This window comes from Vibrio sp. Vb0937 (assembly GCF_033338855.1).
Genome location: NZ_JAWOTK010000005.1, coordinates 115,343 through 230,685, shown reverse-complemented (window position 1 = coordinate 230,685; position 115,343 = coordinate 115,343). Strand labels below are relative to the sequence as shown.

At 43.0% G+C, this 115,343-nt stretch carries 99 protein-coding genes and 2 pseudogenes (2 of these 101 running past the window's edge); 50 read left to right on the top strand and 51 right to left on the bottom strand.

The window, feature by feature from the left end:
- A protein-coding gene (locus R7P67_RS10740; RefSeq protein ID WP_005377396.1) for a TusE/DsrC/DsvC family sulfur relay protein crosses the window boundary here: on the bottom strand, positions 1-4 show its 5' end (the start). Its footprint begins 326 nt before the window's first position; the window shows 4 of its 330 coding nt (coding positions 1-4); its start codon is at positions 2-4; the stop codon falls past the left edge of the window.
- A 408-nt stretch (positions 5-412) separates the two neighbouring features.
- Between R7P67_RS10740 and R7P67_RS10735 the strand changes: the two genes are divergently transcribed.
- The gene (locus tag R7P67_RS10735; protein WP_005377398.1) at positions 413-787 is read left to right on the top strand and encodes a chromosome partitioning protein ParB; all 375 of its coding nucleotides are present in this window, start codon (positions 413-415) and stop codon (positions 785-787) included.
- A gap of 76 nt (positions 788-863) precedes the next feature.
- On the opposite strand, the gene R7P67_RS10730 is transcribed toward R7P67_RS10735, so the two are convergent.
- The 5 genes from R7P67_RS10730 to R7P67_RS10710 all read right to left on the bottom strand — a co-directional run bounded on the left by R7P67_RS10730 (position 864) and on the right by R7P67_RS10710 (position 6,099).
- Positions 864-1,526, bottom strand: coding sequence for a Bax inhibitor-1/YccA family protein (locus R7P67_RS10730; protein WP_025766607.1), 663 nt, complete (start codon positions 1,524-1,526; stop codon positions 864-866).
- A gap of 248 nt (positions 1,527-1,774) precedes the next feature.
- Positions 1,775-2,524 (bottom strand): amino acid ABC transporter ATP-binding protein, encoded by a 750-nt coding sequence (locus R7P67_RS10725; protein WP_005377400.1) that lies wholly within the window; start codon positions 2,522-2,524, stop codon positions 1,775-1,777.
- Between the two features lie 23 nt (positions 2,525-2,547).
- The gene (locus R7P67_RS10720; RefSeq protein ID WP_005389988.1) at positions 2,548-3,645 is read right to left on the bottom strand and encodes an amino acid ABC transporter permease; all 1,098 of its coding nucleotides are present in this window, start codon (positions 3,643-3,645) and stop codon (positions 2,548-2,550) included.
- 1 nt (position 3,646) lies between these two features.
- Positions 3,647-4,852 (bottom strand): amino acid ABC transporter permease, encoded by a 1,206-nt coding sequence (locus R7P67_RS10715; RefSeq protein ID WP_005377402.1) that lies wholly within the window; start codon positions 4,850-4,852, stop codon positions 3,647-3,649.
- A gap of 218 nt (positions 4,853-5,070) precedes the next feature.
- Entirely contained in the window at positions 5,071-6,099 is a 1,029-nt protein-coding gene (locus R7P67_RS10710; protein ID WP_005377403.1) for an amino acid ABC transporter substrate-binding protein, read from the bottom strand.
- Positions 6,100-6,559: 460 nt separating this feature from the next.
- Between R7P67_RS10710 and R7P67_RS10705 the strand changes: the two genes are divergently transcribed.
- Positions 6,560-7,480, top strand: a complete 921-nt coding sequence (locus tag R7P67_RS10705) for a bifunctional precorrin-2 dehydrogenase/sirohydrochlorin ferrochelatase (RefSeq protein WP_005390199.1) — start codon at positions 6,560-6,562, stop codon at positions 7,478-7,480.
- 101 nt (positions 7,481-7,581) lie between these two features.
- Here the strand turns inward: R7P67_RS10705 and R7P67_RS10700 are convergent, their stop codons facing one another.
- Positions 7,582-8,064 carry a YajQ family cyclic di-GMP-binding protein gene (locus tag R7P67_RS10700; RefSeq protein WP_053307109.1) on the bottom strand — a complete coding sequence of 161 codons (483 nt, stop codon included), beginning with the start codon at positions 8,062-8,064 and terminating at the stop codon, positions 7,582-7,584.
- Between the two features lie 21 nt (positions 8,065-8,085).
- Positions 8,086-9,144 (bottom strand): 3-deoxy-7-phosphoheptulonate synthase, encoded by a 1,059-nt coding sequence (locus R7P67_RS10695; RefSeq protein WP_005390197.1) that lies wholly within the window; start codon positions 9,142-9,144, stop codon positions 8,086-8,088.
- A 372-nt stretch (positions 9,145-9,516) separates the two neighbouring features.
- On the opposite strand from R7P67_RS10695, the gene R7P67_RS10690 reads away from it, so the two are divergent.
- Positions 9,517-10,014: a DUF4442 domain-containing protein gene (locus R7P67_RS10690; RefSeq protein ID WP_005377418.1), complete on the top strand. Its 498-nt coding sequence runs from the start codon at positions 9,517-9,519 to the stop codon at positions 10,012-10,014.
- Positions 10,015-10,047: 33 nt separating this feature from the next.
- On the opposite strand, the gene R7P67_RS10685 is transcribed toward R7P67_RS10690, so the two are convergent.
- A complete protein-coding gene (locus tag R7P67_RS10685) occupies positions 10,048-11,400 on the bottom strand; it encodes a hypothetical protein (RefSeq protein WP_005377421.1) in 1,353 nt (450 codons plus the stop codon).
- A 192-nt stretch (positions 11,401-11,592) separates the two neighbouring features.
- On the opposite strand from R7P67_RS10685, the gene R7P67_RS10680 reads away from it, so the two are divergent.
- The gene (locus tag R7P67_RS10680; protein WP_017633794.1) at positions 11,593-12,426 is read left to right on the top strand and encodes a S1 RNA-binding domain-containing protein; all 834 of its coding nucleotides are present in this window, start codon (positions 11,593-11,595) and stop codon (positions 12,424-12,426) included.
- Positions 12,427-12,709: 283 nt separating this feature from the next.
- On the opposite strand, the gene rsmF is transcribed toward R7P67_RS10680, so the two are convergent.
- The 4 genes from rsmF to R7P67_RS10660 form a co-directional block, all read right to left on the bottom strand.
- Positions 12,710-14,146, bottom strand: coding sequence for a 16S rRNA (cytosine(1407)-C(5))-methyltransferase RsmF (gene rsmF / locus R7P67_RS10675; protein ID WP_149192330.1), 1,437 nt, complete (start codon positions 14,144-14,146; stop codon positions 12,710-12,712).
- 150 nt (positions 14,147-14,296) lie between these two features.
- The gene (locus tag R7P67_RS10670) at positions 14,297-16,945 is read right to left on the bottom strand and encodes an MlaD family protein (RefSeq protein ID WP_130544963.1); all 2,649 of its coding nucleotides are present in this window, start codon (positions 16,943-16,945) and stop codon (positions 14,297-14,299) included.
- Positions 16,938-18,188 (bottom strand): paraquat-inducible protein A, encoded by a 1,251-nt coding sequence (locus R7P67_RS10665; RefSeq protein WP_005377429.1) that lies wholly within the window; start codon positions 18,186-18,188, stop codon positions 16,938-16,940. The genes R7P67_RS10670 and R7P67_RS10665 overlap by 8 nt, the downstream gene beginning before the upstream one ends.
- A 24-nt stretch (positions 18,189-18,212) precedes the next feature.
- Positions 18,213-20,009: an ABC transporter ATP-binding protein gene (locus R7P67_RS10660; protein ID WP_005377431.1), complete on the bottom strand. Its 1,797-nt coding sequence runs from the start codon at positions 20,007-20,009 to the stop codon at positions 18,213-18,215.
- Positions 20,010-20,101: 92 nt separating this feature from the next.
- On the opposite strand from R7P67_RS10660, the gene R7P67_RS10655 reads away from it, so the two are divergent.
- From R7P67_RS10655 to rmf, 14 genes are all read left to right on the top strand, one after another.
- Entirely contained in the window at positions 20,102-20,575 is a 474-nt protein-coding gene (locus R7P67_RS10655) for a GAF domain-containing protein (RefSeq protein WP_005377433.1), read from the top strand.
- A gap of 97 nt (positions 20,576-20,672) precedes the next feature.
- Positions 20,673-21,299 (top strand): RNA chaperone ProQ, encoded by a 627-nt coding sequence (gene proQ / locus R7P67_RS10650; RefSeq protein WP_005377435.1) that lies wholly within the window; start codon positions 20,673-20,675, stop codon positions 21,297-21,299.
- Between the two features lie 17 nt (positions 21,300-21,316).
- On the top strand, positions 21,317-23,323 hold the full coding sequence (gene prc / locus R7P67_RS10645) for a carboxy terminal-processing peptidase (protein WP_017634279.1): 2,007 nt from the start codon (positions 21,317-21,319) through the stop codon (positions 23,321-23,323).
- 194 nt (positions 23,324-23,517) lie between these two features.
- The gene (locus tag R7P67_RS10640) at positions 23,518-24,183 is read left to right on the top strand and encodes a hypothetical protein (RefSeq protein WP_005377438.1); all 666 of its coding nucleotides are present in this window, start codon (positions 23,518-23,520) and stop codon (positions 24,181-24,183) included.
- A gap of 226 nt (positions 24,184-24,409) precedes the next feature.
- Positions 24,410-27,016, top strand: a complete 2,607-nt coding sequence (pepN, locus tag R7P67_RS10635) for an aminopeptidase N (protein WP_262656363.1) — start codon at positions 24,410-24,412, stop codon at positions 27,014-27,016.
- Positions 27,017-27,081: 65 nt separating this feature from the next.
- The gene (locus tag R7P67_RS10630) at positions 27,082-27,300 is read left to right on the top strand and encodes a DUF2835 domain-containing protein (RefSeq protein WP_005377440.1); all 219 of its coding nucleotides are present in this window, start codon (positions 27,082-27,084) and stop codon (positions 27,298-27,300) included.
- Between the two features lie 201 nt (positions 27,301-27,501).
- Positions 27,502-32,343 carry an NAD-glutamate dehydrogenase gene (locus R7P67_RS10625; protein ID WP_005377441.1) on the top strand — a complete coding sequence of 1,614 codons (4,842 nt, stop codon included), beginning with the start codon at positions 27,502-27,504 and terminating at the stop codon, positions 32,341-32,343.
- Positions 32,344-32,654: 311 nt separating this feature from the next.
- Positions 32,655-33,665, top strand: a complete 1,011-nt coding sequence (gene pyrD / locus R7P67_RS10620; RefSeq protein ID WP_017634281.1) for a quinone-dependent dihydroorotate dehydrogenase — start codon at positions 32,655-32,657, stop codon at positions 33,663-33,665.
- Positions 33,666-33,833: 168 nt separating this feature from the next.
- Positions 33,834-34,376: a cell division protein ZapC gene (locus R7P67_RS10615; protein ID WP_005377444.1), complete on the top strand. Its 543-nt coding sequence runs from the start codon at positions 33,834-33,836 to the stop codon at positions 34,374-34,376.
- Positions 34,377-34,862: 486 nt separating this feature from the next.
- Positions 34,863-36,983 carry a bifunctional 23S rRNA (guanine(2069)-N(7))-methyltransferase RlmK/23S rRNA (guanine(2445)-N(2))-methyltransferase RlmL gene (rlmKL, locus tag R7P67_RS10610; RefSeq protein WP_053350765.1) on the top strand — a complete coding sequence of 707 codons (2,121 nt, stop codon included), beginning with the start codon at positions 34,863-34,865 and terminating at the stop codon, positions 36,981-36,983.
- Positions 36,984-37,004: 21 nt separating this feature from the next.
- Positions 37,005-37,247: a glutaredoxin family protein gene (locus R7P67_RS10605; RefSeq protein WP_213961979.1), complete on the top strand. Its 243-nt coding sequence runs from the start codon at positions 37,005-37,007 to the stop codon at positions 37,245-37,247.
- Positions 37,225-39,144, top strand: a complete 1,920-nt coding sequence (locus R7P67_RS10600; RefSeq protein ID WP_213893859.1) for an ABC transporter ATP-binding protein — start codon at positions 37,225-37,227, stop codon at positions 39,142-39,144. Before R7P67_RS10605 ends, R7P67_RS10600 begins: the two co-directional genes overlap by 23 nt.
- A 7-nt stretch (positions 39,145-39,151) precedes the next feature.
- Positions 39,152-40,885 carry a DUF3466 family protein gene (locus R7P67_RS10595; protein WP_005390080.1) on the top strand — a complete coding sequence of 578 codons (1,734 nt, stop codon included), beginning with the start codon at positions 39,152-39,154 and terminating at the stop codon, positions 40,883-40,885.
- 181 nt (positions 40,886-41,066) lie between these two features.
- On the top strand, positions 41,067-41,240 hold the full coding sequence (gene rmf / locus R7P67_RS10590) for a ribosome modulation factor (protein ID WP_005377453.1): 174 nt from the start codon (positions 41,067-41,069) through the stop codon (positions 41,238-41,240).
- A 140-nt stretch (positions 41,241-41,380) separates the two neighbouring features.
- Here the strand turns inward: rmf and fabA are convergent, their stop codons facing one another.
- Positions 41,381-41,899 (bottom strand): bifunctional 3-hydroxydecanoyl-ACP dehydratase/trans-2-decenoyl-ACP isomerase, encoded by a 519-nt coding sequence (gene fabA / locus R7P67_RS10585; RefSeq protein ID WP_005390081.1) that lies wholly within the window; start codon positions 41,897-41,899, stop codon positions 41,381-41,383.
- A gap of 70 nt (positions 41,900-41,969) precedes the next feature.
- Positions 41,970-43,610 carry a Lon protease family protein gene (locus R7P67_RS10580; protein ID WP_170890639.1) on the bottom strand — a complete coding sequence of 547 codons (1,641 nt, stop codon included), beginning with the start codon at positions 43,608-43,610 and terminating at the stop codon, positions 41,970-41,972.
- 210 nt (positions 43,611-43,820) lie between these two features.
- On the opposite strand from R7P67_RS10580, the gene matP reads away from it, so the two are divergent.
- The 6 genes from matP to R7P67_RS10550 all read left to right on the top strand — a co-directional run bounded on the left by matP (position 43,821) and on the right by R7P67_RS10550 (position 48,712).
- Positions 43,821-44,270: a macrodomain Ter protein MatP gene (gene matP, locus R7P67_RS10575; RefSeq protein ID WP_005396497.1), complete on the top strand. Its 450-nt coding sequence runs from the start codon at positions 43,821-43,823 to the stop codon at positions 44,268-44,270.
- A gap of 15 nt (positions 44,271-44,285) precedes the next feature.
- Positions 44,286-44,597, top strand: coding sequence for a DUF3634 family protein (locus tag R7P67_RS10570; protein WP_005377468.1), 312 nt, complete (start codon positions 44,286-44,288; stop codon positions 44,595-44,597).
- A gap of 113 nt (positions 44,598-44,710) precedes the next feature.
- Entirely contained in the window at positions 44,711-45,034 is a 324-nt protein-coding gene (locus tag R7P67_RS10565) for a hypothetical protein (protein ID WP_213907961.1), read from the top strand.
- Between the two features lie 502 nt (positions 45,035-45,536).
- A complete protein-coding gene (locus R7P67_RS10560) occupies positions 45,537-45,902 on the top strand; it encodes a regulator (protein ID WP_243327281.1) in 366 nt (121 codons plus the stop codon).
- 467 nt (positions 45,903-46,369) lie between these two features.
- Entirely contained in the window at positions 46,370-46,996 is a 627-nt protein-coding gene (locus R7P67_RS10555; RefSeq protein ID WP_411912808.1) for a DUF2726 domain-containing protein, read from the top strand.
- Positions 46,997-47,362: 366 nt separating this feature from the next.
- On the top strand, positions 47,363-48,712 hold the full coding sequence (locus R7P67_RS10550; RefSeq protein WP_318085956.1) for a hypothetical protein: 1,350 nt from the start codon (positions 47,363-47,365) through the stop codon (positions 48,710-48,712).
- A 97-nt stretch (positions 48,713-48,809) separates the two neighbouring features.
- Here the strand turns inward: R7P67_RS10550 and R7P67_RS10545 are convergent, their stop codons facing one another.
- The 8 genes from R7P67_RS10545 to R7P67_RS10510 all read right to left on the bottom strand — a co-directional run bounded on the left by R7P67_RS10545 (position 48,810) and on the right by R7P67_RS10510 (position 56,570).
- Positions 48,810-50,162, bottom strand: a complete 1,353-nt coding sequence (locus R7P67_RS10545) for a secretin N-terminal domain-containing protein (protein ID WP_318085955.1) — start codon at positions 50,160-50,162, stop codon at positions 48,810-48,812.
- 17 nt (positions 50,163-50,179) lie between these two features.
- Positions 50,180-51,253, bottom strand: a complete 1,074-nt coding sequence (locus tag R7P67_RS10540; protein ID WP_318085959.1) for a zonular occludens toxin domain-containing protein — start codon at positions 51,251-51,253, stop codon at positions 50,180-50,182.
- Complete coding sequence (locus R7P67_RS10535; protein ID WP_024701224.1) at positions 51,253-51,612, bottom strand: DUF5455 family protein; 360 nt, start codon at positions 51,610-51,612, stop codon at positions 51,253-51,255. The genes R7P67_RS10540 and R7P67_RS10535 overlap by 1 nt, the downstream gene beginning before the upstream one ends.
- Positions 51,612-53,237: a methyl-accepting chemotaxis protein gene (locus R7P67_RS10530; RefSeq protein ID WP_318085954.1), complete on the bottom strand. Its 1,626-nt coding sequence runs from the start codon at positions 53,235-53,237 to the stop codon at positions 51,612-51,614. The genes R7P67_RS10535 and R7P67_RS10530 overlap by 1 nt, the downstream gene beginning before the upstream one ends.
- 77 nt (positions 53,238-53,314) lie before the next feature.
- On the bottom strand, positions 53,315-53,578 hold the full coding sequence (locus tag R7P67_RS10525) for a major coat protein (RefSeq protein ID WP_021448020.1): 264 nt from the start codon (positions 53,576-53,578) through the stop codon (positions 53,315-53,317).
- 270 nt (positions 53,579-53,848) lie between these two features.
- Positions 53,849-54,154, bottom strand: a complete 306-nt coding sequence (locus R7P67_RS10520; protein WP_005389159.1) for a hypothetical protein — start codon at positions 54,152-54,154, stop codon at positions 53,849-53,851.
- Between the two features lie 83 nt (positions 54,155-54,237).
- Positions 54,238-56,268, bottom strand: a complete 2,031-nt coding sequence (locus tag R7P67_RS10515) for a replication endonuclease (RefSeq protein WP_043856486.1) — start codon at positions 56,266-56,268, stop codon at positions 54,238-54,240.
- Positions 56,268-56,570 (bottom strand): hypothetical protein, encoded by a 303-nt coding sequence (locus R7P67_RS10510; RefSeq protein WP_025518896.1) that lies wholly within the window; start codon positions 56,568-56,570, stop codon positions 56,268-56,270. The genes R7P67_RS10515 and R7P67_RS10510 overlap by 1 nt, the downstream gene beginning before the upstream one ends.
- Positions 56,571-56,755: 185 nt before the next feature.
- Between R7P67_RS10510 and R7P67_RS10505 the strand changes: the two genes are divergently transcribed.
- A complete protein-coding gene (locus R7P67_RS10505; RefSeq protein ID WP_005389163.1) occupies positions 56,756-57,124 on the top strand; it encodes a DUF3693 domain-containing protein in 369 nt (122 codons plus the stop codon).
- Positions 57,125-57,297: 173 nt separating this feature from the next.
- Here R7P67_RS10505 and R7P67_RS10500 read toward each other — a convergent pair whose 3' ends face one another.
- From R7P67_RS10500 to R7P67_RS10490, 3 genes are all read right to left on the bottom strand, one after another.
- Positions 57,298-59,019 (bottom strand): ATP-binding protein, encoded by a 1,722-nt coding sequence (locus R7P67_RS10500; RefSeq protein WP_213971245.1) that lies wholly within the window; start codon positions 59,017-59,019, stop codon positions 57,298-57,300.
- Positions 59,009-60,190, bottom strand: a complete 1,182-nt coding sequence (locus tag R7P67_RS10495; protein ID WP_017634895.1) for an FIST signal transduction protein — start codon at positions 60,188-60,190, stop codon at positions 59,009-59,011. The genes R7P67_RS10500 and R7P67_RS10495 overlap by 11 nt, the downstream gene beginning before the upstream one ends.
- 113 nt (positions 60,191-60,303) lie before the next feature.
- Positions 60,304-60,660, bottom strand: coding sequence for a hypothetical protein (locus R7P67_RS10490; RefSeq protein ID WP_262653776.1), 357 nt, complete (start codon positions 60,658-60,660; stop codon positions 60,304-60,306).
- A 257-nt stretch (positions 60,661-60,917) separates the two neighbouring features.
- Here R7P67_RS10490 and ccoN point away from each other — a divergent pair, with 257 nt between their 5' ends.
- The 10 genes from ccoN (at position 60,918) to uspE (ending at position 69,919) form a co-directional block, all read left to right on the top strand.
- Complete coding sequence (gene ccoN / locus R7P67_RS10485) at positions 60,918-62,345, top strand: cytochrome-c oxidase, cbb3-type subunit I (protein ID WP_005396488.1); 1,428 nt, start codon at positions 60,918-60,920, stop codon at positions 62,343-62,345.
- 12 nt (positions 62,346-62,357) lie between these two features.
- Positions 62,358-62,978 carry a cytochrome-c oxidase, cbb3-type subunit II gene (gene ccoO, locus R7P67_RS10480; protein ID WP_005377475.1) on the top strand — a complete coding sequence of 207 codons (621 nt, stop codon included), beginning with the start codon at positions 62,358-62,360 and terminating at the stop codon, positions 62,976-62,978.
- A gap of 9 nt (positions 62,979-62,987) precedes the next feature.
- Positions 62,988-63,161 (top strand): cbb3-type cytochrome oxidase subunit 3, encoded by a 174-nt coding sequence (locus R7P67_RS10475; protein WP_005377485.1) that lies wholly within the window; start codon positions 62,988-62,990, stop codon positions 63,159-63,161.
- The gene (gene ccoP, locus R7P67_RS10470; protein ID WP_005377487.1) at positions 63,161-64,135 is read left to right on the top strand and encodes a cytochrome-c oxidase, cbb3-type subunit III; all 975 of its coding nucleotides are present in this window, start codon (positions 63,161-63,163) and stop codon (positions 64,133-64,135) included. Before R7P67_RS10475 ends, ccoP begins: the two co-directional genes overlap by 1 nt.
- 105 nt (positions 64,136-64,240) lie before the next feature.
- Complete coding sequence (locus tag R7P67_RS10465) at positions 64,241-64,717, top strand: FixH family protein (RefSeq protein ID WP_005377489.1); 477 nt, start codon at positions 64,241-64,243, stop codon at positions 64,715-64,717.
- A gap of 4 nt (positions 64,718-64,721) precedes the next feature.
- A complete protein-coding gene (locus R7P67_RS10460; protein ID WP_064353934.1) occupies positions 64,722-67,085 on the top strand; it encodes a heavy metal translocating P-type ATPase in 2,364 nt (787 codons plus the stop codon).
- Positions 67,086-67,100: 15 nt separating this feature from the next.
- Positions 67,101-67,265: a cbb3-type cytochrome oxidase assembly protein CcoS gene (gene ccoS, locus R7P67_RS10455; RefSeq protein ID WP_005377493.1), complete on the top strand. Its 165-nt coding sequence runs from the start codon at positions 67,101-67,103 to the stop codon at positions 67,263-67,265.
- An 8-nt stretch (positions 67,266-67,273) separates the two neighbouring features.
- Positions 67,274-67,954: a sulfite exporter TauE/SafE family protein gene (locus R7P67_RS10450; RefSeq protein ID WP_262653773.1), complete on the top strand. Its 681-nt coding sequence runs from the start codon at positions 67,274-67,276 to the stop codon at positions 67,952-67,954.
- Positions 67,955-68,044: 90 nt separating this feature from the next.
- Entirely contained in the window at positions 68,045-68,791 is a 747-nt protein-coding gene (locus R7P67_RS10445) for an FNR family transcription factor (protein ID WP_005377497.1), read from the top strand.
- A 180-nt stretch (positions 68,792-68,971) separates the two neighbouring features.
- Positions 68,972-69,919 carry a universal stress protein UspE gene (gene uspE / locus R7P67_RS10440; RefSeq protein WP_005377500.1) on the top strand — a complete coding sequence of 316 codons (948 nt, stop codon included), beginning with the start codon at positions 68,972-68,974 and terminating at the stop codon, positions 69,917-69,919.
- Positions 69,920-70,059: 140 nt separating this feature from the next.
- On the opposite strand, the gene ttcA is transcribed toward uspE, so the two are convergent.
- The 4 genes from ttcA to R7P67_RS10420 all read right to left on the bottom strand — a co-directional run bounded on the left by ttcA (position 70,060) and on the right by R7P67_RS10420 (position 73,454).
- Positions 70,060-70,953, bottom strand: a complete 894-nt coding sequence (gene ttcA / locus R7P67_RS10435) for a tRNA 2-thiocytidine(32) synthetase TtcA (RefSeq protein ID WP_005377502.1) — start codon at positions 70,951-70,953, stop codon at positions 70,060-70,062.
- Between the two features lie 198 nt (positions 70,954-71,151).
- Positions 71,152-71,814 (bottom strand): DUF2987 domain-containing protein, encoded by a 663-nt coding sequence (locus R7P67_RS10430; RefSeq protein ID WP_042522976.1) that lies wholly within the window; start codon positions 71,812-71,814, stop codon positions 71,152-71,154.
- Positions 71,815-71,827: 13 nt separating this feature from the next.
- Positions 71,828-72,664 carry a glucosaminidase domain-containing protein gene (locus tag R7P67_RS10425; RefSeq protein WP_017634900.1) on the bottom strand — a complete coding sequence of 279 codons (837 nt, stop codon included), beginning with the start codon at positions 72,662-72,664 and terminating at the stop codon, positions 71,828-71,830.
- A complete protein-coding gene (locus R7P67_RS10420) occupies positions 72,657-73,454 on the bottom strand; it encodes a hypothetical protein (protein WP_005389175.1) in 798 nt (265 codons plus the stop codon). The genes R7P67_RS10425 and R7P67_RS10420 overlap by 8 nt, the downstream gene beginning before the upstream one ends.
- A 400-nt stretch (positions 73,455-73,854) precedes the next feature.
- On the opposite strand from R7P67_RS10420, the gene potA reads away from it, so the two are divergent.
- The 5 genes from potA (at position 73,855) to R7P67_RS10395 (ending at position 79,002) form a co-directional block, all read left to right on the top strand.
- Entirely contained in the window at positions 73,855-74,970 is a 1,116-nt protein-coding gene (gene potA, locus R7P67_RS10415; protein ID WP_047102297.1) for a spermidine/putrescine ABC transporter ATP-binding protein PotA, read from the top strand.
- Entirely contained in the window at positions 74,951-75,811 is an 861-nt protein-coding gene (gene potB / locus R7P67_RS10410; RefSeq protein ID WP_005377512.1) for a spermidine/putrescine ABC transporter permease PotB, read from the top strand. The genes potA and potB overlap by 20 nt, the downstream gene beginning before the upstream one ends.
- Entirely contained in the window at positions 75,811-76,581 is a 771-nt protein-coding gene (potC, locus tag R7P67_RS10405) for a spermidine/putrescine ABC transporter permease PotC (RefSeq protein ID WP_262653770.1), read from the top strand. Before potB ends, potC begins: the two co-directional genes overlap by 1 nt.
- Positions 76,582-76,683: 102 nt before the next feature.
- The gene (locus tag R7P67_RS10400; RefSeq protein WP_262653768.1) at positions 76,684-77,715 is read left to right on the top strand and encodes an extracellular solute-binding protein; all 1,032 of its coding nucleotides are present in this window, start codon (positions 76,684-76,686) and stop codon (positions 77,713-77,715) included.
- A 249-nt stretch (positions 77,716-77,964) separates the two neighbouring features.
- A complete protein-coding gene (locus R7P67_RS10395; protein ID WP_005377521.1) occupies positions 77,965-79,002 on the top strand; it encodes an extracellular solute-binding protein in 1,038 nt (345 codons plus the stop codon).
- Between the two features lie 88 nt (positions 79,003-79,090).
- Here R7P67_RS10395 and cobB read toward each other — a convergent pair whose 3' ends face one another.
- The gene (cobB, locus tag R7P67_RS10390) at positions 79,091-79,822 is read right to left on the bottom strand and encodes a Sir2 family NAD+-dependent deacetylase (protein WP_005377522.1); all 732 of its coding nucleotides are present in this window, start codon (positions 79,820-79,822) and stop codon (positions 79,091-79,093) included.
- Between the two features lie 118 nt (positions 79,823-79,940).
- Between cobB and R7P67_RS10385 the strand changes: the two genes are divergently transcribed.
- Positions 79,941-80,114, top strand: coding sequence for a hypothetical protein (locus tag R7P67_RS10385; RefSeq protein WP_165401620.1), 174 nt, complete (start codon positions 79,941-79,943; stop codon positions 80,112-80,114).
- Positions 80,115-80,146: 32 nt separating this feature from the next.
- On the opposite strand, the gene R7P67_RS10380 is transcribed toward R7P67_RS10385, so the two are convergent.
- The 12 genes from R7P67_RS10380 to R7P67_RS10325 all read right to left on the bottom strand — a co-directional run bounded on the left by R7P67_RS10380 (position 80,147) and on the right by R7P67_RS10325 (position 96,327).
- Positions 80,147-81,367, bottom strand: coding sequence for an ammonium transporter (locus R7P67_RS10380; protein WP_213969856.1), 1,221 nt, complete (start codon positions 81,365-81,367; stop codon positions 80,147-80,149).
- A 342-nt stretch (positions 81,368-81,709) separates the two neighbouring features.
- Positions 81,710-82,600: an immunity 49 family protein gene (locus R7P67_RS10375; protein ID WP_213969857.1), complete on the bottom strand. Its 891-nt coding sequence runs from the start codon at positions 82,598-82,600 to the stop codon at positions 81,710-81,712.
- A 1-nt stretch (position 82,601) separates the two neighbouring features.
- Positions 82,602-86,987 (bottom strand): RHS repeat-associated core domain-containing protein, encoded by a 4,386-nt coding sequence (locus tag R7P67_RS10370; RefSeq protein WP_318085953.1) that lies wholly within the window; start codon positions 86,985-86,987, stop codon positions 82,602-82,604.
- A 423-nt stretch (positions 86,988-87,410) separates the two neighbouring features.
- Positions 87,411-87,827, bottom strand: coding sequence for a membrane protein (locus tag R7P67_RS10365; RefSeq protein WP_005377532.1), 417 nt, complete (start codon positions 87,825-87,827; stop codon positions 87,411-87,413).
- Positions 87,811-88,863, bottom strand: coding sequence for a formate dehydrogenase subunit gamma (locus tag R7P67_RS10360; protein ID WP_318085952.1), 1,053 nt, complete (start codon positions 88,861-88,863; stop codon positions 87,811-87,813). Before R7P67_RS10360 ends, R7P67_RS10365 begins: the two co-directional genes overlap by 17 nt.
- Positions 88,864-88,877: 14 nt before the next feature.
- Positions 88,878-89,486: a formate dehydrogenase FDH3 subunit beta gene (fdh3B, locus tag R7P67_RS10355; RefSeq protein WP_005377536.1), complete on the bottom strand. Its 609-nt coding sequence runs from the start codon at positions 89,484-89,486 to the stop codon at positions 88,878-88,880.
- 11 nt (positions 89,487-89,497) lie between these two features.
- Positions 89,498-92,353, bottom strand: a complete 2,856-nt coding sequence (locus R7P67_RS10350) for a formate dehydrogenase subunit alpha (RefSeq protein WP_318085951.1) — start codon at positions 92,351-92,353, stop codon at positions 89,498-89,500.
- Positions 92,354-92,363: 10 nt separating this feature from the next.
- Complete coding sequence (locus R7P67_RS10345) at positions 92,364-92,564, bottom strand: twin-arginine translocation signal domain-containing protein (RefSeq protein WP_005377542.1); 201 nt, start codon at positions 92,562-92,564, stop codon at positions 92,364-92,366.
- A 73-nt stretch (positions 92,565-92,637) separates the two neighbouring features.
- Positions 92,638-93,264, bottom strand: coding sequence for a molecular chaperone (locus R7P67_RS10340; RefSeq protein ID WP_017820684.1), 627 nt, complete (start codon positions 93,262-93,264; stop codon positions 92,638-92,640).
- Positions 93,265-93,273: 9 nt separating this feature from the next.
- Positions 93,274-94,935, bottom strand: a complete 1,662-nt coding sequence (locus R7P67_RS10335) for a 4Fe-4S dicluster domain-containing protein (RefSeq protein ID WP_053350547.1) — start codon at positions 94,933-94,935, stop codon at positions 93,274-93,276.
- A gap of 311 nt (positions 94,936-95,246) precedes the next feature.
- Positions 95,247-95,873 (bottom strand): DUF3306 domain-containing protein, encoded by a 627-nt coding sequence (locus R7P67_RS10330; protein WP_025766652.1) that lies wholly within the window; start codon positions 95,871-95,873, stop codon positions 95,247-95,249.
- Complete coding sequence (locus R7P67_RS10325; protein ID WP_005389514.1) at positions 95,863-96,327, bottom strand: DUF3305 domain-containing protein; 465 nt, start codon at positions 96,325-96,327, stop codon at positions 95,863-95,865. Before R7P67_RS10325 ends, R7P67_RS10330 begins: the two co-directional genes overlap by 11 nt.
- Positions 96,328-96,650: 323 nt before the next feature.
- Between R7P67_RS10325 and R7P67_RS10320 the strand changes: the two genes are divergently transcribed.
- Positions 96,651-97,475 (top strand): formate dehydrogenase accessory sulfurtransferase FdhD, encoded by an 825-nt coding sequence (locus R7P67_RS10320; protein WP_005377552.1) that lies wholly within the window; start codon positions 96,651-96,653, stop codon positions 97,473-97,475.
- 240 nt (positions 97,476-97,715) lie between these two features.
- Here the strand turns inward: R7P67_RS10320 and R7P67_RS10315 are convergent, their stop codons facing one another.
- Complete coding sequence (locus R7P67_RS10315) at positions 97,716-99,308, bottom strand: ABC-F family ATPase (protein WP_025766654.1); 1,593 nt, start codon at positions 99,306-99,308, stop codon at positions 97,716-97,718.
- A 340-nt stretch (positions 99,309-99,648) separates the two neighbouring features.
- Here R7P67_RS10315 and R7P67_RS10310 point away from each other — a divergent pair.
- Together R7P67_RS10310 and R7P67_RS10305 are read left to right on the top strand one after the other, a co-directional pair.
- Positions 99,649-100,411: pseudogene (locus R7P67_RS10310) on the top strand (ATP-binding protein); the annotation flags it as partial.
- A gap of 2 nt (positions 100,412-100,413) precedes the next feature.
- Positions 100,414-101,178 (top strand): annotated as a pseudogene (locus R7P67_RS10305) (mechanosensitive ion channel family protein).
- Positions 101,179-101,420: 242 nt separating this feature from the next.
- On the opposite strand, the gene R7P67_RS10300 reads toward R7P67_RS10305, so the two are convergent.
- On the bottom strand, positions 101,421-101,645 hold the full coding sequence (locus tag R7P67_RS10300) for a hypothetical protein (protein ID WP_140106212.1): 225 nt from the start codon (positions 101,643-101,645) through the stop codon (positions 101,421-101,423).
- A 189-nt stretch (positions 101,646-101,834) separates the two neighbouring features.
- On the opposite strand from R7P67_RS10300, the gene R7P67_RS10295 reads away from it, so the two are divergent.
- Positions 101,835-102,059, top strand: a complete 225-nt coding sequence (locus R7P67_RS10295; RefSeq protein WP_249372664.1) for a helix-turn-helix transcriptional regulator — start codon at positions 101,835-101,837, stop codon at positions 102,057-102,059.
- 190 nt (positions 102,060-102,249) lie between these two features.
- Here R7P67_RS10295 and R7P67_RS10290 read toward each other — a convergent pair whose 3' ends face one another.
- From R7P67_RS10290 to R7P67_RS10265, 6 genes are all read right to left on the bottom strand, one after another.
- A complete protein-coding gene (locus R7P67_RS10290) occupies positions 102,250-102,648 on the bottom strand; it encodes a barstar family protein (RefSeq protein WP_140106211.1) in 399 nt (132 codons plus the stop codon).
- Complete coding sequence (locus tag R7P67_RS10285) at positions 102,648-103,541, bottom strand: RHS repeat-associated core domain-containing protein (protein ID WP_170890632.1); 894 nt, start codon at positions 103,539-103,541, stop codon at positions 102,648-102,650. The genes R7P67_RS10290 and R7P67_RS10285 overlap by 1 nt, the downstream gene beginning before the upstream one ends.
- A gap of 15 nt (positions 103,542-103,556) precedes the next feature.
- Positions 103,557-105,899 carry an RHS repeat domain-containing protein gene (locus R7P67_RS10280; RefSeq protein ID WP_318085950.1) on the bottom strand — a complete coding sequence of 781 codons (2,343 nt, stop codon included), beginning with the start codon at positions 105,897-105,899 and terminating at the stop codon, positions 103,557-103,559.
- Between the two features lie 35 nt (positions 105,900-105,934).
- Positions 105,935-107,500, bottom strand: a complete 1,566-nt coding sequence (locus R7P67_RS10275; protein WP_318085949.1) for a hypothetical protein — start codon at positions 107,498-107,500, stop codon at positions 105,935-105,937.
- 857 nt (positions 107,501-108,357) lie between these two features.
- Positions 108,358-110,397 carry a cache domain-containing protein gene (locus tag R7P67_RS10270; protein ID WP_318085948.1) on the bottom strand — a complete coding sequence of 680 codons (2,040 nt, stop codon included), beginning with the start codon at positions 110,395-110,397 and terminating at the stop codon, positions 108,358-108,360.
- On the bottom strand, positions 110,387-111,838 hold the full coding sequence (locus R7P67_RS10265; RefSeq protein WP_318085947.1) for a sigma-54-dependent transcriptional regulator: 1,452 nt from the start codon (positions 111,836-111,838) through the stop codon (positions 110,387-110,389). The genes R7P67_RS10270 and R7P67_RS10265 overlap by 11 nt, the downstream gene beginning before the upstream one ends.
- A gap of 334 nt (positions 111,839-112,172) precedes the next feature.
- On the opposite strand from R7P67_RS10265, the gene R7P67_RS10260 reads away from it, so the two are divergent.
- The 5 genes in view from R7P67_RS10260 to R7P67_RS10240 are tightly spaced (at most 50 nt apart) and all read left to right on the top strand, a layout consistent with a single transcriptional unit that may run on beyond the window.
- Positions 112,173-112,991 carry a substrate-binding domain-containing protein gene (locus tag R7P67_RS10260; protein WP_005389522.1) on the top strand — a complete coding sequence of 273 codons (819 nt, stop codon included), beginning with the start codon at positions 112,173-112,175 and terminating at the stop codon, positions 112,989-112,991.
- Between the two features lie 6 nt (positions 112,992-112,997).
- Positions 112,998-113,696 carry an ABC transporter permease gene (locus R7P67_RS10255; RefSeq protein WP_258475701.1) on the top strand — a complete coding sequence of 233 codons (699 nt, stop codon included), beginning with the start codon at positions 112,998-113,000 and terminating at the stop codon, positions 113,694-113,696.
- A gap of 50 nt (positions 113,697-113,746) precedes the next feature.
- Positions 113,747-114,466, top strand: a complete 720-nt coding sequence (locus R7P67_RS10250) for an energy-coupling factor ABC transporter ATP-binding protein (RefSeq protein ID WP_025766658.1) — start codon at positions 113,747-113,749, stop codon at positions 114,464-114,466.
- Positions 114,444-115,031: a molybdenum cofactor guanylyltransferase MobA gene (mobA, locus tag R7P67_RS10245; RefSeq protein WP_005377572.1), complete on the top strand. Its 588-nt coding sequence runs from the start codon at positions 114,444-114,446 to the stop codon at positions 115,029-115,031. The genes R7P67_RS10250 and mobA overlap by 23 nt, the downstream gene beginning before the upstream one ends.
- Positions 115,028-115,343: the start of a bifunctional molybdopterin-guanine dinucleotide biosynthesis adaptor protein MobB/molybdopterin molybdotransferase MoeA gene (locus tag R7P67_RS10240; protein WP_262653755.1), read on the top strand. The gene runs 1,463 nt beyond the window's last position; the window shows 316 of its 1,779 coding nt (coding positions 1-316); it begins with the start codon at positions 115,028-115,030; its stop codon lies beyond the right edge, outside the window. The genes mobA and R7P67_RS10240 overlap by 4 nt, the downstream gene beginning before the upstream one ends.

The following is a 115,343-nucleotide window of genomic DNA, read 5'->3' as shown; positions in this document are numbered from 1 at the left end:
ACATAACGTTTTATCCGTTAAGTAAACATGGATGTTTATAGATTAGCGACAGCCGAGAATGTTCTCAACAAAAGAATCTCGAAGTCGTATCGAGCGAATCAAAAGCGTACAAAATGGTGAGTGTTTTTGACTGAGCTAGGCACTTTGATATAAATGCTCTTTTATTCAAATAAATAGGAAACTATTCAGTTTGTTAGAAACTTTACGGGGTGAGTACCAACAAAATTGCATGGATATCCAGGCTTATTCATTTTTGTTTTGGTTTTTTCTTGGCTACTTGTCTGATTATGGGATTTTATGGGTGAATGAATAGCTGACAACGTTGTGTTTGTTTTCATAGACCGATATTCTCTTTGATTGATGAAAAGCCTGTATTCAGGTTAGAAACAACAATGATGACAAGGAGTTAGTCATGTCGAAACAACGTTACATTGAGATTAATGACAATGTAAAATCCACTTGGTCCATCGAGCGTATTTGGCAACTTGCAGAATCCTTACCTGTAGAAGAAATTTCGATTGATGATATCAAAGGCCCAAATGAAGTGACTTGGTTTAGTCATGAAGGGCCACAGCCAACCTGCCGCGAAATTGCAAAACATTGCCAACGAATCAACAATGCTGATTTGTCGTATCCGGTAATCTTAACCAGTGACTATCGTGTTTTTGACGGTATGCACCGAATCGCCAAGCAAATCATGTTAGGAGAGGAAACGATCAAAGTGAGACGCTTTAGAGAAAATCCAGAAGCTGACGAAGTTATCGAGTTGTCAGTAGAGCAGGCGTAATACACTGAATTGCACACAAAGAAAAAGCCCGAAGGAATTACCTTCGGGCTTTTTGATTCTACTTAACGAGAAACGATTAATCGTCGTTCATAATACCTAGAATGCTTAGTAGGCTGATGAAGATGTTGTAGATTGATACATACAAAGTTACTGTCGCAGAGATATAGTTTGTTTCACCGCCACGAATAATGCTTTGTGTTGTCATCAGGATCGCCATAGTAGAGAAAATGATAAACAAGCTGCTCAACGCCAAGTGTAACAGGGTTGATTGAATAAAGAAGCTTGCAATCATGCCCACAACCAGCACAACAAATAGTGATAGCATTAAGCCACCCATCATCGATAGGTCACGTTTCGTTGTTAGTGCGTATGCCGATGCTGCCATGAAAGATAGTGCCGTACCACCGAGTGCGGTTAATACGATATCGCCCATGCCTGCACCGATGTACATGTTTAGAATAGGGCCAACGGTGTAACCTAAGAAGCCAGTAAATAGGAACGTAAACACAAGGCCAAGACTGTTGTTACGGTTTTTTTCTGTTAAGAATAATAGGCCGTAGAAACCAACCAGCATTAGGATGATACCTGGATGTGGAAGGTTAAATGCCATTGCAACGCCAGCAACGACTGCCGACCATAAAAGTGTCATTGAAAGTAGAGCGTAAGTATTACGCAATACTTTGTTCGTTTGTAGAGCACTTTCTTGAGTTGAAGTGCGGGTAAACATTGGACTGTTCATAATCTTCCTCGATAAGAGACTTTCTTTTAAGTACATTTATGGGGCTGAAAGTTCAAAAAATCAAGCCCTTTTCATGCATATCCTAGATAAAATGATAATGGAAATAAGATGTTATGTATTTGGCAACTTGTAACACAATATTACTGCCTAGCATAGCTATGTTGATTCTCACACAGATTTTTGAATTTAGTAACAAAAGCACTGGCTTCATAGAAACCAGTGCTTTTTTATGTCGATTCGGCTAAATCTTAGTGGTGTAAGATTTGCGCTAGGAAGTTTTGGGTCCTATCCGATTGAGGATTCTCAAAGAAGTCGACCGGGTTGTTTTCTTCGATGATCTCTCCTGCGTCCATGAATATCACGCGATCGGCAACCTCTTTAGCAAAGCCCATTTCATGTGTCACACAAAGCATAGTCATGCCTTCCTCGGCGAGTTCGACCATTACATCCAGTACTTCGCGAACCATTTCCGGGTCGAGTGCAGATGTTGGCTCATCAAAAAGCATGACTTTAGGGTTCATACACAAAGAGCGAGCAATCGCCACACGTTGTTGCTGACCACCAGACAACTGACCGGGATACTTCTCCGCTTGGTCTGGAATTTTTACACGTTCCAGATATTTCATCGCAACTGCTTCTGCCTCATCTTTTGGCATCTTCTTCACCCAGATAGGCGCGAGCGTACAGTTTTCCAGTACGGTTAAATGAGGGAAGAGATTAAAGTGTTGAAAGCACATGCCCACTTCTCGGCGCACTGCTTCAATGTTCTTTAAGTCTTCAGTTAATTCCGTACCAGAGACGTAAATGCTGCCTGCTTGGTGCTCTTCAAGACGGTTAATACAGCGAATCATCGTTGATTTTCCCGACCCTGATGGACCACAGATAACGATTTTCTCGCCGCGCTTAACGTCGAGGTTAATATTTTTTAGTACGTGAAACTCACCATACCATTTATTCATGTCCTTCAATTGGATCATGTAGTCTTGTTGTTGCGTCATAATACGTCCTTGATCTTGATGAGTTATCGTTTGTGACCGGTATGAAGTTTGTTTTCAAGCCATATCGAATAGCGCGACATGCCAAAACAAAATACCCAAAACACTAACGCGACAAATACATAACTTTCTGTAGCAAAACCTAACCATTCAGGGTCGGTATTTGCTGCTTGTCCTATACCGAGTACGTCAAACATGCCAATGATGAGTACCAAACTGGTGTCTTTAAACAAACCGATGAAGGTGTTCACGATAGAAGGAATAGTAATCTTTAGCGCCTGTGGCAAGATAATCAGCCCAGTCTTTTTCCAGTAACTTAACCCAAGCGCATCAGCGGCTTCATATTGACCTTTCGGAATGGCTTGTAGACCACCGCGTACCACTTCTGCCATGTAAGCGGAGGCAAACATAACCACACCTATAAGGGCGCGAATCAGTTTATCTGTCTCTGAGCCTTCAGACATAAACAATGGAAGCATAACCGAAGCCATGAACAAAACCGTAATCAGAGGAACGCCACGCCAAACTTCAATGTAGACGGTACAAATGCTGCGAATGATCGGCATCTCTGAACGTCTACCAAGCGCAAGCACCACACCAATTGGCAATGAAACTACGATACCAACTAGCGCAATAATGAGCGTAACGAGTAGTCCACCCCACTTGTGTGTATCTACCACTTCTAGTCCAAAGACACCACCGTATAAAAGTCCAGCGATGATGAATGGGTAGATGTTTACGAAGAAAAGCCAAATCCACATCCGTTTCGGTGTCTTCTCATACGCGAGTAAAACAGTAAATATGGCTAATGTGATATAGAACAGGCGAGGGCGCCATAGTTCGGACTCTGGATAAAAACCATACATGAACTGCTCCCAGCGCACGCTGATAAATACCCAGCAAGCACCATCTCGGCTACAGTCGTCACGCGTTGAGCCAATCCAGTCTGCGTTAATAAACGCCCAATCCACGATATACCATATTGCAGTTACGACAATATACGCAAGAATGACAGTAACAATGGAATTGATAGGGCCATTAAATAGATTTTTCCGCATCCAACCAACGAAGCCTACAGTATTGGCGGGTGGCGGGAGATCCGGTTGAAATTGATGAGTACTCATATTATCTCTCCACCAGCGCGACTTTACGGTTATACAAGTTCATTAATGCAGACGTAATCAGACTTAATGTCAAGTACACGCCCATCGTCATCGCAATGATCTCAATCGCTTGTCCCGTTTGGTTCAGGGTAGTACCAGCAAACACAGAGACAAGATCTGGGTAACCAATCGCCATCGCTAACGATGAGTTTTTGGTGAGGTTGAGATATTGACTGGTTAAAGGTGGAATAATAATTCGTAACGCTTGAGGAATGACAACAAGCTTTAAAGTTTTCGAGCGTGGTAAGCCTAGCGACATCGCTGCTTCGGTTTGACCATGGCTAACCGCATTAATACCAGAGCGCACAATCTCAGCAATGAAAGAAGCTGTATAAACACTCAATGCCAAAAGTAGCGCAGCCAATTCAGGAATAATGCTAATACCACCTCGGAAGTTAAACCCTTTTAGTTCAGGATAATTCAGTGAAATTGGCATACCAGCAAGGAAGTACACAACCAATGGAAGGCCAACAACTAAACCCAAAACTATTCTTCCCATTGGGGTTTGTTGCCCAGTGAGACGTTGCTTATTATTCGCCCATACATTAATTAATAAGCTTGCGATTACCCCGAAGATTAACGCGGCAATAACGTAGCTACTGCCAGGTTCCATAGTCGGTGCAGGGAAATATAAGCCACGAACGTTCAGGAAAATAGCTTCACCAAGACTTAAGCTTTGGCGTGGTGAGGGTAATGCTTGAAGAACAGCGAAATACCAGAAGAATATTTGCAGAAGAAGGGGGATATTTCGGAAAGTTTCGATATAAACTGCCGCTAAACGACTAACTAACCAGTTAGAAGAAAGGCGGGCAACCCCCATGGTAAAGCCAATCACAGTAGCCAGAATAATACCTAATACAGAGACTAACGCCGTATTAAGAAGGCCGATGATAAATGTTCTACCGTAAGAGTACGTTTCATCGTATTCAATTAATGTTAACCCAATACCAAACCCGGCTTCTTGATTCAGAAAACCGAAGCCCGTTGCAATACCACGAGCATCTAAGTTATTGAGAGCGTTGTTTACAATCGTGTAAAAGAAAAATACCAGTGCAGCAATGGCAATGATCTGGAAAATAGCAGAACGAAAGGCAGGATTATAAATCAGGCTCTTGCTTCCGCTTGGTTTGGACATCGTACTTGGCGATGCATCTTGTGTCGGTTTCATACAGCGATAACCTCAAACCTTAGTTATAGATATCGGCCCGTATAACGAAGTTTCGTCCTTGCTGGCTAAAGAATAACGCTCTCATGTCTAGTGGCTTACGAACCTTTAAAGCCGTTCCACAAAGCGAGCGCTTTTCGCCATCCAATGAGCGATCCTTACTCATACAGTGAGATATAATCAAGAAAAAGGGCGGCATGAACCGCCCTGATTAACTCTTTCTATCGGATTGGTGGCGCGTACATAAAGCCGCCTGCATTCCATAGCGCATTAACGCCACGAGAGATTTCTAACGGCGAACCAGTACCGACTGTACGTTCGAAGCTTTCACCATAGTTACCAACTTGTTTGATAACCTGGTAGCCCCAATCGTCGCGGATACCCAACCCTTTGCCTTTAGGGCCATCAACACCGAGGATACGCTTGATGTTTGGATCTGTTGACTTCAGCATTTCATCCGCATTCTTCGAACTAATACCGTATTCTTCAGCGTTAATCATCGCAGACAATGTCCACTTAGCGATGTTAAACCATTGATCATCGCCTTGACGAACGACTGGACCTAGTGGCTCTTTAGAGATGATTTCTGGAAGAACGGCCGCAGAGGACGGATCTTTCAAATTCAAACGTAGTGCATAAAGGCCAGATTGGTCAGTTGTTAATACGTCACAGCGTCCCGCATCAAAACCTTTCGAAGTTTGCGCCGCTGTGTCGAATACCACGGGTTTGTACGCCATGCCTTGGTTGCGGAAATAATCTGCAAGGTTTAGCTCGGTTGTTGTACCTGATTGAACACATACCGACGCACCATCAAGCTCTTTAGCACTTGATATACCAAGTTCCTTCTTCACCATAAAGCCTTGACCGTCGTAGTAGTTCACACCTACGAAGTTTAGGCCCAGTGCAGTGTCACGGTGGAGAGTCCAGGTCGTGTTACGGGAAAGCACATCAATCTCACCAGATTGAAGCGCAGTGAAACGTTCTTTTGCGGTTAGGGGTACATATTTAACTTTCGTTTTATCCCCAAGAACGGCTGCAGCCAGTGCTTGGCAATATTCTACGTCGATACCTTCCCATTCGCCTTTTGAGTTAGGGTTAGAGAAACCAGGTAGACCGGTACTTACGCCACAAGTAAGAAAGCCTTGTTTTGTGACTTTGTCCAGAGTAGTGTCTGCTGCTTGAGCTGATGTTGCCATCATCGCAGTAGAAGCCGCTACGACGGAAGCAAGAACTGTGAGTTTATTTGCCATTTGTATCCTTCCTGTATGATCCATGTTTAATCAGGAGTGACCTGAAATAACGTGTCCAATTCGTTAGAGTTATCGTCCTACGTGATTGATTTTCGAAGAAACGGCATTCGATAGATCAACCAGTTATAAGCGTAGGAAAGGATCTGTTAATTCTCAAATATATAATTTAAATGAAGTTTTGAGAGAACTTACAAAGTGCCTTGAGATTTAGAATGACGAAATGTTAATTGTTTGTAAATAGTGCAATTCATGGACAATTTGGTGCATCAGAACAATCAATAGAAGAGTGAACAATACAAAAGAATAAAAAGTTGTTATTAAAACTGTCATTAGCTGAGCAAGGTGAAGTTCAGTAAAAATTCAAACAAAAATTATTTGTGATACCGAAACAGGGTGATGAGCTTGCCCCATTTTTGGTAGCATGGTCTACAACAGCTAATTAGAGTAATCATGGATTGAAATGCGATATTTTCCTCTGTTCTTAGATTTAATTAATAAACCCGTTCTCGTCGTGGGTGGCGGTGAGGTGGCAAGCCGAAAGGTGGAAGCGTTGCTAAAGGCTGGGGCGGATGTGACTATCGTTTCTCCGACGTTGGTTGATTTTCTGTCTAAGCTTGCTTCTGAGCATCAACTGCGCTGGGTACAACGTTTCTATTCGAGTGACATTGTCACTAAAAGCTTTGTTCAAGTGTGGGCGACGACAGACAATCCTGAGCTAAATCACCAAGTGTACAAAGATGCTAAAGAGCTAGGCATCTTGGTTAACGTTGTGGATGATAAGCCTTATTGTGATTTCATCACGCCGTCTATGATTAATCGTGGCCGCATCCAAATCGCTATCTCTAGTGGTGGAGCTTCGCCAGTTTTAATTCGAAACATCCGTGAAAAACTTGAATCGATACTGCCACAAAACATGGGGTTGATGGCGGATTTTGCTAACTCAAAGCGAAACTCAATTAAAGAGGCGCTGCCTAGTGTCGATTTACGCCGCAAGTTTTGGGAGCAATTCTTCTCGAATCCCGAGGTGGAAAACGCGCGAGATAATCGTGAGTTAGAAGCAATTTACCAAGCGACCATGGCAACACCCTTAGATGAAAAGGGAAGTTGTACTTGGGTTCATGTTGGGAAAGATGTTGAGATGTTGCCAATAAAAGCCGTACGCTATATGCAACAAGCGGAGCTGGCTCTGTACTCAACTCGATGTGAAGCGAATGTGTTAGAACTAATACGAAGAGATGCAGAAAGAGAAGCTTTCTCGAGCGCTGCTGAGCTTTCGGATATGCTGGCCAAGGCTAAAGCTGAAAAGCTTCGAATTTGCGTGTTCATACCACAAGGAACGAGCGAATTCGTATTGCTGCAAGGACAGGACTTAGTTATCTAGCAATGCCAAATGCTAAAGTGGATACGTAGTTCGTTACACTAAAGCCAATAAAAAACGCCAGCGGATTATGCGCTGGCGTTTTTATTTACTTCTCAGATTGATTAATCACGGAAGTTGTTAAACTGGAATGGGATACCCATCTCTGCTTCACGAATCGCTGCCATTGTCGCTTGCAGGTCGTCGCGTTTCTTACCAGTAACACGTACTTTTTCGCCTTGAATAGAAGCTTGTACTTTTAACTTTGCGTCTTTGATAAGTTTCACTACTTTTTTCGCCGTTGGAGTATCAATACCTTGGCGGAAAAGCAGAGTTTGGTGCCAGTTTTTACCAGTAACGTCTGGGTCTTGTGCATCCATTGCGTTCGCGTCAATGTTACGCTTCGCTAAGTGGCCGCGTAAAATGTCGCGCATTTGCTTAAGTTGGAAGTCACCTTCCGCAGACATTTTTACGTTTTCTTCTACTAGCTCAAAGCTCGCATTTACGTTGCGGAAATCGAAACGAGTAGACAATTCACGGTTAGCGTTATCAACGGCGTTACGTAGTTCAACCGTATCGATTTCAGAAACAATATCAAACGATGGCATGAAGATTCCTTGATTATTTTGTTATAGGGACTTTCGGGACTTAACAGCGCTTGCCAGCATATCTAGCATTGTAGCAGTGTCTTCCCAACCTAGGCATGGATCTGTAATAGACTGACCATACGTTAGGTTATTGATGTCAGTCATTGGCTGGTTGCCTTCAAGAATAAAGCTTTCAGCCATGATACCCGCAATACGAGTGCTGCCTGACTTAATTTGGTTACAAATGTCCTGAGCTACGTCGATTTGTTTTCTGTGTTGCTTCTGACAGTTTGCATGGCTGAAATCCACAACCAAACGTTGTGGCAATCCAAACTCAGCTAAAGCATCACATGCTTGTTTGACTGATGCTTCATCAAAGTTAGGGCCTTTTTCTCCACCGCGCAGAATAATATGACCGTAAGGGTTGCCACTTGTGCGGTAAACCGTCATTCGACCGTTCTTATCTGGCGAGTAGAAGTAATGCGATGCTTTCGATGCGCGAATTGCATCAATTGCAATTTTTACGTTGCCATTTGTGCCATTTTTGAAACCAACTGGGCAAGATAGTGCCGACGCCATTTCACGGTGAATTTGTGATTCCGTTGTGCGAGCACCAATCGCGCCCCAAGTGATCAAATCCGCGATGTATTGGCCAGTGATCATATCAAGAAACTCAGTAGCAGTCGCAAGACCAAGCTTGTTGATATCCAGTAGTAGTTTACGAGCTTTATGAAGACCAGCTTCAAGTGCGTAAGAACCATCTAGGTTAGGGTCCGTAATCAAACCTTTCCAACCAACTACTGTACGAGGCTTTTCAAAGTAAGTACGCATCACGATAAATAGCTCGTCTTTGTACTTGTCTTGGATTTCACTCAGGCGAGTGGCGTAATCAATGGCAGCTTCAGTGTCGTGAACAGAACACGGACCTACAATCGCAAGAAGGCGATCGTCTTCACCCGATAAAATGTTTTCAATCTGACGACGAGATTGAGCGATACGGTCTGCAACGTCATCCGTAATAGGATGTACACTACCTAGCTCTGCTGGGGTAGGCATTGGACCCAAAGGTTGGGTTCTCAATTCATCTGTTTTTATAGGCATGTTATAGCTTTATTCTCTATTGCGAAGGGGTAAAGATAACGGAATTACAGGCAGGAATAAACCGTTTCACGGGAATCTTCGCCAGGAAATACCGAATTGTATACAAAGGTGTAGGTATTCATTTAAATGACTTATGTATAAATGACAAAACTTGATCATTAAATCAATATATATACATTTGAATTTATAACCATTTTCTCTATCTCGCTGTAAGGTAATCTAAGTAACTGCGATAAACTTCATACCTCGAGAGTGACACCGTCACTTCCTGAGGGTTAAATAACTCGTGAGATCGAGCTTTTGTTAACATTTCTTTGACATCTATTTCTTTCGTTGATTAACTGGTCTGACTAGATTGGTAAGGAGACCAAAATGTTATCAGCTCTACGTCGTGCGAATTTGTATCTAAATCTGTTTGGCTTTTCAAAAGTGCCGCTGATTTGGCTTTGCCACCCTAAAATCATTGCGATAGATAGCAAGCATGTTGAGGTTCGTATCCCATTGCGCAGAAGAACGAAGAACCACCTGAATAGCATGTATTTCGGCGCTTTAGCCGTTGGCGCTGATGTTGCTGGTGGTTTTCTTGCTATGAGTAAAGCGCAAGAAAAGGGAGAAGCGATCTCGCTAGCATTTAAAGGTGTGAAAGCCGAGTTTTTAAAGCGCCCGGAAGCCGATGTGCACTTTGTTTGCAATGATGGTCATGTCATTGATGAGATGCTCGAGCACACCTTGGCAACGGGTGAACGAGTAAATCGTGACGTAAAAATTGTCGCGCTGTGTCCTAACTTACATGGTGACGAGCCAATGGCTGAATTCTCGCTTACTCTTTCGATAAAAAAAGCAGCCCAACAAAGAAAAGAGGCTGCCTAGTGGTTTGTGGCTCGCTTGTTTAAAGGCGGTGGCTTAATTGAGTTCAATCTTCTCGATAGAGACGATTTTGGAGCGATTTAAGACCACTTTCCAGCGGTAATAAACAGGCTCATCGGTGTGGTTGTCCTCTTTGACAATCACATTGAGCAAATGACGTTTCTCTACTGACTCTTTGGTTACTTGACCTTCATTTAAACGGTAAACTCGGTTTGAGCTTTTATCCATCAAGCGGATGATAGGGCGCAAACTGATGTTCAATGTTTCTCTCGTTTGTTCGTAACCACTCAAGAAAAGAGAGGTCGCCATTTCGGTTTTCTCGTGATAATGAAGAATCTGCTCTTCACGTTGAACGACGCGTTTTTTACGTATTCTTTGAATCTTATCCGGCAAGCTACTTAAGGTACGATAATCGAGCCACTCCAATTTTTTACCAACCACTTTTTTCGTCGTTGGGTCAACATACTTCTTACGCCATTTTGGCTTGCCTTTACGGATCCATCGCCACATGGCATCGCGTAAATCATCTTTAAAGATTTCTCGTAAAGCGTAAATAAAAGACATCGCGATAATGAATGAGGCAGAAATTTCCCCCAGATAATCGCGAGCGAGAATCACGGTTGAGGTCACGACAACCATCACTAAACCGGTTGCAATACCTTTGATAGCGCGCTTAATGTTGTTACCCATCGATATGGTTTCTTCACGAAGCACGATAGGGTGTTCAATCAATCGCCTTAGCAAGCGCATTTTGTTAGATAGGCGAGTAACGTCTTCAACGACTCTTGATGAGTTGTATTTGTTGAGTTTACGATGGGCTTGCTCTTTCTCACATAGCGTGATCAGACGCTTTTTAATCGTGCCATAGTCGCCTTCACGTGGTAGATGGGCCACCAGTGACAGGAACTTTTGCTCGGTATACCAAGACAGATAGTTATCGATGTTAACGTAGTAGCGTTTTAAGTTCTCTTCATAAGGAATAGAACGCCGCAAGCGCTTTAAGATCTCAAGCGTGAGCTCGATAACTTCGTCCACTTCATCTTCCGTTACGGAGTTGTTCTCATGCTTGTTTAAACTTGCTACCGCTTTGTCTAGCGCGATAACGTATTGGTAAGCGAACAAACTCAAACTTACTCGGTATTGCTGATTCGACAGGCGTCCACGTTTGGCAAGTCGACTGTGTACTAGCGGAAGAAGGATTTCAGTACTGTAATAAGATCGTTGCTGTGTGATTGAGGTGTAATAAAATTCGGATTCACTGATGATATCGGCGTTTAAACCAAGCTCACCAGGTATAAAAAAGTAAATATCTAGGTCGACACTTTTGCTCTTTGCGAGTGCATGACTGATTTTTAATGTTATTGAGTCTTGTTTATCGACGGTGACCAAAGAAAGCTCCTGACTTTGCTAAAGCATTCTTAACTTATGCGTTCCGTTGAGCAGGTAAGTATAAGAGTGCTAAAAGAGTGACTGGGGCATATAGCTGAACGACAACAGCATAACAGAGCACTATGCTTTTCTCTCTGATTTTCTTGTTAGTTTAGGTATAATTCCACGTAAATTTAAAAAGAGACAAAATCAATGATTAAAATTGGTCAAATTAACAGCTTAGAAGTCATTAAAAAGGCTGATTTTGGCGTATTTCTGGATGGCGATGATTACGGTTCTGTTCTACTACCTAGTAAGTATGTACCAGAGGGTACTGAAATTGGTGAGCATGTAGACGTATTTCTGTACTTCGATTCAGAAAGCCAACTTGCTGCGACCATTGAAAGACCAATTGCCCAAGTGGGTGAATGGGGTTTAATGAAGATTGAGGGTGTGAATGCGACAGGTGCTTTTGTAAATTGGGGCATCAAAGAAAAGGACTTACTGATTCCTTTTAGTGAGCAACGCACTCGCTTCTCTGCCGGACAAACCATTTTAGTGTATGTTTATACCGACAAAGCGTCAGGTCGCATTGTTGGTACGACTAAGTTCAATAAATGGTTAGATAAAACTCCAGCGAATTATGAAGTTAACGAACAAGTTGATTTGATCATCGCAGAGCGTAGTCAACTTGGTTATAAAGCTATCGTTAACGGTAAGCATTGGGGCATGATTTTCCCATCGGATGTTTTTGGTAAGCTTTACATCGGTAAAAAGCTGAAAGGCTTTATTAAGCACATTCGTGAAGATGGCAAAATCGACCTTGCTCTACAAAAAGTCGGTGTGGCGAAAATGGACGATCTTTCTAGTAAGATCCTTGACCTGCTAGAGAAGAAAGGCGGATTTTTGCCTTTGAATGACAAGTCGTCTCCTGAAGCGATTTTTGATGCTTTCCGCACAAGTAAAGGGACTTATAAAAAGACCATCGGTGGCTTATACAAGCAGGGTAAAATTGTCATTGAGAAAGACGGTATTCGTCTAGCGTAGTCCAAACTCACGTATAGCGGATCTACAGCCAAAAAAACGGCCCAAACTTTTCCTTTTTTTGGGCCTAGGGGAAACGGCTCCGCAGAGCCTGCGCTAAACTTGTCCAACAATAATTTTGTTGGTTAACATAGAGAGAAATGCCACATCAAAGCATTACTTTGATACAACTAGTTTAGTACAGCGTGTCCGGATCGCTAGCGAGCCCACTTGCTTTCATACTTACGAATTAAAAAGCCATCGCAAATACGATGGCTTTTCATTTATTTATGGTTCGTTACGTCTTTTAAAATAAGTTCTTATCTCGTACTAATTCGCGAGGGAGGCCATTCTTTATTCGGTTGCTTACCCACTTGCCAAGGCCAATAACTGCGCCTTGATAGGTGACAAGCACTTCGCCTTTACCTGTTTTCATTCCCTCAGGAATGGTTTGTGGGCGAACATCACGCCCCATGTACCATTCGCGCGCTTCTTCAATACTGAGTTCAATGGCGTTGCTTTCAGAGCCTGTCGCCAGGGCAGTCGCGACTTGGTGTTGCCAACGGTAGCCATTTTTATGGGCTTCCGCGATCTTTATACCCATACGGGAGAAGCGTAATTCGCCGATCATCGCTTCTAAAGCATTAGGGAACAGCCAGACATCTTTATCGCGAAGCCATACAGAACTGTCATTTGGAAGTTTAATACCTAACGCGCTTTGGAGTTGTTGAGCAATTTCTGTCGATTCTTTTTTTGAAGTTTTAGCAAAGGGGAATTTCCCCATGCGCTTTTTGACTTCTGGCGCCTCAACAGCAGCCAGTTTGCGAATTCTTGCAACAAAGAACCCTTCACAGTCGTAGACCTGCGGGAAAATATGCAAAAAGCCTTCTTCAGTTAGAGCTGCCTCTGCGTTTTCAAACAAGTTCTCAAGGCTTTCAAACTCTACAGCATCCCCAAAGGTTTCTTTCAAGTGATGACAAACTTGTTGGTTTTCTTCTGTACTGAGCGTACATGTTGAGTAAACCATCACACCACCGGGCTTTAATGCATGGAAGGCGCTTTCAATAAGATCTTTCTGCGTGTCAGCGATGTCGAGTACGGAAGCTTGCGTCCAGTTTTTCATCGCATCTTCGTCTTTGCGAACGGTGCCTTCTCCAGAGCAAGGCGCGTCGAGCAAAACCGCATCAAATTGTTCTGGTAGCCAACCGCCAAAAACGCGTCCATCGAAGTTACTTAGTGCGGCGTTACGTACCCCACAACGTTCCACATTAGCGTGCAGTACTTTTACACGACTTGCGGCGTATTCATTGGCCACAAGTACACCTTCGTTGTTCATTAAAGCTGCAATTTGAGTGGTTTTTGAGCCTGGAGCGGCTGCGGTATCTAACACGGCATCGTAAGATTCATCATTCATAAACAGAGCAGATACCGGCATCATGGAACTGGCTTCTTGAATGTAGAATAAGCCAGACATGTGTTCTGCTGTGTTGCCTAATGGTACAACTGACTCATCCGCTTCAATCCAAAACCCCGAGTCACACCAAGGCACAGGAGAAAGCTTCCAGCCTTTTGTTTCTGCTCGTTCTAAAAACGCTTCAACGCTGATCTTCAACGTATTAACTCGAATACTTTTGCGCAGTGGCTTTTGGCAAGACGCGATAAAGTCTTCCATGTTGAGGTGAGCAGGAAGGATCGTTTGGATTTTTTCCAGAAACGCGTCTGGGATGTAAACATTAGGATGCAATGTGGGATCTCGTTTGCAGAATTTGTGGCAAATAATATACGAAAGCGAAGCAGAAACGAATAGTGACAAGGGCCGAGCATTAAAAAAGAGCAGCGATTGCTGCTCTTTTAAAGTGATCAAACTTCAATTGTACGTGAATTGAGCTTTATTCTACGGCTTAGGAATCGCTGTACGCCATTGAGTCCAACCTTCTTCAGCTTGTGGATACAAAAAGAAAGATTGCCCACTCTTTGCCGCTGGTGGAATAGTCGATTGCTCTGGCGTTGAAAACGCAATTCCTCCGCGAACTAAACTATCAAAGGTTCCCGCTTTGATGTTAGCGCCAGTAAGCCCGATGGAAACATCTACTCCTGAAACATTCCAGAACACACTGTTTTGACGAACGAGGTAAGCATATTCAGGCTGTATTTTGATAGTCGTGACGATGCGATCAGCAAATTCTCCTAGGCTTACGTCGGTCACTTGGCCAACTTCCATCTGGCGGTAAAGAATAGGGGTACCGACTTGTACTGAGCCTCTTTGTTCACTTTGTAACGTAAACATGATTCCATGCACGCGTTCTGAACTATTTTCTAATTGAAAATCAAATTTAGCTTTACCTTTACCTGGTTCAACACTGATGGATTTCGAAACCAACGCCCCGAGGTTTTTAACGCCACCTAAACCAATTTCTGGTTCAGTTAGCCAAAAATGTGAGCCTTCAACCGCAATGTTTTCTACGTATTCAGGTAGGATCCTTGCAGTGACTTCAACCATGTTACGACGAAAATTCGGTACAACCAGAGTGATTTCACCAACTTTAACACCTTGATATTCAATCGGCATTCCTTTAGCAATCTCTTGCGAACCGTCGGTTTCTAAAGCAATGACGCGCCCAAACTTGCGAGCGGTTTTTTGATCAGAATACAGCTTCCAGTTTTCTCCGATTTTGTTTTCAACGCCTGGCACGGAGTCAAAAGCGATGCCACCTTCTATTAACGATTTCAAAGGGTGTGCTTTCACACTGACGCCAGCTAATGATGCATCTATCTCAATCCCTGAACGATTCCAAAAAACGGTTTGTGGCGTTACAAGATAAGCGAAGCGGTTTTCGATAGTAGCCTTAATTAGTACTCCGCCATCAACTAGTTGGAAATCGGAGACGTTACCAACTGGAAGATTACGATAGAGTAGAGGGCTGCCTTTGGAAATCGGCGGCAATTCAGAAGCAAATAGTGTTAGCGCCCTAGAGCCACTTTGATTGTACTGCGCCAATTCAGCCAATGATTCATTTTGGAACAGTTGATACTCTTTTTGAATATCCTGCTTGCCTTCGCTCACAAAACTAATTGACCCGGTTAACAACTGCTTTGCTGGAGGAACGGTAACGCTGAGCCCCGATTCAGTTAACTCTGCTGATGCACTGCCGGTTACATAAAAACGATTGTTTGATTTGATCAGATGCTTGTATTCATGGTCAATCAATACATCCATAAATACTTCGTGTTGTGATTTTTTATCTTCCTTGACTAGGCCCACTTTGATGATTGAACCAACAACGATGCCTTTATAAAGTACATTGGCACCGCTATCTAGGCCAAACGAATTGTCGGATACCAACCGAATCGCGATGGACTTTTCTTGCTGTTGGTTAAACACGTTTTTACGAATGGCAGTAAAGCGGCGAGAGCGTTCACCCGCGCCCGGCACGATCGTTAAGAAGTTTCCTCGTACTAAATTAGCAATGTTTTCAACACCAGAAAGGGACACTTTTGCTTCTTCTAAGACAAATCGAGTACCTGTCGTCAGCATGTCACTAAAAGCGGGTTGAATTGCCGCTGACGCCAATATCACTTCTCGGCCTTCGGAAAGGCTCAAGTCCGTAACTTGGCCAATTTCGATTCCGCGATACATAATTGGAGCGCCTTCTCCGCTGATCTTGCTGTCATCAGGTAGGACGATTTTAACCGCGATGCCTCGACCAGCAGTTTTCAAATCTTTATACAAACGGAACTCGGTGTTCTCTTCTACAGGCTCACCATCATCCGGAGAGTCGACGGCGATGGCGCCACCTAGTAAGGCACTCATGCTTTCTAGTCTTACATCGACACCTTCAAAACCGATGCTGGCACCAATTCCACTGACGTTCCAGAATCGACTGCGGTTGTTAATGATATGTCGGTATTGATCCTGAATGTTGGCTTGAATAGTGATAGATTTTGCATCTTCATCTAGCTGGTAACTGTACACTTCACCGATTGGGATTTTCCTATAAACAATTTGAGAGCCAACCGATACACCACCTAAATCACGGCTTTTGAGCTTAATATTCAAACCTTGAGAAACGCGTAAATCTGTTGGGGCAGAGTCTAACGCATGGAATGTTGTCTCAAACTCTTGACCATCTCCGGGTTGAATCGAGATGTAGTTACCTGAGACGAGCGCATCCAGTCCGGAAACTCCCGTTAGGCTAGCTGTTGGTTTTACTAACCAAAAGCGTGTTTTATCGTTCAGTAACTTTGCAGCTTCAGGATAGATATCAGCATCGACATAAATACTGCCGAGATCTTCGGTGAGGTTAATGTCTCTTACCATGCCGACTTCTAATCCTTGGTAACGGATAGTGGTTCGGCCGGCGACCAGACCAGCGGCATCAGAAAAATAGATTTGCACTCGTTGTCCTGCATCGTGTATCGACTTCACCACAAGCCAGCCAGCTAAGACCATGGTCAAAATTGGCAACAGCCAAAGAGGAGATATGCCTTTACTCCGCTTTACATCTGGTACGTATGACGTTTGAGAACTGTTCTGATCACTCATTCATTGACTCTTTTTCTGATTGTTTTGGGCTTGTTTGGTCCCAGATTAGCCTTGGATCAATACTTTCTGCTGCAAGCATGGTCAATACAACGACAACACCAAATGCTACCGCGCCATATCCTGGTGTGAAATCCAGTATCTGACCACGATCGACTAACGTCATCATGATAGAAATAACAAACAAATCCATCACAGACCATTTACCGATCCATTTAACAACAAAGTAAACCATCATTCGTTGTCTCTTAAACACCGAACGTTTGAATTGGATGCAAAGCATGATGTAGGCGAGCCCAAGTATTTTAATAACCGGGACAACGATACTGGCAACAAAAATGATCGCAGCGATTCCATACATGCCGCTTTTTACCAAACCAGCCACGCCTGAAAAAATAGTGTCCTCCAAACGCTTACCATTGGTAAGCAAGATGGAAATAGGGATCAGGTTAGCAGGGAAGATGGCGACCGTTGCTGCGATGAGGTAAGCCCATGTTTTCTGAATGGAGTTTGGCTTGCGATGATATAACTCGTGATGACAACGCTGGCAATGGTCACCTTCAGGTTGGGACAAGTGGCATTCATGGCAATGCACATCTTTATGCTCAAAAGCATATAAACTTTCTGGTTTCCAAGCTTCCCAATAACGACGCACGCTGATTCTTGAAACTAACAAAACGGTAAATATCTGCAAAAGAACCAGACCAATTAACCCTGGACCGACGAAAATGTCGGAATAATCTTGGAGTTTAAAACAGGAAATGGCGATGCTAACTAAGAACACATCTAACATAACCCAATGCTTCAAATGTTGAATTAGCCACAGTGAGATACGAAGCCCACGGAACCATCGTTGATGTAAAGAAATATGCGCCGTTACCACTGAAACACAAACCGTCAGTGGCGCAAGAGAGCTACAAAATAGAATGAGCAATGAAAGAAGAACAAATCCTTCTTCCATCAATGTGATCATCCCTGAAGGTAGGGTTGCCGGAATCATCACACCAAAGAGTCGGATGCTAATAAAGTTAAAAAAGTGCGATGGAATAAATAGTAGGATACAGGTTATCGCGACGGCTAGATTACCAGAGAGGCTAGGGCTACCTCCGCGATATAATTGTGTACCACAACGAGGGCAGTGTGCATTTTTGCCATGGGGTAAGTCGACGATGTCGACAGGCAATTCACAACCTTGGCACAGACGTACGTTATTGGGTTGCATGGCGTGCTTAGACAGAGAGGTCATAACGACCTCTCTAGCTTGAACGATTTAAGCGTGGGACTGTATGCCCCCATATAAGGTTTGATATAAGCCTTCTTGCTCAACTAACTCACCATGAGTACCTGTTTGCGTCACTTTCCCATCTTCAAGCACGTAGATCAAATCGGCTTGTTTAACAGCGGATAGTCGGTGCGCAACGATTAATGTTGTTCTACCACGTAAGAACTCGGTCAGTGCTTTGTGTAAAGCCGCTTCAGTAGCGGTATCTAGCGCAGACGTGGCTTCGTCTAAAATAACAAATTGAGGATTACTCAGCACCATTCTAGCAATGGCAAGCCGTTGTCGTTGACCTCCTGACAAACGAATGCCATTACGACCAACTTGAGTATCCAAGCCGTGGTTAAGTTGAGAAATTACATCATGCAGCTGAGCCACTTCAAGCGCACGCCAAAGTGACATTTCGTCAAAATTCCCACCAAGCGTTAGATTATGCCTCAAGGTATCGTTAAATAGTATAGGTTGCTGTAATACCACGGCAATTTTGTCGCGAATTACTTCAAAACCAATATCTTCTGTTAATTCATCATTAAAGCGAATGCTACCGGAGTTTTGACGGTAAACCCCAATAAGTAATTGTATCAAGGTCGACTTACCACCGCCGCTTGCACCAACCAATGCCACTTTCTTTCCTGCCGGCATATGTAAAGAAAGATTATCTAGGACTTTGTTTTCATTATTGTAAGAGAAATTAATGTTTTCTACTTTAACATCAACTTCTCTACCTTCTTTGAAAGGATTTACCTTAGGAACCGGTCTCTGCTCTTCTTCTAACTCTAATAAGTCGTTGATGCGTTTTAATGCGGCTTTAGCGCTGTACCAAGAAAACTGAATCCCAAGCAACTCTTGAACAGGAGACAGCATGAACCATAGGTAACCAAAAACGGCAAATATTTGACCAATAGTAAGGTCACTGAACATGACCATTAACATTGCGACAGCTCTGAATAATTCAAAGCCGATCAAAAAGAGAAGGAAAGAAACGCGACCAGCCGCTTCAGATTGCCAAGCATACTTGTCTGCATCAACGCGAACTTGGTTCGCACTGTCTTTGAGTTGCTGGAGAAATTCTCGCTCTTTATTGGCCGCGCGTAGTTGGTAGATTCCATCTAATGTTTCAACTAAACGGTTTTGGAAAATTTCAAAAGAATGATTTTCCTTCCGTTTCAGATGTTTAACCATACTGCCTAGTTTACGTGAGAAGTAAATGACAATAGGGTTAACTAACAGGATAAACAGACCAAGTCGCCAATCGAGCCAAAGTAGAACGATAGCAGTACCAATAACAGTCAGAAAACTGATAACGAATTTTGCTAACGTAGAACCAATAAATTTATCAATGGTCTCAATGTCAGTGATAAGGTGTGCGTTGATTCCTCCGCTACCTTTGGTTTCGTATTGTCGGATGCTGATACGGCCGAGTTTGTCGATCATTTTACTGCGCATCTCAAACGTGATGGTTTTTGAAACAAGCGTAAATTGTCGGCTTTGAAGGATATTTAATCCTTGGCTCGCAGCTCGCATAAGAACAACCAAGAACAGGGTGAAGAAAATATAGCCTGTCGGAGTGTGCCACGCTTCAGGGAGAATGGCATTCATGGCATCTAAGCCTTTTGCAGGTTGGTCCAATAAGACCTCATCAACCATCAAAGGCATGAGGAGGGGAATTGGAACACTAATCAAGGTTGCAAGCACCGCTATCAAGTTCGCTATGATCAGCTTGGACTTGTGCTTTTTTACTTGTGTTATCAACCAAGAACGGCTAATAGTGTCATTTTTCAGAAGCATTGTAATTGAGAATAAGTCCTATTATAAAGTAGGGCTGCATTTTAGCGCCATACATTGAGAATGGAAGCTTTTATAGTAAGTAGGAAGTTAATATGAACTTAGAACAATACCAAAGACTAACCAAACAAGCTGTTGCTCTAATTGAGTCTGAACCAGACTTTATTGCGAACCTAGCAAACTTGAGCTCATTGCTTTTCATGGAACTTGACGATCTTAACTGGGCAGGCTTTTACCTAACAAAAGGTGAAGAGCTTGTTCTTGGTCCGTTCCAAGGAAAACCAGCTTGTGTTCGTATCCCAATGGGTCGAGGCGTCTGCGGTACTGCTGCACAAACTAATACTATACAAAGAGTATACGACGTTCACGAATTTGAGGGGCATATTGCGTGCGATGCAGCGAGCAATTCAGAAATTGTGATTCCATTTTCTATTAATGGAAAGGTGGTTGGTGTACTTGATATTGATAGTCCAAGTATTGGCCGATTTAATGAAACAGACGAAGAAGGTCTCACTCATTTCATGGTTGAAGTAGAAAAGCTGCTTAATTCACACGCGAACGACGCATAAATTAGCCTTCGAGTGTGGTTTTTCCTTGGCATGTCACTATAATACGAGAATATTTTTTCTTAATGCTCGCGGAAATCCGCTCAAATCAGGACCCCTCATGACTGAAAAGTTAAAAAACAGCAAAGAAGTTATTGCATATATTGCTGAATGTTTCCCTAAGTGCTTTACTTTAGAAGGTGAAGCAAAACCTCTGAAAATTGGTATTTTTCAAGATCTTGCGGAACGTCTAAATGAAGACGAAAAAGTAAGCAAAACACAGCTTCGTGCAGCGTTAAGACAGTACACTTCATCATGGCGTTACCTACACGGTGTAAAACCAGGTGCAGTACGTGTAGACCTAGATGGCAACCCTTGTGGTGAGCTAGAAGAAGAGCACGTTGAACACGCGAAAGCGACACTTGCAGAAAGCAAGGCGAAAGTTCAGGCTCGTCGTAAAGAACAAGCACAAAAAGCTCGTGAAGAGGGTAAGGCGAAAGCGAAACCTGCGGCTAAAAAGCCTCAACAGCCTCGTCGTACTAATAAACCAAAAGTACAAAAACCAACTAAGCCTGTAGAAACGCGCGCTCTAAATGCTGATGAAATCACAGTAGGTAACGCAGTTAACGTGAACATGGGCAAAGGAAACATGGCAGCGACCATTGTTGAAATCAATAAGGATGATGTACGTGTTCAACTTGCTAACGGCCTACAAATGGTTGTGAAAGCGGAGCACTTGCGCGCATAAAGGAGATACTCCTACGCATGAATTGCCGTTCAAAAGTGACCCTGATTGCTGCTAGCTTATGGCTAGCAGCATCAGCTCAGGCTCTTGAAGCCAAACTACATAAAGATGACCTGCCGGTTCTTTCTCCTGAAGTTCAGCATGAAACAGCTAGCAAACGAGTCACCTCGCGATTTACCCGCTCTCATTATAAGCACTTCAGCCTCAATGATGATTTCTCTAAAGCGATCTTTGAACGCTATGTAGAGTTGCTTGATTACAATAGAAATATTTTCACTCAAGCAGACATCGACTCATTTAAAAATTGGTCAGTCGAGCTTGATGATCAGCTTAAATCGGGCAACAACCAAATTGCTTTTGATGTTTACAACCTCTCAATGCAGAAGCGTTTCGATCGTTTTGCTTATGCGTTAACTCTACTCGATGAAGAGATCAAGTTTGATACCGATGACGAGATAGAGTTAGACCGCTCTGAGGCCGCATGGCCAAAAGACGAAGCAGAGCTCAACGAGTTGTGGCGCAAGCGTGTGAAATATGACGCGTTAAATCTGAAACTGACTGGCAAAGAGTGGCCAGAGATTAAAGAAGTTTTAGAGAAGCGTTATAACAACGCGATGAAACGCATCACACAAACCAACAATGAAGACGCATTTCAGTTGTATATGAATGCCTTCGCGCGACAGGTTGACCCTCATACAAGCTACCTTTCTCCACGTAATGCCGAGCAATTCCAATCGGAAATGAACCTTTCTCTAGAAGGCATCGGTGCCGTTTTGCAAATGACAGACGATTACACAGTAATTCGTTCACTTGTTGTTGGCGGTCCGGCCTCAAAGAGTAAGCAACTTGGTGAAGGGGACCGAATCACTGGTGTTGGACAAGACGGTGAAGAAATTGTCGACGTGATCGGTTGGCGTCTGGATGATGTTGTTCAGTTGATTAAAGGCCCTAAAGGCACAAAGGTTAATCTACAGATCTTGCCAGAAGGTAACGATGCGAAGAGTTACATTGTCACAATTGTTCGTGACAAAGTTCGCTTAGAAGATCGTGCGGTTAAGTCAGAAATCATCGAAAAAGACGGTAAGAAGATTGGTATTTTAGAAGTACCAAGTTTCTACGTCGGCTTATCGAAAGACACCGATAAATTACTAGCTGAGTTGAAAACCAAAAACGTTGACGGCGTAATCGTTGATCTACGTAACAATGGTGGTGGTGCGCTAACAGAAGCGACGGCATTGACAGGTTTATTCATTAAAGAAGGTCCTGTAGTTCAAGTTCGTGACAGCTATGGCCGCATCAAGGTGAATGCCGATACCGATGGAAAAGTGAGTTATGATGGCCCATTGACGGTATTGATTAACCGCTACAGTGCTTCAGCATCTGAAATTTTTGCAGCGGCAATGCAAGATTATAATCGTGCAATCATCTTAGGTGAAAACTCTTTCGGTAAAGGTACAGTTCAGCAACATCGTTCACTGAATCATATTTACGATCTTTTCGATAAAGAGCTAGGTTATGTTCAGTACACGATTCAGAAGTTTTATCGTATTGACGGTGGAAGTACGCAAAATCGTGGTGTTGCACCAGATATTTCGTACCCAACGCCAATAGAGGCTTCTGAAACAGGTGAAAGTGTTGAAGACAATGCTTTACCTTGGGATCAGATTGATAAAGCACAATATCAAACGTTTCCAAGTAACGACGCCTTAGTTGAAAAACTTACTGCTCTTCATAACAAGCGTATTTCTGATGAAATGGAGTTCCGCTTTATCAATGAAGACATCGAGAAATATCGTAAAGAAAAAGACGATAATACTTTGTCTTTGAACGAAAAAGTTCGTAAAGCTGAATCGGATAAAGCGGAAGCCCTTCGATTACAACGCATAAATGAACGTCAAGTTGCTTTGGGTAAAAAAGCATTCAAAACATTGGATGACATACCAAAAGACTACGAGGCTCCTGATGTTTATTTAGATGAGTCTGTCGCGATTATGGTCGATCTACTTAAGCAGGAAAATCAGTCATAATAACTGGCAATTTAGAATAAAAAGAGTGAGTCTTTCAGATTCACTCTTTTTTTATGCCTTTTTGTCTTCCGCTGTCTCGATATCGAGCAAGATATTCGCTTATTTTCCCCCAATAATTTACGTGATCTACATCTAAAATTTCGCGAAAGTGAGGACTACTGGCTAAGCTAAAAGAAAACGATAAGGATGCCGATATGAAGTGGTTCTTTATTTTACTTAGCTTTTGCTGCTTTAGTGTGTTTGGTGGAGAAAACACCAGAGAAGATGAATTAAGTCACTTTGACACGCCGTTTCTCATCGGAGACTGGTATTTGATGAACCCAAACCCCGAAGAGTCGGCTGAAAACTTTCGTGCGATCAAACTCTCATTAGGTTCTGACTACAGCTTTTCTATTGATATTCAAAAGAAAGACTATTCCGTTGACCATTGGGAAGGGCTGTATAACGCAAATGAAGACACCATCGTTCTTGGTTTAAACACCGACGAGCCTCAAATTTATGCCTATCGCAACAACCATAATACGCTTGATCTTAATGGTGTAACGTTCACTAAAGGATTATCTAATTCACTTGCAGGTATTTGGTCTAGCTCTCACGTATCTGGCGACGGTCTTGTGGCCAACAACATTAATCAGATGGATTTAATACTTCAACCTGATTTCGTGTTCATGTTTAGGGTTTCGAACGAAGAAGGGGATGAGTCCATCAAACAAGGTGTGTTTTACACAGAAGATGAGTTTTTGGTTCTGCTGTATGAAAATGGCGAGCATGGAACCACGTATAAGCTCAACAAGAATGAGCTAACGATCGAAGATTCCAATGGTGATATGTACGCCGTACTCAATAGAGTTACGCCATGATGCCTTTAACATGCGCCAAATTACGCGTGCGTACGGTAAGTCATTAATGTTGTTTAAAGGTTAATCAAAAAACGGAGCTAGAGCACTAAAAGCTCCGTTTTTTGATGGAAAGACTTGTATTCTGATACCACAACCCCTACAAATAGCTTATATAGTGATACCAGAAATGCATTTTTGATCATGCAGTCTGGTATTTTTGTTGTTCGACATACAAGGATTTATGCTCATGTCTCAAGCTCCCCTGGCCAAATATCGTAAAGATTATAAAGAGCCATCTCATGCGATTACTGATATCGATCTTACTTTTGATCTATATGACAATGACACAATCGTTACGGCGGTATCAAAAGTTGCTCAAAAAGGCGATACAACAACGTTAGAACTCGATGGCGAAGGGCTTGAGCTACGCGCTGTAAAAGTAAATGGTGAGGATTGGGCTCATCACGAGGTGAAGGAGTCATCGCTGGTACTGACCGATCTTCCATCCGAGTTTGAACTTGAAATCGTCACCAAAATTGATCCTGAAGCGAATACAGCACTCGAAGGTTTGTACAAATCAGGCGGCGCATTTTGTACTCAGTGTGAGGCTGAGGGCTTCCGCCGTATCACGTACTATCTAGACCGTCCGGATGTTCTAGCAAAATACACAACAAAAGTGATCGCAGATAAAGCGGCTTACCCATATTTGCTGAGCAATGGTAACCGAATTGCAGAAGGTGATGCAGAGAACGGTCGTCATTGGGTTCAATGGCAGGATCCGCATCCAAAACCAGCTTACTTGTTCGCCCTTGTTGCAGGCGACTTTGATGTATTGCGTGACAAATATACAACGATGTCAGGTCGCAGTGTTGATTTAGAAATCTTTGTTGATAAAGGTAACCTAGATCGTGCAGGCCATGCGATGACATCTTTGATCAACTCGATGAAGTGGGATGAGGAACGCTTTGGCCTGGAATACGATCTGGATATTTACATGATCGTTGCTGTTGATTTCTTCAACATGGGTGCAATGGAAAACAAAGGCTTGAACATTTTTAACTCAAAATATGTGCTGGCGAACGATCAAACTGCGACAGATCGTGATTATTTAGGCATCGAAGCTGTGATCGGTCATGAGTACTTCCACAATTGGACTGGAAACCGTGTCACTTGTCGTGACTGGTTCCAACTAAGTCTAAAAGAAGGCTTAACCGTATTCCGTGACCAAGAATTCTCTTCTGACTTAGGCTCTCGTGCTGATAACCGTATTGATAACGTACGTATTATTCGTGGTCCTCAATTTGCGGAAGATGCAAGCCCAATGTCTCACCCGATTCGTCCTGACAAAGTCATTGAGATGAATAACTTCTACACGCTAACGGTGTATGAAAAGGGCAGCGAAGTTATTCGTATGTACCATACACTCCTTGGCGAAGAGGGCTTCCAAAGAGGAATGAAACTTTATTTTGAACGTCACGATGGTACCGCCGCGACGTGTGAAGACTTTGTTTCTGCAATGGAAGATGCCACCGGTGTTGATTTAAAACAGTTCCGTCTGTGGTACAGCCAATCGGGTACACCAACGCTGCGCGTAAATAGCGAATACAACGCTGATGCAAAAACTTACGCACTAACGGTAGAGCAATTTACGGAGCCGACGCAAGACCAAGCAGAAAAACAAGCGCTGCATATCCCGTTCGATATCGAGTTGTATGATTCGAAAGGTCAAGTTATCCCATTGATGAGTAACGGTGAATCTGTTCATAACGTGCTGGATATTAAACAAGGTAAGCAAACGTTCGTATTTGAAAATGTCGAAGAACAGCCAGTGCCATCTTTGTTGCGTGAATTCTCGGCACCAGTCAAATTAGAATACGATTACAGCGATGACGAGTTAGTCTTCTTGATGAAGCACGCAACGAACGATTTTGCTCGATGGGACGCTAGCCAAATGCTATTGGCTAAATACATTCGTCAGAATGTGAAAAACGTTCAAGCGGGACAAGAAGTATCGCTTTCTGAAGGTGTGATAGATGCTTTCCGCGGTGTGCTGTTGGATGAAACGCTTGAGCCAGCTTTCATTGCTCAAGTTTTCTCTATGCCTTCAATCAATGAGATTACTGGTTGGTACCAGCAAATTGATATCGATGCCGTAGACAAAGTGCTAAACAGCATTACAGTGTCACTTTCTAAGGAATTAGAAGATGAGCTAAGTGCGACTTATCACACGCTTAAGCAAACAGAGTATACGATCGACCATGCTGCTATTGGCAAGCGTGCTTTACGTAACCGTTGCCTTCAGTACCTAGCATATACGGAAAAAGGTAATGATTTAGTCAACGCGCAGTACGCATCTGCAAATAACATGACAGATACGATTGCTGCGATGAGTGCCGCAAATAACGCTCAGCTCGAGTGTCGTGAAGCACTTATGGCTGATTATAGCGATAAATGGAAGCACGATGGTTTGGTTATGGATAAGTGGTTTGCACTTCAAGGTAGCAATCCTGCAGAGGATGCTCTTGAAAAAGTAAAAGCAACCATGAACCACGAAGCATTTAGTTTGAAAAATCCGAACCGTACGCGCAGCTTAATTGGCTCGTTCTTAAGTGCGAACCCTGTACGTTTCCATGATAAATCCGGTGTAGGTTACCAATTTGCCGGTGAAATTCTTCGCCAACTAAATGATTCGAACCCACAAGTAGCTTCTCGAATGATTGATCCTTTGCTTAAGTTCCGTAAATACGATGAAGCTCGCCAAGCAATGATTCGTGCAGAACTTGAAAAGCTCAAAGCAATGGATAATCTTGCTAAAGATCTATTCGAAAAAGTGACTAAAGCACTAGACGAATAGTAAACAACACAATAGGGTGGTCATTAAGGCCACCTTATTTGTTTATGTCACTTAGTTTTCACTTCATGAACTATTACTACTTCAATCTCAACATTTCATATCAAACGTTTTTATCTCATTATTCTGGTGCGGCAAGTGTTGTTCAAGTTGTCACACACAACGGTTTGCGTTTGCAGTTACCCGCCGCGAGATTTAGACCATTTCTTAGTCAATTGGGCGTTAGAGGCCAGTTTAGACTAACAACTGACCAAAATAATAAGTTTCTTAAGTTAGAAACTCTGTGATGTATTGTATTTGCAGAGAGTTAAATAGGAATCTTAGTCACAGAATCGGACATTTCACCTCTTACCACTACGATTAGTTGTTAAACATTTGTAATTATGCTTTTACAATGGGCACATGCATTACCTATGCTTAGTTTCTAAGGTAACAACCTAGCTACTAAGTCCCCCTACAAAACAACAATTCTAATGTGGAGTGTGAATATGACCGCGCGTGAAAATGTAGTGCCGGTTCTGCTTGAAAAGGTTTACCAACTGATTCAAGACAAACTCGAGCTTTCTCACCAAACGCTTGTAACTAAACTTGCTCAACACTTATTCAGTAACATTGCTGATGATGATCTAATTCAGCGAAACGAATCCGACCTTTATGGTGCTGTCGTTAGCCTTTGGCACCATATCAATGAAAAAAAACCAGAAGAGATTTCGGTTCGAGTATTTAACCCGACCGTAAGTCGTCAAGGCTGGCAATCCACACACACAATCGTAGAAATTGTTGTTCCAGATAGTCCATTCTTAGTGGACTCAGTCAAAATGGCTTTAGCACGTTTGGATCTTGTTTGTCACCTAATGTTGAATAACCCAACACAGATTCAGCGTGATAAAAAAGGCCAAGTTACAGACGTAAACGGTGAGGGTGGTGTTCTTCAATCACTTTTCCACATAGAGGTAGACCGCCTTACTAGTAAAGACGAGATGCAAGCGCTTAAAGAAGAGCTGTTAAGAATTCTATCTGATACTCGCTTAGTCGTTGATGACTGGAAGCAGATGGTTGATAAGCTTAAGTTTGTTACTGATGAACTTGAGAAAAATAAAGATCGTGTTTCTATCCAAACTGATCGTATGGATGAAACGATCGCATTTCTTCGTTGGCTAGAAGATCATAACTTTACCTTTATGGGTTATAAAGATTATGACTTAAAAGAGGTCAATGGTGATACCGAACTTGTTCCTGCTAAAGAAAAAGGACTAGGTCTGTTTGCTGATGACAAGCGCGTGCGTAGCGTCAAGCTCTCTGAATTATCAGATTCAGCGCGATTAGAAGCGAAAAAACCATACGCTCTGATCATCACCAAAGGTAACAAAGCATCTCGTATCCACCGTCCAGCTTATACTGATTACATCGGTATTAAGAAGTTTGATGAAAACGGTAAAGTAATAGGTGAGCATCGCTTTACTGGTTTATATACCTCCGCCGTTTACAACCAAGCGGTACAAAGTATTCCTTTGATCCGTGAAAAAGTTGACCGTATCCTTGAAGCAAGTGGATACCGTCACGGATCATACTCATACAAAGCATTGCATAATATCTTAGAAAACTACCCACGCGACGAGTTGCTTCAAGCTAATGAAGAAGAGCTGCTTGAGGTGGGAATGGGTGTTGTACAAATGCAAGATCGTGACTTGCTGCGTTTGTTTGTTCGTAAAGACCCATTTGGTCGTTTCTTCAGTTGCATGGTTTATGTCACTAAAGATCGTTACAACACAGAATTGCGTCGTCAAACTCAACGCATTCTTAAGCAGTACTTTGGTTGCGAGCAAGAGGTTGAATTTACAACGTACTTCTCAGAAAGCCCACTAGCGAGAACACATTACATTGTTCGTGTAGACAATAACAACATTGACGTAGACGTGAAAAAGATCGAGCAAAATCTAATGGAAGTTTCTACCTCTTGGGATGACAGACTAAAAGAATCCATCATTGCTAACTTTGGTGAAAGCAAAGGCCTTCCTCTTTCAAAAGAATATATGAGTGCGTTCCCTCGCTCATACAAAGAGGACATGATGCCAGGTTCTGCGGTTGCAGATATCGAGCGCTTAGAAGCGTTAAGTGATGATAATAAACTTGGCATGTTGTTCTACCGACCTCAAGAAGAGGGTGCAGATTCCAAAGCTGTCCGCTTAAAGTTATACCATCGCGATGAACCAATTCACCTTTCTGACGTAATGCCGATGTTGGAAAACCTTGGTTTGCGTGTGATTGGCGAATCGCCATATGAGATCGAGAAAAACAACGGGCAGACTTTCTGGATCCTTGACTTCTCTATGCTGCATAAGAGCGAGAAAACCGTTGACCTTCGTGAAGCTCGTGACCGTTTCCAACAAGCATTTGCTGCCATTTGGGCGGGTAATCTTGAAAGTGATGGTTTCAACCGATTGTTATTAGGTGCGTCTTTATCTGGCCGTGAGATTTCCATTCTTCGCGCTTACGCACGATACATGCGCCAAGTCGGCTTCCCATTCAGTCAGCAGTACATCGAAGATACGCTAAGCCACTACCCAGACTTAGCGACAGGTCTAGTCAAGCTGTTCACCAAGCGATTTGATCCGAAACACAAAGGCAGCGAGAAAGGCCAAAACGATCTAATTAAAAAGCTAACAGAGCAGTTGGATCGTGTAGAGAGCTTGGATGATGATCGTATTATTCGTCGTTATATTGAAATGATCATGGCGACGCTTCGTACCAACTACTACCAAGTAGACGAGAATAAGCAGCCTAAGCCTTGGTTATCTTTGAAAATGAAGCCAAGTGATATTCCTGAGATTCCGCAGCCTGTGCCTGCATTCGAGATCTTTGTTTACGCACCAGATATTGAAGGTGTTCACCTTCGTGGTGGAAAAGTGGCTCGTGGTGGTTTGCGTTGGTCAGATCGTCAAGAAGACTTCCGTACGGAGATTCTTGGCTTAGTGAAAGCGCAACAGGTTAAGAACACTGTAATTGTACCAGTGGGTGCAAAAGGCGGCTTCGTTTGTAAACGCCAGCCATCTCTCACCACTCGTGATGAAATTTTTGCGGAAGGTCAGCGTTGTTACAAACGCTTTATCCGTGCACTGCTTGATGTGTCAGATAACATCATTGAAGGAGAAGTAGTACCACCACAAAACGTTGTTCGTCACGATGAAGATGACCCATACCTAGTAGTGGCTGCCGATAAAGGCACAGCAACCTTCTCAGATTTGGCAAACTCTGTTTCTGCAGAATACAACTTCTGGCTAGGCGACGCATTCGCTTCAGGTGGTTCAAACGGTTACGATCACAAAGCAATGGGTATCACCGCAAAAGGTGGTTGGGAATCTGTTAAGCGTCATTTCCGTGAAATGGGCATCAACTGTCAGACCACTGATTTTACTGCAATCGGTGTAGGTGATATGGCAGGTGACGTGTTCGGTAACGGTATGCTGTTATCGAAGCATATTCGATTGCAAGCTGCGTTTAACCACATGCACATCTTTATTGATCCAAATCCAGATTCAGCCAGCAGCTGGGAAGAGCGTAACCGCTTGTTTAATCTGCCAAGATCAAGCTGGGAAGATTACAACAAAGACTTGATCTCTCAAGGTGGTGGCATCTTCTCTCGTCGATCAAAATCGATCCAGTTGACGCCAGAAATTCAGAAAATGTTAGGTACGAAGAAAGCATCTTTAGCGCCTAACGATCTGATAAAGATGATCTTGAAAATGAAAGTCGATCTTCTTTGGAATGGTGGTATCGGCACTTACGTTAAATCATCGACAGAAACTCATACAGATGTTGGTGACCGTGCTAACGACATGCTGCGCATTGACGGCCGTGACTTAAGAGCCAAAGTGGTTGGCGAAGGTGGTAACTTGGGTATGACTCAGCTTGGTCGTATCGAATACGCACTAACTGGCGGTCGAGTGAACACGGACTTCGTTGATAACGTAGGTGGCGTTGACTGTTCGGATAATGAAGTCAACATCAAGATCTTCCTCAATGGACTGGTTTCAAATGGCGATCTTACGGTTAAGCAACGTAACCAAATTCTAGAGTCTATGGAAGACGAAGTGGGTGAAATTGTCTTGGATGATGCTTACCGTCAGTCGGAGTCGATCTCTGTTACTGAACAGCAAGGTGTTGGCATTGTTAAGGAGCAAATTCGATTCATCCACACTATGGAGAAAGCAGGGTACTTGGACCGTGCTCTCGAATACATTCCTGATGATGAAACGCTAATCGAGCGTGAAAAACAGGGACTAGGTCTGACTCGCCCTGAGCTATCAGTGTTAGTTGCCTACGGTAAAATGGTACTTAAACAGCAACTTGTTACGGATGAAATCGCAAATGATGAATTCCATGCAAAACAACTTGTTGAATATTTCCCAAGTGCGTTACGACGTAACTATAAAGATCAAATGGTTAATCACCCACTGCGAGCTGAAATTATCGCTACAGCATTGGCTAACCAGATGGTTAATGAAATGGGCTGTAACTTCGTTACTCGTTTGCAAGAAGAAACTGGTGCAAGTGTTGTCGATATTGCCAACGCTTACAGTGCGGCTAGAGAAATCTTTGATTTAGAAGAAATCCTCAAGCAAACTCGCAAACTTGATAACGTTGCGACAGCGCAAGCTCAATACGAAATTATGTTTTACGTGCGCCGAGCACTGCGTCGAATTGCACGCTGGTTGCTTCGTAACCGTAGCGGCAAATGCACGGTCGGTGAGTTGATTGCTATCTACAAGCAAGATGTCAATGTTATTACTGAAACCCTAGACACTATGTTAGTTGAGTCTGAAGTTGAAGAACACAATGAGTTGGCTCAAGGTTGGATAGAGAAAGGGGTTGAAGAGAAACTCGCTCACCAAGTTGCCCGCTTATCAAGCTTACAATCTGCACTGGATATTTCATCAGTAGCAAGTGAAACAGGTAAAACGGTTGAGCAAGCATCGAAACTCTACTTTAACTTGGGTGACCGTTTATCGTTGCATTGGTTCTTGAAGCAAATTAATAGCCAAGCCGTTGATAACAACTGGCAAGCACTTGCAAGAGCGGCATTCCGTGAAGATCTGGACTGGCAACAACGTCAACTTACCGCTCAGGTACTGACTTGTGGCTGCTCAACCGAAGAGCTTGACGTGATGGCTGCGTTAGAAGATTGGATTGAAACTAACGAGCAATCGTTGCACCGCTGGGAGAGTATCTTAAACGAGTTCAAAGTTGGCTCAGTACACGAATTTGCTAAGTTCTCTGTAGCACTTCGAGAGCTAGTACTTTTAAACCTCAACTGCTCATCGAAAGAGTAGTGGAATAATCAAGTCATAAGTAAAAGCCTCGTTATTTAACGGGGCTTTTTATTATCTATTATTCACATTTGGAACGAAAATAGTTACATTGTCACATTGAGTTGAAATTAAAACAGAGTGAAATCGATTGCTTTTAAGCGGTTAGTTACGATTTTTATCGCAGAAACTTGATTGTAATTGTTTGTTTTATATTTGAAAATCTTATAAAGATATAGGTTTTTACTTATTACGTTCATTTTCATTGAATTACGATGAAAAACGGTAAATAATATTGTCCCGTTTATACGGGGCTTTTTTCTTTCGGAGGCACAATGCTTTACCGTCTAGCCAGAACTGGCTTTTTCCAACTCGATGCCGAGAAGGCACATGATCTTGCAATTAAGAACTTCCAACGCTTTAACGGCACACCACTTGATCTCTTTTACCGCCAACAGTTACCAACTCGTCCAGTTGAGTGTATGGGTCTAACATTCCGTAACCCTGTTGGTCTTGCGGCTGGTTTAGATAAAAACGGCGAATGTATTGAAGCATTTGATGCCATGGGCTTTGGCTTTGTCGAAGTCGGCACTGTAACGCCACGACCACAACCAGGTAATGATAAACCACGCCTATTCCGTTTAGTGGAAGCAGAAGGGATCATCAACCGCATGGGCTTTAATAACCTAGGCGTTGATAATTTGATCGAGAATGTTAAACGAGCAAAATTCAATTGTGTTCTCGGAATTAATATCGGTAAAAATAAAGATACGCCAATTGAGAAAGGGGCAGAGGACTACCTGATTTGTATGGAAAAAGTGTATGAGTATGCTGGCTATATTGCAGTAAACATCTCATCGCCAAACACTCCAGGCCTTCGTTCACTTCAATATGGTGAAGCCCTTGATGAACTGCTTTCCGAATTAAAGGCGAAACAAGCGGAGTTATCAGAGAAGTACAACAAGTACGTCCCGTTAGCATTAAAGATTGCGCCAGATTTAAGTGACGATGAAATCTGCCAAATTTGCGATTCTTTATTGAAAAACAATATAGATGGTGTGATCGCGACTAACACAACTTTGGATCGCACGATCGTAGAAGGGATGAAACACGCCAATGAGGCAGGTGGCTTGAGTGGTCGCCCTGTGCAATCACGCTCTACGGAGGTCGTACGTAAGCTTCATGAAGAGCTTGGAGACAAACTTCCAATTATCGGTGTTGGTGGTGTAGATTCCTATGTTGCAGCCAAAGAAAAGATCATGGCAGGCGCTAAGCTTGTTCAAGTCTACACTGGCTTTATTTACCACGGCCCAGGTCTCGTACGTGATATTGTTAAGAATCTTTAACATATACATCAAAAACTACTGAAAAATCAGTACCTGTTACATAAAAAAGAGGACTTTGTTTCCTCTTTTTTTTTATCCGTTCGTTTGTAGAATTTAAAAATCACGAGTAGGTAATTAAGCGTCTTACCTCTTTACCACTGATTTAACTAGTCAAGAGAGAACGGAATAATGCTTAAACCCAGCGACAAATGGAATTGGTATTTTGACGAGCAAAAAGCTTGCTTAATGCTGGATCTGGGGGAGGAAATGATTTTCCAAACCAATCTATCCCGAAAATTGTTGGTTAACTGTGCCTTCTCAAACAGTGAATTTACCGTTGATGACGCCAGCGCATTTCAAACGTTTAATGAGCGCATTCGCTGTCTCGATATCAGTGAATATCGCCAAGCTGAATTAACACTGTATTGTGTTGCTGCAAAGCGTTTTCATAAACCTGTACAGCCTAAGAGCTGGTTCTTCGATGCACAGTCCTCTGATTATGAACCTCAAGAAGGGGACATGGTCTTCCTCACAAATCAATATTCTGATGGTATGTTCATCGTTCTTGAACCAGGCGAAACATCGAGCTTATGTGCTTATGTTAACCAAGAAGCCTTTGTTCTTGATGGCAATAAGGCGCTTCAATTTGGGCAGCCGATTAAAGTAATGCATGATCGCATGGCTTGTGCAAACCACCTCTTTGCAATGACCCCTATGGCAATGGTGGGTTAAAGCTGTTTAATTTTTCTTTATTTCGTTCCTTTGTTTGCCTTAATCGACCTTACTGGGTCGATTTTTTTTGTCCTTTCCTCTGACACTCCAATCCGAAAGACCATGAAACTGTTTGTTTTCTATGCATGCAAACATGAAGCTGGTCACTTTTATTTTACTTATTTCAATTTGATTACTCCTTTAATTAGGCAACCTAGCGCCTAAAACAACCCTATTTATTCCCCTATAAAGGGCATTTGTAAGTAATTTACATCAACCAACCCAAACTGGTGTATACCAAAATGCATGTAAATAAGTATTCACTTCTTCTAAAGGAAACAAAATACGTTCATAAATGAAAAACATTCAAACTAAAGATGTTGAAAGTTTTAGATCATTTGAGTGGTGATGATTTGAACTAACGGGTGGGAAAATACCTTTAAAAACGAGGCATTGATCGTAAAGTCAGGTATAATTGAAGCCATTTTTTATCAGCGAAAGAACACTATGAATCAATATCTCGCGGTAACTTCAAATGGCATGGAAAATTTGCTTGTTGAAGAACTGACTAAACTAGGCATTGAAAATGCGAAACCAGTACAGGCAGGCGTAAAATTTAAAGCGACAAACGAACAGGTTTATCGCTGTTGTTTGTGGAGCCGTTTAGCGTCTCGATTTGTACGTGTTTTATCTGAGTTCACGTGTAACAACGACATGGACTTGTATCTATCCACTTCCACTATTAACTGGGTTAACCAATTTCATAGCTCTAAACGCTTTGTTGTGGACTTTAACGGCACAAACCGTGAGATTAGAAATAGCCAATACGGGGCTATGAAGGTCAAAGATGGCATCGTAGATTGCTTTGAGAATAAAGGCTTGCCACGTCCTAATATCAGCAAAGAACGCCCAGATATTCGTATTCACGTTCGTTTGCATAAAGATAAAGCGTTGCTTGGGGTAGACATGGTAGGTAGTGGTCTTCATCAGCGTGGTTATCGACCAGAATCGGGTCGTGCGCCATTACGTGAAACGCTTGCTTCTGCGATTATCATGCGTTGTGGCTGGGATGGGCATCAACCATTACTCGATCCAATGTGTGGTTCTGGTACTTTGCTTATTGAAGCGGCAATGATGGCAGCCAACATGGCACCTGGCGTTAAGCGCAAACAATGGGGCTTCGAAGTTTTGGAAGACTTTGAACCGGAGACCTGGGCTGAGATTAAATCAGAGGCTAATGTTCAAGCTAGACGGGGTGTCAAGAAAGTTGACGCTAAGTTTTTTGGATTCGATAACGACCCCAAAGTATTAAAAGTCGCTCAAGAAAACGCCCGCAGAGCAGGTGTTGAAGAGTTGATTGAGTTTGCGCAAGGTGATGCTGCAACTATTACTCGTCCCGCAGGATTTGAACACGGTGTTATCGTTTCAAACCCACCTTACGGTGAGCGTCTAGGAACTGAGCCGGGGCTGATTGCGCTCTATACCGCATTCGGTGGACAGCTAAAATCTGAGTTTGGCGGATGTAAAGCATCTATCTTCTCTAGCTCAGACGAGCTCTTGAGTTGCCTTCGTATGCGCGCTGATAAACAGTTTAAATTGAACAATGGTGCGTTACCGTGTCACCAAAAGAACTACAGCATTGCCGAGCGCAGCGCTGATGAAGTTAAAGGTGCAGATACTAACGTTCAAATCGCACCAGACTTCTCAAACCGTTTGAAGAAAAACATTGGCAAGATTGGCAAGTGGGCTCGTAAAGAGAAACTAGACTGCTATCGTATCTACGATGCAGACCTTCCAGAATATAACGTAGCGATCGACGTGTACGGCGATCAAATTGTGATTCAAGAGTACGCAGCACCTAAGAACATCCCTGAAGAAAAAGCCAAGCGTCGTCTAACGGACATTATCCGTGCGACGATTCAGGTGACCGGTGTCGAAGCGAACAAAGTTGTACTGAAAGTTCGTGAGAAGCAGAAAGGTCGAAGCCAGTACCAAAAATTAGGTCAGGTATCAGAGACGCTCGAAGTAAACGAGTACGGTGTGAAGCTGATCGTTAACCTTCATGACTACCTAGACACAGGCCTGTTCTTGGATCATAAGATCACTCGTCGTCGTCTTGGCGAAATGGCACAGGGTAAAGATTTCCTTAACTTGTTTGCTTACACTGGTAGTGCAACAGTGCACGCTGCAGTTGGTGGGGCGCGTTCCACTACAACTGTCGATATGTCAAACACCTACTTGAACTGGGCGAAAGACAATATGCAGCTTAATGGCTGTGTAGGGCGCCAACATAAATATGAACAAGCGGACTGTTTGCAATGGCTAGAAAACGCAAAAGGTGAGTACGACTTGATCTTTATTGACCCACCTACGTTCTCTAACTCTAAGCGTATGGAAACATCATTCGATGTACAACGTGACCACATTAAGCTGATGAAGAACCTCAAACGTTTACTGAGAAGTGAAGGCACAATCGTATTTTCAAATAACAAACGTCATTTCAAGATGGATGAAGAATCACTCGCTGAATTGGGTTTGAAGGCACAGAATATTTCTTCTCAAACGTTACCATTAGATTTTGCGCGTAATAAACAGATTCATAACTGTTGGCTAGTAACGCACGCGTAGTATAAACAAAAGGATTAATACGTGCTGATATTGTATAGCACGGAGGGATGCCATCTTTGTGAGATGGCATTTGCTCTAGTAGACCAAGTCGGTTTGGCCGAGCAAACAGATATCATCGATATTGCGTTCGATGATGTACTATTTTCTCGTTACGGCGTCACAATACCCGTCTTAAAATATCAAGATTCTGAGTTGAACTGGCCGTTTGACTTAGAACAACTCATACATTGGTTGGATAATAATGGCATTACTTACCATTCATAACGCACAACTTGCATTTGGTGACCACCCATTGCTAGATAAAGCGGAGTTCGCTCTTCAAGAAAACGAACGCGTTTGTTTAGTTGGTCGTAACGGAGCAGGTAAGTCCACGTTAATGAAAGTGCTTGCCGGCGACATTTTGTTGGATGATGGCAAGATTCAAATAACTCAAGACGTAGTAGTTTCTCGGCTTGAACAAGATCCACCGCGCAATCAAGAGGGTACGGTTTACGAATACGTATCTGGCGGTTTGGCTGAAATCGGCGAACAATTGAAGATCTATCACGATCTTCTCGATCTTGTTGCTCAAGACCCAAGTGAGAAGAACATTAACCGTTTGGCGAAAGTTCAAGAGCAACTTGATCATTCTAATGCTTGGCGCTTTGATGACCGTGTTAAGAACGTACTTGGCGCTTTAAAACTAAGCCCAGAAACCAAACTGGCCGATCTATCCGGTGGCTGGCAACGTAAAGCTGCTTTAGCTCGTGCGCTGGTTTGTGATCCTGATGTATTGCTTCTTGATGAACCAACAAACCATCTCGATGTGACAACGATCGAATGGTTAGAGAACTTCTTAAAAGACTTCAAAGGCTCGATCATCTTTATTTCTCACGACCGTGCATTCATCAAGTCGATGGCGACACGCATCGTCGACTTAGATCGCGGTCAATTAGCTTCTTTCCCTGGTAATTACGAACAGTATTTGAATGACAAAGAAGAAATGCTTCGCGTCGAAGAAATGCAAAATGCTGAGTTCGATAAGAAACTAGCTCAGGAAGAAGTGTGGATTCGTCAAGGTATTAAAGCACGTCGTACTCGTAATGAAGGCCGTGTTCGAGCCCTTAAAAAACTTCGTGAAGAGCGTCGTGACCGTCGTGAAGTTCAAGGTAAAGTTAACCTAAACATCGATGATGCTTCTCGTTCAGGTAAGATTGTATTTGAAGCAGAAAATGTATCTTTTGCTTACGAAGGCAAGACAATTGTCGACGACTTTAGCTTTAACATCATGCGTGGTGACCGTATTGCACTTATCGGACCAAATGGCTGCGGTAAGAGTACGGTACTTAAATTGCTATTAGGGCAATTGGAAGCGCAGTCTGGTCGTTTACACTGCGGAACAAAATTAGAAGTCGCGTACTTTGATCAGTACCGAGAGATTTTGGATCCAGAAAAGACAGTGATCGATAACTTAGCGGATGGGAAACAAGAAGTAATGGTTGGGGGACGTCAGCGTCATGCGCTGAGTTATCTCCAAGACTTCTTATTTGCACCTAAGCGCGCCAGAACCCCGGTTAAGGCACTTTCCGGTGGTGAGAAAAACCGATTATTGCTAGCCCGTATCTTGTTGAAACCAAACAACTTACTTATTCTTGATGAACCAACTAACGATTTGGATATCGAAACGTTGGAACTTTTAGAAGAAATGCTTGCCAATTATCAGGGTACATTATTGTTAGTGAGTCACGACCGTGAGTTCGTAGACAACACAGTAACAACCAGCTGGATTTTTGAGGGTAACGGTATAATCGAAGAGTTCGTTGGTGGTTATCATGATGCTAAACAGCAGCGTGACCAAGTTCTTGCTTCGCGCAGTCAGGTTGAAAAACCAACGAAGAAAGAGAAAGTGGTTGAGGAAACTCCCAAAACTACGCAACCTAAGAACAATTCGAAGAAGTTATCGTATAAGCTGCAAAGAGAATTAGAGGCTCTACCAGCTAAACTTGAACAATTAGAGTCGGATATCGAGAGCCTTCAGGAGCAAGTGAACGATCCAGAGTTCTTTGCTAAACCTGTAGAGCAAACTCAGCCGGTATTGGAACAGCTTGCTGCACTAGAGCAGGAGTTGGAAATCGCATTCGAGAGATGGGAAGAACTCGAAGCAATGCAACAGGATAGTTAAGAATTCAATGAATTGTAGTAATAAATTCAAATTGACCGCCATTGCAATGATGGTTGGTACCACAATGAACGCACAGGCGGCATTGTATCAAGTTGTTGAGGTTTCACCTCAGGATCATGGTTCAAACGGTGACTACCAAACGGCTTACGGGGTTGCAATTCAACAGGGCGATGCAGGTACAGATCCTTCAACAGGTTCACCTTTCGCTTTAGGCTGCTTTGATGCAGCAGCAAACTGCACGCCAGAGCAGTTTAAACTTGCAATGGAAACTCGCACTACGCCGATTTCAGCGACACAAGCCGTGGATGGGAACAGCTATCGTGAAGAAATCCCATTCGGATTAGACGCTGGCTTTTATTACATCCAAGAACTCAAAGACTTTGAGCGTTACTGTTACAACCAGCTTCGCTATTCCACCTGTGACTCATGGGCTTCAGTAAACTGGACGCCGTGGAATAAAGAACGTAGTAAAGACTTTACTTCTAATGCGTTAGCGTTCATAGAAGAAGATTCTGCTGCTTATAAAAATGAATATAACAATGTTATCAACCAGCTTACCGAGGGTGGTGCAGCTGTCGGTAATCAGAGTAAAGTTAGCACAGAAAATACTTCTACATTAGAAACACGAAATACCGTAGTTGCACCAGTAGAGCCAAATATTCTTACTGGCGATAGTGACGCAAGTGTTGTGCAAAGCCATGCTTGGAGCACAGACGGCATTTTTACTGTTGGCAGTGTTTCTCGAACAGCAAGCAATACCAATGGATCTCACCACACATCAAAAGCAGCGATTTGGGATCAAAGCGGAACCGTCAGTGAATTGGCTTGGCCTAGTGGCACATCTAAAGATGGAGAAAGGTTAGCTCAAGGGAGCATGCGTGACCTTGTCACTGATGGAACAACGGTCTATGGCGTAGGTTACAACACTTACAGTGATGATAACTACCTGAATGCGACTGTTTTTGTCGGAACTCTAGAAGCCGAAGGTAGCGTTGAAAACGCAACTTGGAAAAATAAAGTTGTTGTAGGAGCTAGACAGCGCGAAGGTGATGATACGGTTCATACAAACTCACGCTTAACCGACGTTAACTCTAATTTTGTTGCTATTGGTGAAGCGAAACGTTCGGGCGGATACTTAATGCCAACGGGCTCTGCTCCGAATCGTCTCTTTATCGTAGATGATGTTCGTAAGGATTCTATTAGCGCTTTTTACCCAACTACTGGCATTTTCTTTAGCGGTGCGGGCGGTAAGATGGGCGGTATCAACTCTTACAATGAAATCGTCGGGCAACTTGATGCGGAAACGACTCGTGAAGACGATGGCAAGCCACGTCGTAAGCGCGGTTTTATCTATCCATATAGCCTAGGTGGCGAGACTAGTGAACGTGCTGCAACATTGTTTAATGGAAAAGCTTGGTTCCTAGACAGTTTGACTAATGGCGGTGATTACTCTGAACAAAACAATCAGTTCCGTATTATCGACGCAACTGATATCAATGATGCAGGTGTGATCTCTGGTACTGCTATGAAATGTGCAGGTGGTTATAGCACAACAGCAAACAATGCGACATGTAGCTCTGAAGAGCAAATTGTAGCAGTCAAACTAGTACCTATTGCTGACGCAACTAAGGACGACATCGTATCTCGAAGCATTGACTCAACGACGACAGAGCGTCAAGGTGCAGGCCTTGGTTGGTTAGCTTTGACCATGCTTGGATTGTTTGGGTTCCGTAGAAAATAGTTAAAAATCGTCAGTAATTTTTAAATCAAGCAGAGGCTCACACATTTGAGTCTCTGCTTTTTTTATGCCTTGAGAAATTGCCTACTTTGATCGATTCTTATAAGTGGAGTCATAAAAACTCCATCAAAGTTTCACAATAACAGCTGTACGTTAGTAAATGGACCTGTATGAGGAATTAACTATGAAGAGACAAAAGCGTGATCGCCTAGAACGAGCTCAATCTCAAGGCTACAAAGCTGGATTGAATGGAAGGTCTCAAGAGGCTTGCCCATATCAACAAGTTGATGCTCGGTCGTATTGGTTAGGTGGTTGGCGTGATGCCAGAGATGAAAGACAATCTGGTCTCTACAAATAAACTCTCCACATACAAAAAGAAGGATTCGAAAGGGCTCTACGGAGCCTTTTCTACATTATAGGGACATAGGGAAGTAGGTTAACACTCGATAACAAAAAGGCTCCTAAATAGGAGCCTTAATAAATCGATTAAAATCGTGATTAGAAGCTTGAAGTGTCTTGGAACAAGCCAACTTTCAAATCTTTTGCTACGTAGATTTCTTTGCCGTCCACACATACACGACCGTCAGCCAAACCCATCACAAGCTTACGGTTTACAACGCGTTTCATGTGGATTTCGTACGTCACTTTTTTCGCTGTTGGCAGGATCTGACCTGTAAACTTCACTTCGCCAACACCCAGAGCACGACCTTTTCCTTTGCCACCAACCCAGCCAAGGAAGAAACCAACAAGTTGCCACATCGCATCAAGGCCAAGACAACCCGGCATTACTGGGTCGCCAGGGAAGTGGCAGTCAAAGAACCACAAATCTGGAGTAATATCCAATTCCGCCAAGATCAAACCTTTACCAAAATCGCCTTCAGTCTCAGACATTTTAGTAACACGATCCATCATTAGCATGTTTGGCGCAGGAAGCTGAGGGTAACCAGGCCCAAACAGTTCGCCTTGGCTAGAAGCAAGTAGATCGTCACGGTTATAAGAATCACGTTTGTTTTGCATTATCAATTACTCCAATTTTTGATAGCTGCATCTTAGTGAACACGTGTACGCTAAACAACTCCGATCAGTACTAGACAAACCAGTTTTTGATGCGCTGCACAATTCCTTCTGGATGCTCATGTCTTTCAAAGTTTTCAATACGTTCCGCTATTTTGCCAATAATGCTATCGTCTTCACCTCTAAAAGGTTTATTCATTACAATCGGAATAGCTTCATCTACGGTAGAAACGGACCAAATATGGAACTCACCATTTTTAATGCTTTCTATTACATCTTTATGTAATGCAAGGTGTTTAAGGTTTGATTTTGGCATCACAACACCTTGATTTCCTGTAAAACCTTGATGTTTACAAACCTGATAAAAACCTTCAATTTTTTCGTTCAAGCCACCAACGGCTTGCACTCGACCAAACTGATCAACAGCCCCTGTAACCGCAACTTGTTGATTAATTGGAGATTCAGATAAAGCACTTACCAAGCAACAAAGTTCTGCAAGAGATGCGCTGTCACCATCAACTTCACTATAAGACTGTTCAAATACGATGGAGGCTGAGTAAGGCAGTGGTTCATCCAGTTTCAGAGCAGAGCTCAAGAAAGCTTGCATAATCATCATGCCTTTTGCATGTAGATTGCCTCCAAGCTCAGCTTTGCGCTCAACATCGGAAACATCGCCATCACCAAAATGAATTACACAAGATATTCGTGCAGGCTCACCATAGCTGACAGGGTGCCCAGCCATATCAATAACGGTTAGGCCATTGATTTGACCAACTTGTTCCCCAGTTGTCTCAATGATGACTTGGCCATCTAAAATATCGTACACGGCACGCTGAGGAAGGTAAGATTCTCGGTAATACTTATCGTCAATCGCTTTATCTAACGACTTGTAATCTAATGCGTGACCATCACTGAACTGGCTGGCAAGCGTTAGAAGTTGAGAGTGCCACATTACTCCTAAAGGCAGATAATGTTGATCTTCAGTAAATCTCATACCGGCTAGCAACAATCTTCTAAAACCACATTCAGTTAAGTGAGGCAGCTGATATTGAGAACATATCCAGTTCACTAAACCAAAGTAATCTGTCAAATTCTGCTCTGACAGATGAATATCTTCTTCAACTTCCGTATACATGGCAAAGCCAGAACAGAAGTCTTCATCGATGTATTCTAGCTCTGCTAACTGACTTCTTTCTCCTGTTACAATCAGTTTTACATCATAAGCTTTAGCTTGCGGTACTGAAGTAGGTAAACGAGTAGGGCTTAGGTTCAGTGGCTCGATAAGGTTTTGTTGAATTGCAGACTTTATATTTGGCCAAAGCCCTGGGTTAGCCAAAATTAGATTAGCCGGTACAATTAAGTAACCGTTATCTGCCTGTGAAATTAAACCAGGTTGGAAGGCAATATCACCACTTACATCAACACTGTAACGGTCAAATAAACGTTTGGCATCAAGTGATTCCGAAAAAACTATCGCAGCGTTAGACTGGCTCTGAAGAGCTTTACTGATGAACTCTCTATATACAGAATTATCTACGCAGTTAATGAGTAGTACTCGCGTCAATCCGGAAATTTTTGAAAAACGAGATATCGTTGCCGACATTCTCGGTTGGAGATCAGTAAAAGACTTCTTTGTTAACGAAGGTGCAGACTTTAAAAGTGCTTCGTACTGCTCAAGTGAAGGTGTTACGTCTTGCCAATTAAGTTGGTTCATTAAAATTCATCGTAATTCAATCTTGCCGACATTATAACGAAACGGACTATAACACCCTAGCACCAATTTGGTTTGCTCTCGGCATTCATCTCTCAATGAACAATACTTAGACAAATGAGTGATCAACATCGATACTTCTAAGAGTTTTATTTGCCCAAGTAAACCATCTGGGTTACGCTGTCACTAGGTTATGTTTATGGGTCGGAACAAATGAAATATCAGCAGCTTGAGAATCTAGAATGTGGGTGGAAATGGAAGTATCTCATCAAAAAATGGAAAGATGGTGAAGCGATTACCCGACATATTGATACAAGCGAAGCAGATGCAGCGGTCGCAGAACTAAAACGCCTTGAACACGAGCCTACACTTGTCTTAGCTTGGATAGAAAACCACATGTCAGAAGAGTTAGATAATAAACTCAAGCAGGCTATCCGAGCGAAACGGAAACGTCACTTCAATGCAGAGCAAGTCCATACAAAGAAGAAATCCATTGATTTAGATTACCGAGTTTGGGAAAAGCTTTCTAGTAGAGCGAATGAACTTGGTTGTACGTTATCTGACGCAATTGAATATTTGCTTTCCGAAGCGTCGAGAAGTGAAAAAGCGAGTCAAAAAGTTACCTCAATTAAAGAGGATTTGAGTAAATTGCTATCTAGCTAGGATAGGGAGTGCCAAATGTTATATGTAATCTTAATTGCAGCCATCGTGATCTTTTGGTTGATCGCAGTCGATAGGCCGGTGTTAAAAGTAAAGTTCGATAATGGCCATATTAGTAACGTAAAAGGGCATCTACCTCCTTCTTTCAAACACAACTTACAGGATATTAGTGAGCATAACCCGTTTACTGGTGAAATGAAGGTGTATAGCCAACGAACAGGAATGCGCTTAAGCTTTTCCAAAGGCATTCCCAAAAAAGTTCAACAGAGGATTCGTAACGTTTTTCCGCACCAGGGCTTCAAAGCAAACAAAGGCAAGAAGCGCGCTTAATTACATATCGTTACTTCATCATGTTAAATGGGACGCAATGTGGCGTCCCATTTTCGTATCTACAGAAAAATTACTTATCATCGAACAATCAACAACATAAACGGACCAAAACGATGAGATACGTTGTAACTTTAATGGTATTGATCTTTGCAAGTAATTCAGTTTTTGCTGACGATTCAGAAACGAACCTGTTGGCTAAAAAGATTAAGACTAAGCTTCAAAAGAAAGTAGACAATAAGTTTGATGGCTATCAAGGTTATTGTGACGTCATGATAGAAATGGAGCACAAAAGTAAAAACGCAGTATTAAAAAGAGTAACCAGCAGTGGTGACCAAAAAGTGTGTAGGTACGTTAAGTCCAACTTGAAGAAAGGAAAACGCTATCGTTACAAATACCCCGAAAAGTACATTCGCCTCCATATAACCACAGGCTTATAATTGTTTCAGAACGCAACTGAGCTCGTGATTTTTGGCAGATTTCGTTGCGGAGCGATTAGAGCGTTTAGCTGATTTTTGCTGTTGTACGAGGCGAGTATGAAAGGCTTTTTTGTTTGGTAGCGCTTAAGTTAGTAATCGTGATGCCATTGAGTGGCAAATTCAGTGAGTTGGCCATCATCACCATACATAGATTGATTCAGGTGCTTACGGAAGGACACGCCAGTAAGTCGGGGACTAAGCGCGCATCAATTTTCAATAAGAGATTTGATTTGCTTCGTAAGCATAACCACAAACCAAACTAGCGATGGCAAGTCCACAGGAACCTCGGTTAAAGCCTCAAAAGCAAACAATGTTGTTAATCTTAGGAGGACATTTTAAAGTAGCTAAAACCGGACATTATTGCTTTGAGATCTCACTCCTTAGTGCGCATTATATCTGCTTATGTTGAATGCGATTGCATATGCTAGTCCTATAAAATGTCTCTCTTTTGAGGGACTATTCAATGAAGTATCACGAAATGACTAAAAACTATATTTTTCGTGAATTTGAATGTGGTTTATCCGTCGAACAAGCTGCTGAACTTTGTTTGAAAACTGTGAGAACGGTCAAAGAATGGGATAAGGGGAAAACCATTCCACCGGAGTGTAAGCGGCTGATGAGAATGACAAAGGGAAGGGAATTGAGCCCATCTGACCAATGGGAACACTTTAAGATGCACTATGACAGATTGGAACTTCCGACAGGACAATTAGTTACGGCTCAACAAGTTTTGACTGGAATTGCACTATTAGAGATAGGGGCATTAACTGACTTAGAAGCAGCTGGAAAGGTATTGAAATTTGCACGAGCATTAAAAAACATGATGTAAAGAGTGGCCCCTTTAGGGGCCACTCTTTAGAATTTGATATACTGCTTTATGAGCTAGAAGGCAGTTTTTCTGAAATTCTCAAACAAAACCACTGAACAAGGAACATATATAAAAAATAATACCAACAGCTATTCAAGACATACATAAATAAATCAAAATCAGAAAAATCGTTGCTTACTCCTTGTATTGTTGCGCTGAATAAAATTAATGTAAGTATTGCAACATCAAGTTTGATAAAAACCCAAAGTATTGGGGACTTGTATTCTTTGTAGGTGAATACAAATGTTAAGTGGGCTACAGAAAAAAACGTTATCAACGCTATAAAAAAATTATCCATAATATCTCTTTGATTTGGTGATTATTTTAAGTTTGTTGTGAAATTACATTTGACAATCGGTTCATAATAACACCTCAAACAAAATCGATATGCTACGATACACTCATTTTTTATGAGTGAGGAACAGAAAGTGCCTGAATTACTGATACTTATGTCTTTAGCGTGTATTGTGTATCTATTTACAAAAAAGGGTAAGAAGCCTAAACGTAGGCTTAACGAGTGGGAGCAACGTGCAACGGTTAGAAGACCGAACAGCATACATTCTTTTGAACCAAAAGCTGTAGACAATAGCCCCAAGATAGTCGAAGTACCTTTTCCGAACACTGGCAATAAGACTAATTCTGTACCTCACAAGAAAAGTACATACTTGGCCACCAAGACAGAGCGCAAATTCTATAAAGTGTTGCAGGAGCTTATACCTGATGAATACGTGATTCATAGTCAAGTTTCATTGATGGCATTGGTTCAACCGACCAATTTTAAAGATAACTCTCGAACTTGGGCTAAAAGAATGGACTACGTGATAACGGATAGAGACACAAAAGTATTGGCAGTTATCGAGCTAGACGACTCATCTCATAGGCAGAAGAAGAGACAAGAACGAGATATATACGTAAATAATGCACTTAACGAACACCACCCGTTGCTTCGGTTTGAAGCTAGAAGCTCTTATGACAAAACACATATCGCAACCGTATTAGAGCGCAACACGATAATAAAGTGTAAAGAACTAGACAGTGTATTGCAGTGCAGCTAAAGCAGGGCCGAACATCAATTGTTCGGCTTTCGTTTTAAGTCAAAGTATCGTGATTCTTATCGTTACTTTAAGTTCTTTATCTACCGTATTGGCCTTTTCTTACCTGAACCGCTTTACTTGAAACTCAATCACCTAGTGACACGGAAACGCTTACAAAGACCGTCAATAGACTTGACGTATAGCTCGTTTGAAAAGCAGTAAACTTGATAGCTATCAAGAGGTAGGTCACGCTAACGTATGTAACAATGCAAGAAAATGGTGCGATGCATCTATTATTCAGTTTTCTAAATACTCAATATTGAATAAATCAATGTTGAGTTATAAAGTTTGATGAAATGACGCGGCTCGGATAAAAGTATAAGAATTATGTATCAAGAAATTTTTGAAAGAATGCAAGCTATCACTCAATCAGGTTGGCTAAGTGTTACTGAAGGGTTGATATCTGAAAACTACTATGTTACCGACAATGGCAAATATGTTGCTGTAGGGCACGATGGTTATTTAGGGCTTATAAAAAATAATACGCTCATCTATGAATATGATGATATAAACCTCGTTAAAAATATAAAATTAAAAGTTGAAGAGACTGACTCAGACGTAAAACTGAGTGTGATCACTGGAGGTGGAGAGCCAAAGGTGATCCATGCAAAAAATAGAGAGATAGTCAACAATCATGTTAACTACCTATTCGAAATACAAGATGTCCCGCTACTCATCTCTTTTATTTGTCCTGAAAATAAAGAATATGCCTTATTAGATATAAAAATATCTGGAGACAATGTATCTGAACTTAGAGATCTCATCATATCTATAGGTGATACGTTTAGTAATATAAAAGGAAGTGAGGAAGAAATTACTAAGGAATTAAGTAAAGAGCTAGTAACGCTAAAAAACCAAAAAGAAGAGTTAGAAGAAGAATCTAAACGATTAATAGAAACTAACCAAAGGCTCCATGACACAAAAAATGTCGAAGAAAATCAACTAAAACAGACAAAAAATTATGTAGAGTCAGTAAAAGTCGAGCTATCAGACTTAAATGATGAATTGGCGAAGAATCTTAATGAGATATCCAAGCAATCCAAAGAAATAAGGGATAACGAAAAAAAGATTAATTTATTTATAAGTGAAATATCAGATAAGGAAATTATAATTCAGGATTTAGATGATAAGATTAAAAAATTCAAAGAAGAAGAGTCTATGTTTAGTGAAGACTTTTCTTCATATAAAGCAGAGGTCATAAAACAAAATAAAACCTATACCAAACTCTTGTTAGTGTTTATAGCTTTAACAACAGTCATTAGTTTTGTTATCTATCAAAGCGCCTTGTCAACTGTTGATAATTACCAATTTAACTTTGACTTATGGACACATTTGGTTAGTCGCCTTCCTATTATATTTATAAATTTGTTTTTGTTAGGAGCATTGACATCTGTAATATACTTCCTAATAAATATAATCACTGAAAACTCAAACAATATAGCTAAAACCAAACAAGTTTCTTATTTGGTGAAGGAGTGTGTTGATGCTCAGAAAAATGGTTTAGATGAGCTGGATTCAGATGCTGTATTAAAGCAAAGAGTTGAGAGCAAAATGGCTCTTATCAAAAGTCTCATAACTCATAACAAAGATTGTGTTACTCAAAAAATTGACAAATCTGGTATGCAAGAAATTATAGTTGATCTTTTAAAAAAGGAATCTAGTACTAAAAATAACTAGTCGTTCCAGAATTATTAATCAATGCATTACGAATAATACATGAGTGTTATGTAACCAAATATAAGCCGAACAGCAATTGTTCGGCTTTTAATTTTAATCAAAGTATCGTGGTTCTTATCGTTACTTTAAGTTCTTTATCTACCGTATTGGTCTTTTCTGACCGGAATAACGCACCAAGTAACGGAACATCCATCAAGACAGGTACACCGCTTACAGAGTTGCGCTGCTCTTGGGAAATCAAACCACCTAAAGAGATCGTTTGGCGGTCTTTGACCTTGACCACTGTTTGCAGTGTTCGCGTATTAGTGATGATGTCGGATGCGATAGAGGAATCTGTCACCGAGTCGGACTTTTGCATTATCTGCAACACAACATGATCACCAATCACATGCGGTACTACCTCAAGTGACACACCCACATCCTTACGTTCGATTTGTTGAACTCGATTACCGCCGTCAGTTACCTCAGACGAAGTGAGGAACGGCACGTTCTGACCAACCGTGATGTAACCGCGCTCCCTGTCCATAATGAACATGTTTGGGCGTGACAAGAGCTTGGTATTCTGATTCTTTGATACAGCTTTGATAAGCGCATTGAAATCACCGCCCTCATAGAACAGCAGGTTATCAACAGCTTTCTTAATAGCGGTAGGCTGCGAAACAAAGCCAGCCTCATTCAGTGCCAAGTCCATATTTACGCCGATTTCTTGAGAATCACCGAGCTCAGTTTCGGTAATTACCGCCTCGATAAAGACTTGCTTTTGTGGTCTATCAATCCCTTTGATGAGCACATCAATGTGCTTCAATTGGTTCTCAGAGCCAGTCACGATAATGCTGTTTGTAGTCGGCAGTACCTCGACCTTGTAGTTCTTAATCGCTTTGTTGTTCAGTGTTTGATTCTGCGTTGCAGCAAGCATCGAGGAAATCAAATCAACGACCTTGGTATTTCGAACATTTTCAAAGAAGTACAGCTTTACTTGAGAGGGCTCGAACGTCTCCACCTTGTTAGCATCGGCAATGATGGTAAAAACGCCGTGGTCATGCGTAAGCTCGTAACCATGCGCACGAAGCACGGAAAGGAAAAAGGCAGGATAGTCCTCATCTTTCAAATCCGGTGCGGTAAAGCTGACCTCACCAGTGACACCATGACCAAGCACAACTGTGTTTCCAGTGTGAACCGAGAACCACGATGCAAAGTCTCCAATCGGTGTGTTCTTTGCTTCAAAAGGCGCAGAGCTTGCGGCAAAAGAAGGCGAGCTGAGCAGGGCGCACGTAAGCAGTAAAGTGGTAATGCTTGATGTGGAAAAGTTGGAACAAGCCGTTGTTTGTTTCTCAACTTTACCACAGCGCATAGTAAGTAATGTGCGCGTGAGCAGTGAGCCTCCGGCGTAATAAAATTCTTTTTGTTTTTTTGAAAGAAAAGCTGTGAGTTTTGCGATTATCCATGACATAAAGCGCACCTTATTCCCTAGCACATGACTTTGAATGATTGACCGTTGCCGCTAACCGTAATGGAGCAAGAGCCGTTAGATTGAGCCGTAAAGCCCTTTGCGTATAGTTGCGACGACGACAGACGCACATCGTCCTTAACCAACACAAAAGACGGGGCAACGTTTGGAGGATTCATTGAAGATTCAATTCGATAGCCGTCGAGCAAGTCACTCAATGACTCGCGAGGCACCGCCGTTTGAGCCGTTTCGGGTTCCGTCGATATGTTCGGCGTGCCAACCAAGGTGAACACCGCAAAAGAGACGGCGACACCTGCCGCAAACACGCTGAATCGAGAATATTTTCGGAGATAGATTTTCGTAATGCGCATGATATTTCTCAACGTATACGGGACAGTGTAACGTCCGTGGGTATAGTAGGGCGGCAATACTGAAAAAACGCCGTCCTCATAGTTGTTCCTAAACATCTGCTTAGTGTTGTAAGAACTGTATAAGTCCGTACCCCAGAGCATCCATTTATCGACGGTGAGCGAGTTCGCGTTGTCACCATACTTCACAATGCCAACGTGCAACTTGGGCATTTTCAACTTGAGTTGACCGAGCGTCAGAACGGATACCGCAGTCGAGATGATAGGGACTTGAAGACGGTCTAAGCGGCGACAAAATACGGTGTGTTCAGCCAGTGCGAGACGCGCTTGTTTATCAACAATCGAAATGTCTTGAACGATGAAAATGACATCCCATCCAAGCTTTCGAATATGCAAAAGGTGATCAATTAACTTTTGTCGATTCTTGTCGTTCCATGTGCGCGAGTTAAACCACGTTCCGCACTCATCGAGCACAATCAAGCCGTCTTTTTTGGTGTCATAGCTCTTGTTTGCCGAGCCAATCACCATCAAATCCTCTACCTGAGGCTTGTCCGGCAGACGATAAAGGCGAGTATTGCGCTTGTTGCGTCCAAGCATTTCTTTCAAGTTGATATCGAGGTTTGTCGCCACAGGCACACCGCGCATAAATGCCTCGCGAATCTTACCGACTGCCGTTAGTGTTTTACCTGAGCCGAGCTTACCCGTGACAAAGTAGACCGATGCCATTACGCCGCCCTCACAATCGCGTAGAACTTCCACTCCCAAACCCAACGCAGCAGACGCGCCGAGTAAATCGCACTCACACAAGGCACGGCGTTATTAGGGATGAACATACCCGCTGCTTGTGACCACATTGGAGGCGCAACATAAGACAGACCCGTTGCAAGGGTGTAAATTGCCAAGGTGAGGGTGACGGTCAAACCAATTAGCAGCGTTAAAATGACCAAGTTAATCGTGACGTTTCGTGCTTTCGCAATGAAGAACCAACCAAATAACGTGGTCGCTATCTGAGAGATAAAGGCAACCAGAGCAGGGAGGCGCAACGCCGTCCCAATGGTGCTGACTATAGGTAATAGCTGAATCATTAGTAATATCTCCCCGAACCTGGCTTGTTACTTGGTACAGGCGTGACCTCAGTCAGCAGGATTTCAACAAGCGTCTTAATCGTGTAGATGTAAATCAGAATTGAGATGATCATTTTGAGTTTCTGCGAAAACTCACAAGAGATAGAAGCGCGACCACCGCCAAGCGTAGGCAAGGATAGATTCATGCAGGGCGTAGGCTTAGGTAACACACTCAAAAACGAATCCGATATAGCATTAATATGCCCCTCAGATTCCGCCGTCAGATTCTTCTCAATCAAATCGTTAGCCGCATCGGTCACGGTCTTTTCATAGGAATTCATCGCACCGGACACGGCTTTATCCGCTTGAGTCAGCACATCACCGACATAATCCGAACCTAAACCATGAGGGTTTTCACAATAGTTGTTTTCCTCGGTAGGCTCACAAGGCTTGAGGTCGTCGAGCTTATCCGATAGCTCTGCAAATCCATCAGCGTTAGTCGTTTGCAAATCATCGAGCCCCTTAACCACCTCACCAACAGAGTTGGTGTTTCGATTGACCGCCGTCGTGATGTCACCGTTAGCTTGCTGAATCAGCGCCTTAGTGTTTTCGTAAATCTTGTTGTCGTTGATTTGTTGCTTTTGAATCGCTTGGGTGTTAGTCACCATCGACGCATTGAGCGCAATGATTTGGTTTTGAATATCAGCGCTCGATTGATTGAGGTCGACGTTGAGTGCGTTAAGTGCCTTGTTCACATCCGAGTTAAGTCCTTTAATCGCGTTGACTACGCCCTTATCGGTCGATTCATCTGTGTCAGGGTCTTCAACATCTGGCACGCCCCCCGTATCTGGAGGATTAACCGTATTGGTGGAGTCGTCAGGAAGTACGCTTGGGTCTTCGATATCGCCCGTCGGGTCGTCAGGGTCGTGAATTGGATCATCGGGAATAATAGGGGTGTCAGGACCATCTTTACCCCAAAACAGCGTACCACCATCACACTGATTACCAGTGAATTGAAACTTACCGTGACATCGCGTGTTTTGAGTGAACTCACCGGAGTCGACATCGGTACAAAGCGTAGTGTCATTTGGAATGCGCTCTAGTTCACAACGGGTTGCGCCAAAATCGCCATAACATGCCCCCGTCACTTGCTCACCATAAACATAAGCCGACCAGTGAAGTGATTGTTTGTCATCAATGGACTGTTTGAACTGACAGGCATCCATACATGTACCGTCAGGGTTTTCGCCAAACTCACATGCAGGAACGATAGGCTCACAGGTGTAACCATCACCATCTTCTATTCTTTCATGGTCTGCTGGACACTTAGCGGTACGATGAAGAAACGTTGCAGCGTGATATCTCGGGTAACTGGGGCTGGTTGTGTTACAAATAATCATCAAAGAGAATTTACTACTCTCTATAGAGCATGATGTCGTATAGAAGTCTTTGTAGTTAACAAACTTATTTTCATAGCAAGAGACATACGAGTAAGGGTTAACTCTCTTACCCAAGGACAAGTTACAGTTAGGATAAGCGGCAACATCGCTAGCGCTGTAAGTAGGTTGGGCGGCGCTTACATTAAAAGCACTAAACAAAACACCCAGTAAAATAATCAGTGACGTTATGCTTTGTTTAATGTTCATTTGTAAATCTTCCTCGTGAAAAATAACGCCCCCATTCGGAGGCGTTGACCAATGGGTGTGTAAAGCAACTATTAGAATTACGTTGCTTTGTTTGCACCTTTCTTGAATAGCTTGATGCCGATGAAGCCGACCGTCATTGGCACGGCGATGCCCCATGTCGAGGTGAGCATTTCAGTGACGTAACTTGCCAGCGTGCTAAAGGCTTGTGTTGCCACTTCTGGCAGTGCTGCATTCGCAGAAGATGCCGCCATGAGAAGTGCACCACCAAATGCCGCACGTTTTGCTGTTACTACTGCGCCAGCCTTAGCCATTGCTGCGCGTACTTTGCTTTGCTTTTCCATAGTCTTATTTCCTATGTTATGGTTTATGAAGAAGTTGAAACCTCAGCCGCTTTCTTGAATCCCAGAATGTGGAAACCAATCGAGAAGCCAAGGATAAAGGCTGTCGCGAAACAGCCGAGCATGAACTCTGATGACAGCATTTATCTTTGTCCTCCGACCATCCAACCGAGCGCAACTAGCAAGAAGCAAATGCCTAAGAACACCATCAACTGAAAGTTATCGAGTCGAGCCATTAGCTCTGCAAATTGCGTCTCGGTCATGATTTAGCCCTTACTTTTCGTTAAGTTGAGGTAGGGCGTAGAGATGGAAACCGTCGATAGATACGTGTTTACCCTCATCGTTACCAAAGCTGAATTTCTTGTGTTCCACATCAAACATCATGCGATTACCCACACAGCGTTTGAGTAGTTCGCCAGCCTTGCCGTTTTCCCAAAGCTCAGGAGACACGCGCACTTCAATAGTGTCTGTTGGGTTGGTCGTGATAAGACGCAGCTTGCCGTTTTGCTTTTGTTCGCCGTTTCGGTCTGTTTTGGTTTCTTGAACGATGTCCGAAACATCTAGAATTAAACCTTCCATTCTCATAGTGTTTTGCCCTTATTTTTACGTTGTTGGTTAGTTGAAAATTGAAATGACAGTTATTGACACAAGTCCAAGGGAAATTAATGCATCATGTCGGGCGGGGCTGCGCCCACCCAACACGACGCATTAATTTCCTGAGGGTCGGTGAGCAACAGCGCTTCCATTTCGTCATAGAGCGCTAGGTGTTTTTCGTATTGCTCGTAAAGGTCGTCATACATACGCTCGTATTCTTTTTCACGTTCTAGCGCGTCGAAGTAATCGACCACGTTAGACATGATGCCTTGTTGAGCACGGATGAATTGTTGCTTGTTCTCGGTCTTCCAAGTACGGAAGCGAGTCGCGATAAAAATCTTATGGAACATCAAGCCATTCAAACGCGCTTGAGCCATATCGCCGTAGCGAGTCGATGAGTATTCACCGCCCGAAGCAATTAGTTTTTCGATAGAGGTTGAAACGGAGTATTCCGCTTTTACTGGTTGGTCTTTGCGCTTAACGAACACGCCGCCCATTGCGTAACAAAACGCTTTCCAGTCGCCCTCATCAGCAGAGCGGCGAACCTTTTCTAATAGAAAGTGTTCGTCTTGAGATAAATCTGTAAACAAAGCATCGTCCTCTTTGAATTCATCACGAAGACGACGAAGCTCACGCCATACCGTGACAGATGGACCACCAATAAATTGAAATTGACGAATTTGATTCACACGCGCCCAAGTTACGACACGTTCTGCCGCATCCGAACCAGACAAAGACGAACCTTTGTCTGAATCAATGTGTTGACCATCGATGTTTTTACTCAGGTACTTAGCAACATAACCAACGGCTGAACCTTGCGACCAGTCGATAACCTCCGCTTTGAAACGGGCTTTCTTTGCGCCTTTTTCGTCAGGAGAGTCAGCCATAGCAAGACGACGAAACTCAGACGTCACAAATTTGCGTGCGGATTTTTCCATGAACAGCAACAAGTGGTGATGCGGTGTGCCGTCTTGGTGAGGCTCAACGATACGCATCCCGTAAACCTTGATTTTGCTCTTATCAATCGACTTGCGAAGATTCGCCCAAACGCCCATGAGGTAAGCGTGAGCCGCTTTCGCATCTGGCTTGCCAGCCTCAAGCCATTTCGGGTTGATGTCGCCTTTAGAAACAGAGTGAAAGCGAGACGGAGCCGTAACCGTGAAGAACACCGCATCGTGATTCGATTCTTGAGCGATTTCCTCAAAGCCACGCAGACGAACGAACATTTCAGCTCGGCGAATCTCAGAGTTAGAAACCGACTTAGCGGATAACTCACTGAGTGTGAAGTAGTTAGACGGGTCAGCCTCATCGTAAGCAATCGTGTTTTCTAGCGCGATACGGTTAGACGTATTGCGATCACGTTGACGGCTTAGAGAGAAATCCGAGCAATAAACTTGCTTACGGCGTTGAACAAGCGCTAAATCACGCGCAACACATTCAACCTCGTAAGCACATTTACGGCGAAGCTGACGAACAAGCCAATGCTCATCAAGAGCACGGTTCACCAACGCGAAAAGTTCACAGTTGTTTTCTGCATATTGAATTTGCTCAGATGAGAATGCCAAGCCTAATGAATCAAGAAGCTGACACGCTTTATCAAAACGCGCTTGTGATTCTTCAAGCGGAATCGCACTTAACACGCGAGAAAAGTCGCGTGATTTGCGCTTGGCTAGATTGGTAATTTGCTCATCTGACATCGCGTAGCTGTAGCCGTGCTCAGTCAAACGGTCGTGAGCGTCGTTAACTGCGCGTACAGCTTCCAGAGCGTTGCGTGTTTTCAGAATGTCGGTGTAAGCGCGTGTCATGTGTCGAGCGAAGTCGCCGTTACGGTGTAATGATTTCGGCAAGTCCAAACAAGGGTTAGAAGTAGGGCGCTCGATAAAATCTGACAGGTCGTGTGAGTAGATTGACGCACTCATTGCCGATTTCACAGCCGACGGAATGAAATCCTCAGGCGTTGTGAATCTGTGGTCGACGTACTCAAAACGATGGTCGAATAAGTTGTCAGGAATGTGCTCACATGAAGCCCAAGAATGGACAGGAACAAAATCAATCCATTCTTGTTTACCTGATGCCAAATCAATAACAAGTTCACGCATTATTGAGCCTCAAGCTCTGAGTAGAATTTACGTTTCTCATCTTTGCCAGAGCAATGTGAAACAACCAGATACTCGTAAACAGTGACGCGACCGTCAGAGGCATAGTCGCGAGCCAAATCACCACAAAACTCATGGTCAAGATAAAACGAAAAAGTTTCGTAATCGTCGTATGGGATTTCAAACGAGTCGTAGATAAGGGAACCAAAGAAATAAATACCCGCCGCAATAACCGAGACAAGGAACAAACTCCAAGCGCGATTCAGATATATTTCTAGTTTTTTTGTATTGGAGACTTCTGACATAAACAACCACCTTGACTAGTTGTGAGAGCGACCGCCAAAGCCAAGCGCGAAAGCGTCAAGGGCAAACGCCCAGAGCTAGGCGGTCTTAATTGCGATTTATGGCAATCCTAGTTGCGACGAATGGCAACTGCAAGATGCGATTTATGGCAACTTTGTGGCTACAATGAGAAGAAATGGAGGTTCTTATGTACACAGCTGAACTAATTAACGCCTACAAAAAGGCGAAAAACTACGTACAAGATAAGCAGGTTGCGCACGATTTGAATCTAGACCCGCCGAAGATTAGTAAAATTCGCAAAGGTGTTAGACAACTTACTGATGAAGAAGCAGTTTTTCTCGCACACGGCGCAGGTATAGACCCTGAGATCGCGTTACTAGGATGTCACGCTGATCGCAATGAAAATCCAGCGATAAAAAGCATGTGGGAAAGCATTGCAAAAAAGTATAACGGACTTGGATTATCAAGCATTTCAATGGTTTGTGCCGGATTGGCTTTAGTGATTGCAAGTCCACAGGAACCTCTATTACAGTGCGCATTATATGTGTTATGTTAAATTATGTATTGCTGTACGCTAAATGTTGTCTGAGTATGCTCCTATTCCCCTGCAGATTTTAAATTTAAGGGCCTTACAGTGAGCATTAAACATAATCGTTATTTACCATAAAATACTTAATATAGATCTTAATAATCTATCGATTGTTAAGATCTATATTAACGCCTTTTTACTTATTGAAATGACTGTATAGCTTCAAAGATATCTTGTCTTCTAACTGGCTTGGAAATGAATCCGTCCATCCCGGCATCCAGGCATTTATCTCTATCGCTTTCTAGCGCATGTGCAGTTAACGCTATAATTGGAGTCTTGAGGCCTTTATCTCGAATAAGCCTTGTTGCAGTAATTCCATCCATCACCGGCATCGAGACATCCATGAGAATCAAATCGATTAAATCCTCATGCTCCTCTAAAAATGTTAATGCCTCTGCTCCATGGCTTGCGATATGAACATTATGGCCAAGCTTATTTAAGATAAGCTTTATTACGAACTGATTCGACTCGGTATCTTCTACGACGAGAAGTTCCATTGCTTTTGTCGGTTGATTGGTTTCGATTCTAACTGGACGATTTTGATTACAACGAGTCAAAACTGGAATCGAAATCGTAAAGGTTGAACCAACATGCTCATCACTTTTAACGGCAATCTTTCCACGCATCATTTCAACTAAATGCTTGGTTATTGCGAGCCCCAGTCCTGTACCACCGAAGCGTCTCGTGATGGAACGGTCTCCTTGATGAAATGCCGTAAACAAGTGCTCTTGCTTTGCTTTAGATATACCAATTCCAGTGTCAGATATTGAGATCACAAGTTCAGCATCTTGCTCAGATACAGAAACTTTTACTTCACCTTCGTCTGTAAACTTTATTGCATTCCCTATTAGATTAAACAGGATTTGAGATAACCGCGTGGAGTCAATCCAAAATTGTTTGTCATTAGTGACAGTACAGTTGAGTTTAAATTGGAGATTTTTCTTCTTAGCTATTTGTTTTTGCTGAGAAATGACAAAAGTGACAGTGTCTCTTAAATTAATCCATTGTTCATTGAGCTGAAAGCGACCTGACTCGATTTTAGAGAGATCAAGAATGTCACTGATTATCGCGAGAAGTAACTCTGCAGAGCACTCCATTTGGCTCAACGCATCAATTTGTTCTTCTGACAAGGTTGATTGCTTCAGTATATCTAGCATTCCAAGAACGGAATTTAAAGGGGTTCTTATTTCATGGCTCATCATCGCTAAGAACTCCGACTTAGAGCGGTTCGCAAGCTCTGCTTCTTCTCTTGCTTTAGCGAGCTGAGTTGTTCTTACCTCAACGATACGTTGTAACTTCTCTTTGGTCTCGATATCAATGACCGCCCTTTCAATTAAGGGACGAAACCGCCTCAAGGTTTCCTTATTCTCTATGCTAAAGTGCCCTTTCTGAGCTCCAATAAGTAGGATTACGGTTTGCGTTACTTCTGAACGTATACCAGTTAAAACGACCGAGTTTACATGGCTTTTTATAAAGCTGTTTAAGTTAACAAACTCAGCGAGTTTATCTGGCTCGAACAGTAGAATGCATTCACCATTGAGAGCTCTTTGATAGGTGTTACCGTGTAACCAGGATACATTATCAAATACGCTATTAGTTGATATCAATGTCTTGAAGGGATATCGTTCACCATCACGAGTCAGTACAATAAAATCATCGAAGTTGATGTACTTTTTGAGGACATTGTTTAATCCCGTAAATATCTCATGCCGATTCTTTGCCTCACTCATCGCAGATATCGCGGAAAGAATGGCCTTGTTTTCATCAGCGAGTAGTCGTTCTCTTTGTCTAGCCTGCTTTAGCTCAACTAACGCTTCTTGAAGCGCTTCCTGTTGATATATGTCTAAGTATTTATCTTTCATAAGGTTTATGGAATATAGCCGATGAAATCATCAGGTTTCCATGTCCATTCTCACCACCAATAAATCTACCTTGCTCGCCGAAAGTAAAAGGGCAAATAAAAGGCAAATGTTCTAGTTCTTGGTTAATTTGTTCACAAACGCTATTCATGTCTTGCATTAAGTGCAACATGGGACCTGCGCAAAAGATATTTATCACTCCAATTTTTCGAGACTCTTCTAATTTTTGGTTAAAAGCGGCATTGACGACTTTTGCAGCGCGCGCAACGAGATGCTCACGACTTCCTTTCATTAATGTGAGCTCGTCACCCTCTTCTATTCGTGTAAACAACTCGATTCCACCATCTGGCGTCTCACGGATCGGATGGGATAACTTGTAATATGGGCGATCATAGAGATGACCTGCGATCCGCCCTAATGGATAAGCACTCGAGTTTGTAAACAGCATATTATCTTTACCTACTTGGTTATCCTGGTGATTTGTCCACCTTCTATAAACATTGAGCGCAGGTTCATTATCAATTTCAAGTAAGCATCTATCGTTGGTCTTGGTTGCAACACCTTTGATATTAGTTGGTGTATGCCCAGCGCTGAAAGCGATATCAACAGGTTGAGAGGAGTAAAAGAGAGTTAAGCTTAAACCTGAAGTTTGAGAGCCTTGGGCGGTTATCACAGACCATTTCCCAGCGATGTTATTATCAGCGGCCGAACCACCAATAATTGGAATTAGAGTTCCAAATCTTTCATCTATAGACGCAATGATTGATTCCTCTTGCCCTGGTGTAGCATGAAGTAGAATTAAGTTTGGTACCTCTCCTACACGGTTTGCGTTCTCAAGGGCCATATCCAAAGCCTTGGTGACGCTGTCACCTGAGTTGTGATTAGAAATACCAGTACCATAAGCATGAGGACCTGTATCATAAACAGCAAGTGCCGCAATTACTGGTCCTGTATGAAAGCCCTGATCTGTCATTACGGCTTGACATGAACTGGCGCCATGAAAAGGCACACCAGGAAAATGCGCAAGAAACGCTTCTCGAATCAACTCGAAATTGTATTCTTCCGTGTAGTAACACATCACGTAAGACAAGTTCTGTTGTGTCAATTCTGACCTGAGCGTTTTTATCGCTGAGTCTTCATCTTTAATATGAGTAAAAACTGATTGGCAATGCATACGATTTTATAATTGGATATCACTCTGCTGTTATACCATTCCAACCAATTTTCTCTAGGTAAGAAGGTGTTAATTTCATTAATAAGTTACGATTATCTCGTGATAGATCGTATTTATAATTGAACTACAACAATGTTTTCACCTTTTTTAAAGGTGATTTTTTTCGATTCAGGCATGATGTCCCATTCTACTGACTTATGCTTTTCGTTGAGATTGATAAAATTACCAGATTGATTTAGATCAATTTTTAGAGTGCTAATTTCTGTCGTTTCGAGCGAAATTCCCATTGAGTCACGATTAATCGTGATTATTTCTCCTTCAATTGTTACATCGCATCGTTCTTTTTGTGAACAGTCAACGCTATTAACGCTCTCGTGTGTAAAGGTACGCCAGAAAAATGCGCCTATTAAAACACTGAGCATGATTAAGATTTGTGCAAGTCGCGCCTTTGTTAACTTTTGTGCAGGCATAATTACTAATATCCTTGTTACAAACTTCAAACTTTTTAAATAAAAAATGATTTCCAGAGGTCCAGTAAGGTTACTACCCTGTCATTGAATTGTTAATTCAAGTATAGTGTCACGCTGAAAATGCCACTTTTTATTAAAGTCAGCAATGGAAATAAGGTGATGATAACACTTGAATTCTAGAGTTTACTTGGGTGGTGTTACGACGCAAGTCGTGTTGGAAGTAAAAGTGTAGTTAATTAGAAATTGGAAGCATGCAAATGAGCCAAGTAAAGCAGCTTGAACAAAACTACAACTATACAGTCGTTCGCCAATTTACCCTTGTGACCATTTTATGGGGCATAGTTGGTATGGCTGTTGGTGTTTTGATTGCCGCTCAATTAGTTTGGCCACAGCTAAACTTTGATACGCCGTGGTTGACGTACAGTCGCTTACGTCCACTGCATACTAATGCGGTAATTTTTGCGTTTGGTACCAGTGCTCTGTTCGCAACGTCTTATTATGTTGTACAGCGCACATGTCAAACACGTCTTTTTGGTGGCCCACTCGTTGCCTTCACCTTTTGGGGTTGGCAAGCAATCATCCTGGCAGCAGCCATTACTTTGCCTCTCGGTTTAACATCGGGTAAAGAGTATGCTGAGCTAGAATGGCCTATTGATATCGCAATTGCGCTAGTATGGGTATCATATGCGGTGGTGTTCTTCGGCACACTAGTGAAGCGAAACACGTCACATATTTATGTGGCAAACTGGTTCTTCGGTGCCTTTATTATCACAGTAGCAGTACTTCACATCGTGAACAGCATGGCTATTCCTGTGTCACTTGGTAAATCTTACTCGATTTACTCGGGCGCAGTGGATGCGATGGTTCAGTGGTGGTATGGACACAATGCGGTAGGTTTCCTACTGACCGCTGGTTTCCTAGGTATGATGTACTACTTCGTTCCTAAACAAGCTGAACGTCCTGTTTATTCTTACCGTCTATCTATCGTTCACTTCTGGGCTCTTATTTCTCTATATATTTGGGCAGGCCCTCACCACCTTCATTATACAGCGCTACCAGACTGGACTCAGTCTCTAGGTATGGTTATGTCGCTGGTTCTATTTGCTCCTTCTTGGGGTGGTATGATCAACGGTATTATGACGTTATCTGGTGCATGGCATAAGCTTCGTTATGACCCTATCCTACGTTTCCTAATCGTTTCACTGTCGTTCTACGGTATGTCTACCTTTGAAGGCCCGATGATGTCGATTAAGACGGTTAACGCACTTTCTCACTACACAGACTGGACCATTGGTCACGTTCACTCTGGTGCGTTAGGTTGGGTTGCGATGGTTTCTATCGGCTCTGTATATCACTTGGTACCTCGCCTATTTGGCCAAGAGCGTATGTACTCTGTTGGTCTAGTTAATGTGCATTTCTGGCTAGCAACAATCGGTACCGTTCTTTACATCGTTGCGATGTGGATCTCTGGTGTAATGCAAGGTCTTATGTGGCGCGCGGTTAACTCTGACGGTACGCTAACTTACAGTTTTGTTGAATCTGTAGAAGCGTCTTATCCGTTCTACTTTGTACGTTTCCTAGGCGGATTTATCTTCCTATCTGGTATGTTCCTAATGGCATACAACACGTACAAAACGGTAAGTGCACCTAAAGAAAGCCTAAAAGCTATCCCACATCCGGCATAAGGAGATTTAAGAATGAGTAATAATTCTAATAATCGCCATGAAATCTTAGAACGTAATGTCGGTTTGTTGGCTATTTTTATCGTGTTTGCTATCAGTTGGGGTGCTCTTGTAGAGATCACTCCTCTGATTTTCCAAAAGCAAACGACTGAACCTGTAGAAAATCTGCGCGCTTACACTCCTTTGGAGATGGAAGGCCGTGATATCTACATCCGTGAAGGTTGTAACGTCTGTCACAGCCAGATGGTTCGTCCTTTCCGCTCAGAGACTGAACGTTACGGTCACTACTCTGTTGCTGGTGAGAGTGTTTGGGAACACCCATTCCTTTGGGGCTCTAAGCGTACAGGCCCGGATTTAGCTCGTGTTGGTGGTCGTTATTCTGACGAATGGCACCGTGTTCACCTGTTAGATCCTCGTGAGCTTGTACCTGAGTCAAACATGCCAGGTTTCCCGTGGCTAGCTGAAAACGTTTTAGACGGTAAGCTAACTCAGAAGAAACTTGAGCTATTTCGTGATCAGTTCGGCGTTCCATACACTGATGAAGAGATCGCGAATTCGGCTAAAGAAGTAGAAGGTAAAACAGAGATGGATGCAATCATCGCTTACCTTCAGTCTCTTGGTCATGCAATGAAGTAAGGGGATCATATGGATTTCGGTACAATTCATAGTATTTATACCGTTGTACTCTTCGCTAGTTTTATTGGCATCGTATGGTGGGCATTTAGTAAAAAGCGTAAAGCACGCTTTGAAGAAGATGCCAACTTGGTGTTTGCTGACGAAGAACAAAAGACCCCTAATAACCAAGGAGTGAAGAAGTAATGACTACATTCTGGAGTCTCTGGATTATCGTGATTACTGTCGGTACGCTAGTAGGCTGTGCGATTCTCCTGACTTGGTGCGCTAAAGATAAAATGGGCGTCGAGGAAGGGGAAGACATGGGCCACGAGTACGATGGTATTCGCGAGCTAAACAACCCTCTACCAAAGTGGTGGACTTACCTGTTTGTAAGCACATTTGTGTTCGCAGCAGTTTACCTTGCCCTATTCCCAGGTCTAGGTAGCTTCAAGGGCTTTTTAAACTGGCAGAGTTCGGCTCAAACCGTTCGCTCACTAGAAGAGTCAAAAGAAGCCATCGCTGCAGCACAAGAGAACAAGCAACTAAACCAATATGCAAAAGAACTGGATGATGCCGACGCTTACTTCGGCGAAGCATTCCGTAAACTTGCGCACAATGACAGTGGTCTACGCCCAATTCCTGAAATTGCGCAAGATCCTGAAGCATTAAAAGTTGGTCAGCGTTTGTTTTTGCAAAACTGTTCTCAATGCCATGGCTCTGATGCACGTGGTCAGAAAGGCTTCCCTAACCTGACTGATGATGCATGGCTATATGGTGGCGAGCCAGCAGCGATCGTTACAACCATCATGCACGGCCGTATTGGTCAAATGCCAGCATGGAAAGATGCCCTTGGTGAGCAAGGTGTTCAAGAAGTTGTAAGTTACACACTTAGTTTATCTGGTCGTAAAGTAAATGCTCGTGAAGCCGCGGCAGGTAAAGCACGCTTCGTAGTGTGTGCTGCTTGTCATGGTACCGATGGTAAGGGTAACCCTGCAGTCGGTGCGCCTGACCTTACAGACCAAGACTGGTTATTTGGTGACTCTCGTGCAGCTGTAACAGAAACCGTAATGAACGGACGCTCAGGCGTAATGCCTGCGTGGAAAGACATTTTGGGTGAAGATAAAGTTCAGCTCGTTGCCTCATATGTCTGGAGTTTAAGTAACTCAGAGAGTAAGTAACTGAGATATTACGTAACATAGCAATAACAGCCCCTTTCATAGGGGCTGTCTTTCCTTTAAATTTAACGCCTTACATTTTTTCATTTAGCTGTTGAGAACTTTTTTATGGTAAAGCCTTGGTATAAACAATTTTGGCCGTGGTTCCTAATCATCCTTCCTCTTACTGTCGTAGTTTGGACTGTGATTACTGTGGTCGTTTTCTCGAACAACTCTGTTTCTTTAGTCGCCGAGGATTACTATAAAAAAGGCAAAGGTATTAATATCGACATTAGTAAAATGAATGTCGCTCGTGACCTAGGTCTTAACGCTGAGATTTCCTCTGAAAATAACAATGTTGTGATTGTTTTCGCTAAAGGGAAGCTACCTCATTACCCTGCTCTAACGGCCACTTTCACTCATCGTACTCTTCCTGATCGTGACTTCACAAAGCTTGTAACAGCGGATGCATCTGGTAATTACCGACTAAAAGCTGAGGAATCTATTCAAGGACCATGGTTTGTTGAACTACAACCACACGACAAGCAATGGATGATCCAAGGTAAAGTTGAGTTTCCTGCCTCTTCAACACCGTTAATGAAGTAAGCATATGTGTAAATCCTGTTATCACTGCGGTGAAGATGTACCAGCCAACACGGATTTCAAAGTAGAAATATTGGGTGAAATTCGCGACATGTGTTGTCCGGGCTGCGAAACTGTGGCGCAGACTATTGTCGATAGTGGTCTTGTATCATATTACCAATACCGCACTGCGCCTGCAGAAAAGGCAGATCTAGTACCAGAGCAACTCCAAGCTTTAATTCATTATGACAATGCGGATGTACAATCTGAATTCGTACGAAATCGCGAAAATGTTTCTGAAGTAACCCTTTCTTTGGAAGGCGTTTCATGTGCCGCTTGTGCGTGGTTAATCGAAAAGCAAGTTTCTAATACGGCCGGGTTGGTATCTATCCGTGTTAATACAACCACCAATCGAGCGTTACTAGCCTGGGATAAAACTCAGGTACGGTTAAGCGAGCTCCTTTCCGTTATACATAAACTTGGTTACAAAGCTGCACCTTTTGAAGCAGATAAGCAAGAAGCTTCTTACCATCGAATGATGAAGCAATATCTATATCGGCTAGGTATTGCAGGTTTAGCAACCATGCAGGTCATGATGCTCGCCGTTGCACTGTATCTCGAAGTCTTTGGTGATTTAGAGCCAGAGTTTAAAAGTTACTTTCGTTGGGTAAGTTTGATTTTTGCTACTCCTGTTTTGCTTTATTCCGCTCTTCCATTTTACTTAAACGCATGGCGCAGTATCAAAGGCCGAACCCTTGGTATGGATGTCCCGGTTTCTATCGCGTTGATCTTTGCCTATGTTGCAAGTTTAGTTGCAACAGTAACTGAACAAGGCGAAGTCTTCTTTGAATCTATCTCGATGTTTACCTTCTTTTTGTTAGTAGGTCGATTCTTAGAGATGCGCGCTCGTCGCAAAGCTGCTGCAGCGAGTGGTAACCTTCTTAAGTTGATTCCGGCAATTGCTACAACGCTGGACGGTGATCAGATACCCGTGAAGACGCTAAAAGTTGGCGATCGTATCCGCGTTCTACCTGGTGAACATATCCCCGCTGACGGTAAAGTTATTTCAGGCCGTATTCATATTGATGAATCCATGCTAACGGGTGAGTCAGTGCACGTTGTGAAACGAGAAGGCGATATTGTTTATGCGGGAACGCTAAACGGAGACGAATCATTTGAACTTGAGGTAGTAAGCTCAAAGGCCGATTCAATGATTTCTAACATCGTGCGTTTACAAGATGAAGCTCAACACTCCAAACCTAAAATTGCGGAAATTGCAGACATTGTCGCCCGTTACTTTGTTGGTGTGATTCTTATCATCTCTGCTGGTACTTGGTTTTACTGGCATCAAACAAAACCAGATGATGCGTTTTGGATCATGCTGTCTGTGTTAGTCGCTACGTGTCCATGTGCGCTATCTCTGGCCACACCGACCGCACTCACTTGTGCTACCTCTAGAATGGGTAATTTTGGCATTTTACTTCGTAAAGGCCATGTGTTTGAGACATTATGTAAGATCAACCACTTAGTTGTAGATAAAACAGGCACTCTAACGAAAGGTGATATTGAGATCTGTGAAACAAAGGTACTTAGTGATCTCCCACAGAAAGATTGTCTATCACTAGCTGCAGCTTTAGAGGCTCATGCAAACCACCCTATCGCTCGTTCTTTTGCAACTTTCACCAATGATGACTTTATCGTGTCTGATGTGCAAAACGTGATTGGGTCAGGGATTGAAGGGATATGGAATGGCAAAATCGTTAAGATAGGCAGTGCGGCTTTTGTTCAAGGCAAAGAAAGTGGTGAAAGCCAGGCGGTCTATCTGTCGGTTGATGGCAAGCATGTCGCTAGCTTTTACTACCGCGACCCTATCCGAAAAGAAAGCAAAGCCTTTATTCAACGTTTTGCTGACGCTGGAATTAAGACAACCCTGCTAACTGGTGATTCTCTCTCAAACGCCCAACCAGTGGCGAATGAAATTGGTATCGATCACATCGTCGCGTCAGCAAAGCCAGAAGATAAGCTTGCATACCTTAAGAGCTTGGACGAAAACAGTATCACTATGATGGTTGGTGATGGAATCAATGACGCGCCGACTCTCGCCGGAGCTCACCTTTCTGTCGCAATGGGCGGTGGTACAGATGTCGCTAAAGCTTCTGCAGATATGACGTTACTTGGGGATAATCTCGAAAAGCTACTAGAAGCACGTTTGCTTGCACTGCGTACAAGAAAGATTATTCGAGAAAACTTGGCTTGGTCTTTGGGTTACAACCTGTTAATTTTGCCTTTGGCGGTCGCAGGTTTAGTGGCTCCCTACATTGCAGTAGTTGGCATGTCTGCAAGCTCAATTATCGTTGTATCTAACTCTTTGCGCCTGCTCAAAGAGAAATAAGTAGAGAAAGCAAACATGGAAAGTCTTTATATATTGATTCCCATCGCTATCGTTCTCGTTTGTGTTGCTGTCGCCGTTTTTCTTTGGGCGGTAAGAAGCGATCAGTTTGAAGATCTTGAACGGCAAGGGCACAACATTCTTCTCGACGAAGAAGACCAATCTAATAGTGATAAAAAGTAGCGACCTTTATGACTCCTGATTTTATCGGTGCGTTGATGATCGGCTTAGTAGGAGCCGGTCATTGTATGGGTATGTGTGGTGGTATCGCGCCTCTGCTTACCATGGGCTCTTCTGCTAAAAATAAAACCACCCCTCTTATCCCCCTCTTCTACAACCTCGGACGATTGATCAGTTATACCTTAATAGGAGCATTAGTGGGTGGTGCTATATCAGGTTTATCTGAGCTTAGTGGGTTAACGCATTCTCTTGCTTGGTTAAGGCTGATTGCTGCGTTATTCATGATTCTGGTCGCGCTGTATATTGCTAAATGGTGGCAAAGCTTACTTTTAATAGAAAAGCTAGGGCAGTATCTCTGGCGCTTTATCTCGCCGGCAGGGAAGAGTTTGTTGCCATTAAAGCATCCTCTTCACGCGTTGCCATTTGGCTTTATTTGGGGTTGGTTACCATGTGGTTTAGTTTATTCAGCGCTTACTTGGTCGGCGGTTTCTGGTAGTGCGATGAACGGCGGCCTAATTATGCTTGCGTTTGGGCTCGGAACGCTACCTGCAATGCTTATTATTGGATACGGTGCCAATCATTTTCAGAAATTACAAAAATCATTAATATTTAGAAATATTTCAGCATTAATCCTTATTGGCTATGGTACGTATACCGCTGTAGGAGCCTTAGCATTACTCGGTTTCATATAACGTTAAACTCTATTGAGGTGACATTTTTGCTACCCTTTAGGATTAAGCGATGCTAAAATATTGATGTATATCAAATAGTGAAAGGTTGTTATGATTTCTGAAAAACCTGCAACAAAGCGTATCCAATCAGGCGGTTGCGCCATTCATTGCCAAGATTGTAGCATTAGTCAACTGTGTATCCCGTTCACTCTAAATGAGGCAGAACTTGACCAGCTTGACCAAATCATCGAACGTAAGAAGCCTATTCAAAAAGGACAAGAGCTTTTTAAGGCCGGTGATGAGCTAAAATCGCTATACGCTATCCGCTCTGGTACCATCAAGAGCTATACGATCACAGAGCAAGGTGATGAGCAAATCACAGCGTTTCACTTAGCTGGAGACTTAGTCGGTTTCGATGCTATCACTGGTGACTCCCACCCTAGCTTTGCTCAAGCACTCGAAACGTCGATGGTATGTGAAATCCCATACGAAATTTTAGACGATCTATCGGGTAAAATGCCTAAGCTTCGCCAGCAAATCATGCGTTTGATGAGTAACGAAATTAAAGGTGATCAGGAAATGATTTTGCTTCTTTCTAAAAAGAACGCAGAAGAGCGACTAGCTGCTTTCCTTTACAACCTATCAACGCGTTTTTCTCAGCGTGGCTTCAGCCCTAGAGAGTTTCGTTTAACTATGACTCGTGGTGATATTGGCAACTACCTTGGTCTTACAGTCGAAACGATCAGTCGTTTGTTAGGTCGTTTCCAGAAATCTGAGATCCTAAGCGTAAAAGGTAAATATATCACTATCTTAGACCACGATGCATTGATGGAACTTGCTGGTGTAACTAAAGAATAATACACCCTAATTATTGATGTAGCTCGAAAATGAGCTACATCATATTTCTCATAAATTCCTTTCGAAAGTCCTCAAAAAGTTCTCCAAACTAAGCTACAGTAAAAATGTACGGTGAGTACTCCAAAATACTGATTTAATTTACATTCAGTATCTGGTTTTGCAATAGAAGTGGGCTTAGTTATGAGTATATACAGTAAGATCCTTGTTGTAGCTGACATCAATAATGATGAGCAGCCCGCACTTGCAAGAGCTGTTCAATTAGCTCAGAAAAGTGTATCTAGAAGCCGAATCACTTTCTTTTTATCCATTTACGATTTCTCGTATGACATGACGTCAATGCTATCAGTGGATGAAAGAGATGCTATGCGTCGAGGTGTCATTCATCAGCGTGAGCAGTGGATGCGTAAAATTGCTCAACCATACCTAAACGATGGCTTCGACTTTGATGTTTGTGTTGTCTGGCACAACCGCCCTTATGAGGCGATTATTGCTGAAGTCTATGCAGGCAATCATGACCTAGTCATCAAAGGCACACGTAAGCATGATGTTTTAGAGTCTGTCATTTTCACACCGACAGATTGGCACTTGTTGCGAAAATGCCCTATTCCAGTGCTTCTTATCAAGAATGCTGCTTGGCCGGAACAAGCAAGTATCCTTGCCTCAGTACATGTGGGCTCAGAAAACCCGACTCATATTGATCTCAACGATACGATGGTCGAGCGATTAAAAGAAATCACCACTCGGCTTGAGGCCAAGCCATATCTTGTAAACGCCTATCCCGTTACACCGGCGAATATTACGATTGAACTTCCTGAATTTGACCCAACGACTTATACCGATGCAGTGCGAGGTCATCATTTAACGGCTATGAAAGCACTACGCCAAAAACATGGTCTTGATGAAGAACAAACGATAGTTGAGCAAGGTTTACCTGAAGATGTCATTCCGGCAGCTGCAGAGCGCTTGAACGCAGCAATGGTTATTTTAGGTACCACAGGGCGAACAGGGCTTTCTGCTGTCTTTATTGGTAATACAGCGGAGCACGTAATTGATAAAATAAATTGCGACGTGTTGGCTCTAAAACCAAAAGGCTACATTAGCCCTCTCGACCCAAATACAGCAACCTAATCTCTCTTTAGTATTGCTATGTATTGAGCGCTTTCAAATAAGCGCTAATAAATCCCCCGAATACAGGGGGATTTTTGTTTGGGAACAGTTAAAGCGTTGGGTACAAAAAAGGAGGTCTAATTGACCTCCTTTTTTACGAGTTAGATGTTCGTAACATCGATGAACATCGATTCATCAATATTCGTCGAAGAAACGACAGCCTCATTAAATTCATACTCTTCGCGGTTACCTTCACGATCTAGCGGTAAGTTAACAAAGTCGAACAATTCGCGGTCTGCTAGTTGGCTTGGGCTTACGTTTTGAATTGATTTAAAAATTGCTTCCACACGCCCTGGCGTCTTCTTATCCCATTCAATCAACATTGCTTTTATAGATTGACGCTGAAGGTTCTCTTGAGAGCCACAAAGGTTACACGGAATTATTGGGAAATCCTTGTGCTCAGCGTATTTGATCAAATCTTTTTCACGACAGTAAGTCAATGGACGAATGACCACGTTACGGCCATCATCAGAGCGTAGCTTTGGTGGCATCGCTTTAAGGCGAGAGCCGTGGAACATATTCAAGAACATTGTTTCGACGATGTCATCCATGTGATGACCTAGCGCAAGCTTAGTTGCACCAATCTTCTCTGCAAATGAATACAGCGTACCACGTCGCAGGCGTGAACACAGACCACAAGTGGTTTTGCCTTCTGGTACCTTCTCTTTTACGACGGAATACGTGTCCTTATCGACGATATAGTAAGGGATATTCAGTGTTTCGAAATACTCTGGCAGAATGTGCTCAGGGAAGCCCGGTTGTTTTTGGTCTAGGTTTACCGCAACCACTTCAAATTTGATCGGTGCGGCTTTTTGAAGATTCAGCAGGATATCAAGCATCGCGAATGAATCTTTACCACCGCTAATACATGCCATTACAACATCGCCTTCTTCGATCATGTTGTAATCAGTAATGGCATTTCCAACATGTCTTCTTAGGCGTTTCTGAAGCTTGTTGAATTCTAGGGTTTCTTTTCTTGTATCTATTTGGTTCATTGCGGGCTCTCACATCGCCGATAAATCGACTAGGACTTCCTAACATGGGTTTCTTTGGGGCGTGGATTATACGAGCTTTTTACGCAGGATTAAATGCTTGTCTTATTGAGTCTTTAAGAAAAGAGTGTGAAAGATACTTTAGTTACGGTCAAAATTAAAAAAGAGCTGCGATTGCAGCCCTTTCTAAACGTTCAGTGTTCATTTCTTTGCGTTAGGTAGATAAGGTAACACTCGCATCGTCGGTTCTGGTAGTGTCATTGTGCCACCTTGCCCTATTTCACTTAGTGCGACTTGTATCTTGCCATTGACAATTGGCTTTTCGGTTCCGTTTGAGAAAATCACTTTATCATTCAGTTGATTTGCAAACTCCATCGTCACACCTTGAACTTCCGGTGTAAACCAACCCGCAAACATACCGCCTAAATCTTCCAGCATCGTCTGCATTTGAGGTAGAAGAGGCTTAAGTTGCTCGTAAGAAACGTTACCCTGTAATGGTTCTTTGGTCATCACGACAAGTGAGTAATCGCAACGTGTATCTTTTGGGGTATCGATAAAAACCAACGGATTCGCTGACTTTAAGTTTTTATCAACAGGTAAAGGCAACTCTTGTGAAGCAGGGATAACAAACTCTTCATAGTGCTCTTCTTTTTCCATCCAAGCTTTTTCTATCGTACAAATTTGTTTAGTTTTTGCGTCCACAAAAAAGACACCAACTTTCACATCGTCATGCCCTTCTTTATTGTTGTTTTTTAGTTGAGTGTATAACTTTGAGTACGTGAACATGTACTCTTGAGCTTGGGTTATCGGCGATACAAGAATTAGCGCCGCACTTCCCAATAGACTTAGGCTTAACTTTTTCATTTTATCCGTTATTTTATTGCGTCCAGTAGGCGTTGTTATGACGAATCATAGCGCGAAGATCGTGTACATAGGCGATGCCACGTTCAGAATAGGCTAGCAACCCATGCGTTAACTCTGACGCGGTTGCAACCGTTAACAAGCCCTTGTTCTTTTCAGCCAGAGATGTTCTGATTTCACGCAGGTCTGCATACGCTGGGTTTCGATTAACATTCATAAAGTAGCCATGAACAGACTGTTGTACAGAATCGAATTTTTCAACTTCATGAACTTTGTTAGCGCCACGTTGCGCTGGAACAATTCCACAGCCCTTTTTATAACACCATTGGCCGAACAAGTTGTTTGCTTGAGTAGCAAAACGAGAAGTGCCCCACGCAGATTCATTTGCCGCTTGAGTTAGAACCAAGGCTTCAGGTAAGACGTTCACTCGCACAAGCATCTCGTCTAGCCATGCTTGATCAATCTTATCGTTACTCAAGGGCAACGAATACAGAGATGATAACCGCTGAGCATACTCTTGTTGTTCTTGCGTCACTTGTCCCACCTTTAAAGAGGTAAGAAAGGCCCGCTCATGACGAATTCGTTGATTCTCAAGAGCAATTTTAGGCCTTAAAAAATCAAAAAAAGCAGCTTTTTTCTCTTTCGTATCTTTTATTGAATTGAAGTCTGGGATATCACCGATGTATGGCAAGTGTGATAAATCGACATGCTTAATCTTGCCAGAGAGTACGTCAGGATTTTCCACATATTTAAACTGTTTCTCGTAGTGTAAATATGGGCCTATAGAAATAAAAGTGGCGGCTATACAGGTTGCCGCCACTCGTAAACTTATTGATTTCAAAGAATTAGGCATCAAACACCTGTGAGTTACCATCGTGATCATTATCGTTTTTCTGTGTTGTAACGATCTTAAGCTTAATTCCAAACATTTCGCGGTAGAGTATGCCTTTCAAATGGAAGAAGAATGGCAGCACAAAAATCAAGCCAATACCGTAGAACATTGCTGCAATAATAAACATTAACATCACGCCTAAGTAAAGCCCCGCGACCACAAAAATCTTCTTGTTGATTGCGCGAAGTGATAACAGCAACGCTTGCATTGGTGGCACCCTTTTCTCACAAATCAACAAAATAGAGTGACTAAATGCCAAGGAAAGATACAGCGACAGTAAAGGAAAAATCATACCAACCACACCTTGTAGCATTAAGCTCATGAGCGTTGCTAGAATAACAGGAATGGTGAACTGCAACCCCTTTCCAACATGGCGCAACTTAGTCTTCAGGCCGGCGACATGGCTCATAGCCATCAAGCTGATCCCCGCATAAATTGGTGCGCTAATCACCTCATAACTGAAATTCGCGACATAAATAGAAGACACAATATCGTTTGTGAACGACTCTGGGTTCTCAAATGCATCAAGAATAACGCTCAAATCGCCCAACTGCAGTTTTAATGCAATATAGAAAATACCTAACTGGACAAAAAGCAATACAATAATGGCAGGAGAAAATGATAAAAAGTGCTGGATGGTTGCTCGCCAAGCTTCGTTAAAAACCGCGCCAGCTTTAAGCTCGTAGTTGCCAGACAAAGCTCGCTCTACACTCCCCCCAAGATTGAAATCTTTCTCAAAATCGTCGTTCATAGTTTATCCAAGACTAACTTGTAAAATTTTGACTGGAATTCCAGTCAATTAATGTAATCGTCATTATAAAGAAATCTTTCCACATCTAACATCACAACTCACCTACAATCCTTGCAATCTCAACTGTATGGTTGATAATTGACCACTTTCAAGGTCATGAAATTGAAACAATTGTTGAACAAAGTTTAGTGCTATCAAACTGTGTCTAGATGCCAATTAATCTCATAAAAACAGTATGGTAAGGAATGATGGCTTTTTCCTGCAAAATTATTTCTGTTTCAAGATAAGAAAATGCTTTAATTTCACACTTTTGGTGATTATGATGCGCGCCTCAAAAGTGAATGGTTAGTGTCACATCAGCTGGGATAATCCCGGCTTGAACGTGGGGGAAATACAGACGTTGAACGCAAAACCGCAAGCAGGAAAGCCAGTTATTCGTTTATCTGGTATTAGTAAAAGTTTCGATGGTAAGGAAATCATCGGTAATTTAAATCTGGATGTTAATCATGGTGAATTTCTGACGATTCTCGGGCCTTCTGGTTGTGGTAAGACAACAGTTTTACGCATGATTGCAGGTTTTGAAACGGCAGATAACGGTCAAATTATTTTGGATGACCAGGATGTAACACAGGTTCCTGCAGAGCAAAGGCACGTCAACACGGTATTTCAGAGTTATGCACTCTTCCCTCATATGACCGTATTTGAAAACGTTGCTTTTGGTCTTCGCATGCAGAAAACACCTGCAGCAGAGATCGAGCCACGAGTTATGGATGCGCTTCGCATGGTTCGCCTAGAAAAAATGGCACAGCGTAAGCCTCACCAACTTTCTGGTGGTCAACAACAACGTATCGCCATTGCGCGTGCGGTTGTGAACAAGCCAAAAGTACTGCTGCTAGATGAATCTCTATCTGCACTTGATTACAAACTGCGTAAGCAAATGCAAATCGAGCTTAAACAGCTTCAGCGTCAGCTTGGTATTACCTTTATCTTCGTTACGCACGATCAGGAAGAAGCCCTATCGATGTCTGACCGCATTATTGTAATGCGCGATGGTGTTATCGAGCAGGATGGTTCTCCACGTGAGATTTACGAAGAGCCGAAGAACCTATTTGTTGCTCGCTTTATCGGTGAGATCAACGTATTCAACGCAACCATGCTAGAGCGTATCGACGAGAAACGTATCCGTGCAGAAATCGAAGGTGTCGAGTCTGTTGTTTACTACGATCAGGAAGCGCAAGCAGGTGAAAAACTGCAAGTACTACTTCGCCCAGAAGACTTACGTATCGAAGAGATCAAAGAGTCTGAAGAAAAAGGCATCGTAGGTCACGTAACAGAGCGTACCTATAAAGGTATGACGCTTGATTCAGTTATCCAATTGGATTCAGGCATGCGTGTAATGGTTAGCGAATTCTTTAACGAAGATGATCCTGATGTGGACCACTCACTTGGCCAGAAAGTCGCTATCACTTGGGTTGAGAGCTGGGAGGTAGTCCTCAATGATAAGCAAGAAGATTAATCTTCAAAACGCGATCATTACCTTAATCGTCGGTTGGTTAACACTTTTCGTGTTGGTACCAAATGTGATGATTATCGGTACGAGTTTCTTAACGCGTGATGAAGCAAACTTAATCGAAATGACATTTACTTTCGACAACTACTTACGTCTACTCGATCCCTTGTATGCGAAAGTGCTGATGCACTCGTTCTACATGGCGATTGTGGCGACGTTGTTGTGTTTAGTAATTGGTTACCCATTTGCTTACATCATAGCGAAAATGCCAGAGAAATGGCGCCCATTCATGTTGTTCTTAGTTATCGTACCTTTTTGGACAAACTCTCTTATCCGTACTTACGGCCTGAAGATTGTTCTGGGTACACAAGGTATTTTGAACAAATCATTAATGGCGATGGAAATCATCGATAAGCCATTACGTATTATGTACACCGAAACAGCAGTAATGATTGGTCTTGTGTACATCCTGCTTCCATTTATGATTCTGCCGCTTTACTCGGCAATCGAGAAGTTGGACAACACTTATATCGAGGCGGCGAAAGATCTTGGTGCGAACAAGTTCCAAACCATTACGAAAGTGATTCTACCTCTTACAATGCCTGGCATTATCGGTGGTTGTTTGTTGGTTCTGCTACCAGCACTAGGTATGTTCTACATCTCTGACCTTCTTGGTGGTGCGAAGAACCTACTGATTGGTAACGTTATTAAGAGCCAAGTATTGAACGCTCGTGACTGGCCATTTGGTGCTGCGACCAGTATCGCCCTCACCTTCGCAATGGCTGTGATGCTTTACGCTTACTACAGAGCAGGCAAACTATTGAATAAGAAAGTGGAGCTAGACTAATGGGACGCACAGTTAGATTTAGCTTTATGGCGCTGGTATATGCATTTTTGTATCTGCCAATCATCGTCTTAATTGTTAACTCATTTAATGCCAATAAATTTGGTATGAAATGGGGCGGTTTCACCACGAAATGGTACGAAACTTTAGTAAATAACGACAGCCTAATGCAGGCTGCATGGCATTCATTGAGCGTAGCGGTATTTTCAGCGACAGCTGCAACCATTATTGGTAGCTTGACGGCTGTTGCTTTATTCCGTTACTCGTTCAAAGGTAAAGGCGCGGTAAACGGCATGCTGTTTGTCGTAATGATGTCTCCAGATATCGTAATGGCGATTTCATTACTTGCTCTGTTCCTTGTATTGGGCGCACAGCTAGGCTTCTTAACTCTATTGATTGCTCACATCACCTTTTGTCTACCATTCGTTGTGGTAACTGTATACAGCCGCTTAAATGGCTTTGATGTGAAAATGTTGGAAGCAGCAAAAGACCTTGGTGCAAGCGAGTGGGTTATCTTGAAACAGATCATCCTTCCTCTCGCTAAACCAGCGGTTGCCGCAGGTTGGTTATTGAGCTTTACCCTGTCTTTGGACGATGTGATCATCAGCTCGTTTGTAACGGGTCCAACATACGAAATCTTGCCATTGAAGATTTACTCCATGGTTAAGGTGGGCATTTCACCGGAAGTGAACGCCCTAGCAACGGTGATGTTGATTGTTTCTTTGGTCTTGGTAGTAATTTCTCAGTTGCTAGCAAGAGAAAAAGTGAAGTAGAATCCGCACCTGTTAACATCACGAAACAGAATGGTTACATGCCATTCTGTTTTTCTATCTATCGTCCAAAATTGGACAACGTTTGGTTTGGAGCTAACGTCAATGAAAAAATGGGCTACTCTATTAGCTGGTAGTGCATGTGCGCTTTCTCTGTTCTCTGGTACAGCGACAGCGGATGATAAAGAACTAGTATTTATGAACTGGGGTCCTTACATCAACAGTAATATCCTAGAGCAATTTACTAAAGAAACTGGCATCAAAGTGATCTACTCGACTTACGAGTCGAACGAAACTTTGTATGCAAAGCTAAAAACTCATAACCAAGGTTATGACCTAGTAGTACCTTCAACGTACTTCGTGGCGAAGATGCGTGACGAAGGCATGCTACAAAAGATCGATAAGACTAAGCTGAAAAACTTCGGCAACCTAGATAAAAACTACCTAGACAAGCCTTACGATCCAAGTAACGACTACTCTATCCCACACGTTGTTGCGATTACAGGCCTAGCGGTTAACGCAGACATGTACGATCCAAACGACTTCCAAAGCTGGGCTGACCTATGGAAGCCTGAGCTTGAAGGTCAAGTAATGTTGATGGACGACACTCGTGAAGTGTTCCATATCGCTCTGCGTAAACTTGGCTACTCAGGTAACTCAAAAGACCCTAAGCAAATCGATGAAGCGTACGCTGAGCTACAAAAGTTGATGCCAAACGTTCTAGTTTTCAACTCTGACAACCCAGGCGCACCTTACATGTCTGGCGAAGTGGGCGTTGGTATGCTTTGGAACGGTAGCGCCGCAGCGGCACAAAGTGAAGGCCTGAACCTTAAACTCGTTTTTCCTAAAGAAGGCGGTATCGGCTGGGTTGATAACTTCGCTATCTCTTCCGGTGCGAAGAACGTAGAAGCCGCTCACAAGATGATCGACTTCTTACTGCGCCCAGAAATCGCAGAGCAAATCTCTCGTGATACTGGCTACCTAACGGCGGTGGAGGAATCGAATGCTAAGTTTAAAGACGTTGCCCCACTATTCCCTTCTCAAGAAGACCTTGAACGCGTTGAATGGCAAGATGCGGTTGGTGATCTAACCGTTAAATACGAAGATTACTTCCTCAAGCTGAAAGCGGGACAATAATCTAGCTTGTGTAACAAGTCATCAACCATAGGAAAATAGGCAGCAATACGCTGCCTATTTTTGTCTTAGGCTGATATAATCGCGCGTTGCTAGGTTTATTTGTCTTGGTATCATAGATTTATCGTCTCATAACAAGGAGACAACGATATTCAAGCTAAATGAACATATTTGTGCTTACTGCGATTTGGCTCAACTTGATAACTCCAGCTAGTATTGACTTGTCCAATCGCGAAACAAAACGGAAAACAAATGAAAAGTAAATTCTACGCAAGCGCTCTATGTGCAGCGACGCTCATCGCTACCCCTGCAATGGCTGCTGATCAAGAACTGTATTTCTACAACTGGTCGGAATACATTCCAAACGAAGTTCTTGAAGACTTTACAAAAGAAACCGGAATCAAAGTTATTTACTCTACATACGAATCTAACGAGAGTATGTACGCAAAACTAAAAACTCAAGGTTCTGGTTACGACTTGGTAGTACCGTCTACCTATTTCGTCTCTAAAATGCGTAAAGAAGGCATGCTACAACAGATCGACAAAGAGAAATTATCTCATTTTGCCGATCTTGATACTAACTTCCTAAACAAACCGTTCGATCCGAACAACAACTACTCTATCCCATACATTTGGGGTGCGACCGGTATTGGTATCAATGCTGACATGCTAGACAAGTCATCGGTTTCTAAATGGGATGATTTCTGGGATAGCAAGTGGGAAGGTCAACTAATGCTGATGGATGATTCTCGCGAAGTATTCCACATTGCATTGACTAAGCTTGGTTACTCACCAAACACGACTAACCCAGAAGAAATCAAAGCCGCTTACGAAGAACTGAAAAAGCTAATGCCAAACGTATTAGTATTTAACTCAGACTTTCCTGCAAACCCTTACCTTGCGGGTGAAGTTTCACTAGGCATGCTTTGGAACGGTTCTGCATACATGGCTCGTCAAGAAGGCGCGAACATCGACATCATCTGGCCAGAAAAAGGCACTATCTTCTGGATGGACAGCCTAGCAATTCCAGCTGGTGCGAAGAACGTTGACGCAGCTCATAAGATGATCGATTTCCTACTACGTCCTGAGAACGCAGCTAAGATTGCACTTGAGATTGGTTATCCTACGCCAGTTAAAACGGCACACGATCTGCTACCGAAAGAATTTGCTAATGATCCAAGCATCTTCCCACCACAAGAAGTGATGGACAGCGGTACTTGGCAAGATGAAGTTGGCGAAGCGAGCGTAATGTACGATGAGTACTTCCAAAAGCTAAAAGTGAACAACTAATTCGTTAGTTTTAAAGATATGAAAAAGCGGCTCATGAGCCGCTTTTTTGTTCTTAATGACAAGACAAAAACTCTTCCTGTTGAAGTTATTACGCTCTTTCTTTTCCTTCTAGAGCCAGTATCTCGTCAACTAATTTTGGAACCTCAACGCTTGCTTTTCCGTAGCGTTTTTCCTCAAATTCACTTTCTACCGCACTAGGTTCTAGGTTAATTTCAATGGTATGTGCGCCGTGCATTTTTGCATCATGAACAAAACCTGCTGCGGGATACACAACGCCAGAAGTCCCAATAGAAATAAACAAATCTGCTTCTTCTAATGATGCGTAGATATCACCCATTCGCAGTGGCATTTCACCAAACCAAACAATATGTGGTCGCATTTGTGAAGGGATCTGACAACAGTGACAAAGTTCGCCTGTCTTAATGTCCTCATTGTGCTCTACTACTTGGTTAGATTCACTACAGCGCGCCTTGAGCAACTCACCATGCATGTGAATCACATTCTGACTGCCGCCTCTTTCGTGAAGGTTGTCTATATTTTGAGTGATGACCGTCACTTTACCTTCTAACTCAGCCTCTAAACGCCCCAATGCTTCATGCGCTGCATTAGGCTTTATCGCATTATCTTGAAGTTTCTTGCGGCGTTGGTTGTAAAAATCTTGAACAAGGTCCGGATCGCGAGCAAACCCTTCAGGCGTTGCTACATCTTCGATACGGTGATTCTCCCATAGGCCATCTTGCGCACGAAATGTTTGAATACCAGATTCGGCCGAGATACCTGCACCAGTAAGTACTACAATATTTCTATAAGGGAAATTCATAACTCATCCTTGCTGTTTTTTCATTAGCTTAACACTGAAAGAATAGCAACAGTAGTAATATGGATTAGACCATAGTCGTAATGGTCACTATTAGAATTACAATTTAAGAGGAACAGCAATGAGACAAGTATCTCTAGCGTTTATATTGCTTATGACTTTGGCAGGCTGTCAACTTACCAATGTTGAAGGCGAAGTCGATGATGTAAAGGTAAGAGTCAGCACCAATGATGATGACCATCGAGGTAATGGTAATTTCTGTCCTCCTGGCCAAGCCAAGAAAGGCAATTGCTAACAGAGCGGCTTTATGCCGCTCCCATATTGGCCTCAATCCTCGTTGGTCGAAGATATTTTATGAATGGCTAGGTCAGCGCCATTGAATTCGTCTTCTTCTGAAAGCCTCAGTCCCATACTGGCATTGATCGCACCGTAGACTACAAGTGCACCAAGCACTGCGATGGAAAGGCCCAAAAGCGTTCCTAGAAGCTGAACGATAATACTCACGCCACCTAGCCCACCCAATGCGCTTTGACCAAAAATCCCAGCGGCAATACCACCCCAAGCGCCACATACACCGTGTAAAGGCCAGACACCTAGCACATCATCAATCTTGGTTTTGTTTTGTAGGTGGGTAAAAAGATAAACAAATAGCACGCCAGCAATCGCACCTGTCACTAAAGCACCGATAGGATGCATTAAGTCTGAGCCCGCACATACAGCAACCAAGCCAGCTAGTGGGCCGTTATGAATAAAGCCAGGGTCATTCTTACCAGCCAACAGTGACGCGACAATGCCCCCGACCATTGCCATCAATGAGTTCATAGCCACCAAGCCACTTATGCCTGACACAGTTTGAGCTGACATGACGTTGAAGCCAAACCACCCCACACATAAGACCCAAGCTCCCAAAGCCAAAAACGGAATATTCGAAGGTGCAAAGTTGGTGTGCTTTCCTGCTCGAACTCTGCCTTTTCTCATGCCCAAAAACACGACGGCAACAAGCGCTATCCAGCCGCCAACACCATGCACAACGACTGAACCTGCAAAATCGTGGAAGCCATAACCAAAGGTATTTTCAAACCAAGATTGAACACCAAAGTTTCCGTTCCAGATCATTCCCTCAAATAACGGGTATACGATGCCGACAGTGAAAAATGTTGCGATTAAAATCGGATAAAAACGAGCTCGTTCTGCGATACCACCTGAAACAATAGCGGGAATCGCTGCAGCGAAGGTCAGCAAGAAAAAGAACTTCACTAACTCGTAACCATTGCCTTGAGATAATGTCTCAGCATCAGCGAAGAAGGTGCCGCCATAAGCGACCCAGTATCCAATGAAAAAATACGCGATGGCGGATATACCGAAATCGGCCAAGATTTTAACTAAAGCATTAACTTGGTTCTTTTGGCGCACGGTTCCTACTTCAAGAAAAGCAAAACCAGCATGCATCAAAAAAACCATGATTGCGCCAAGTAGTAAGAAAAGTGTGTCGGAACTTTGCGTGAGAGTTTGTACAGCGCCGTGTACCTGATTGGCAGTTACACTCATTATGATTGTCTCCGTTGATCTGTAGCGCACTTATCCTGTGCATCAAAGTTAGGCTCATCACCAATTTGGTGAACTTAATTTATAGAGCGTCTAACAGAGCAATTCTCATTCCACAATTTATATTTCTAACACTTACGATTTAATCTATTGTTTTGTATGAACTTTAATAAAATTACGTATTCTTGAAATCGTGTTTAACATGCTAATAAATGCACCAATATGGTTTTGGTGCACCAACATAATGCGCACCATATAGCTCAACAAACAGCAAACTTTATACGATAAACGTAAAAGCCACCCCATGAGAGGTGGCTTATATACTAAATGGCTAACTAAAAGAGTTTATCGAGTGATCTTCCCTGCTTTTACTTCTTCTAGCCAACGGCCCTCGACGAGATAAGGAGGAAGCCAACCGGTTTCAATAGATAAACGGTTGCCTTTGTCGTACCACATACAGGCCATGCCAAGAAGAGGGAAAGATATGAAAGTTTCTATAGAAATCAAGTCCTCTGGCTTATCGAGCCTCATTTGGTATTGCTCTTGGAACTGTAGGTTCTTAATGAGTACCTCTTCAAAGTCATAACCGATGTCAGTTGTCAGGGCAGCAAAAGTTTCCAAAATACCCATGGCGATTTCTAACGCCCAATCATCACCCTGAGCAACTGCCGCGTCCATCGCGGCCACCAGTTTATCAGGGTAGTCTGCTGTACGTTGATGGAACGACTGAATTACGTCTACTAACATATAAGACAGCTCACCCGCTTTGGTAGAGCTCTGTCTCATCAAAGAAGTTGGAAAGTTCGCCAATGCGTCTAAACTTGGCCTGTCACGCACAATTGTCGATATGAAATACATATCAATCCATCTATTAGGATTTATGCACCCCGTTTTTAAAATACCCTCCCCGTCCCACTTTACTTCAGGATAGTCGAGAATCTTTATAGTTAGTTCATCATTGGGATTCATAGCAAGTCTATGATAACAAGCACCCATCAATGAAGTTTCGTAAAGACGTAATGTACAAATTTGTTCGTCTTCATGTGAAGTTTGAAACCATGTATACCAGCGAACCTGGTCAATGGCAAAATCACCAAAACTAACCAAGTTTTCTCGCCTGATTTTAAGACCTTCTTTGCGCTGATCTAATATCTTATTGATGAATTCTTTCTCAGAAGAAACTCCACTTTCACTCAACTCAGGATTTGCTTTGCGTTCTACAACTTTACTTTGCATTTTAAATTAGTCCTTTGGAATCAATTTTAAACTCTGCCGCATCTACTATTACGTCTGAGGCATTTCCACTTTCAGGGATGCTTGTTTGAGTATGTATATATCGAATAGGTATGCCGAACGAAGCTGCATGTTGAATTTTTCTTGCTGCTATTTTTTCAGTCGTTCCTTCTTTATTTTTCGACATTAGCCTGGTGATTTCTGCAGTGTATTCCGTTGTCCCTTGCTGATATGCCATATTTCCAATCTTGCGGCTGCCCAGCGGGCTGCTCCCTCCTTTGGCCTCAACAATTATAATTTCACCTGGTGGCGGCTCTTCCACCTCGTAAACCATATCAAAATCGCCCGGCTTCGAAATTGAGGTTCCAATATCTTTGGGATGAAGCAGCTTAGCATTAGGACGTTTACTCCGGACAAAGTCATCCGCGGCCAACTCACCTATTTTTGCAGACTGTTGGTTAATATTACCAATTTGAGCGTTATATCCCTCTTCGCCAGCTCGAGCGTCGATTGCCTCTTGACGCTCTTTTAAGCATTCGTCAATTTTTTCTTTGTTTCTTTCTGTTAGCTCATAATCACTCGTATTGAGTTCAGAGTTTTCTTTATACTCTGCTTTATTCAGCACAAGATCTTCAGTAAAGATCGTGCAACCTTCTTCCCCGCCAACTTTCTCTGAGTCAAAAACATGCGCATTTACAAATTCCTCAATCCCAACAACATACTGAACTTCGTGCCTGCTGCCATCTGAATGATTGATATGACGATAAAAAGTAATTTCATTTTTCTCGCAATCAATATGGTCTAAATCGTATTCATATCGAATATGATTTTTACCTTTGGGTTTTCGGATTTTGACTTGCGAGCGAACGCCATCTTCTCCGACGGATGATTCTTTTGCTGCCTCTAAAATCTGATCGCAAACCTCTTGGGGGACATCGCTTTGCGCCTGATACGCTGCCAACATTTGACCCAAGCGTTTTAACCCTTCTTCACAAAGGAAACCTGTTGGATCAATCCACTGGATAGGATTGACTGCATATTGGTAATGGTTAATGCCACCAGCAATAGATATCGGATCTTGTTGGATAAAGCGTCCTAGCTTAGGATCGTAATACCGAGCGAGGTTGTAGTGTAAGTCGGTTTCTTGATCGAAGTACTGCCCTTGAAAACGCAGTGGATTTACTACTTTTTCAATATGTACATGAGCAAAGCCATGAGCATCGTAGCTGGCACTCCATACAACATTCCCCTGGCAATCGAACAGTCGCTCTGGTTTACCAACTTGATCGCACTGGTACCAATAAATAACGTCATTTTCTAGCAGTGCCACTGGCGTGTAGGTTTCTGGTTGATATAGGTACCAGCGGAAAGCACATGAAGAGCGTTCACCAATTAAACGTTCCCCTTCCCACAAGAACTCCGTAACGCCTTGTTGTGTAATTTTCTTCGTCCTGCGCCCTAATGCATCATATTCATATTGACTGATGCCATCGTCGGTGTGAACTTCAATGAGCTGATTTAACGCATCAAACACGCGAGTCTGAACTTGTCCTTGCCCCTCACGTTTTGTCTGGTTTCCTTGCGCGTCATATTTGAACCGGACACCATCGTGTACTTCAATACGATCAGCGAATACCTCTGAAGTTGGCAAAGTAGGATTGCCAAAACTATCGTATTCAAACTTAGTCACTTCTCCGGAAGCATTGACTCGTTTCAGTTGCCCTAAGGCATCGTACTGATAGTGCGTTGCTCCTGCCGTATTATCAATGATTGATGAAATACGGTTTTGCGCATTGTAAACGTACTTTTTCTCTCTATCAGGCCAATGTTGTTCGACCAAACGACCAACACCATCATAAATGATGCGCTCATTAAAATGTGCCGTTTCAATTTGGGAAACTCGTCCCATTTCATCGTAATGAAATTTGATTTGAGGTAAATCTAGGTTTCCAAATCGAATCGCTGAAAAACGCCCATATCGATCATAAGAGAAGCTCAGCTCCGTATTATCTGGCAGTACCTGAGATACGCGTTGGCCAACTCTGTTAAACTCCTGCGCTATCTCAAACTGACCTTGAATTCGCTTTGTTAAATGCCCGAATGAAGAGTATTGGTATTGCAATGTTTGATGGCGATTGGATGCGAAAGTAAGTCGACCACCAAGCGTATAATTGAAGTGGTTCTCTACAATACTGCTACCATTTCCTGCTTTGACGTGCTTGAGATAACCCGCAGCGTCATAGCGATACAGCACAGTCCTATCGGCGACTTGCTTACGATGGATCCGCCCCATATCGTCATAATCAAATTGGCTTTGTAGATTATCAAACCCAACAGTTCCTGACAGCTGGCCTTCATCGTCATACAGGAATTCGAACTCTAAGCCGTCACTCCGAACTAATTTAGTCAGGTTACGTTGTTGATCGTATTCGTAAGAAATATGGCTGCCATCGGGAAAGATGACTGCTTCTTGTTGCGCGAGTGCTCCCCATTGATACGAGGTAATGCCTGCTGGCGTTCGAATCTGAGCAACACGGCTGTGCTCATCGTAAGAATATTCTTCGCTATAACCGACTTTGTCTTCGTCGTTAAAATAACGAACTGATGTACGCCTGCCAAATTGATCATAAGCGAGTTGAGCAATACACCCATCGGGATAAGCAACGCCATTCACTAAATCTTCTTCATTGTAGCTATAACGAAGTAATGTACCGTCTATTTCATTCGCGATAAGTCTTTGTTGTTCATCCCACCACCATTGACTTTTCTTACCATCTTCAGACTCTTTTTTGACGACTTGCCCGTGTTTATCGTAATCATATTCCGTGACACAGCCAAACTGGTCGGTATCCCAAACTCTTTGACCGAGGCTATTGTAGTAAGCCTTCTCAATATCCCCGTCAGGTGAAACCGTTTTAACTAACTTACCTAAGCCGTCATAACCATATTGAATTTCTTTGCCAGAGGAATGAAACTTAGAAACTAATTGACCATGCTGATTATATTGATAATTGACCGTTGACTGATCAGGATAGATAGCTTGTGCTTTTCGTCCTAATTCATCATATTGCCATCGCCAAGTTCTACCTGTGGGGCTTATTTTCTCGAGTAAGTTACCCTGCTCGTCATGCAAGAAAGACCATTGATGATCTAACGAGTCAGAATAAGAAGAATGATTTCCCTGATAATGGAAGCGATAGTCATAAATTCCTGCGTCCCCAACGTTCCTGATGCATTTCGCGTTAGCACCTTCGCCATCCCATTCAAAATAATGAGTAAAGCCAGTTGGTCGTACACGCTTAACAATTAAATGGCCGCGGTATTGATACTGTTCCTTTAAGCCTAAACGATTAGTTGTACTGACCAAATCATCGTGCTCATCATAGGTATAAGTTGTCAGAACTTTTTGGGACTTTGCATTTAGCAGTTCTACAAGGCGTCCTTGCTTATCATATTGACATTCAAGAACCGGACGCTTGTTGTATGCAATCTCGATCAATCGATGGTTTCGAGAATACTGCAGTTGAAACGTTGAAAACGTGCCATTTCTGACTTGTTTAACAAGCCAACGATCATCTTTCTGTTCAAATCGATATTGATGCCCATTAGCGAGCGTCACGATCCGAGTTGCTGAATTTAGGAAATAACAGCTCGCACCAGCGTATATCTGGTAACTTGTTGCTCCAATATCTACTGGCTCAAATTCTGTGATATCTGCCTTATCGTCAACAAACTCCCAAGCGATAACATTGTCTTTCTCGTCCGTCTTTTCGCGTAATTCAAACTGAAATGCATGTCGCCAACCAAAGCCCATTCCATGATTTACATCCGACTGCGAAGAGCGGTAAGTACGCTGCCAAGTAGTACCTTGTTGTAGCTCGATATCATAGAGTTCGAGAATTTCTTCACCCGTCACAAGTGATACAGGATCACCGGCTTTCTCATGTTTTTCGCTGCTTTGTTGCTGAGGCTTGGCGGATGCGGCACTTCTGCCACTCTTTTTATTCGACTTCCCCTTTCCCTTCGATGGTTTTGCATTGACGGTATTTTGAGTCGGTGGAGGCGTAACCGCTGACGAGAGTGCGTAGTTTTCGCCGGTAGGTACAATTCGAGCGACACGCAAGTCACCGTTCACCAAAGCATTGGCAAACGTTGAATTATAGTGTTGGGAAGTAAGCTCACCGTCAGGTATGTTTGGCTTGAATTGACCAATCGTATAGAACAAGTCCTCGACAGAGCGAAGGTCAAGCTCACCAAAGCTCTCAAGAAACTCTATTGCCTCTTGTTTGGTCACGAATGTTTTAGGTTCGCCGCTAGTAAGTAACTGACCAGAAAAGTGATAACTTTCACCAAAGCGATTCGTGATAGGAATGACGAATTGAGGGATCATAGCCGTAACGTGTTTGTCCTTTTCTTACCTTGCCGCATCATTTAATGCTCGTTTCGCTCTTTTTATTTGTGAGAGCAAGATGCCTTAATCAAACATCCTCCGATAGAGATTCCTCTGTATGCGTAGACTGAATGTATTGATGGCAATTTTCACGTATGCAACTCTTTGAATTTCTGAGCGCAGCGTACTTTAACGGGACGATGAATCCTGAGTAAATGAACAATAGCGTGAGTGAGACTAATGTCTCATCGTGACGCGATTTTTTTACATGTTTCTTACTTAACTATGATTTTCTGCCCAGTTACGTAAATTCACTCAATAAGTTGCATCAAGTATCACCACTGCGACTCAACGCTTCATATTTGAGACAAAACAGCAACAAAAAAACCGCCTATTACGGCGGTTTTGCTTAAAGAATACTGATTAAAGGTTTGGACCTGTCGATGGTCTGTGTGGTTGGTTATTGAGCAGTTGCTGCATCCCTTGAAACATTCGCATAAACCACACCAAGATGGCTAATGCAGCAAACACCATCCCTACCCAAGGAATAAAGTAAGCGATGGTTTCAAGCAAAGTACTATGCAACCAATAATCACTCACGCCAACGAGTACACCGTTAGAAGTCGCGACGGTGACGATCAACACAACAAAAAACGTCAGGTAGAGAAAGAAGGTGCGAATTAAACCGTAGTAATGAGAAATCACTACGTCGCTGTCTTCTCCCTTATCTAATCGGTAACCCGCATAGATAATTGCGATAACGCCTGAGATCAGAAACGTAAACGGGGTCAGACAGCTCAGGATGTACGCAACCCAAATCCCGTTATGAGGTTTGTTCATTCGCTTTCGCTCCTTTTACTTCCGTTTGTGCCGTATCTGTTTCGCCCATTGCTTCTTTGGACTTCACTTCCTCATACCAAAGATCGTGGTGTTCTTTCGCCCATGTCTCGTCAACTTCACCAGTCACCATGCCTTCTAACGCACCTTCCATACCGAATAGACCAATATAGATGTGGAAGATAAAGCCACAGATTAGAATCAGCGCCGAAATCGCATGAACTAAGTTAGAAAGCTCCATGTCACGGCGAGTTTGGCCAAAGATAGGAAAGTCCAGAACTAAGCCACTCACTGCCGCGATAGCACCAAAGAAGATTAACAACCAATAGATTGCCTTCTCACCACCGTTTGAGAAACCAGCTGACGGATGTGTGCCTTTGTGTTTACCAACCATGCCGCCCATTTTCATAAACCAACGAACATCTGTCATGTTTGGAATCGACTTGCGCCACCATTTAAAGAGCACGAGCATCAGTAAAATGAAGAACAATGGTCCCATGTAATTGTGGTACTGCTTCGCCAACATGACGATAAAGCCCCAGAACTCAGTAGGAACGTACGGTTTTAAGAAGTGCTTACCGTAAACCAGCATCAAACCACTGAATGCCAGCGTTAAGAATGTAAACGCCATACTCCAGTGAAGCGCGCGGTCTAAACGAGACCAACGCTTCATTTTTTTACCAGTACGCGGCTTGCTAAGCATCAAAGGACCAACGAATACGTAAGCCATGATTACCATTGCAATACTGCCGAAAATCGCGACAGCACCAGCAGGAGACATCCATTTTTCTTTTAGAATGTACCAAGTCTCACCAGGTTTACTGATCAATACGCCATGTTCTGGCGATTGAGACGCGGTGTAGCCTTCTTGCCCCTCTCTGACTTCGCGCCAATAGTCTGCCCCGGCGAGTTGCGTGATCTCCTGTTGAATAACTTTAGAAGATTGTCCCTCTGCTGAAGCAGGCATTGCAAAAGTCAGCAGCAATGCCGTCATCATTGACAACATTGCTAGAGATGCACGTTTAAGCGTGTTTAACATGTGCCTCTCCTTACTTAGCTTTTCGTCGCATCGTAAGAAAGATCGTTTCCGTCTGTCCAACCTGCGTTTTTCGCGCCGCGTTCTACCACACGTTGACGGAAAATGTCAGAGACTTTCTCTGCGTCACCCGCAAGCAGCGCTTTGGTTGAACAAAGCGATGCACACATCGGTAACTTGCCTTCTGCGATACGGTTCGCACCGTATTTTTGACGTTCTTCCTCAGAGCCAGGCTCTGTTTCTGGGCCGCCCGCGCAGAAAGTACATTTATCCATTTTGCCACGTTCACCAAACGCCTCTTGTTTAGGAAATTGAGGTGCGCCAAACGGACAAGCAAACAAACAGTAACCACAACCGATACACAGATCTTTATTGTGAAGAACGATGCCGTCTTCGGTATGTTCGAAACAATCAGCTGGACAAACTGCCATACAAGGCGCATCGGTACAGTGCATACAAGCAACAGAGATAGAGTTTTCACCAGCTTCACCGTCGTTTAGTGTTACCACGCGGCGACGTTGAATGCCCCATTCAAGCGCATCGTCGTTTTCGTTCTTACATGCAGTAACACAGCCGTTACACTCGATACAGCGTTTGGTGTCACATAGAAATTTCATTCGTGCCATTGTCAGACTCCTTACGCTTTACGAATGTTACATAGGGTTACTTTGGTTTCCTGCATCAAGGTAACCGGGTCGTAACCGTAAGTGGTTGCCGTGTTAGCCGATTCGCCAACAACGTAAGGTTGTGTACCTTCTGGGTATTTAGGGCGTAGGTCTTCACCTTCGAACTTACCGCCAAAGTGGAACGGAATGAACGCCAAACCAGGTTTCACACGACGTGTTACCATCGCTTTCACCTTGATTCGTCCTTTCTCTGCACCTTCAACCCAAACATCATCACCATCTCTAAAGCCAAGATCGTTCGCGTCTTTCGGGTTCACTTCAACAAACATTTCTTGTTGAAGCTCGGCAAGCCAAGGGTTTGAACGCGTCTCTTCACCACCACCTTCGTATTCAACCAGACGGCCAGAAGTCAGAACGATTGGGTACTCGCCCGATTTGTCTTGCTCTTGAATGGATTTATACAACGTAGGAACACGGAAGATTGCATCTTTGTCTTCCCAAGTTGGGTAATCCGTTACAAGGTCACGACGTGGTGTGTAAAGTGGTTCACGATGCAGTGGCACACGGTCTGGGAACGTCCAAACAATCGCACGCGCTTTCGCGTTACCAAATGGAATACAACCGTGCTTGATCGCGACACGCTGAATACCGCCAGAAAGGTCAGTCTTCCAGTTTTTACCCTCTGCTGACACTTTCTCTTCAGCAGTTAAGTCGTCCCACCAACCAAGTTGTTTCAACAACTTGTCAGTGAACTCTGGGTAACCGTCTTTGATTTCACAGCCTTTCGAATAACTGTCTTCTGCAAGAAGGCTCTTGCCTTCAAATTCCACACCAAAGCGCGTACGGAAGTTACCGCCACCTTCTGCAACCGTCTTAGACGTATCGTACAGAATGTGTGTACCTGGGTGTTTCATTTCTGGTGTGCCCCAGCATGGCCAAGGTAGACCATAGGTTTCACCGTTGACAGGGCCACCTTCCGCTTCCAATGTGGTTTTGTGGAACGTATGCCAGTTTTGTTGGTGCGCTTTCAAACGCTCTGGGCTTTGGCCTGTGTAACCAATCGTCCACATGCCTTTGTTGAATTCACGCGTTAGGTCTTCAATCACCGGCTGGTTGTTTTCAACACGGATGTTTTTGAACAGTAGATCGGAATAGCCCAGTTTCTTCGAAAGCAGGTACATGATTTCGTGGTCTGGTTTTGATTCAAACAAAGGTTCAATCACCTGATCACGCCATTGTAGAGAGCGGTTAGATGCGGTAACGCTGCCGTGTGTTTCAAACTGTGTTGTTGCAGGAAGCAGGTAAACGCCGTCGGTACGGTCGTTCATTACCGCAGCAACCGTTGGGTATGGGTCCACAATCACCATCATGTCCAACTTCTGCATCGCTTTTTTCATCTCAACACCACGTGTTTGAGAGTTCACTGCGTGTCCCCAGTAGAACATTGCACGGATGTTTTCGCGTTGACGAATGTTGTCTTTGTTTTCCAGTACACCATCAACCCAACGAGATACAGGAATACCTGCACTGTGCATTGGTTTCTGACCGCTATAAGCGTTGTCATCGAAACGACCTTTGATCCATTCGTAATCGATTTCCCACACTTTTGACCAATGACGCCAAGCGCCTTCAGAAAGGCCGTAGTAGCCCGGTAGCGTGTCAGAGAGCACGCCAAGGTCGGTTGCGCCTTGTACGTTATCGTGACCACGGAAGATGTTTGCACCGCCGCCTGATTTACCAATGTTTCCAAGAGCTAGCTCAAGCACACAGTAAGCACGTGTGTTGTTGTTACCAGTAGTATGCTGAGTACCACCCATACACCAAACAATACAGCCCGGGCGATTTTCAGAAAGCAGTTTTGCTGTTTGGTAAACGTCTTCTTCGCTTACGCCTGTTACGCGCTCAACTTCTGCTGGCGTCCATTTCGCCACTTCAGCACGGATCTCATCCATACCGAATACACGTTGACGGATGAACTCTTTATCTTCCCATTGGTTTTCGAAGATGTGCCACAACACACCCCAAATGAATGCTACGTCAGAACCAGGACGAAGCGATACATAGTGATCCGATTTTGCTGCCGTACGTGTACGACGAGGATCCGCTACGACGATCTTACAGTTGTTCTTCTCTTTTGCGATCAGAATGTGCTGCATCGCTACTGGGTGTGCTTCAGCTGGGTTTGAACCAATGAATAGCATCGACTTACAGTTGTGCATGTCATTGAAAGAGTTGGTCATCGCACCGTAACCCCAAGTATTCGCTACACCCGCCACGGTTGTTGAGTGACAAATACGCGCTTGGTGGTCAACGTTGTTCGTACCCCAAAGTGATGCCATTTTTCGGAACAAGTACGCTTGTTCGTTGCTGTGCTTTGCGCTCCCTAAGAAGTAAACCGAATCAGGACCGGACTCTTTGCGGATGTCCATCACCTTGTTACCGATTTCTTCGATCGCTTGATCCCAAGAAAGCTTTTTCCACTTCCCGTTTTCAAGCTTCATTGGGTATTTTAGACGACGCTCACCGTGACCATGTTCACGCAGTGCTGCGCCTTTTGCACAGTGACCACCGGCGTTAAATGGGTGGTCGAATGCAGGTTCTTGACCCGTCCAAACACCATTTTGAACTTCTGCGTAAATACCACAACCCACTGAACAATGAGAACAGATAGTACGTTTTACTTCTGTTTTCGCTTCTGGATCGACAGATTTTGCTTGCGCTTTTTTCATCATTCCCGGTGCGAATAGACTAGCACCAACCACTGCACCACCAGCGGCAAGCGAAGTGTTTTTCATGAATGCACGACGAGATACGCCAAGCTGGTTCGTTTCTTTGCTCACACTGTCGGAGCGTTTGACAAGTTTCATCCGTTATCTCCTAAAGTGTGTCGTAGTAATCGCGAATGTGTTGAGTTTCACGATACCCTTTCTTCTTCACGTCGTTTTCAGAAGGCTCAACCGTTTCTGAAGCAACGGCCACTTTCGTGGTTCCCGCAACAACAGCACCGGCAACGGCAGCGGTTGTGAAGCCTTTTAGGAGATCCCTACGGCTTGTGTTTATTTCTTTATTATCTTTCATCATTGCTTCCTTACCTTACGGTAGATCTTTGGAGACTCATGCCTCTCTATCGATATGACCAAGTACTGCTCGATTACTCGTAATCAGTGACGTTTTTCACATCAATTTTTAATTTGTTCTTACTGCTTTTGGTGTTCACGCTAAAGCGCACTTGCTCTAACGTTAAAAACGCATCGCAAAGCTGTGCAGCTGGCTTGTAGAAGTTCACGCTTTCTGCGCTCTCTAGTTGGCGCGTAAAAGATTGGAACCAAGGGGCGATGTGTTTGTTAAACACCGCTTGCTGAAGTTCTTCCTCTTCACCTGTCAGCATTGCCATCACTTCGCACAGTGCAGAAATATGGTCTTCAGGCTCTTTCACGTTCTCTTCTCGTTCGATGCCTAAAAGATCCAAATCGCGACGAATTTCCGCTAACGGTTTTTCCATCATCGAGCCAGTGCGATGCCAAGATCCGAATGGCACAACTTCACCACGTCCAATGCCAATAAACAGATCTTGATATTCTTCTTCTAACGCTTCTCGCTGCGCTTCGTTCGCGGCTTGTTGCAGTGCGAGCCAAGCTTTTTGCATCGCGCTCTCAGACGGTTCAATTTCTAGCGATTTCAGGAACGCCAGCATTTCATCACTAGGCGCACTACGAAAAAGTGCAGATAGAACGAGATAAATGTCTGTTCTCAGTGTTTGTTCTTGTTGTGTGTCCACTGCGAGCTCCTAGTATTTCAGTTGTTTCATTGGGTCTTCTGCCATCGACTCAAACATGTCGATCACACGGCAGTCTTCACACATCGCGATACGATTGATCGCCGCTTCATCAGAGAAGTGAGAGTGACCGCGTAACTTGTTTTGTAGCATGTCGATCATAGACTGAGGTGCGAATGGCTTATGACAGCGAATACATTCCGCTGCTTTCTCTTCGTGAATCACAACCGCTTTTTGGCGCTCTTTTTTCACCCAGTTCATACGAGGCGTAAGCGTCAGCACTTTCTCTGGACACGCTTTCTCGCACAGCCCACATTGAATGCAGTCTTGCTCGACGAATTTAAGCGACGGAGATTGACCATCGGTATGAAGTGCACGTGTAGGACAAACTGCCACACAGCTCATACACAACGTACAATCTTTGCTCTCACAAGAAACATTGCCGTAAGGCGCGTTTGCTGGCAGCTCAACAATGTTCTCGACTGGAATACGAGAAGACGACAACGCATCCAACGCCGTAAATAGACGCTGACGTTTGTTGCCTTGCAAGTCTCCTAATGCCAAATCAAAAGACTCGGTACAAAGTGTCGGAGCACCTTCACGTAGTGACTCTAGATACAGAATGTCGATGGTTTCTTTGGCGATACCAAGCTGACCGAGCAGCTCTTGAGCAATACCTACTTCGCTATTAAGCACACGAATAATGGTTTGAGGCATAAAACGTGAAGCCGTAAACAGCACCTGAGTAGCACCATTCACAAGCGCGGCGAACCAAGTATCAATACCAACCGAAGGCAGTTCTTCCACCACAATTGGAATCACATTATCTGGCAGTGCTTTTAGTGCCATCACGTTGTAGCTCTCGTGGCGAGAACTACAAATCAATACGATAGGATCTAAACCACCCGCTTGCTCATAGTTGGCGAGCGTACGTTCAATAAACTTTTGCGTATCTTCAGGGTTTGGCAGTGCGTAATGAATCGCTTCTGTCGGACACGCTGTAGCACAAGTACCCACGCCTTGACATAGGTATGGATTGATCTCGATGCGATGGCCCGTTCTGTCGCTGCCTTCACTCGATAGTGCCCCTGCCGGACAAGCATCCACACACCGTTCGCAACCTTTTACGCCACGAGAGCTGTGTGCACATAAATCGGTATCTAAACGGAAGAATTTCGGTTTATCGAACGTCCCCATTAAGGTTGGAATCTCTTCCAACGCTTCAGCCAGTTTCGGATAGCCACGACCTACTGGGTAGTAGCCCGGTACTGGGACTTCTTCCGACATGCAGCTGTTAAGGCAAAGATCGAGTACGATATCGAAACAATCGCTATTGATCGCGACCTTGGCAAGATTGTTGGTCGAACCATGATTTTCAATCAGAACTTCAAACGTACCTAAGAACCCTGAAACCTGAACCGAATTGGCGTAATAAAGCTCGGGATTTGTGCCCTTTTCGCCATCGGTAGAAAGCAGCGTTAGGCTGTTCATTTGCGACAATTGCGCTGCCGCACTTTCGATGATTGCTGTTGGGCCCACAATCAAAGTATTACCGCCGCTTTCATAGCTTACGGTTGGTGGAATAAGATTGGTCAACTCTACGGTATTTTCGAAAGCGTACAGCCTCGCTTTACCGTTATTGGAAGTTGCTTGTTCTAATAATTGTTTCAGCATTGCTCAATTCCATTTATGAACATGGATAGTCTTTTCCATCTCTTAGTGTAGTTAGCGCCGGAGATTCTGCTGATTAACTTATCAATGAGAATTCTTATTCCGCCGTCTATAGGCGATGAATACTACGCAGTGCGTCCGTACTAACTTCAACCAGATTGGTATTGAGCAACAAATAGCAAGTGTCATGCCAATAAAATATCAACTGAAAATCAATAGGTTATCAATTTTACTGACAAATAGTAGGGATAAAAAAACCGGTTGAGACATTTTGTCTCAGCCGGCTCATTGAGTGTTTAGTCAAAATGTACCTATTATTTGTGTGGTATATTTTGTCTCACCTCGTTAGGCTGTGATTCTTCAGCAAAAGTATCACTTTCTCCAGATACTGTATTTATATACAGTTCATTTTCATCTTGAGTAATTTGGCCACTTTTGTCGGTGTTTGACTCTGCGTCTTCAACTACCTCAGATGCGATATCGTTAGCGTTAAGCTCAGACCCTTGCGCAGTTTCAGCGTCTGGTTCGTCTTCCACTTTATCTTTAACCCAATCACGCAGCGTCTCAGCGACGTCTTGAGAAAGTGACTTTAAGTTACTGTAATCATCATCGTAATCGTCTAGGCCGTCACGCACGTTAAATTCTTCGGACAAGAACATTTTGCGCAGCGCAGCTTTCTTAACGCTTTCTGAAGCTTCAGAAACCAGCAGTTGCGCCACAGACATTTCTTCGGTTTTTTCAGTCTCTACACTCGCGGTAATGTCTGGAGCCTGACTATCCTCATTGACGTTCAAAGTATCTAAGCTTTCGTCAGCGTTTGAAAGCGCTGTGACACTATCTTCGGATTGTTCCGTCTCTGCTATCGGCGTGATCTCTTCAGCATGTTGGGAAGATTCTTCTAGTTTACGTTTCGACCAACGGCTTAAAAAACTAGTTGCCATTTGCTCTGCCTGCTCCTTTGCGTTTCTTGCGTCTTACTTCTAACAACTCACCATGACGACCAATAAAGGCTTCCATCCAAGCCTGAACGGCTAACGGCATATCGTTAGATAGTACAAGGTTATCACCATCCATATATTGCGCCGCAACAGATTGTGAAGCCGTCAGTAACTGTATCGCTGGTTTTTCACCAGACTCGACGTTATCCATAACTAAAAAGAGTTTAGGTTGCTGAGAGCTTAAGTTAAAGCGGTAGTCTGTACGCTCGTCTTTATGTAATTGCAACAGACAAACATCTGGAGTCTCTTCCGTCGGATTCAGCGCAAATCCTGTCAACTGCCATTGGGTTGTCACCCAAATCCCTGTACTGATCTCATGCTCAACAAGCTCTACGCCGATTGGCCATGTATCCTCAGTCTTTTCGTAATTTTTTTCGAAATCTTTCTTATCCGACATAACTCACCCAGTCTTTCTATTTTTGGTCTGAAAACACACAGGACATTTTGCCCCCGTTTTCGACCATTTTTATTGTCTTCGAAGCAATAAACGCGCCAAGCTGATATAACTTAGTCTATATACACCCTCAGGCTATAAGTACCAAACTAGACGAAACTCAAATGTATTGATGTGTCATTACTGCGAACTCGCAGTTTTAATGCATTGTTGACATAAAACCTCGCAATTTCTGTGGGAACCGCTATTTTGGAATGAGATTTGCTAGCCACTTAAAAAGCTAAAATGCGTAGCAACCTAACGCTCTTAATCACTAGGACACGACTGTGCTGAAACCAAATATTATTAAAACCAGTGAAAATCCCCTGCAAACCATTGAAGTCGATGTGTACGACGAGTACGGCGAAAAGCTCACGAAGCAAATCGCTTGCGAGCGTCCTCTTACGGTCATGCTGAACTGGAAAGAAGTGGTCACGCTCATGACGCTAGGTTCGCGCCCAGAAGCACTAGTACTCGGTTATTTAAAAAACCAAAGCTTCCTGTCCGATCCAGCCGCGATCGAATCCGTTATTATTGACTGGGAAACGCATTCCGCAGCGGTGATTACTAAAGAAAACACTGAACACTTAGAAGGCGCCCTGAAAAAGAAAACCGTCACCTCAGGTTGTGGCCAAGGCACTATGTATGGCAACGTGATGAAGCAGCTTGAAAATTATCAAGTGCCTCAAGTTTCTCTTAAGCAGTCAGAAATTTATTCTGCGCTGGAAGCGTTAACCCATTACAACGACACCTACAAAAAAGCGGGCGCAGTACACGGCTGTGCGGTTTGCAAAGGAAATGAGGTGTTGTCATTTGTGGAAGATGTCGGCCGTCACAACGCAGTGGATACACTTGCAGGTGAGATGTGGCTCAAAGAAGAAACAGGTGAAGATAAAATTTTCTACACAACTGGTCGCCTTACATCAGAGATGGTGATTAAAGTGGCTCAAATGGGCATTCCTGTTCTGCTTTCTCGCTCTGGCGTTACTCAAATGGGGTTAGATCTAGCGAAGCAATTTGGTATTACGACCATTGCGCGTGCGAAAGGTTTGCGCTTCCAAGTCTTTACAGGAGCCGACAAGGTTGAATTTGATGTAAAAGGCAACCAATAACACCTTTTCAGTGTAAACTAAAACCAATAATGCGGATTCACAGAGGATGTGGACTATGAATAATGACCAATTGTGGAATTTTCTGCTTACGCCCAGCGGTATCATGCTTTCTATGATTATTACCTTTGGCGTAGTCGGAATCTATGCGTATATAACAGGTCAGTTTAAGGATTAAGGCCAAATATTAAAAAAGCCTCGCTAAATAGCGAGGCTTTTGCTTTTTAAACGCTTTGCGAGTAATTACGCGTCAACGCCACGAGATTTTAGGAACTCAGAGTAAGTGCCTTTAAAGTCTGTGATTTTACCATCGCGGATTTCGATAATACGCGTTGCTAGCGAGTCTACGAATACACGGTCGTGAGAGACGAAGAACAACGTGCCTTTGTATTGCTCAAGCGCCGTGTTCAAAGATTCAATTGATTCCATGTCCATGTGGTTGGTTGGTTCGTCCATTAGCAGCATGTTTGGCTTGTGCATCATTAACTTACCAAGCAGCATACGACCTTGCTCACCACCAGACAGTACTTTTACTGACTTCTTAATGTCATCTTGACCAAACAGCATACGACCAAGGAAACCACGAACGACTTGCTCGTCATCACCTTCTTGACGCCATTGACCCATCCAATCCGTTAGATTCATATCTTCTGCAAAGTCATGCGCGTGGTCTTGCGCGTAGTAACCGATGTTTGCATTTTCAGACCATTTGAACTCACCAGCACGCGGTTCAAGTACACCAGCAAGCGTGTTTAGAAGTGTTGTTTTACCCACACCATTTTCACCGATGATCGCAACGCGCTCTCCCACTTCAAAAATTGCATTGAAGTCTGAGAACAAGTCCTCTTCAAAACCTTGGCTCAGGTTTTCTACAATCAGAGCGTTACGGAACAGCTCTTTAGACTGTTCAAAACGAATGAATGGGTTTTGACGACTAGACGCTTTCACTTCGTCCAATTTGATCTTGTCGATTTGCTTCGCACGAGATGTCGCTTGTTTTGCTTTCGATGCGTTTGCAGAGAAACGTGCAACGAACGTTTGTAGCTCAGCGATTTGTGCTTTCTTCTTCGCGTTGTCGTTTAGTAGACGTTCGCGAGCTTGAGAAGCCGCCGTCATGTACTCGTCGTAGTTACCAGGGTAAACGCGTAGCTCACCGTAGTCCAAGTCAGCCATGTGTGTACATACTGAGTTTAGGAAGTGACGGTCGTGCGAAATGATGATCATTGTGCAGTTACGCGCGTTTAGCGTATCTTCCAACCAACGGATTGTGTCCATGTCCAAGTTGTTGGTAGGTTCGTCAAGAAGCATCACATCTGGGTCTGCGAATAGAACCTGCGCTAGAAGCACACGAAGTTTCCAGCCTGGTGCTACTTCACTCATTAGACCGAAGTGTTGCTCCATTGGGATACCTACAGCAAGAAGAAGCTCGCCCGCTTTGGCTTCTGCCATGTAGCCGTCCATTTCAGCAAACTGAACTTCTAAGTCAGCCACTTTCATGCCGTCTTCTTCGCTCATTTCAGCAAGTGAGTAGATGCGGTCACGCTCTTTCTTCACTTCCCATAGCTCTTTATGACCCATGATAACGGTATCGATTACAGTAAATTCTTCGTAAGCGAACTGGTCCTGGTTCAGTTTTGCAACGCGCTCGTTTGGATCGTAGCTTACGTTACCACTGGTTTGCTCAAGCTCGCCGCTGAGGATCTTCATAAAGGTTGATTTACCACAACCGTTAGCTCCAATTAAGCCATAGCGATTGCCTTCGCCGAACTTAACTGAAATGTTTTCGAATAGCGGCTTAGCGCCGAATTGTTGAGTAATATTCGCTGTGGAGATCAAAACCTTTACCTTAGCAATTGGGGTGTATTTAGAAAAACCGGGCAACGGTACTTGTTCATGCTACATACTGCAAGTGTTGTTTTTATTAATTAATGAGAAAAAGCACTCTTGAACGAGCTGAATTCTGAGATTTGGCTAACATAAACCTCACCAATTTTAAGGCTTCTAGCTCTAACCGACTCAAAACTGAGACATAAATCCGTCATAACTAACCATTGACATACCCCATGAAATTGAGTTTATAGTGTGTCCCCTTTTATCTATTCCATACGCTATTCCTTTATTAAGCATTCTTTTCTCAAAGGAAATCGCAACATCGCGCACGGTCATTGGGTAAAACTCGCATATCGCGATAAATGCGCATTTACGTAAAAGTGATACGCCTTACCTTATCGCGGTTGATAACGCCCAGCGCTTGGTTAAGCCAATGGTAGGAGGTTTAAGCAGTTTGATTAAACTGACTAACCTACTTCGTCGTTCTAAGAAGAACCACTGCGTTGTGATGGCGATTGAGAAAGCAAGTTGGCGTTTTGTCGACCGCGCTCGTGGCGAAAGTCTGTTGTTTGACTGAGTGGCGTTTATGCCTCGCTGGATTGAAAAACAACTGTCTGCGCTGTTTGATACGCGTATTAACCAAGAGATAGAACACCCAGTGACATTTGATGGTCTTGTCGTACCTAAGCAATGGGACCAATAAGACATCACGGAAGAAGAACGTGCGAAGCAAGGCTTCTACCGTATTCTGTGGCATTACTCAGATGGTAAGCCGACGGTTGGCTTGCGCTTTTTCCGCTTGTCTCTACGTCAGGATAAAGAGACTCAACAAGTAGTGGTTCGATTGTTCCATGCACCAGAGTCTCAAGAGCTAAAAAATGCCGAAGCCACTGCTGGCAGTGCTGCGCTCAATTGTTCAGCTTGAAGTGGCATCGCCGGAAGAGCTGTCTGAGTGTACTCAGCTTAGTATTGCGGAAGTTATCGGTACTCTGCGCTACTTCCAAAGCCGCGGCTTTATTGAGTGGAGCGAAGACAAAGCTCGCGTGTCGGATCACTGGTTCCGTCACATTACCAACGTTCTCGACCGTCAACATTTATTGGTGAAATAACGATGAAAAAACTACTCACCGTATTAGCGTTATCGCTATTAAGCACCTCTGCATTGGCGACTGAAGAGATCGCCAGTGTGGACAATATCTCCCAAATCGCTAGCCTAATCCGTTGGAGCGGCGTGTTCTTCTCCATCATTGTGATTGCCTCAACGTGGCTATTGCTTAAGTTCATGAACTCGATGGTAGAAAGTATTGGTAGCCAATTTGTGCAATACCGCATGGTGCTGAAAAAGCTTCAGTCTTTCTTACAGTTCTTCATCTACTTAACCGCTGGCTCTGTCGTGTTTATGATGAGCTTCCGCATTAACGATCAAATCCTTGCTTTGATTGGTGGTACGTTAGCGGTCTCGGTCGGTTTCGCCTTGAAAGACCTAGCTGCATTCTTCATCGCGGGCATGACGGTTATGGTGGATCGCCCGTCCCAGGTTGGTGACCGCGTCACGTTCGAAGGTAACTACGGTGCTCTGGATATGCAGGTAGTGATTCCGTTCTATGTAGGCATGAATTAAGACATTACGTTAGCGCGTGACTTGATTCAGGAAGCTGCGTCTTCAAGTCGTTATATCCACCTACCTAAGCCAGTAACGGTGCTTGTGAAGCAGACTATTACTGATAACTACTTAGCGATTCAGCTAACATGTAAGGCTTATGTGGTAGACACCGCCTACGAGAAACTGTTTGAAACCGACATTACTCTGCGTGTGATGAAAGAGTTCAAGAAGCACGGAATCAATCCTCCGAAGATTGCGGTGCATACGGGTTAATTCGACGTATTCCTCTTGCGTTTAGAGAAGAACAGATACAAAAAGGGTCAGTGATTACATTTGATACGGATCTTACAAGCAAGAGAGCAACAAACCATAATTAGGAAGCTTCTGCCTCCGCTCTTTGTAACAAAAATGCATCGAGTTGCGCTTACTGGTAATCTGCTCCGAATAACGGAGCAGATACAGGGGACTAGTTACCTAAAATCGAGAGGTACGTATTTCAATTGTTCCTCTACACTTCAATTATCTGTTTTTTCTGCGCCATTACCCCTGCTCGATCCGCCTTCTAGCCACTTTTTTCGATAAGTAGAAACGCCCTTTACCGAAGAATCTTCATAGCCAAATTCAACCCCGCAACAAGAACAGATATCATAATTGGGTGACTTTCCATCTTCACCCCATGGTGGGTCTAATTGTATTAAACCACACACACGACAGGCCATTTTGTCATTGTTATTGGACATTGAAATACTCCACATTGGTCCGATATCCATGCTGTAATGGATAATGGATCAGGCTTAAACATTATCCGAGGGGTTCCATCTTTCGTCATAACCCCAAATGTATTTGACGTCTCATGATATCGTATTACATCCCCATTAGAACGAGTTCTAGTCAAAGTGCCTTGTAGTTATTAAAACAGGGGTATGATTATGGCTTCAACACAACTGTGGAACAGCCAGATGACACCCGAAGACAAGCAGCTTTATAAGGAACTAGGCCAGCGGATTGCTCAAACACGTAAGGCATTAGGATTGACTCAGACTCAGGTTGCTGAGCAGTTGGGAATTTCACAGCAGACGCTGGCTCACTATGAAGTTGGGCGCGGTATCGACCCTTATACCACTGGCAGAGATCTTATACAGCTCGGTAGATGAACTGCTGCACGGTAAAGAAGCGACTAAGGGAAGTAATAAACGCGGGCCTGCGTCGAAGCTGCAACAGCAGATCGAACAGGTAAGGCTACTGCCAAGGGCAAAACAGCAGTTTGTGATGGAGATGCTGGATACGGTGATCCAACAATCAGCACATTAAAAAGCCCGCTCCTGCGGGCTTAATACTAAGAAATTACAAGACAAAAACTAAGTGAAAGGGTTTATTTTCATCCCCCCATAACTCAGCAGCACCTTGCCAGACAGATAAGAGTTTTCCAGCTGTATAAGCGGCCTCTTTCCATAAACACGACGCATTGCTCAAAATTAGCACAGCTCCTTTGGAGTGAGACAAATCAATATCAGCAAGACATTCATCCATTGAATCCCAGTTATTACCAAAATAATCAGGAAATTCAAACGCATTAGCGATATAAGAAAACAAATCTCTATCGCTTTTAACACTAGATGAATCAAATTCCTTAATATAAAAACCTTCTGTGCTCAGATCATGCTTTAACACATCAATGGAATTTGGTTGTGCAAAGTGGACACACTGCCAGGATACATTTTTTAAATCAGATACTCTAACCATTAATACTCCTTCGGATCTATTTGTGTAAAGTTCTCATAATGGTCGTCAGTGTAGTAAGTCTTACCTGTATTTTGGTCTTGTACTACTCGACGAGCCCCCCTATTTGAAGCACCTGGAGTATCAACAGTATATTCTTTGTAATTACCTTCCGGCAATTTACCTTCTCGATTCTTAAACGTTATTCCATCTCGTTTATGTGGAAATGGCCCATTTGATTCAATACGGTCGAGAGTCTTATTAATCTCGGTTAAACGGTCTTTATCTGCAAAAGGAAGTTTTCGTCCTGCTCCCTTTGTAACGTCTGAAACTTTATCCAAATTAGAGGCTTGCTTGAGCTTGATAGTAGCTTCAGCGACATCATCAATCTTATTTAAACCAGCCGGTAAACCTGGGACAACTATAGCTATGACATCATAACCAGCATCAACCCAGTTCCCATGATAGATATCATATGCAAGCATGGCAACGTCAAAGAAAGTCTCGATTACGTTTCCTGATGGGTCGCCATATTTATACGGGTTATTGTCTGCATAATTGTACTTGTTGACATTAAATACTCCTTCATCGAACTCGTACTTATCCGGTTCTAAAAACCTCCTTAAAACTGGGTCATAATGCCTAGCTCCCATGTAAACTAGTTCGACTTCGCGATTGTATCTTTGACCAGCAAACCCTGTTTCTTCTGAAGATGAAACAGAACCGCTACTTTCCACAATACCAAAAGGTTGGTAATAGTTTCTTTTTAATACTTTACCTTTAGTATCCACTTCTAATATCACATCATTTCTGAAATCTGAAATGACATAAACCTGGGCTGCTGATACTAGTTTTGGAATCAGAGTAAATAGCAAAAGAAAAAGGAAAAGTAGCTTTCTAATTTTATATAACATCATGTAAAATTCCTTATCCTAGTTCTTACCGATCAATGTTCCATTTAAATAAATGAAATTAGTGGCTTTACCATTACATATCTGATGCATAAGAACATTGCTTCTAATTGAGTGAATAAAGATACATTTTTGGTCACCAGAAAAAGCAACTTGATTACCTAGTGCATCATATTTCAAAACTTTCTTTTTCCCTTTTGTTGTTACTTGTTTTATTCTTCCTTTAGAATCTCTGACTATTGCCTTCCCCTTGTATCCACTTACCCGACCTGTATTGTCATAGCTAATATTTGTAGTAAACGAAGCATCCGAATATTTAATTAATCGGTTGTTACCATTGTATTGGAACCTAGATGTCTTACCATTATTTTTCACAGATAAGAGATTATCTAAGTCATCGTAATTATAGGATGAACTCCCCCATTCCCCTCTAGATGAAATTAATCTTGAAGCACCATCATAAGAATTAGTTAAGTTGGAGTTAGTATCAATACTATCTTTACTGGAAATAAGATTCTTCATTACATCAAAGCTATACTTTCTATCTATTTTATTTTCTACAACCAAAAATTTAGGAAGAGAATTATCGAAATAACCATGCTGTATATACATACCGTTTTGGAATTTTATTAATCCCAATTTGTTTTTATTTCGATAAGCAACACTATCAACAAATGAGTTGTCATATAATATTCTACCTAACACATCGTTACCCATAGTTCTAACGTAACCGTTAGGATATTTTATTGAATTAATGTAATTAAGTTCATCATACTTATATTCAATGCTGTATTTCTTTCCTTCGAAAGTGACACTCTCACTAGATAGAGCATTATTTTTGTTGTACATCATCCTTATCGTGCTACTTTTAGAATTAGCAAGTGTCATATTACCATTGAGATCATATTCAAAATTTATTGCATCCCTGTCATCGCTTAATTTATTTACGGTCTGTTTATTCTTCAATCGACCATTACTATCATAATTAAACGTACTATCAAGGATATTTGATATTGATTTGGTAGATATTTGGCCGAGTTCATTATAGCTAAAGTGCGTAGTACCAACTTCTGGGTCAATCACACTCGTAATGAGCAATCTATCGTCATAATTATATGTTCGTCTTACACTACCTCTTTGAACACTTTCAATGTGTCCGAGAGGATGTCGATTCAACAACGTAACAAGGTTTTTATTGGTATCCACATTTTCTATTTCTAAAGTAACATCGTCATAAATACCCGAATCATAAGAAAGGAATTCTTTCGCTACATATAAACCATTTCCTCGTTTTTCGAGATAACCGTGGCTGGTCGAACGAGTATGAGAATGACCTCTCTGCAAAACGCTAGGATAGTTGTAATTGGGAGAAAAATAGGTATAAGAGGTTGTACTGCCAGGCCCGAATTTTAACATCTCTCTCTTCGAAACCAATCGCCCTAGTCCATCATATGAGTAATGAGTGCCAAAATTACTTAGAGGCGGTGTAGTTTTAGTGATGGTTTTCATCTGGGTGTTAGTTGACGCAAAAATTAACTCATCGAACTCATTGTATCGGTATCGTTTAAAATAAGTTGCTTTGTCATCTGAAACTCGCCCATTTTTATCTTTACAGACATTTAGATTAGACCTACACGTTTTGTATTTCTTAAGGTCAACTATAGTTTCGAAAAGTGTACGAAGTTTTGAGTCATGCACAATTACAATCTTTGATGCATCTCCTCGTGTGTAAGTAACTCTATTTTGCTTGTAATCAATCACCAACGGCAGACCTAGCGGTATTTTTTTATACGTCAACCTCCCGAAATAGTCGTGCTTATAAGAGGTAACATTGCGCTTTCTATCTATAAATTTTGTCTTGTTACCCAAGTCATCATAAGTATACTCTTCTCTCGACCCATCGGAGTATTGAACTGATTTAGGTTGGCCCAGATAGAAGTTGCTGTATGTTTTTACAATGTCTTGATCTGCTCTGCGCGTTTCAGAAGCAATATTCCCGTATCGATCATAACTATATTGTGTGACCTTGCCATAGTAAGACTGTAACTCTATTGAACCTTTGTTATTGTATTCCATACTAACGACGTCAATATTGTTTATAGTCTGCTTAGTTAAAAGACCAATCAACCATGTGTTTGAATCATGATAGTACTCAAATTTTGCGTCTAATTTTTTACTACCAGAACTATCTGTCGCTTCAGAACGCGTATAAAAGCCAAAGTTGTCAAAACCAGAGTAACTCTTTGTAAATTTGGTTTCTCCATTACTTTCGTAAACTGTGGTTTCTTCGTTTGATAATCTTACCCTCGCATTTTGAGGCATAGACTCTGTATTAATACCACCACCTCTTAGTTCATTCCACATGGCTAAGTTTTCAAAGTTCTGGTGGATGTAAGTATTTACCTTTCTCTGTAAGAGTTTCCAGGAACTACCATTTTTTTATAGTTTCTTACTTCTTTAGGATAGCCGTGGTAAGGTGTCGTGTAATATACAGAATATTCAGCACCAACACCTCCATACCAGTTTTCTGCATGATAATCACTGTTATCCCAATACTGCCATTCGGAACCTTCTCTATATTGGTAGCCAAAATAAAATTCTGTCTCAATTTTTCGAGTATTGTTAATCACTTTTGTATTAACTATGCGAGATGTTCTCTCATCAAAATCTATCTTATCCAATGTATCTCGCACATTCGAAATATCTCCTTTAAAGAAACCATATGAATATTCGGTTAACTGTGTTGGCATTCTTGATCCAGAGACCTTCATAGATGTCACAACCTCTTTGCCTGGTAACACTTTGGTTCTAACATAATCTTCAGTATCCAAACCAGTAAAACTAGCTGAGTAAGTAAACTCGTGCTTGAGGCCGTATCTATCAGTCACACCAGTAAGCATTAAAACGTGTGCAAAGCTACGGATGTTGTCTTCTACTCTTACTTTTTGGGCATTTTCGTACTGCCAAATATAATTTCCATCAGGGTCAATAACCGACTTAAGGCTGTAGTTATCATAAAACTTATGATCATAATATACATACTCTGTACATTTCGAACATGTATCATACTCATACTTCCATTGTTTTGAACCGTATTGAATAGAGTCAATCATTTCATTTTTAGAACCTGAATAATTGATCGTTACACGAACGCCATCGCTTCTTCTTATTGCAGTAACTTGGGGAGCAAATCCATCCATCGCTTCAGGATGATAAAATTTGGTATATTCAAATTCAATAAAATTGTTATACTTGTCTGTAATTCTCTTGAGACGATAATTGGCCGATGATAAATCTCTATATTTAAGTGTATCTTGTCCACCATTAAATTTATTTAGTGTTAGTTCGCCACCAGTATCTCTACCTCCCAATCCTTGTTCTTTAAGATAGTCCTTCCAAATTACCAGTTCGAAGTCATAGCGTTTCCCTTCAGGGCTTAAAACTGTAATGCCATTTTTACTGCCTATCGTTAAATCACAATTAAAAGACACCCAGTTATCTGGCGACTGTAAAGCTTTTTTTCCATTAACAATCGCAGGTACGAGTGTTTTAGTTCCCTCTCCAGAAATTGATATCGAGGCACCACTTTCACAAACATTGTTGCTATATCTTTTATTATATTTTGTAATCAAATTGGTTTTAAAAGAACCTGTAAAAATAGACCAACCATTGACTCCCATAGGTACGCCACCATCACTTAGGTAGTTGTGGCCTAGTCTCTTGGCACTACTAAAATATCGCGTAACATCAATATCTAAACCGTTTGGTCCCGGCAAAAGAAAATCTCGATGGGCGATCGTCAATTCGCCAGTAAAATCGTTAACAGAAATTGTCCCTCTATCGATACTGAACTGAGATAAATCTTTATTACCTTCGATAACCTTCATTTCTTCACTAAGCCCCGCCTGCAAATGAAATGAGGTTAAGGCGACAACACAAAAAATGTACTTCAATATTATCTTCATTTTTCAACACCTTATTTATCATGTATAAAATCATAACCCACAAATAATAATGATAACAAATATCATTATTATTTGTTTTAGTTTTTATGAAACATAACCTGCATTTATACATGAAGTGATTGATAGTTTGATTAATTAGGTTGGGAATAGTATGGAAAACATCCAGTCTAGATGGATTGTCCTAGCAGTTGTTTCCAGGTTTTTAAAAAGTAGCTATATTGAGAGAAAACCCAAAAAAGCCTCATTGCAAACCAGTAACAAGACTTTTTTATTCCCCCTATTTCCATGAATCAGCTAGATAAGGTTATCTAAGCAATTGCAAAGTTCCGCGGATATTGCTAACTCTCATGCACAAATCCCCAAGCTTATAACTTGTTTTTTTGAACTCTTTTTCGTGGGTATGAATCGATTACTTAATAATCTTTATCTTGAAAAACATGGAGCGCTATCCAATTAGAATGTATTGGGACTGCAGGGTAATCAAACATTATTACGGTGAGTTAAAACATCATTAGTTGCCAAACAAGCCGACACTACGAAGCGAGAAAATTCTCAAACGTTATAGGAACCGTGAGGACCCTCATTAGCAATAATATCGTGAGGTTGGAATTGGATGGGATGATCTTGGCTAGCAATACCCGGAATCTTGGAGCGATTTTGAAATAACTTAAATCTCTGAAGAATAATTATAAGCTGCTTGTACTTCTGAAGGGACGAAACCGGAAACCCAACCCTAGAGCTGTATTAGAAAGGCATACTAGGTGTCTTAACAAACGTACCACTCACTCATAAGCAAGTGGTATTACGTTAATTACACTGAACCTTTTCTTTCCGCGTTAGCTAATCATAAAAGGCTGTTAAGCAATATTCATCACCTCAAGCAGAAGCTCGGCTTTCTTTGGCAGGTAGATACTGAATTTACTGCCTTTTCCCCATTCAGACTCTGCTTTTAACTCACCACCCGTTTGGCTGAGAATACTTTGGGAGACCGATAGCCCTAACCCTGTGCCTTCTCGTTTCGTTGTGTAAAATGGCGAGAAGATTCGACTCAAGTTTTCTGGTTTAATACCGCAGCCCTCATCGATAACATGAATCGCGGCTCCTTTCACTTCGCCCTCTTCAATCCAGTCTTCACTGACTACTGTTAATGTTCCTTTACCGCTCATTGCGTGAATGGCGTTCATTTGCAGGTTAACTAAGATTTGTAGCAAATGATGGCGGTTTATCTCAACTGACGTATGTGCTTGTAGATCAGTCACAAACTCGACGTCGCGTTTCTTGGTGCCAGTTTTAACCAAGGTGATGCTTTCATCAATGATAGGATTGACATGTTGCCAAGTGATTTCATCTTGAACACCGCCTTGGCGACTGTATTGCAATAAACTGCGTGTGATATTGCGGATACGATCAATTTGCGCGTGAATCGCATCAATTTCTTCTTGTACTCGACTTGCATCGTCACCCAATTCAAAATGGATCAATTCTACGTTGCCAAGAATCACGGCGGTTGGGTTATTAATTTCGTGAGCAATCCCCGCGGTGAGTTCTCCCAATGCTGCCAGTTTTTCATGAACAACGAGTTTGTCGCGGGTTTGGTTGAGCAATTGAATATGCAGTTCAAGATCTTGGGTTTTTTCTCTCAGGCTTGCCGTACGCTCTTGAACTTTGCATTCAAGTTGAGCTGCGGAGTTTTTCAGTTCAATTTTGCGCTCTTCTAGCGCGTCTAACATATCATCAAACTGTCTGGCTAACTGCGCAAGTTCATGATCGGCATCTAATCCTAACGGGCCAATCCGTTTTTCTTTACCTTGTTGGACCTGCTTCACCACTTTATGAATGCGTTCGATCGGTCGAAACAGATCATAAGAACCGCGATATACCATCACGCCGGAAACCAGCAATAACATAACCGTAATCAAGCTGATTTCGGCAATGTTCGTCATGTAGGCTTTAACGAATGGCCACATGAGGTAACCCGTATAAAGCATACCAATAACATTGTCGTATTGGTCTTTGATTGGTTGATACGCCGTAATATACCAAGCGTCATACACATAAGCGCGATCAACCCACTGTTCACCCTTCGAAAGTACTTGGTTATACACTTCTGCACTCACGCGAGTGCCTATGGCCCGCCCTAGCCTATGATCGCTGTCTAAAGGAACGTTGGTGCTCACACGCAAATCATCGAGAAATACCGTCAACGTACCCACAGGGCGAAGGCGGTCATTATCACTTAAGTAAATGAGATCGCGGATTTGATCCACCAGCACTGTACTATTGTTAAGGAGCAAACCACCATCCAGAAAGCCGATCAAATCGTTCGCTTGGCTGTATACCGGAATCACGGTTCGACTGACTAACCCACGCGCCTCCCTGTCACCATCAGCAAGAATAGGCACTTCTGCTCGTTTGGCGAGTTCAGGATCGAGGCGTTCGAGTTCTTCTTTATTGAGTACATCAAAAAACGATTCGCGCTTGGTGAGATCCATAAAGCGGAATTTGTTTTCCATGGAATTAACGCGTTGGAAAGAGAGAAAATCTAAAGCATATCTTTTCTTCTGCTCTGTGACCCACTTTTGCAGGTCACCTTGTGGCGTTCCTTTATTAATGCGAATACGGAAATCGTACGAATCGGCAAACGCCCGCACGTAATTGGCTTGCTTTTGCTGTAACAACGTTACACTGTTATTTGCAACACCAAGACGTTCCGAGACATCAAGCAGCGCATTTTGCCACGTGTAATGAATAGACCAATAAATGGTAATGCCGATCAGAGCTAACAATGTGAGGAAAATCGGCGCAGAGGTTAAGAATAACAAGCGATAACGCACCATGGTTTTAAAACGGTGCGTCCATTTTGACAATCCTTTGTACTGTGGGCCGTTAGTCGGCATATTCCTCATCCTCAGAATCCCATTCTTTGTATTTACGTTCTAAGGTCTTGCGAGCTACGCCCAAGTCGCGAGCAGCGGCAGACTTATTGCCTTCATGCAAATTAACGACTTGTTTAATATGTGCTTTCTCGACTTCTTTTAACGTCCAGCTGTTTGGATAGCCTTCGCCAGTAAATTCTTTGCCTTCTCTAAAGGTTGGTAACTCAGCAGAGTGAGAAACAGTAATCGATACATTAGGCAGTGAATGTCCGCCATTCAGCTCTCGCCAATAGTGTGCAGGTGGTTTACCAAGCAAGATACAACGCTCAATCAAGTTTTTCAGCTCACGAATGTTTCCCGGCCAATCGTACTCACTCATGGCTTCCATGTCCTCGTGCGCCCATTTTGGCGCAGGCATACCGAGCTCGCGCGTCAGCATGTTGCTGAAAAATGGCACCAACTCAAATAAGTCGGTTTTGCGCTCTCGCAGCGAACACACTTCAATTTTCAGAACGTTTAAACGGTAATAGAGGTCACTGCGGAAATTACCTTGATTGACCTCTTCTTGCAGATTTCGGTTGGTTGCCGCTACGATACGGACATCAATACTGATCTCTCTTTCTGAACCGACAGGGCGAATCGTACGCTGCTCTAACACACGCAATAATGATGCCTGCATTGCAAGTGGCATCTCCCCGATTTCGTCAAGAAATAAGGTGCCACCGTTCGCAACACGGAACAAACCTTCACGCGATTTTTTTGCACCGGTAAACGCGCCCGATGTATGACCAAACAACTCACTTTCTAAAAGCTCTGGTGCAATCGCACCGCAGTTGATTGGCACAAACGGGCCCGTTCTCCCACTCGCCTGGTGAATACCTCGTGCAACTAGCTCTTTACCCGTACCCGACTCACCTTCAACCAAAACAGAAGCGCGTGATGGTGCAAATTGGTTAATAAGTTGCTTAAGCAGACGCGTTTTTTCTGAGCCGCCGATGATCTCTGAGGTATTGTGACGTTGGTAATCGCGTGTCATCGCGTACTGCATGCGTTCGTTCAAACGGCGATCCATACAGCGACTGACCGCTTTTAACATCTGCTCAAGGTTGAATGGTTTGAGGATAAAGTCGGAAGCACCGAGCTGTAGCGCTCGAATGGCAATTTCTAAATCCGCATAGCCCGTCATAAAAATCACATCGGCACGTTTGTCATCATCTTCAAACGCTTCTTCCCACTCAATTCCAGAACGCCCTGGCAGATTAATATCCAGTAAGATCAGATCATAATGTCGAGAATTACGCAGTTGTTCTGCTTCTTCGATGCTACCAGCTGTATCGACATGTGAAAAAAGCTTACCCAATGCCTTTTTCAAGATGGCTTGCATGCCTAATTCATCATCGACGACCAGTACGGAAAAGGCGCTATATTGTTGGTTTGTACTAAGATGGGATTGAGTAGACATATTTACCCCAGATGGATTTCGATGGGACAGAGTGTACCAAGTTTAAACAGAGATACCCTACAAAAAGTGCGACATTTTGTACCAACGCAAACTTTTATGCAAATAACCCCATGATTTAGTGCATAAACCAAGCACTTTAAGCTTGTAAAAGGTTGGCATCTTGTTTGCTATAAGGTGGATACGGAGCGCATTTAAGTGATCTCAGGATGTTGATGTTTGCTTATTCCAACACCCTAAGACAACTTGCGTATTACGCTAATCGCTCTCGTCCAAAAAGGCTTCTCCCTAAAACCTGGAGAGATTCCAAAGAATCATTGGAAAGGAACACATAAAAATGAAAAAAATTGCGCTAACTCTGGCTGCAACGTCAATCACGCTTGTAAGTTACTCTGCGTTTTCTGCTCAAGACGGAGAACACGTTCGCCTTGCAACCACAACCAGTACCTACCATTCAGGTTTACTTGATTACCTACTTCCACAATTTGAAAAAGACACGGGCTACAAAGTCGATGTTATTGCTGCAGGTACGGGTAAAGCCTTAAAAATGGGCGAAAACGGTGACGTAGATTTGGTGATGACACATGCACCAAAAGCTGAAGGCGCATTTGTTGAGAAAGGCTACGGCGTCTTGCCTCGTAAACTGATGTACAACGACTTTGTGATTGTAGGCCCGAAAGCTGACCCAGCAACAATCAAAAATGACGAAGGCGTGTTAGATGTATTCAAAGAGATCGCAAACAAAAACGCAACGTTCATCTCTCGCGGCGATGATTCTGGTACGCACAAAAAAGAAATGGGCTTCTGGGCTCAAACTAAAATCGAACCGAACTTTGGTGGCTACCGTAGCGTAGGTCAAGGTATGGGCCCAACTCTAAACATGGCGTCTGAAATGCAAGGCTACACCATGACGGACCGCGGCACATGGCTGGCTTACCAAAACAAATTGGATCTAGAAATTCTGTTCCAAGGCGATGAAAAACTGTTTAACCCGTACCAAGTTATTCTTGTTAACCCTGAGCGTTACCCAACGATCAACTACCAAGGTGCGAAGGCATTCAGTGATTGGTTGGTAAACCCTCGCGGACAGGAACTTATCAATGGTTTCCGCCTAAACGGTAAACAACTGTTTGTTGCGAATGCTGAGAGCAAATAACGCAATATGAATCTTGCTGATACAACACTGGAAGCGCTTCGCTTACTGGTGAATTTTGATGCAGACCTATGGGAGATCGTTGCGGTCTCCTTTAGTGTTTCTATTACGGCAATATCCCTAGTGGTATTGCCGGCTATTTTGATGTCCTTTGTACTGGCGTATACCGACTTTCGCGGTAAATGGTTTTTGTTGTCGATCGTAAATACGCTGCAAGCGGTCCCTACGGTGGTGATTGGCCTGTTGCTGTACATGTTGCTGTCGCGCTCTGGCCCTTGGGGAGACTGGCAAATGCTGTTCACTCAGAAGGCAATGATCTTCGGCCAAATGGTGATCTGCTTCCCTGTTTTGGTATCGATGATGCATGGTGCATTACAATCTAGCGACCGTCGTGCAGTGGAAACTGCCATCACGCTGGGCGTCTCCATTCCGCGCTTGGCAGCAACGATGATTTGGGAAACCCGCTTTCCTCTACTTGCGGCTATCATTGCAGGATTTTCACGTATCGTGACCGAGGTGGGCTGCTCAATGATGGTTGGTGGGAACATTATGGGCGTGACGCGAAATATTCCCACGGCTATCGCAATGGAAAGCAGTAAAGGTGCTTTTGCGCAAGGAGTTGCATTAGGAATTGTATTACTATCTTTAGCGTTGGCTCTAAACTTCTTCTTATCAAGTATGAGAGGCAAAGGCTACCTCAGAACATAGAACATGAAGCAAACAAACGACTCACCATTAACCCCATGTCGAGGCGAATTATGACTATAAAAATCACCGCCGAACAGTTATCCATGCGCTTTAAAGAGCGTGTGCTTTTCCACATCCCTGAGTTAGCCATCGGCCCAAATGATGCCATTTATCTCAAGGGTGACAATGGTGTGGGCAAAACTACCCTACTCAAAATCCTTGCTGGCTTGCTCAAACCCTCTACTGGCGATGTTGTTGCGCCAAAAGATACGTGGCTGAAAAGACTGACGCGTCGCAATGGTCGTGTCGATGTGATTTATCTCCATCAATCCCCTTACCTTTTTGACGGCACTGTATATGAAAACGTAGTCTATGGAGTGAAATATCAACAAGACACGCAAAAAGATAAGCGAGCTCAAGTTATTCACGCGCTGCGCATGGTAGGTTTAGAAACCTTAGCGGACGAACATATTTCCGTGTTGTCCGGCGGTGAAAAACAGCGCGTTGCCATGGCAAGGGCTTGGATCTTAAAACCGTCGATTTTATTGATGGATGAGCCAAGTGCGTCTTTAGACCAAGAATCCATTGAACGATTGGTGGTGATGGCGAAAGATCTTTTGGATCGCGGTTCCAGTATCGTGGTGACAAGCCATCAGGCAAACGCACTGACCGACTTATGTAAAAAACAGTGGTGGATTAAAGACAAGACTTTGATAGAGTCTCCTCTGTTGTATGTCATACCAAAAGAAACATCCCAAGAGAATGCATATGCTTCAACCAACACAAACTAGTTGGGTCATTTTGGCTGGTGGCCAAGCCAGCCGTATGGGTGGAAAAGATAAAGGTCTGATTGAGTTAAATCAGAAGCCACTCATCGAACACGTTATTGAACGTTTATCTCCACAAACTCCACGCATTTTAATTAATGCCAACAGAAACCAAGATGCGTACAGCAAATTTGGTTTCGTATTTAGTGATCAATTCAAAGATTTCCCTGGGCCTATGGGCGGTATTCACGCGGGTTTGATGCATGCTGAAACTGACTGGGTCGGATTTGTACCTTGCGATAGTCCACAAATTAACACCGACCTTGTCGAGCGTTTCTGCCAGTTCGTCAAAGAAGACAGCGATATTTTGGTCGCGCATGATGGTGACCATCAGCAACCTGTTTTTACGCTCTACCACAAGCGCGTACTGCCAAAACTCACCGCGTTTTTAGAACGTGGCGACCGCAAAATCATTCTGCTCTACAAAGAGTGCAACACCAGTTACGTTGACTTTAGCGACTCACCAAACTGTTTCGTCAACTTGAACACTCCGGAAGAACTGGCGCAATTTGGACAATTAGAATCATGAAACACACGCTAAACATTCCTATTCTTGGTTTTGCAGCTTATTCAGGCACAGGCAAAACCACGCTACTTGAAGCCCTATTGCCAAAGCTGACCGAAGCAGGTTTACGCATTGGCATGCTAAAACATGCGCATCACAACTTCGATGTCGATAAGCCGGGTAAGGACAGCTACCGTTTACGCAAAGCTGGCGCATCTCAAATGCTGATTGCTTCTCGCAACCGTTTTGCGTTAATGACAGAAACGCCAGAAGCCGAAGCGGAGTTTGAATACCTATTAACACGTTTTGATGAAGACATGCTTGATGTGGTTTTGG

Bases quoted from the DNA above. Each gene is read 5' to 3' on its own strand.
- R7P67_RS10350 (WP_318085951.1), bottom strand. From the start codon at position 92,353: ATGAAACTTGTCAAACGCTCCGACAGTGTGAGCAAAGAAACGAACCAG.
- R7P67_RS10695 (WP_005390197.1), bottom strand. From the start codon at position 9,144: ATGCCTATAAAAACAGATGAATTGAGAACCCAACCTTTGGGTCCAATG.
- R7P67_RS10710 (WP_005377403.1), bottom strand. From the start codon at position 6,099: ATGGCAAATAAACTCACAGTTCTTGCTTCCGTCGTAGCGGCTTCTACT.
- R7P67_RS10600 (WP_213893859.1), top strand. From the start codon at position 37,225: ATGGCATTACTTACCATTCATAACGCACAACTTGCATTTGGTGACCAC.
- R7P67_RS10520 (WP_005389159.1), bottom strand. From the start codon at position 54,154: ATGGAAGGTTTAATTCTAGATGTTTCGGACATCGTTCAAGAAACCAAA.
- R7P67_RS10580 (WP_170890639.1), bottom strand. From the start codon at position 43,610: ATGAACCAACTTAATTGGCAAGACGTAACACCTTCACTTGAGCAGTAC.
- pepN (WP_262656363.1), top strand. From the start codon at position 24,410: ATGTCTCAAGCTCCCCTGGCCAAATATCGTAAAGATTATAAAGAGCCA.
- R7P67_RS10570 (WP_005377468.1), top strand. From the start codon at position 44,286: ATGTTATATGTAATCTTAATTGCAGCCATCGTGATCTTTTGGTTGATC.
- potC (WP_262653770.1), top strand. From the start codon at position 75,811: ATGGGACGCACAGTTAGATTTAGCTTTATGGCGCTGGTATATGCATTT.
- R7P67_RS10615 (WP_005377444.1), top strand. From the start codon at position 33,834: ATGCTTAAACCCAGCGACAAATGGAATTGGTATTTTGACGAGCAAAAA.
- R7P67_RS10285 (WP_170890632.1), bottom strand. From the start codon at position 103,541: ATGATGTTATATAAAATTAGAAAGCTACTTTTCCTTTTTCTTTTGCTA.
- uspE (WP_005377500.1), top strand. From the start codon at position 68,972: ATGAGTATATACAGTAAGATCCTTGTTGTAGCTGACATCAATAATGAT.
- R7P67_RS10290 (WP_140106211.1), bottom strand. From the start codon at position 102,648: ATGGTTAGAGTATCTGATTTAAAAAATGTATCCTGGCAGTGTGTCCAC.
- ccoN (WP_005396488.1), top strand. From the start codon at position 60,918: ATGAGCCAAGTAAAGCAGCTTGAACAAAACTACAACTATACAGTCGTT.
- ccoP (WP_005377487.1), top strand. From the start codon at position 63,161: ATGACTACATTCTGGAGTCTCTGGATTATCGTGATTACTGTCGGTACG.
- R7P67_RS10465 (WP_005377489.1), top strand. From the start codon at position 64,241: ATGGTAAAGCCTTGGTATAAACAATTTTGGCCGTGGTTCCTAATCATC.
- R7P67_RS10730 (WP_025766607.1), bottom strand. From the start codon at position 1,526: ATGAACAGTCCAATGTTTACCCGCACTTCAACTCAAGAAAGTGCTCTA.
- R7P67_RS10640 (WP_005377438.1), top strand. From the start codon at position 23,518: ATGAAGTGGTTCTTTATTTTACTTAGCTTTTGCTGCTTTAGTGTGTTT.
- R7P67_RS10665 (WP_005377429.1), bottom strand. From the start codon at position 18,188: ATGACCTCTCTGTCTAAGCACGCCATGCAACCCAATAACGTACGTCTG.
- R7P67_RS10400 (WP_262653768.1), top strand. From the start codon at position 76,684: ATGAAAAAATGGGCTACTCTATTAGCTGGTAGTGCATGTGCGCTTTCT.
- rmf (WP_005377453.1), top strand. From the start codon at position 41,067: ATGAAGAGACAAAAGCGTGATCGCCTAGAACGAGCTCAATCTCAAGGC.
- R7P67_RS10325 (WP_005389514.1), bottom strand. From the start codon at position 96,327: ATGTCGGATAAGAAAGATTTCGAAAAAAATTACGAAAAGACTGAGGAT.
- R7P67_RS10490 (WP_262653776.1), bottom strand. From the start codon at position 60,660: ATGCCTGCACAAAAGTTAACAAAGGCGCGACTTGCACAAATCTTAATC.
- R7P67_RS10270 (WP_318085948.1), bottom strand. From the start codon at position 110,397: ATGCCGACTAACGGCCCACAGTACAAAGGATTGTCAAAATGGACGCAC.
- R7P67_RS10495 (WP_017634895.1), bottom strand. From the start codon at position 60,190: ATGCATTGCCAATCAGTTTTTACTCATATTAAAGATGAAGACTCAGCG.
- R7P67_RS10430 (WP_042522976.1), bottom strand. From the start codon at position 71,814: ATGAAAAAGTTAAGCCTAAGTCTATTGGGAAGTGCGGCGCTAATTCTT.
- ccoS (WP_005377493.1), top strand. From the start codon at position 67,101: ATGGAAAGTCTTTATATATTGATTCCCATCGCTATCGTTCTCGTTTGT.
- R7P67_RS10365 (WP_005377532.1), bottom strand. From the start codon at position 87,827: ATGAACAAACCTCATAACGGGATTTGGGTTGCGTACATCCTGAGCTGT.
- R7P67_RS10450 (WP_262653773.1), top strand. From the start codon at position 67,274: ATGACTCCTGATTTTATCGGTGCGTTGATGATCGGCTTAGTAGGAGCC.
- R7P67_RS10735 (WP_005377398.1), top strand. From the start codon at position 413: ATGTCGAAACAACGTTACATTGAGATTAATGACAATGTAAAATCCACT.
- proQ (WP_005377435.1), top strand. From the start codon at position 20,673: ATGACTGAAAAGTTAAAAAACAGCAAAGAAGTTATTGCATATATTGCT.
- ccoO (WP_005377475.1), top strand. From the start codon at position 62,358: ATGAGTAATAATTCTAATAATCGCCATGAAATCTTAGAACGTAATGTC.
- R7P67_RS10370 (WP_318085953.1), bottom strand. From the start codon at position 86,987: ATGATCCCTCAATTCGTCATTCCTATCACGAATCGCTTTGGTGAAAGT.
- cobB (WP_005377522.1), bottom strand. From the start codon at position 79,822: ATGAATTTCCCTTATAGAAATATTGTAGTACTTACTGGTGCAGGTATC.
- R7P67_RS10630 (WP_005377440.1), top strand. From the start codon at position 27,082: ATGAACTATTACTACTTCAATCTCAACATTTCATATCAAACGTTTTTA.
- R7P67_RS10535 (WP_024701224.1), bottom strand. From the start codon at position 51,612: ATGATTCAGCTATTACCTATAGTCAGCACCATTGGGACGGCGTTGCGC.
- R7P67_RS10300 (WP_140106212.1), bottom strand. From the start codon at position 101,645: ATGTCCAATAACAATGACAAAATGGCCTGTCGTGTGTGTGGTTTAATA.
- R7P67_RS10560 (WP_243327281.1), top strand. From the start codon at position 45,537: ATGAAGTATCACGAAATGACTAAAAACTATATTTTTCGTGAATTTGAA.
- fabA (WP_005390081.1), bottom strand. From the start codon at position 41,899: ATGCAAAACAAACGTGATTCTTATAACCGTGACGATCTACTTGCTTCT.
- R7P67_RS10715 (WP_005377402.1), bottom strand. From the start codon at position 4,852: ATGAAACCGACACAAGATGCATCGCCAAGTACGATGTCCAAACCAAGC.
- R7P67_RS10500 (WP_213971245.1), bottom strand. From the start codon at position 59,019: ATGAAAGATAAATACTTAGACATATATCAACAGGAAGCGCTTCAAGAA.
- R7P67_RS10260 (WP_005389522.1), top strand. From the start codon at position 112,173: ATGAAAAAAATTGCGCTAACTCTGGCTGCAACGTCAATCACGCTTGTA.
- R7P67_RS10255 (WP_258475701.1), top strand. From the start codon at position 112,998: ATGAATCTTGCTGATACAACACTGGAAGCGCTTCGCTTACTGGTGAAT.
- R7P67_RS10515 (WP_043856486.1), bottom strand. From the start codon at position 56,268: ATGCGTGAACTTGTTATTGATTTGGCATCAGGTAAACAAGAATGGATT.
- R7P67_RS10525 (WP_021448020.1), bottom strand. From the start codon at position 53,578: ATGGAAAAGCAAAGCAAAGTACGCGCAGCAATGGCTAAGGCTGGCGCA.
- ttcA (WP_005377502.1), bottom strand. From the start codon at position 70,953: ATGAACCAAATAGATACAAGAAAAGAAACCCTAGAATTCAACAAGCTT.
- fdh3B (WP_005377536.1), bottom strand. From the start codon at position 89,486: ATGGCACGAATGAAATTTCTATGTGACACCAAACGCTGTATCGAGTGT.
- R7P67_RS10265 (WP_318085947.1), bottom strand. From the start codon at position 111,838: ATGTCTACTCAATCCCATCTTAGTACAAACCAACAATATAGCGCCTTT.
- R7P67_RS10720 (WP_005389988.1), bottom strand. From the start codon at position 3,645: ATGAGTACTCATCAATTTCAACCGGATCTCCCGCCACCCGCCAATACT.
- R7P67_RS10660 (WP_005377431.1), bottom strand. From the start codon at position 20,009: ATGCTTCTGAAAAATGACACTATTAGCCGTTCTTGGTTGATAACACAA.
- R7P67_RS10545 (WP_318085955.1), bottom strand. From the start codon at position 50,162: ATGTCATGGATAATCGCAAAACTCACAGCTTTTCTTTCAAAAAAACAA.
- R7P67_RS10510 (WP_025518896.1), bottom strand. From the start codon at position 56,570: ATGTCAGAAGTCTCCAATACAAAAAAACTAGAAATATATCTGAATCGC.
- R7P67_RS10505 (WP_005389163.1), top strand. From the start codon at position 56,756: ATGTACACAGCTGAACTAATTAACGCCTACAAAAAGGCGAAAAACTAC.
- R7P67_RS10250 (WP_025766658.1), top strand. From the start codon at position 113,747: ATGACTATAAAAATCACCGCCGAACAGTTATCCATGCGCTTTAAAGAG.
- R7P67_RS10655 (WP_005377433.1), top strand. From the start codon at position 20,102: ATGAACTTAGAACAATACCAAAGACTAACCAAACAAGCTGTTGCTCTA.
- R7P67_RS10680 (WP_017633794.1), top strand. From the start codon at position 11,593: ATGATTAAAATTGGTCAAATTAACAGCTTAGAAGTCATTAAAAAGGCT.
- matP (WP_005396497.1), top strand. From the start codon at position 43,821: ATGAAATATCAGCAGCTTGAGAATCTAGAATGTGGGTGGAAATGGAAG.
- R7P67_RS10335 (WP_053350547.1), bottom strand. From the start codon at position 94,935: ATGCTGAAACAATTATTAGAACAAGCAACTTCCAATAACGGTAAAGCG.
- R7P67_RS10460 (WP_064353934.1), top strand. From the start codon at position 64,722: ATGTGTAAATCCTGTTATCACTGCGGTGAAGATGTACCAGCCAACACG.
- R7P67_RS10625 (WP_005377441.1), top strand. From the start codon at position 27,502: ATGACCGCGCGTGAAAATGTAGTGCCGGTTCTGCTTGAAAAGGTTTAC.
- R7P67_RS10425 (WP_017634900.1), bottom strand. From the start codon at position 72,664: ATGCCTAATTCTTTGAAATCAATAAGTTTACGAGTGGCGGCAACCTGT.
- R7P67_RS10295 (WP_249372664.1), top strand. From the start codon at position 101,835: ATGGCTTCAACACAACTGTGGAACAGCCAGATGACACCCGAAGACAAG.
- R7P67_RS10540 (WP_318085959.1), bottom strand. From the start codon at position 51,253: ATGGCATCGGTCTACTTTGTCACGGGTAAGCTCGGCTCAGGTAAAACA.
- rlmKL (WP_053350765.1), top strand. From the start codon at position 34,863: ATGAATCAATATCTCGCGGTAACTTCAAATGGCATGGAAAATTTGCTT.
- R7P67_RS10530 (WP_318085954.1), bottom strand. From the start codon at position 53,237: ATGAACATTAAACAAAGCATAACGTCACTGATTATTTTACTGGGTGTT.
- R7P67_RS10385 (WP_165401620.1), top strand. From the start codon at position 79,941: ATGAGACAAGTATCTCTAGCGTTTATATTGCTTATGACTTTGGCAGGC.
- R7P67_RS10550 (WP_318085956.1), top strand. From the start codon at position 47,363: ATGTATCAAGAAATTTTTGAAAGAATGCAAGCTATCACTCAATCAGGT.
- potB (WP_005377512.1), top strand. From the start codon at position 74,951: ATGATAAGCAAGAAGATTAATCTTCAAAACGCGATCATTACCTTAATC.
- R7P67_RS10705 (WP_005390199.1), top strand. From the start codon at position 6,560: ATGCGATATTTTCCTCTGTTCTTAGATTTAATTAATAAACCCGTTCTC.
- R7P67_RS10670 (WP_130544963.1), bottom strand. From the start codon at position 16,945: ATGAGTGATCAGAACAGTTCTCAAACGTCATACGTACCAGATGTAAAG.
- R7P67_RS10275 (WP_318085949.1), bottom strand. From the start codon at position 107,500: ATGAAGATAATATTGAAGTACATTTTTTGTGTTGTCGCCTTAACCTCA.
- prc (WP_017634279.1), top strand. From the start codon at position 21,317: ATGAATTGCCGTTCAAAAGTGACCCTGATTGCTGCTAGCTTATGGCTA.
- R7P67_RS10420 (WP_005389175.1), bottom strand. From the start codon at position 73,454: ATGAACGACGATTTTGAGAAAGATTTCAATCTTGGGGGGAGTGTAGAG.
- R7P67_RS10725 (WP_005377400.1), bottom strand. From the start codon at position 2,524: ATGACGCAACAACAAGACTACATGATCCAATTGAAGGACATGAATAAA.
- R7P67_RS10445 (WP_005377497.1), top strand. From the start codon at position 68,045: ATGATTTCTGAAAAACCTGCAACAAAGCGTATCCAATCAGGCGGTTGC.
- R7P67_RS10345 (WP_005377542.1), bottom strand. From the start codon at position 92,564: ATGAAAGATAATAAAGAAATAAACACAAGCCGTAGGGATCTCCTAAAA.
- R7P67_RS10380 (WP_213969856.1), bottom strand. From the start codon at position 81,367: ATGAGTGTAACTGCCAATCAGGTACACGGCGCTGTACAAACTCTCACG.
- mobA (WP_005377572.1), top strand. From the start codon at position 114,444: ATGCTTCAACCAACACAAACTAGTTGGGTCATTTTGGCTGGTGGCCAA.
- R7P67_RS10375 (WP_213969857.1), bottom strand. From the start codon at position 82,600: ATGCAAAGTAAAGTTGTAGAACGCAAAGCAAATCCTGAGTTGAGTGAA.
- R7P67_RS10330 (WP_025766652.1), bottom strand. From the start codon at position 95,873: ATGGCAACTAGTTTTTTAAGCCGTTGGTCGAAACGTAAACTAGAAGAA.
- pyrD (WP_017634281.1), top strand. From the start codon at position 32,655: ATGCTTTACCGTCTAGCCAGAACTGGCTTTTTCCAACTCGATGCCGAG.
- R7P67_RS10595 (WP_005390080.1), top strand. From the start codon at position 39,152: ATGAATTGTAGTAATAAATTCAAATTGACCGCCATTGCAATGATGGTT.
- R7P67_RS10360 (WP_318085952.1), bottom strand. From the start codon at position 88,863: ATGTTAAACACGCTTAAACGTGCATCTCTAGCAATGTTGTCAATGATG.
- R7P67_RS10475 (WP_005377485.1), top strand. From the start codon at position 62,988: ATGGATTTCGGTACAATTCATAGTATTTATACCGTTGTACTCTTCGCT.
- R7P67_RS10700 (WP_053307109.1), bottom strand. From the start codon at position 8,064: ATGCCATCGTTTGATATTGTTTCTGAAATCGATACGGTTGAACTACGT.
- R7P67_RS10280 (WP_318085950.1), bottom strand. From the start codon at position 105,899: ATGTGGAATGAACTAAGAGGTGGTGGTATTAATACAGAGTCTATGCCT.
- R7P67_RS10395 (WP_005377521.1), top strand. From the start codon at position 77,965: ATGAAAAGTAAATTCTACGCAAGCGCTCTATGTGCAGCGACGCTCATC.
- R7P67_RS10565 (WP_213907961.1), top strand. From the start codon at position 44,711: ATGAGATACGTTGTAACTTTAATGGTATTGATCTTTGCAAGTAATTCA.
- R7P67_RS10690 (WP_005377418.1), top strand. From the start codon at position 9,517: ATGTTATCAGCTCTACGTCGTGCGAATTTGTATCTAAATCTGTTTGGC.